Below are 115,343 nucleotides of genomic sequence, written 5' to 3' on the forward strand. Positions count from 1 at the left end.
CTTCTGAAATTGATGCTGAAACATCCATTAATAGTTACTGAATAAAGGCATTTCAACGTATTATTAAAACGGCATTAGTTTCCTTCTGAAGTTATACAAAAAAACCCGCAGCTTTCGCCGCGGGTTTTTACGCACTAATACTACTAAGATGAAAGGTTTAACGCAACCGGTCCACAGATTTTACGAGATCTTCATCCTTTTTGATGGCCTTATTGGCCAGCACTAAAAAAACGATAGAAATAACTGGAATCACCATCCCAATACCTTTCTCAGAGATGTTACTCTCTCCAGATATGTTTAGGGACCAATACACGAATAATCCTAGTAAAATTAAGTTTAATACTATATTTAGACGCCCCAGTACAAACTGCAGCTTCCTGTTCTTAAATAAAAAAATCGCCACTAAAGAAAGAAGAGCCGAAAACAAGGTTAAACCCAGAACCAGTAATACATCTTCTACAAATACAGGTTGACCGGCAAGATCTTTACCTAATTCAAAAATAAATATCAAACCGGCACTTGAAAGTGCCGCCAAAAAAAGATAGATTGTTTGAATTCGTTGTAACATATTTCCTTACTGGTGGCACAAAAATAAAAGATTCTTTTTAGAAACCATATCTTAAATATTAAAATAAAATTGTATAATTGCAATATCATTACGTAACCAATTCAACAAGGGTTACTTAGACTCCAATTATTTTTTCGATTCTTCCTCGAGAAGGTTAAAGAAACCAAAGACAAACTTTATTCAAAACCATTCATGTTTGAAATTTCAGAATTAAAGGCTAAAAAGCTGCCTGAACTTCAGGAAATAGCCAAAACCCTACGCGTACCAAAATACCGCACTCAAAAGAAACTGGATTTGGTATATCAAATTCTTGACTATCAGGCTGCAAATCCTAAAAAGGTGCAAGAAGTGTTGACAGACGACGAACCAAAGCAGCAGCAACAGGAAGAAGCCAATTCGCCCAGAAAAGACCGTAAGCCCAGTAAACCCAGAATTAAAAAGGGTAACGAAAACGAATCTTCTCCTGTAAAAGAAAAACAGGAGCAAAGAGAGGGCAAAAAAGAGCAACATGCTCAGCAGCCCCGCGACAAACAAGCCAGAAGCAAGGATACTCCCCACAAGGGAAAAGACCAGCATACCAAAAGAGAGGAATCTAAAACAGATGAGCAGAGAAAACCTGCAGCCTCTAAAGACGCGGGTAGAAATCAACAAAAGGATTTCAGAAAAGAAAACCGGCAAAAAGATTCTTCCTCTTCAAATCAGAAAAGCAACGGAAACCGGGACGGTGGAAATCGGGACAGCAGCAACAGAGACAGCGGGAACAGAGATACCGGGAACAGGGATAACGGAAATCGCGATAGCCGCAACCGGTACAAAGAACCCGATTATGAATTTGACGCGATCATTGAAAGTGAAGGAGTATTGGATATCATGCAGGACGGCTATGGCTTCCTGAGATCTTCAGATTATATGTACCTGTCTTCTCCTGATGATATATACGTTTCTCAATCCCAGATAAGACTTTTTGGTTTGAAGACCGGAGATACGGTTCTGGGCCAGGTAAGGCCTCCAAAAGAAGGAGAAAAATATTTCCCGCTTATCAAGATCAATAAGATCAACGGGCTGGATCCTCAGGTAGTAAGGGACCGTGTTTCTTTCGAACACCTTACCCCTCTTTTCCCTCAGGAAAAATTCAACGTTGCCGAACGTCAAAGCACAGTTTCAACACGTATAATCGACCTGTTCTCCCCTATTGGAAAAGGACAAAGAGGAATGATCGTGGCACAACCTAAGACAGGTAAGACAATGCTTCTTAAGGATATTGCAAATGCAATCGCAGCAAACCATCCTGAAGTATACCAGATCATCCTTTTGATTGATGAACGACCTGAAGAGGTTACCGACATGCAAAGAAATGTGAGAGGGGAAGTTATCGCTTCTACCTTTGATAAAGAAGCCCATGAACACGTTAGGGTGGCGAATATTGTGCTTGAAAAGGCAAAACGCATGGTGGAGTGTGGTCACGACGTAGTGATCCTGCTAGATTCTATCACAAGGCTGGCGAGAGCGTACAACACAGTTCAACCTGCCAGTGGTAAGGTATTGAGTGGTGGTGTGGATGCCAATGCCCTTCATAAACCAAAAAGATTCTTTGGTGCCGCCAGGAATATAGAAGGAGGAGGCTCTCTATCTATTATTGCTACTGCTCTTACAGAGACAGGATCAAAAATGGACGAAGTTATTTTCGAGGAATTCAAAGGAACCGGAAATATGGAGCTTCAGCTTGACAGAAAGATCGCCAACAGGAGAATATTCCCTGCTATTGATCTTACTTCTTCCAGTACGAGACGTGATGACATCCTGTTGGATGAGACCACACTACAAAGAATGTGGGTAATGCGTAAATATTTGGCCGACATGAACCCTGTAGAGGCCATGGAATTCATTAATGACCGTATCAAACAAACCAAAAACAATGAAGAGTTCCTGATCTCTATGAACGGGTAAGGAGAGATCTCTTAAAAATTATAAAATCCGGACACCTTTGGTGCTCCGGATTTTTTTTGTGCCTGCACCATCCCATTACTTATAGGCAAACATCCTTGTTCAGTGAGGAGTGGATCGAAAGGATGATTTGGGAAGCGAGCACCACCCCGTCCGACGAGAGGAGGACGGGATGGTTAAAACCGCGAATACCTCACAAGTCTGGCAACCTGTAAGGTATCCTAAATATTAAAAATGAAAAATGCCTCTCGTATAAAACGAAAGGCATTCTCCTATAAATTGAACACTATTTCTAAATTAAAGCGCAGCTACGTGCTTCGCTAACTTCGATTTTAAGTTAGATGCTTTGTTATCGTGAATAATGTTGCGTTTCGCTAATTTGTCAATCATAGAAACCACAGTAGGATACAAAGTCTCCGCCTCCTGCTTCTCAGCCTCACGTAACTTTTTGATAGCGTTCCTGGTAGTTTTATGCTGGTAGCGGTTTCTAAGACGCTTAGTCTCATTGCTACGTATTCTCTTCAACGCTGACTTATGATTTGCCATTACACTAATATTAAATTTAATTCTTTTTCAGTAGTCCGTAGGGGAATCGAACCCCTGTTACCAGGATGAAAACCTGGCGTCCTAACCCCTAGACGAACGGACCAATTTATTATTTCAAAGATGGTTTACACGACTTGCAAACCTTTCGTAGTCCGTAGGGGAATCGAACCCCTGTTACCAGGATGAAAACCTGGCGTCCTAACCCCTAGACGAACGGACCATTTATTTCTTAAATGCGGATGCAAAAATACAACTATTTTTCAATGCCGCAAATGTTGGAGAATTTTTTTTGAAAATTAATAAGCCTTGGCAAAAAGTACTCTCTGAGCAGAGGGTTTCCCCGTCAATACACAGCTTCCCTCCTCTTTCTCCCCGTCAAAGGGAATAAGTCTGATAGTGGCTTTGGTCATTTCCTTGATCTTCGTCTCGGTCTCTGCAGTACCATCCCAATGAGCGGAAATAAAACCACCTTTTTCCTTCAGGACCTTTTTAAATTCATCAAAAGAATCTACACGGGTAGTATGCTCTTCTCTGAAAACCTGCGCTTTCTTAAACATATTATCCTGCATTTCGACCATCAAGCTCTGCACCTTGTCAACAACCTCATTCCTGCTTATGAACTCTTTTTTCAGCGTATCTCTTCTGGCTAGTTCTACAGAACCTTTTTCAAGATCTTTTGGGCCAATGGCTATCCTAACCGGCACTCCCTGCAGTTCGTACTGGGCAAATTTCCATCCCGGCTTTTGGGTGTCCCGGTCATCATATTTTACGGAGATCCCGGCCTTTCTGAGATCAGATTGTAGTTGGAGGGCAACTTCAGAGATCTGGTTAAGCTGCTCCTCCCCTTTATATATAGGCACGATCACCACCTGGATAGGTGCCAGATTTGGAGGCAGAACAAGGCCATTATCATCACTATGGGTCATCACAAGGGCTCCCATTAAACGCGTAGACACACCCCATGAGGTTGCCCAAACATAATCAAGACCTCCTTCCTTAGTCGCAAATTTCACATCAAAGGCTTTTGCGAAGTTCTGCCCCAGGAAATGTGATGTACCTGCCTGCAAGGCTTTTCCATCCTGCATCAGGGCTTCGATACAATAGGTATCTTCGGCACCGGCAAAACGTTCACTTTCGGTCTTTCTTCCTTTAATTACCGGCATTGCCATAAAGGTTTCGGCAAATTCAGCATAGATGTTGTTCATCTGCTCAGTCTCGGCCATTGCTTCAGCTTTAGTAGCATGAGCAGTATGTCCTTCCTGCCACAGGAATTCCGCAGTACGCAGGAACAGACGCGTCCTCATTTCCCAACGCACCACATTAGCCCATTGGTTCACCAGAATTGGAAGATCCCTGTATGACTGGATCCAGCCTTTATAAGTGTTCCAGATAATGGCTTCAGAAGTAGGCCTTACCACCAGCTCTTCCTCAAGTTTTGCTTCGGGATCAACGATTAACTTCCCTTCGTTATCAGGATCTGTTTTTAACCGATAATGGGTGACAATAGCACATTCTTTGGCAAAACCTTCAGCATTCTTTTCTTCAGCTTCAAAAAGACTTTTAGGAACAAATAGGGGAAAATAGGCATTTTGATGACCGGTTTCCTTGAACATTTTGTCCAGTTGTGCCTGCATTTTCTCCCATATCGCATAACCATAGGGTTTGATCACCATACAACCTCTTACCGCTGAATTTTCAGCAAGGTCTGCCCTGACCACCAGTTCGTTATACCATTTTGAATAATCCTCTTTTCGCGTCGTTAAGTTCTTTGCCATTGCCTGTCTTTTGGCACAAATCTTGCACCTTTGTTATGAAAAATTAAAGTTACCGCAAAACTAACTATTTTTATACTTTGTTCAATAATAAAATCGACGCCATGAAACGATACTACAAGCTTTTTAATTTTAAGGCTGTAATAGTAGCATTCGGTGCTCTTTTATTATTAGCTTCCTGTAGTTCTTACCAGTATGCCGGGTACGAAGATGACGGGATATATTCCTCTGAAAGGACCGAGGCCTATACTGCTAATGATTACGAAGAGTCTTATGAAGATGCTCTATACTACAAGCGCCTTTTTGCTGAAAAATCAGAACAATTCGCCCGGGTACCCGAGGAAGGAGCAATTTTTACCGATATAGAAAGCTACACTTCTACCGGTAATTTCGAAGATATAGAGTTCATGCAGCAGGAACTGGATTACCAGGCAGGCCGTGCACCATGGGGAAATGATCCCGATGAGATCTCTATCAATATTTACCAGGATCCTTTCTTTTACCCTTATTACGGATATCCATATTATGGTTATCCTTATTATGCCGGTTTTTATGATCCATTCTGGGGACCCAGATATTACGGCTATGGGCACCCGTTTAGATATGGATATGGATATGGCCACTACAGCAGCTGGGGATGGAGCTTTGGGTTTGGCTGGAATAATTATTACAGATATGGATACCACCCTTATTACGGAGGTCACCATTATTACCCCTATTACAATCGTGACCGGTTTGCCTATAATTCAGGCCGACGCGATTCTTACAGAGACTATTCCTATAACCGGTCTGACGTAAGTGCAAGGTCCAGCAGGATTCAAAAATATTCTAACCCTCGTAACGTAAGGGCCGTAAGAAGCAATGCAGATGCCAGGACCTATCAAACAAGGACTACACGGGTAAGGTCATCTTCCACCCCGGTTAGAAGAAGCGAAAGCTATAACAGGTCCAGGAATGAGAGTAACATTAGAGGAATGGACAACAACCGAACCAGAAGCAATAATTCAACCCGGGTTAGATCTACACGATCAAGTAACAATAACTCAAGTAGTGTTCGGTCGTCCTCATCCAATACCAGGTCCTCTTCCTCCGGAAATAAAACTTCCTCAAGCAGATCAAGCAGAGGTCGTGGGAATTAATATCTTAAAAAGCTTTACATGAAAAGATTGATCTTTGCCTTTACCGCCATCTTATCGATGACGGTAGAGGCTCAGAATATCACAGATGCCGTGCGATATTCAACTTCAGACCTTAACGGAACTGCCCGTTACCGGGCCATGAGTGGTGCCTTCGGGGCATTGGGGGGAGACCTCTCCTCTATTGATGTCAACCCCGCGGGATCTGCAGTTTTCCTTAATGGGATTGCGGGCCTTTCCCTCAATATCGAAAATTCCGATAATGAGGTAAGGTACATGAACGGGTTCTCCAGCAATTCGAATTCCAATTTTGACCTGGGGCAGGCAGGGGCCGCTTTTGTTTTCAACAGCACGAATGAAGAAAACGATTGGAAAAAATTCTCCCTGGCTTTTAATTATTCCAAAACGGCCGATTTTGAAGATGATTTTCTTGCAAAGGGTATGAATGACCGGACCTTTAACAATTATTTTCTCGGGTATGCCCAGGGAATTCCTTTAGACCTGTTGACCCCATTGGCCAACGAAAGTGTATCTGACCTCTACTCTTACCTTGGGGAAGAATATGGGTTTGGTGCGCAACAGGCATATTTAGGGTATGAAGCTTTTCTCTTTGAAGCTGAAGATCCCAATGACATGACTAATACCAATTATATATCTGCAATTGAAGAAGAACCGGGAAGTTTTGACTTTGACCAGGAATATTCTTATGCCGCCACAGGCTTAAACGGGAAATTTTCCTTCAACTTTGCGACCCAGTACCAGGATTTCCTTTATCTGGGAATCAATCTAAATTCCCATTTTATAAATTATGACCGCATCACCTCTATGGATGAAATCAATAGCAATGAGGAAAACACAATCAGCAGGATCTATTTTGAAGACCGATTGAGTACCCTGGGAAGCGGTTTTAGCCTTCAACTGGGAGCGATCACAAAACTGGGAAGCAGCCTTAGAGCCGGTATAGCCTATGAATCTCCCACCTGGTACACTATTTCTGAAGAAACTACGCAGTATCTAAAATCCTATAGTGAATTGGGTAATGCGACAGTAGACCCAAGAATTGTAAATGTCTATCCTGATTATAAACTTCAAACCGCCCCAAAATATACCGGAAGTCTTGCTTACCTTTTTGGAGACCAGGCTTTGATCAGCTTTGATTATTCTTATAAGGATTACTCTGTAACAAAGTTCAAACCCAAGGGAGATCCCGATTTTTCATATCAGAATGACCTGATGGGAACTGAATTACAGGGAGCTTCCATCTTCAGATTGGGAGGAGAGTACCGAATTGAGGGCTGGAGTTTAAGAGGCGGTTACCGCTTTGAAGAAAGTCCGTATGCAAACGGGAACACTATCGGAGACCTTGAAGGATATTCGGTGGGTCTGGGTTATAACTTCGGAAATATTACCTTAGATGTAGCTTATGACTCGGCAGAACAGGATCGTAATCCGCAGCTATACAAAACAGGTCTTACTAATACCGCAAATATTAACAGAAGCACCTCTAACGTGGTGCTCTCGGTTAACTTCAAAATATAATCCTTCAAGAAATATTGATGAAGAGCAGCTTACCGGCTGCTCTTCTTACATATAGAAAAATGGATTACCTGCAAAGACTATGTAGCTCTCGCTGTCAAAAAAGGGTATAAATATGTATCTTTGCAAGCCTAATTTAAAGAGTCTTCAGACTTTTCATTACTTACACATATGAAAAAAGATAATATTGACGAGGCCATTGATGAAATGGGGGATGCTTTTGTGAGTCCTAACACAGATACTCCAATGCGAAAGGATGCCTTCGATAAAACTGACGCAGAAAAGATCGAACTAATTCAGAAAGATGTTAAAAATATTCTGGAAACCCTTGGGCTCGATCTAACAGATGACAGTCTTAAAGGCACCCCGAAGCGGGTGGCAAAAATGTTCGTGAATGAAATTTTTGGCGGACTGCATCCCCAGGTAAAACCTAAAGCCTCTACTTTTCAGAATAAATACAAATATGGGGAGATGCTGGTAGAAAAGAACATCACCCTCTACTCTACCTGTGAACATCACCTTTTACCAATAGTAGGAAAAGCCCATGTGGGTTACATTTCTAATGGAACGGTTGTAGGCTTATCCAAAATGAACCGAATAGTAGATTATTATGCGAAAAGGCCCCAGGTTCAGGAAAGACTGACCATGCAGATCGTAAAGGAACTTCAGGAAGTATTGGGTACCGAAGATGTCGCTTGTGTAATTGATGCTAAACACCTTTGCGTGAACAGTAGAGGAATTCGTGATATTGAAAGCAGTACGGTAACCAGTGAATATGGCGGTCGTTTTAAAGACCCGGAAGCAAGAAGGGATTTCCTTGATTATATTAATTTAGAGACCGAATTCTAAATCAATTTTCTTTTATGGCACTTTACCAGCAACAGGAGCTTAAGATATACAATTCAATTTCGGGTGAAAAAGAGGTTTTTATCCCCATCAATGAAGGCAATGTAGGCATGTATGTATGCGGGCCAACCGTTTACAGCAACGTTCACCTTGGCAACTGCCGCACCTTCATCTCTTTTGACCTGGTGTTTCGTTACCTTAAACATCTTGGCTATAAAGTGCGTTTTGTAAGAAATATTACAGATGCAGGACATCTTGAAAACGATGCTGATTCAGGAGAGGATCGAATAGCAAAAAAAGCAAGACTGGAGCAGATCGAACCTATGGAAGTTGTACAAAAATACACGGTTGATTTTCACAACATTCTGCAGAAATTCAACAACCTTCCTCCCAGTATTGAACCTACCGCGACGGGCCATATCGTAGAGCAGATCGAAATCATCAAAGAAATTCTGGAAAAAGGTTATGCCTATGAGGCTAATGGTTCAGTTTATTTTGATGTCTTGAAATTCAATGAAACTCATGAATACGGAAGGTTGAGTGGAAGGAAACTGGAAGACATGATCCCCAATACCAGGGAACTTACAGCCCAGAGTGACAAGAAGAATCCGCAGGATTTTGCTCTTTGGAAAAAAGCGGAACCTCAACACATTATGCGCTGGCCTTCGCCATGGAGCGACGGTTTCCCGGGATGGCACCTGGAATGTACTGTAATGAGTTCAAAATATCTTGGGGAAGAATTTGATATTCATGGCGGAGGAATGGATCTAAAATTCCCGCACCATGAATGTGAGATCGCCCAGGGGGAGGCTGCTACCGGAAAAAATCCGGTGCACTACTGGATGCATGCCAACATGCTTACCCTTAACGGGAAAAAAATGGCAAAAAGCACAGGGAACAATATTCTACCCAATGAGATCTTCACCGGGGAAAACCCCAATCTGGAGAAAGGTTTTGCTCCCACCGTGGCCCGTTTCTTTATGTTGCAGGCTCACTACAGGAGCATACTTGATTTTTCAAATGATGCGCTCATGGCGAGTGAAAAAGGCTTCAACAGATTGATGGAGGCCTATCACCTTCTGGATGAGCTGGAGACCTCAGAAACCTCATCTTTTGACGTCTCAGCCTGGAAACAGAAGTGCTATGATGCCATGAATGATGACTTTAACAGTCCCATCCTTATAGCACAGCTGTTTGAAGCAGTGAAACAAATCAATATCATTAAGGAGGAACAAGGAAAAATAACCGCCACTGACCTGGAGGAAATGAAAAATACGATGAGTGTTTTCCTTTATGATGTTCTTGGTCTTGTTGACACAACAAATGGTGCAGACGGCAGCGAAGGAAAAAAACTATCGGGTACAGTAGAACTGCTTATTAAATTAAGGGCCGAAGCACGTGCGAATAAAGATTTCGCTACAAGTGATAAAATACGTGACGAACTGCTGGAGCTGGGTATACAACTCAAGGACGGAAAGGAAGGCACTACCTTTTCCCTGAACTAATTTAATTTAAACATAGTGGTAAAAAAGTGGCTCTCATATCCATTGATAGGGTTGGTAAAGTTCTACCAGAATTTCATCTCCCCCCTCACTCCGGCCACCTGTCGCTACACCCCTACCTGTTCACAGTATACCCTTGAAGCTTTAAAGAAGCACGGCGCTTTCTACGGAAGCTGGCTCGCAATGAAAAGAATAGGCAGCTGCAATCCATGGGGTGGTAAGGGATACGATCCCGTCCCTGATAAACTTCCGAAGAAAAAGTGATTCAGGAAATAACACAAATATGTATATTTACCTGCCAACCTTAAAAATACCAAATGTTTTTCAATAAGATCTACTGGAATCCTTCCGAAGGAATAGACCTGGGATTCCTAACCCTCCACTACTACAGCTTAATGTTTGTTGTCGCCTTCACCCTGGGCTGGTTCCTAATGAAGCGTATCTATGTACGGGAAAATGTTTCCATTGAAAAACTAGATTCCCTTTTTATTTATACGGTACTCGCTACCCTTATTGGAGCGCGGCTGGGACATGTGATTTTTTATGACTGGGATTACTTCCAACACCATTTACTCGAAATATTTTTACCGGTAAGGTTTGAACCTGAATTTGAATTCACAGGATTTCGGGGTCTGGCCAGTCATGGAGCGGCTATTGGGATAATAATAGCCATGTACATCTATTGCAAAAAAGTACTTCACAAACCTGTTCTATGGATACTTGACCGTATTGTGATACCTGTTGCCTGCGGTGGAATCTTTGTAAGGATTGGAAATTTCATGAATTCTGAGATTATTGGCAAACCTACCAACAGCGACTTTGGAGTGGTCTTTACCAAATTGGGGGAAGATTTTGCACGTCATCCTGCACAATTGTATGAATCTTTTGGTTACCTTATAGTATTCGGGATCCTGTGGTTTATCTATTGGAAAACCGAGAAAAGACAGAAACTGGGATTTATCTTTGGATTGTTCCTGGTACTGTTATGGACCGTTCGATTCCTGGTGGAATTTGTCAAAGAACCACAAGTAGGAGAACGCGTGAACTGGGTGCTTAATACAGGACAATGGTTAAGTATTCCTTTTATCCTGGCAGGATTTTACTTCATGTTTAGACCATCAAAATAAAATACAAAAGATGATCAGAAAAAATGCATTTATAAGCCTCCTTCTTCTTGGAGGCTTTTTTATGGGTTGTAAAGAAAAGACGAAAGCTCCACAGGAGATCACTACTGCGGAAATTGAGTTTAAAAAGGAAGCCGAGGTTTATCTGACCAAGGCCTCAGGTGACACCATAAAACATCTTGAGATCGAGATCGCAGATGACGATTACCAAAGAGAAACCGGGCTTATGTACCGCCAAAAGCTGGAAGATACCCATGGGATGCTTTTCATTTTTGAAAATGAGGAGGAAAGAGGATTCTATATGAAGAACACCCGGATCCCGCTTGATCTGATCTTTCTTGATGCCGATCAAGAGGTGGTAAGCATTGCCCCTGATGCCAAGCCCGGGAGCCTTGAAACTATTCCCTCGGGAGTACCTGCACAATATGTATTGGAAGTGAATGCCGGGCTCTCAGAAAAATGGAATCTGGAAGTGGGGGATAAGCTTATTCTTAACAAGGATTAAATTTTTCCATTTCGCGACTTCATAGCAGCGATCACACACTTCTGTATAAAAAAAGCCTCCCTTTAAGGAGGCTTTATAAGTTTAAGAGATAATCCAGGTTAAGCTACCGGTTCCTTCTCTTTAAGTTTCTTTTTTTCCTGTTGTCTGCTAAGCGTATCATACGTTACAGGAGTTGCAACGAAGATAGAGGAATAGGTACCCACAATAACACCTACGATCAAGGCGAACATGAAACCTCTGATGCTTTCACCGCCAAAAATAAAGATGGCAAGTAGCACCACAAGGGTGGTCATCGACGTATTAAGGGTACGGCTCACAGTACTGTTGATCGCCGCATTTATGGCGTCTTTCTTCGTCCAACTTGGATGCTCATTAAAGAATTCCCTTATGCGGTCAAAGATAACCACCGTATCGTTAAGTGAGTAACCAACAACCGTTAGGATCGCAGCAATGAAGGCCTGATCTATTTCCATGTTGAATGGCATAAATTTGTACGTAAGGGAAAAGATACCCAAAACAATAAGCACATCATGCATTACGGCAACCACAGCTCCCAAACTGAACTGGTATTTTCTAAACCTGAGAAGTATATAAAGAAAGATCACAAGAAGAGAGCCCAGTACAGCCCATATAGAGGCCTGTTTAATGTCATCGGCAATAGACGGACCAACTTTGATAGACTGCATAATTCCCACTTCCCTGTTTCCTTCTCCTACGGCGAAATCATCATAAGAAAGATCGGCAGGTAAATATTGTTGAAGCGCAGTGTACAATTTCTGCTGAATTTCATTATCAATTTCTGTCCCTACTTCATCCACCTTGTATTTAGTGGTTACCTTTATCTGGTTGCTGCCACCATAGGTCTTGGCACTGGCGCTTCCAAATTCGGCAACAAGATCGTTTTCGATCTGGGTTGGATTAACGGCCTTATCAAAACGAACCGTATAGTTCCTTCCTCCAACAAAATCTACCCCCTGGTTTAGACCCTGGGTAAATAGGGAACCAATACTAACAAGAATGAAAATTCCCGATACTATGTAAAAAGTCTTTCTTTTTCCAAGGAAATCAATATTGAGGTTGGCAAAAAGCCCTTTTGTAAAAGAGGTAGAGAAATTAAGGTCTTTTCCTTTTTTAGCATACCCATCAATGAACAACCTGGTAATGAAGATCGCTGTAAACAGCGAAGTAGCAATACCAATCAATAAGGTGGTAGCGAATCCTTTAATAGGACCTGTTCCCAATACCAATAGAATCAAACCGGTAAGTCCTGTGGTGATGTTTGCATCAAGAATAGAAGACAATGCATTGTTGAAACCATCTCTAATGGCATCTTTTTGCAACTTCCCTTTTGCAAATTCCTCACGAATACGTTCAAAGATAAGTACGTTTGCATCTACCGAGATACCAATGGTCAAAACGATACCGGCAATACCGGGTAAGGTAAGTACGGCTCCCAGTCCGGCAAGGATTCCGAAGATGAACAATATGTTCACCACAAGGGCAACGTCAGCAAAAATACCGGCTTTCCCGTAGTAGAAGATCATCCAAAGAAGCACAAGAACCAATGCGATAGCGAAAGACATGATCCCGCTGTCTATAGCTTCCTGTCCCAATGACGGACCTACGATCTCACTTGATATAATATCTGCGGAAGCAGGAAGTTTACCGGCACGTAAAACGTTCGCTAAATCCTGTCCCTCTGTAATGCTGAAATCTCCCGTGATCTCACTTCGGCCTCCTGAAATAGGACCGGTAGAAACACTCGGAGCAGAGTAAACGATATCATCAAGAACGATAGCTATCTGGCTCTGGTTCTCTGAAGCATAACCGGTCATTTCTTCCCAGATCTTTGCTCCTTTTCCATTCATTTGCATACTAACCGCAACACGGCCAACCTGGTCGTAGGTTTGCGTCGCGTCTGTGATCACCCCACCTGATAATGGTGGTTCATTTTGTCTGTTTCCTTTTAAGGCATATAATGAAGCAACGTCACTGTCCTCATCTGTCTTACCCCAAACGAACTTGGCATACCTTTGTTCTGCAGGAAGCAGATTGCGTACCTGAGACATTTTCAAATATTGATTAACCTGCGCAGTGTCCTCCACCGCAAAAGAAGCAAGTACCGGTCCTCCCTGGAATCCTGGAGAAACCATTAATTCCAGAAGAGGGTTGTTTTGCTGTGCAACTTCTGTAGTATCATCAGCTGATTGAAGAAGGGCATCGATCTCATCCTGCTCAGCACCTGCAGTATCAACTGCTTGCTGAGATTCGGTCCTTTCCTGTGCAACAATATCTCTTAATACATTATTTGCCTGCACAAAGAAATTTTGCAATTCATTGCTCTTGTATACATGCCAGAACTCGAGTTGGGCAGTACTCTGCAAAAGCCCTTGTACCCTATCGATCTCTTTTGCACCCGGAAGCTCTACGAGAATTCTTCCTGAATTTCCAAGACGCTGAATGTTTGGCTGGGTAACCCCGAACTTATCAATACGTTTTCTTAAAACTTCAAATGCAGAAGTAATAGACTCATCAATTTTTCTGCGGATAATAGGTTTAACCTCATCGTTATCCATATTGAAATTGATCTCATCGCTCAGACTTTTGTTGGCGAAGACATCGGGAGATGCAAGGCGTGCATCAGGAATTTCGTCAAAGGCTTCAAAGAAAAGATCTACATAATTCTCCTGGCTTCTTTTTTGAGCTTCATCTGCCTTAGCCAATGCCTGGTTGAAGGCAGGATCTTTGGTATTGTTGGCAAGTTCTCTAAGAATGTCTTTTACAGAGATCTGAAGGATCACATTGATCCCTCCTTTTAGGTCAAGCCCTTTATTAAGTTCCTTGTCCTTAGCTGTGTTATAGGTAATACCTGCAATTACTTCTTCGTTCCCTATAGAATCCAGATATCTCTGCTCTTCCCTTTCCCGGAGCGTGACGTAATTGTCTTCATTCTCACTAATCTTTTGCTCTGCGAATGCTTCGGCGTCTTTCTCAATGTTATTTGCAATAAATGTAAAAGACAACTGGTAAATACACACCAGGCCAAACAAAATTGCGAACACCTTGACTATTCCCTTGTTCTGCATTATTCTTTAATTTATGTTCAATTTTTAAAAACGGACAAATATAGGTTTTCAATAATCAAAACCCAATTATTTTTTTTGAAAACCTTAACTCTTTAAGCTAAAAAAGAAGCTGTCAAAAAAAGTAGGTGAATTCATTGATCCCGACAGGTTTTCGAGGGCGAAGAGCCCAAAAAAATCTTTTAAAATTCACTTCGGAAAAAGATCTCTCCAAAGTAGGTTTCATGACGGGGAGAATTCAGCTTTTTCTAACAGCTTCCCTGAAAAATACTGATCGTTATTTCTATTTACTCAGATCAAGTAATCCGTTGGTTTTGGAAACTCCTTCTGAACTTTCTTTTAATTTAGCTTTCTCAGCTTCGTCAAGTTCAATCTCCACGATCTTTTCGATACCGTTCTTCCCAAGGATAACCGGCACTCCAATACAAAGATCGTTTAGGCCATACTCTCCCTCAAGCAATGCTGAACAAGGGAACATTTTCTTCTGGTCATTGGCAATTGCCTGTACCAGAGATGAAACTGCAGCTCCTGGAGCATACCAGGCGCTGGTACCCAGCATTTTTGTAAGAGTGGCTCCACCCACCTTGGTATCTTCGGCCACCTGACTGATCCTGTCTTCTGAAAGGAAAGCAGAAACCGGCACACTGTTGCGTGTTGCAAGACGGGTCAACGGCACCATACCAGTATCGCTGTGGCCGCCAATCACCATTCCTTCAACATCTGAAGCCGGACAATCTAGCGCTTCACTCATGCGGTACTTGAAACGGGCGCTGTCAAGAGCTCCACCCATTCCTATGATCTTGCTCTTGGGAAGGTTTGTTGTTTTGTGAACCAGGTAAGTCATGGTATCCATAGGATTACTTACCACAATGAGAGTTACATTAGGAGAGTGCTCAATAAGACTTGAGGAAACAGATTTTACAATATCTGCATTGATCCCGATCAATTCCTCACGGGTCATGCCTGGCTTACGGGGAATTCCACTGGTGATCACAGCAATATCTGAATTCGCTGTTTTTGAATAATCGTTAGTGGCACCCGTAATCTTAGTGTCAAAGCCCATTAGGGAAGCTGTTTGCATAAGGTCCATTGCTTTTCCTTCAGCAAAATCCTCTTTGATATCGATAAGGACAACTTCTGAAGCAAAGTTCTTAATGGCAATGTATTCTGCGCAACTGGCACCTACAGCCCCTGCACCTACTATAGTAACTTTCATAATATATATTGTTTGATTAATAGTCTTGCGAAAATACAAATAATACCACAGTTTTTATAGGGATATCGGCTTTAAAAGGTCTCTTTTAGATCTTCACATGAAGACCAAGATTAGCGTTAAAAAAGTCTCCTCCCGTAGCCATGGCACTTATCCTGAATACTGAAAAATGCAGGTTGAATCCAAGGTCAGCTTTTAACTGGGTTTGGGCCTCTCCCAGGTTTTTAAGTTGTGAATTGACCTCTCCTAAAGCTATTCCGCCACCGCCCATTTCATAGTCGAATTGGGACCGGGTGGCTCCAAGAGCACCAAAAAGCTCAAAAGCACCCCATCTTTTGGAACCTATAGCTTCCAGCATCCAAAGGTCGGCATCGACACTAATATTATTCATCCTTACCAGGTTTTCAACTGTAATCTCCTTATAATCGTACTCAACAAAAAATTTACTGTATGCAATTGCAGCGGCAATTTGAAAGCTACCGGGATAATTATTCCTGAAGTACTGATTGAAATTATGTTTCAGGCCTGCTCCAAAGGTGCTTGCTGTCACTCCATCAATGGTAACCTCGGGCATGGCCCTAAGGGTAAACTCTGTACCTTTAGGCAGTCCTACCGCTACCTGTGCGAAGGCATGAGGGACATAATCGCGATCTATTCCGTCAAAAGCTTTGAAACGTATAGTCTCACTTGCAGGATCTCCGGTGGCAGGATCTGTATAGCCTATCTCCCCGGTATAATACACATCAGTAAAGCCTCCAAACGCTGAAGGAACTTCTGCAGATTGGGCTCCTTCGATCTCCAGTAGGCGTAACTGACTGTTCTGCAGGGAAAAATTCTTTTCGTCATCTGGAATAAAAAGGGCATTTCCATGTACAGAGACCCTGAAATCCCATTTTTCCAAACTCTCAGCCGAACTGAACCATCCGGCTCCGGCTTGATATGCTGCGCCATCTGCAGCAGGTTGAGCGAAATTACCCGCCAGAGTAAGCATATCAGCTATAAACCGGTCTACATCACTTTCCTGTGAATAGACCACAGAATTAATACAAAAAAACAGAAATACCAGGGGGAGAATTTTATTTTTCACGTCTTGTTATGATTAGATTAGTAAAAATAGTAAAAAATGAATTGGTTAAACAGTTGCCCTTATTAAACAAAAAACCCGCAATAAAATTGCGGGTTTGTATATTAAAATGACTGCAACTATGCATCAATATTGGCGTAGATAGCATTTTTCTCAATAAATTCCCTTCGTGGCGGCACCTCATCACCCATCAACATAGAAAAGATCCTGTCGGCTTCCCCTGTATTGTCGATAGTGACCTGGCGTAGTGTACGAAATTCAGGGTTCATGGTGGTATCCCATAATTGTTCGGCATTCATCTCTCCAAGACCCTTGTAACGTTGTACGCTCACCCCGCCGCTGTATGAAGCTGCAATCTCATCCCGCTCCTTATCGTTCCATGCATAGCGCTTCTTACTTCCTTTTTTGACAAGGTAAAGTGGTGGCGTTGCAATAAATACGTGGCCGGCCTCGATAAGCTCCTTCATATACCTAAAGAAGAAGGTAAGAATAAGAGTGGCAATGTGACTACCGTCCACATCGGCATCACACATGATCACGATCTTGTGATATCTAAGTTTACTTAAGTTAAGGGCCTTACTGTCCTCTTCCGTACCAATGGTCACCCCAAGGGCAGTATATATGTTCTTGATCTCTTCGTTCTCAAATACCTTGTGGCTCATTGCTTTTTCCACGTTCAGGATCTTACCTCTAAGCGGAAGGATGGCCTGGAAATGACGGTCACGGCCTTGTTTGGCTGTTCCACCCGCCGAGTCTCCCTCAACAAGGAAAACTTCACTTTCTTCAGGATCCTGAGATGCACAGTCAGATAGTTTACCGGGAAGTCCTCCACCACTCATAACCGTTTTACGCTGCACCATTTCACGAGCCTTTTTGGCTGCGTGACGTGCCTGCGCCGCAAGGATCACCTTTTGAACGATAGTCTTGGCATCATTGGGATTTTCCTCAAGATAGTTCTCAAGCATTTCTGAAACCGCCTGAGAAACTGCTGAAGTTACCTCACGGTTACCCAGTTTGGTTTTGGTTTGTCCCTCGAATTGCGGCTCCTGAACTTTAACCGAAACAATAGCGGTCAACCCTTCACGAAAGTCATCACCGGAGATCTCAAACTTGAGCTTGTCCAGCATACCGGAAGCATCTGCATATTTTTTTAATGTGGTGGTCAACCCCCGCCTGAATCCGGCAAGGTGTGTACCCCCTTCGTGAGTATTGATATTATTCACATAAGAATGCAGGTTCTCATTGAAAGAGGTGTTGTAAACCATCGCCACCTCAACAGGAATATCATTCTTCTCCCCCTCAATAGCGATCACGTCACTAATAATGGGTTCACGGGTACCGTCCAGGAATTTTATAAATTCTTTTAATCCCTCTTCGGAATGGAAGATCTCAGATACAAATTCCCCTTTCTCATCCTTTTCCCTCCTGTCAGTAAGCGTGATCGTAATTCCCTTATTCAGGAAAGATAGTTCGCGCATACGGCTGGCCAGGGTATCATAATTGTATTCAATTGACTGCTGAAAAATGCCCGCATCCGGTTTAAAGGTCACTACGGTTCCATTAAGGTCTGTCTCTCCAACAGATCTTACCGGGTACATAGGTTTTCCTTTTTCATACTCCTGTTCCCAGATTATCCCGTCACGGTACACAGTAGCTTTTAAATGGTCAGAAAGTGCGTTAACACAACTCACCCCTACCCCGTGCAGACCTCCGGAAACCTTATAGGAATCTTTATCAAATTTTCCTCCCGCCCCGATCTTGGTCATAACAACCTCAAGAGCAGAAACCCCCTCTTTCTTGTGAAGATCAACAGGAATACCCCGCCCATTATCTTCAGTAGTGATAGAGTTATCTTCATTTATGATCACACTAATGGTGTCGCAATGTCCCGCAAGGGCTTCATCTATAGAGTTATCTACCACCTCATAAACCAGGTGGTGCAGTCCCCGCACACCGGTATCCCCAATATACATGGACGGCCGCATACGAACATGCTCCATCCCCTCCAGCGCCTGGATACTATCTGCGGAATAACTGTTTCTTTTAACCTCTTCGCTCATACTTAAATTCGTTAAAATTTTGTCAATACCTATAACGAACAAATATACAAAAAAGCATACTTTTATACCTTACCCTCCCCTGTTAAAGGCCTTAAGTTATCAACAATTTCTGTGGAAAAACCCTCTTCCACACCCATTTGGAGTATTAGGCATTAAACTTCTCAACCTGAGATAAAATATGGGGAGGACTAGAAGAGAAAACCCTGAAAACCTTTTCTTTTTATAGTACAAAAATTTTCAATTATCCACAGTGATGTTTACTCTGATCCTTCTAAAAAACCACACTTTAAAAGCCTTGAATCTTATTCTATAATATTTAACTAATTTTAAAGAAATTTTTAACTATCAACCACTTACTTAAGGTTATATTTAAAACATTACAATAAAAACCATTAATTATGAAAAGAATATTTTTTGCAATAGTATTTTTACTGGGAGGTATAACCGTTCCTCAAATCCAGGCGCAAGATGTACCTGAAACCAAACAGAAAGCCGAAGGACCCAATTTTTCCAAGCTGGATGTAAGTCCCTTGGACGTAGTGCTTTTCCGTGGAGAGAATAATGAGCCTTTGGCCAAAGTGCTGTACAGTCGTCCTCAGGCGAGAGAACGGGAAGTTTTTGGTAAGCTGGTCCCTTATGGTGAAGTGTGGAGAACAGGCGCCAATGAAGCTACAGAGATCACCCTTTTCCAGGATATGCAGGTAGGGGACAAAATCATTAAAAAGGGAACTTATACCCTGTTCACCATTCCGCACGAAAAAGAATGGATTGTGATCCTCAACAATAGTACTAATATTTGGGGCGCATATGATTATCACGTGGAGAAGGACGTTGCCCGCATTACGGTCCCTGTTCGTACCTCAAAAACGAGGATCGAAGCTCTTTCCATGGCCTTTGAACCAATAGAGAACGGGGCGAAACTTCAAATTGGCTGGGATGACCGTTATGTCGAAATTCCTTTTAAAAAGGTCTAGGTTACAAAGTCTTAAAAAAATGCCCCCGAAAAGACACTTTTCGGGGGCATTTTTTATTGCCGTTCAAAACAGGGTCCTATAGTTTTTAAGGAATATTCAAATATTTATGGGTTTGCAGGGATACTTTCCATTTAGGGTTCTGCATGACATATTCCACAATAAGCGGCATCATCTTTTCCCGATTGCTCCATTCGGGTTGCAGGTATAAAATACAATCCTCATTGACCTTGGCAGCCTGTTCTTCGGCGAATTGAAAATCATGCTTATTGAAGATGATCATTTTTAGTTCATTGGCTACCCCATATATTTCTTCTGTTGGCAACTTGATCTTCTTGGGCGAAAGGCAGATCCAGTCCCAGATTCCGCTTAAAGGATAGGCTCCTGAAGTCTCGATATGGATCGTTGCTCCCTTTTCCTTGAGCCCTCCCGTTAGACGGGTCATGTCCCAGGTAAGGGGTTCGCCACCTGTCACCACTACCGTTTTACTATGCTTTACCGCGTTCTCTACTATCTGCTCTACCCCGGTAGGCGGGTGCAGTTTTGCATTCCAGCTTTCTTTCACATCACACCAGTGGCAACCTACATCACAGCCTCCAATCCTAATAAAATAGGCAGCAGTTCCTTTATGAAAACCCTCCCCCTGAATGGTGTAGAATTCTTCCATCAAAGGCAGCATCTCCCCTGCCGCAACCAGTTCATTTATTTCTTTCTCAGTCATAGCGTGCAAAGATAACCAAAAAGGCACAGTCCAAAATGTTTTTCCCATATCTTAAAAGCACCGGCCAAAAAATGGTCTTTTTTTATACTTTTGGGAACACATACTAAAACTTCAATAGCGTGACCGGTCATTTTCCCCTGTTTTTACTGAAAAGATCCACAGCGCTGTTATTGCTCCTCTTTTTAGCTTCCTGCTCTGCAAGTAAAAAGGCCTTTACCGGAATTGATAAAGAACTGAATACCTCTCCCATATTTAAAAAGGGTTTTACGGGATTAGCAGTCTATGATCCCGAAAAAGAAAAAATGCTTTATGAATATAATTCAAACAAATACTTCACCCCCGCCTCGGGAATAAAGCTTCTAACATTTTACGCCTCCCTTAAAGTCCTTGGAGATTCTGTCCCCGCTCTAAAATATACCCTTTCGGGAGATTCCCTGTTCTTTTCGGGCACCGGAGACCCCTCCTTGTTACACCCCGATCTTCCGGAGTCTTCTGTTATTGATTTTCTGAAAAATACTTCCAGGGAGTTGGTATACCTTCCTCCGCTAAAGTCCGAAGAACCGCTGGGACCGGGTTGGGCATGGGATGATTATCCCTATTATTTTTCTGCGGAAAGATCTGACATTCCGGTCTTCGGAAATTCGGTGGTTTTTAGATTTTCCGAAGGCAGCTCAGAACCGGAAATAATTCCGGAAATATTTAAAGATTCTATTAGTTCAGAGCATTCCGAAGAAAGGATCAAAAGAGACCGGCGCAGGAATATTTTCCGCCTGGCGGCAACCCCGGCCAAAAAGGATCTCGAACAAAAAGTCCCGTTTATTACTTCCGAAGAAACCCTATTAAAGATCCTGGAAGACACCCTGGGAAGAAAAATAGCTCTTGCCAGAAAACATCCCGAAAAAAACCTGACTAAAAAAACCTTTTTCAGTATCCATGCTGACAGTCTTTACCGGCCCATGCTACAGGACAGTGATAATTTCATGGCCGAACAATTATTGCGGATAGTTACGTTAGAAATTTCAGATACTCTATCTGTAAAAGAAGGAATAGCGCATATTAAAGAAAACTTTCTCTACGATCTTCCCGACGATCCCGTGTGGGTTGACGGCTCAGGGCTTTCCCGATACAACCTCATCACACCAGGATCTATGGTGAAGCTTCTTGAAAAAATAAAAGTAGAAAGGAATTATGAAAACCTGTTCGTGTTACTACCCGCCGGAGGTAATTCCGGCACCTTAAAGAACCAATTCCTGCATAACGAACCTTTTATATTCGCCAAGACCGGGTCAATGAGCAATAATTACAGCCTCAACGGATACCTGAAGACCGAGAAAGGAAAGATCCTTATCTTCAGTTTTATGAACAGCAATTACACAGTGGCTTCTCCCCTTTTAAAGCAGGAAATGGAGAAGATCCTGAGAACTATTCGAACCACCCATTAACTCAATAGCATGGAAAGAAGAAAATTCATTAGAAATATTGGGATAGGAAGCCTTGCAGTACTTCCGGTCACCGCTTTTGGAAGCACTCCGGAGGAATTCTTTTCTGCAGATACAATTATTCCCGATGCCCTGAATCCCGGAGATAATATTGGAATAGTTAGTCCGGCAGGTGCCATTTTTGAATCGGAACCCTACGAGATCGCCAGGGAAAGTTTCGAGGCAATGGGATTAAAAGTGCAGTTTGGAGCTTATACCAAAAGCCGTCACGGTCATTTAGCGGGAACAGATGAGGAAAGGGCCGGGGAATTAATGGATATGTTTCGGAATAAAGAGGTTAAGGCCATTATTGCCCTTCGGGGAGGAGCAGGTTCTGCAAGGATCCTCGATAAAATTGATTATGGGGTCATTAAAAACAACCCAAAGATCTTTATTGGTTACAGTGATATTACTGCCCTGCACCTGGCAATTTATCAAAAAACAGGTCTGGTAACATTTCACGGCCCGGTGGCGGTATCGACCTGGAACCCGTTTGCCTATTCTCACCTTAAAAAACTCCTTTTTGACCGGGAAGCAGTCGTATATGAAAATCCTTCTGAAAAAGGTTCTGAACTCACCCAAACCAAAAACAGAATAAGGACCATTATGCCAGGAACTGTGAAAGGTGAACTTCTGGGCGGAAATTTATCTGTGCTTACCGGACTAATGGGGACGGAGTATTTCCCGAAAGATTGGAAAGACAAGATCCTTTACCTTGAAGAGGTGGGGGAGAAGATCTATTCGGTGGACCGTATGATGTCCCAGCTCCACCTGGGAGGGGTTCTTACACAGATTAGCGGCTTCGTCTTTGGAAAATGTAACAGCTGCGATCCCGGCGGCAGCGGCTACGGGTCTCTAACCATGGAGGAAGTTATAGATCATTATATCAAACCCTTGAATATTCCGGCTTTTTCGGGTGCTATGATAGGCCATATTGACGATAATGTTACTATTCCCAACGGTATAAATGCAGAAATGGATGCAAAAGAAGGCACCATAAAATTGTTAAGTCCTGCCGTAAAATGAGTTAGGACCAGAGGTTCTTAGATTCCTTAATCACCCCCATGATTCCACAGACAATTCTTACTTTTATAAAAAATTAAAAAGTGTTCCAAAAACAGGATCTCATAAATGCCATTTCTGAAGGATATAAGCCAAAGGGGGATTATATCTACCTGGGAGCAGCCATGCATGATGGAGAAGTATTTCCTGAAGCTGCCGTGAAAATTCCGTTGAAGACCATGAACAGGCACGGCCTGATCGCAGGTGCTACCGGGACAGGTAAATCAAAGACCCTTCAGATCCTGGCCGAAAATCTTTCTCAAAAAGGGGTTCCGGTTATGCTTATGGATGTAAAGGGTGACCTCAGCGGACTGGCAAAACCTTCGGCGGGAGCGACCTTTATTCAGGAACGCCATGAATTACTTGAATTTCCCTTTACTCCTGCAGCCTCTCCTGTTGAGATCCTCAGCCTTTCAGAACAAGGCGGGGTACGGCTAAGGGCTACAGTAAGTGAATTTGGCCCCGTACTGCTTTCCAGAATTCTTGATCTTTCTCCTACCCAAAGCGGAATTCTTTCGGTGATCTTTAAATATTGCGATGACCACCATCTCCCTTTGCTGGACCTTAAAGACCTGAAAAAGATCCTGCAGTTCGCAACAGACGAAGGCAAAGAGGAATTCGAAAAGACCTACGGCCGAATTTCATCGGCATCCACGGGAGCGATTCTCCGGAAAATTATTGCACTTGAACAGCAGGATGCAGACCTTTTCTTTGGGGAACGATCATTTGAGGTTGAAGACCTTTTAAGGAAAAACAAAGAGGGACATGGATACATAAATATATTACGGCTAACAGACATTCAGGATAAACCCAAACTTTTCTCTACCTTCATGCTGAGCCTGCTGGCAGAGATCTATAATACTTTCCCCGAAAAGGGGGACAGTGATAAACCCGAACTCGTACTTTTCATCGATGAAGCCCATTTGATCTTCCAGGAAGCTTCCCCGGTTTTACTTGACCAGATCGAGAGTATCGTAAAACTCATTCGCTCCAAAGGAGTGGGCGTCTACTTTGTGACACAGAATCCCGATGATGTTCCCTCAGAAGTGCTGGGACAGCTCGGATTAAAAATACAGCATGCCCTCAGGGCTTTTACGGCAAAAGACCGGAAGGCCATAAAACTGGCTGCGGAAAATTATCCTCTTTCAGAATTCTATGATACCAAAACAGAAATAACCTCGTTAGGAATTGGTGAAGCTTTAGTGACGGCATTGGACGAGAAGGGACGGCCCACTCCTCTTGCTGCCACACATCTAAGGGCTCCAATGAGCAGGATGGATATTCTAACCGATTCTGAACTTCGGGAACTTATTGATTTTTCGGGACTTAAGGAAAAATACAATACTGCTATAGATCGTGAAAGCGCCTACGAGATCCTTAATGCCAAGATCAAGAGAGCTGAAGCAGAGAAAGCACAGGAAAAGGCGGAAGCCGAAAGAAAAAAATTGGAAAAAACCAGTTCCCGTCGAAGTGCTAAAGCTACAGGCCCCCAAAAGGCAATGGTCAAAGTTCTTACCAGCGCTACCTTTATTAGAGGGGTAATGGGAGTACTTAATAAATTATTAAAATAATAAGCTTACTAATTCATGAAAAAAAGCCTCCTACTTTTATTGTTCACATCAGGTATTTTCATCTCCTGTGAAAAGGAACAGGATCCATTTTTAATAAGCGCCACCAGCATAGGCCGTTTATCAAAAGACGTTCAAATACGACAACTCGATTCAGTCTTTGCCCGCGATTCTATTGTAAGACAGGTTAACGACAGTGAAATGTTCAGAAGCAACAATGAAATTGAAGTTTTTGATAACAAAGGAAAAAAACTCTTGTTAATGGAACCGGTACAGGCATTCGATTCCACCAGCACCATTGGCTTTATCCAGGTACTTGACCCCCGCTACAAAACAGCTAAAGGTCTCAATACCCACAGTACCTTTAAAGATATTGTTCAGAATTACAATATCTCAAGAATTGAGAATACCTTAAGTGCCGCTGTCATCTTTATCGACGACCTGAATATTTATGTTACCATAGATAAAAAGGAGCTACCCTCAGAGCTACGGTATGACACCCAGACACGTATCCAGGCGTCGCAGATACCTGATAATGCAAAGATCAAGTATTTCATGATCGACTGGGACTAACAATATTCTATTTCAAACTTTTTTCTATGACAAATGAACCCTTGACACGACTCAATAAATACCTAAGCGAGGTGGGATACTGTTCCCGTCGCAAAGCAGACAACCTTATTGAGCAGGGAAGGGTAACCATTAACGGAGTGGTTCCTGAAATGGGTACTAAAGTGGGCCCTGATGATGAAGTGCGTGTGAATGGAGAGCTCATTACTCCGCCGAAAAGGGAGAATGTGTACCTGGCCTTTAATAAACCTGTTGGTATAGTTTGTACCACTAATCCAAAGGATAAGAAGAATATCATGGATTACATCAACTACCCCACCCGCATCTTCCCTATTGGAAGGCTGGACAAGCCCAGTGAAGGGCTAATCTTAATGACAGATGACGGAGATATAGTAAATAAGATCCTAAGAGCCCGAAATAACCACGAGAAAGAATATATCGTTACCGTCGACAGGTTTATCACTGATGACTTCATTGAAAGGATGTCGGGTGGAATTCCTATTCTCGAGACCGTCACCAAACAATGTGAAGTTGAAAAACTGAGCAAATTCGTTTTCAGGATCGTCCTTACCCAGGGCCTGAACCGACAGATCCGCAGAATGTGTGAATACCTGGGATATGAAGTGGTAAAACTGAAAAGGGTGAGGATCATGAACATTCGGTTGGATGTTCCGGTAGGCGAATATCGCAACCTTACCGCAGAAGAACTGTCAGATCTCAACAAGCTTTTGGGGGAGTCTACCAAAACTGAAGAAGGCTCAATTTCCGAAAATGCTTCCGAAGTAAAAAAAACAACTTCAGTTCAACCCAAAGCAGAAAAAAAATCGACTGAAAAGAGACGTCATGTTTCCGAAGAAAAGAAGAAGAGTTTCAAAAAGGTCAACAGACGCAAAAGGGAATCTTAACAGAGAATTAAGCTAAATTTTTAGATTATCTGCCTATTTTTAAAAGAAAAATGGGCAAACAAAGCAATAGAATTAAAAATGAAGATCAGTATGAGGCTTTAAGGGAAAAAGGGGCAAGTAAGGAAAAAGCTGCCCGTATTGCCAACTCCCCCGGTTCAGGCCAAAAAGGCGGAAAATCTTCCAAATATGAAGACCAGAGTAAAGAGCAACTTTACAAGAAGGCTAAGGAAGTTGGCATTGAAGGCCGATCTAAAATGAGTAAAAAAGAACTCATTAATGCATTAAGAAACCATTAAAAAATGAATAATATCCAACCATTTCATCTTGCTATTCCGGTAGATGATCTTGAGAAAGCAAGAACTTTTTACAGAGACACATTAGGCTGTCGGGAAGGCAGGAGCAGTGATCACTGGGTTGATTTCAACTTTTTTGGGCACCAGCTCGTTATCCATTACAAAGAACCGGCAGGTGAAAAACCTGTTGCCAGTAATCCAGTAGACGGGAAAGATGTGCCTATTCCTCATTTTGGAGTGGTATTGGAATGGGAGGCTTTTCATGAACTTGCAAACCAACTCGAAACAAAACAGATCTCTTTCGTGATCGAACCTTATATTAGATTTGAAGGAAAGGTTGGAGAACAAGCTACCATGTTCTTTAAGGATCCTTCGGGAAATGCACTTGAGTTTAAAGCCTTCAGGAATATGGACCAGTTGTTCGCTAAATAAGTAACTAACCAAATAAATGAACAGATTAAAGCCATCGCTGGTACGCCAGCTATTCGTATTAATGTTGCTTTTATTCCTGCTGGTTTTAATCTTTAAAGAGATCATTCCATACCTGTCTGGCGTACTGGGAGCCATTACTCTTCATGTTGTAATGCGTAAATATATGGACAAGCTCGAGAACCGGGGCTGGAAACCTGTATTTGCGGCTTCCCTTCTTATTTTCCTGTCTTTTATAGGAATACTTGTACCCATCACCCTAACGGTGGTCATGCTGACCTCCAAAATTGGAAAAGCAGTGGCTAATTCTGAAAAGGTGATACAGGCGGTAAAAAATCAGGTCAATGAAGCCGAAACCTATGTGGGTTATGATCTTAGCCAGAGCATTGATTCGGCAAGGGTAGCCAACTGGCTTTCCAATAATCTTCAATCCCTTGGAGTGGGTACTTTCAATGCTTTCATCGCCATTGGTATCATGTACTTCATGTTGTATTACATGTTGGTGTACCGGCATGAGCTTAAAAACCTTGTTATTTCCTATGTTCCTCTGGGGGAAGAAAACCTTAAGACCATTGGGGACGAAGGAGATGAACTTGTAAAGTCAAATGCCCTGGGAATTCCCCTGGTAGCTTTTTTCCAGGGAATTGTAGCTTTAATTGGCTATTTGGTGGCAGGTGTACCAGATCCTATGTTCTGGTTCGTCATTACAGCTATTGGTGCCATGGTACCGTTCATAGGAACAGCGCTGGGGGTAGTTCCTGTTGCTATTCTTCTGTACTCCCAGGGAATGGACTGGCAGGCAATCTTCGTGCTTATCTACGGATTTGTGGTGGTGGGAATAACAGATAATATTTTAAGACTCTATATTCTGAACCGGCTGGCGAGTGTTCATCCTTTGATCACGTTGTTCGGGGTGATCGTGGGAGTCCCGTTGTTCGGGTTTATAGGATTGATATTTGGGCCGCTGCTCATTTCACTATTTTTGCTTATCTTAAAGATATACAAACACGAGTACGGAAAAACTGAAGAAAAACTTTAAAAAAATTACGGTTATGTTAGAAGATGCGAAGAAAAAGATAGAAGACAAATTCATAGAAACCGAAGTTGCCAAGATCAAGGATGGAGATCTTGATCTTGTCATGAAGAACAAAGAGGCGATCGATAAAAAAATACAGGGTGGAGGATTAAAAAAATACTCTGAACTCGGGAAGATAATGTTCGGAATGTTAAAAGATTATCGCAAAGGAATTTACCACAACGTACCCTGGTTTACGGTTGCCGCCATAGTATTTGCTTTACTCTATGTTTTTAATCCCCTGGATATGGTGCCCGATTTTATTCCGGGTGTAGGTTATGTAGATGACTTTGCCCTGCTCACAGTTATGCTTAGATTCCTGCAAACAGATCTGCATTCATACCTTGACTGGAAACTGGATCAGGTAAAAGGGTAAGGATTTATGACTTTTTCACCCGGTGCATTTCACGGGCCAACAGAGTGTTTTTAAGAAGCATGGCGATGGTCATAGGCCCTACTCCGCCGGGTACAGGGGTTATGAAAGATGCCTTTTTTGAAACATTCTCAAAGTCAACATCCCCTTCTATCCTGTAGCCTCTGGGGCGGGTCTCATCCTCGACCCGGGTAATCCCTACATCAATAACAACGACATCATCCTTCACCATCTCAGCCTTCAGGAATTTAGGAATTCCAAGGGCACTTATGATAATATCTGCCTGTGAAGTGATCTGGGTTATATTTTTGGTATGGCTGTGGGTTAGGGTAACTGTTGAATTCCCCGGAAAACCTTTTCTTCCCATCAGGATGCTCATGGGTCGGCCCACGATGTGGCTTCTACCAATCACAACGGTATGTTTACCTTCGGTCTCAACCTTATAACGTTCCAGTAGTTCAAGGATCCCGAAAGGAGTCGCGGGAATAAAACTGGTCATATCCAAAGCCATCTTCCCGAAGTTGGTTGGGTGGAAACCATCCACATCCTTTTCAGGATCAACGGTTAGCAAGACCTTTTGTGTATCAATTTGTTTGGGTAAGGGCAACTGCACAATGAAACCATCAATATCATCATCTTCATTGAGCTCCTTGATCTTCTTTAGCAATTCCAGTTCACTGGTAGTGCCGGGCATACGTACCATAGTAGATTCGAATCCTACTTTTTCACAGGCTTTAACCTTACTCGCCACATAGGTGAGACTGGCACCATCATTTCCTACTATGATCGCAGCCAGGTGGGGAACTTTCTCTCCACGGTCTTTCATGGCCTGAACCTCTGCAGTAATCTCTTCCTTTATTTGATTACTAATTTTTTTACCGTCGAGAATTGTCATAGAGTAGTTTTTAATAGTTAGCAGTAACAGTATTCAGTTTTCAGTATTCAGTTAGCACGATTTCACCCCGAATTTATGAGGATAATTGATTAATTTCCCCACTTCCTCACTCTGATGCTGTAATTCTGTTTGTTGTTCCAGATATATATTCACATGCCACAGCAATTGCAAAGCAAACGCTTCCTGAGGATCTAATTATTTGACTAGTTAATGCAAATTTCTCTGTTTTCGGAAAAGTTTTTGACTCCTGAAAAATTTCCATTGCTAAAGAAAATGCCTTAGGATATGCCAACAAACTTTTAAAACTCATTTTTTCTGATAACTGAGAACTGAGAAGCAATTTACTTCATATTCTTCATCATCTGCATCATTTTACGGCCACCGCCGCCTTGCATCATCTTCATCATTTTGCTCATTTGATTGAACTGCTTGAGCAATTGGTTTACCTGTTGCACAGATGTACCCGATCCTTTTCCGATCCTCTTCTTTCTATTGGCATTGATCATTGACGGCTTGGAACGTTCCTCGGGAGTCATAGAGTGAATAATGGCCTCTATATGTTTAAAGGCATCATCATCAATATCTACGTCCTTCAACATTTTTCCTGCCCCGGGAATCATTCCCATAAGGTCTTTCATAGACCCCATTTTCTTTATTTGCTGTAACTGAGTCAGAAAATCATCAAAGCCAAATTCATTCTTGGCGATCTTCTTCTGAAGTTTCCTGGCTTCCTCTTCGTCATACTGCTCCTGCGCTCTTTCCACAAGGGATATAACATCTCCCATCCCAAGGATACGATCTGCCATACGTGACGGATAGAAAACGTCAATTGCATCCATCTTCTCACCCGTACCAATAAACTTGATAGGTTTGTTAACTACAGATTTAATTGAGATGGCCGCACCCCCACGCGTATCACCGTCAAGTTTTGTGAGGATCACCCCGTCAAAATTAAGGCGCTCATTAAAGGTCTTTGCAGTATTTACCGCATCCTGCCCGGTCATGGAATCTACCACGAACAGGGTTTCCTGTGGCTGGATCGCTGAGTGAATGTTAGCGATCTCGGTCATCATTGCTTCATCAATAGCCAAACGACCTGCGGTATCAATGATCACTACATTGTGACCGTTTTCCTTTGCATGAGCGATAGCTGCCTTAGAAATCGCAACAGGATCCTGGTTGCCTTCGTCACTATAAACCTCAACCCCAACCTGGTCACCAACTACGTGAAGCTGGTTGATCGCTGCAGGACGGTAAACGTCACAGGCAACCAATAAAGGCTTTTTGGATTTTTTGGTTTTGAGATAGTTCGCAAGTTTTCCAGAAAAGGTGGTTTTACCACTACCCTGCAGACCCGACATTAATATGATTGAAGGATCTCCCGAAAGGTTGATCCCTTCGGCGTCACCCCCCATCAGTTCAGTCAATTCATCTTTGACCAGCTTCACCATTAACTGCCCGGGTTTTAGAGCCGTAAGAACGTTCTGTCCCATGGCTTTCTCCTTTACCGTATTGGTAAATTCCTTGGCAATCTTATAGTTAACATCGGCATCCACCAATGCCCGTCTTACTTCCTTAAGAGTTTCGGCAACATTTACCTCAGTAATTTGCCCATGCCCCTTAAGGACGTGTAAAGCATTGTCTAACTTATCGCTTAAACTATCAAACATAATTCTCTCTTGTTTATTAAAGTACTGCCGCTCACGGCAGTTGCAAATTTAATGATTTGAGACTGAAGTGAAAACTTTTTCAAGTCTACATCAACCTTAAATTTTCCTCTGTTTCTTCGGAAAATTTTTTTCCGGGGAAAAGAGGCGTCAGAAATGCCATTTTTGATCCCTCTTATTTTTTCACTTCTAAATTCGTCCTTCGAACTTCTCAGTGGGAATTACATTCTTTCAGGAACACTTATTCCCAGTAACCCAAAGGAAGATCTTATCACGTTACTCACTGCCTGTGAAAGCTGCACCCTGAACTTCTTTTCTGTTTCATTTTCAGTTCCCAGAATGGTAACATTCTGGTAGAAACTATTGAACTCTTTTACAAGGTCATAGGCATAGTTCGCGATTAGTGCCGGACTATGACTTTCTGCTGCCAGTTGCACGGTTTCGGGATACAGTTGCAATTGTTTTATGAGCTGCTTCTCCTTGTCGTTCAAACTGTAATCTGTGATCACTTCAGTGTGATCAAAATTGGCTTTTCGCAAAATTGACTGTATCCTCGCGTAAGTGTACTGAATGAAAGGCCCGGTATTTCCCTGGAAGTCGACAGATTCTTCAGGATTAAAAAGGATCCTTTTTCTGGGGTCTACCTTGAGGATATAATATTTCAAAGCCCCCATCCCTATCATCCTGTACAGCTCCTTTTTTTCTTCTTCGGAATAGCCATCAAGTTTCCCTAACTCTTCTGAAATTTCTTTTGCAGTAGCCACCATTTCCTCTATCAGGTCATCAGCATCAACTACGGTTCCTTCACGACTCTTCATTTTTCCTGAAGGAAGATCAACCATTCCGTAGCTCAGGTGATAAAGGTGCTGTGCCCATTCATATCCCAGTTTCTTAAGGATAAGGAACAGCACCTTGAAATGGTAATCCTGTTCATTTCCTACGGTATAAACCATTCCGTTTATGGAAAAATCCTGTACCCTCTGAATGGCCGTCCCAATATCTTGTGTCATGTAGACCGCAGTACCGTCACTTCTAAGAACGATCTTTTCATCAAGGCCTTCATCTGTGAGATCGATCCAGACACTGCCATCATCTTTGCGGTAAAAAACCCCTTTTTCAAGACCTTCTGCCACCACACTCTTACCCAGCAGGTAAGTTTCACTCTCGTAATAATTCTTATCGAAATCAACTCCCAGTTTCCTGTAAGTTTCTTCAAATCCATCATACACCCATTTATTCATGGTTTTCCAGAGGTTTACTACCTCCTCATCTCCTGCTTCCCATTTTCGCAACATCTCCTGTGCCTCCAGTAAGAGAGGTGCCTGTGCTTTAGCTTCGTCTTCGGTCTTTCCCTGGGCTACGAGATAAGAGATCTCCTCTTTGTAGGCCTTATCGAATTTCACATAAAAATCACCAACCAGTTTATCGCCTTTTAAACCCGATGTCTCAGGAGTCTCACCGTGTCCAAACTTCTGCCAGGCGAGCATTGACTTACAAATATGAATACCACGGTCATTAATGATCTGGGTCTTGAAAACCTTATATCCTGCAGCCTTAAGAATTTCGGCCACAGAATATCCCAACAGGTTATTCCTGATGTGTCCTAAATGTAAAGGCTTATTAGTGTTTGGTGAAGAATACTCCACCATGATCGATTGGTCCCCTTGTGGTTGTTTTCCAAAATGCGTGTTATCCTTGATCCTTCCGAAGAAATCAAGATAATAGGAATCTGCCAGAACAATATTCAAAAATCCTTGTACCACATTGAATTTTTCGATCTCCGGATTGTGTTGCACCAGGTATTCCCCAATTGACTCCCCCAGCTTCACGGGATTTGACTTGACCTGCCTAAGCATAGGAAAAGTCACCAGGGTAATATCCCCCTCGAAATCTTTTCTGGTAGCCTGGAATTCCACATTTTCCAGCTCGACCTCATATATATTCCTGACAGCATCTTTTACCTGCCCCGAAAGTGTTTCTTGAACATTCATCTTGTAATCTATTTTTATCCTACAGATCGTGTAAGGATGGCAAAGATAACAGAAAAATCACCTTGGTTAAAGGGTTTGATGGCAAATGCTTACCTTTATAAAAAAGAAAATGTTACTTAATCTTTCTCACGAACTTCCGAAGAAAAATAAAATAATTACCGAACAGGTTGGGAAACCTTTTCCCCTTGAAGAACGAAAAAAGCTGGAAGGCATAAGCATCAGTAATTTACCTGTTTCGGCAGCCAGTATAGACATCTACAACCTTTTAGTTCTCAACGAATCCCAAAGTTCCTGCAGTATTGAGATGCGCCCCAAAGGCATCCTTATAGGTTTCAGGGTGCAGGCGGATACCTACTCCCTGGTGATCCCATTTTATAAATTAAAGATCTATAAGGGGAGAGCTGAAGAATATTCTTTCTACAAGGACCATTACTTCATCAAGATCTGGGCAGGAAAAACAGATACCGATACGCACAGCTTCATAAGAAAGGTAAAGAATTACCAGGCAGATACTGGATTTACACGCGTGGAAGATATGCTGTAGAACTCTCAAAAAGCCTATTAATGAAGAGCCCCCAATTTGAATTACTAATTGGGGGCTCTTCATTTTTTATAAAATTATCTTCTTTTAATTCCGGGGAAGAAAAACCTCTGCCAGCATACAACGGGCGCTACCACCCCCACAGGTTTCAATGGTAGAAAGATCGCTGCTCAATATTTCGCAGTGCTTCTCTATGGCCGCAACCTGTATTGGGAATAAACTCTTTCGGGCAGATTCACTCATCACGAGATACTTTTTACCGTCTTGCCCGGCTACCTGCAGCATATTCCCTGCATAGTGGTGCATCTGTGCCTCGGTGATCTGGATGATCTCTTTTTGATCTGTTTTAAGATGCCTTACAACGTTCTTACGTTCTTTAGGATCGTCAATACTGTCCAGACAAATAACGGCGAAATCTTCTGCCAGGCACATCATCACATTGGTATGATAGATTGGCAACCTCTTTCCGCCAACATCCTGGTAAGCGTTGAAGATCACAGGTGTAAACTCAAGATCTTCACAGAACTCTATTAAAAGTTCCTCACTGGCTCTTGGTGAAAGTGCACAGTAAGCTTTCTCATTTACCCTGTCAAGGATCATGCTTCCGGTGGACTCAAGATAAAGACCTTCCTCTTCGGCACTGGTGTAATCTATAACATTATCAATTTGATAGCCTTCTTCCTCGATCTTTTCAAAGATCTCGGCCCGTCGCTCCCTTCTTCGGTTTTCTGCAAACAGCGGATATAGGACAGCAGTAGCGTTTTCATGGAAGGTAACCCAGTTATTAGGGAAAATAGAATCGGGGGTGTCAAGCTTCTCATCATCATCAACAACGATCACCTTCACTCCAACCCCGCGTAGTTTTGCCACAAAAGCATCAAATTCCTCCTGAGCTTTTTTATTAATTTTTTCATTCTCCAGCTGCAGTCCTTCCTGAAAATAATTATTCACCGCGGTTTGCTCATTCATTCTGAACGCTACCGGGCGAACCATTAATAATGTATCTGTTATTTGTCTCATTAATTAGTTATAGATCCCGTATTAGGGGTAAAGTTGAGCATCTTAATAATCCTTCCTGTTTCGCAATTTCAGCATAGGGGACTTCTTCAACTGTAATCCCGTTCTCCCGAAGCCAGGAATTAAGACGCTTAAAATTTTTCTCAGAGATCACCACATCTTCAGATATTGAAAAAACATTGGAATTCATATCATACATTTCATCCCGGGTGATCTCAAAAACATTCTCCTTTCCGAAGAAATCTACCAGCCATTGATATTCCTCCTCAATCAAAAATCCCCCTTTGTAGATAATGGCCTTATCCTTACCCACAGGCTGAAAACAACAATCAAGATGTAAAGCATTATCGCGGGGCTCTGTACTTGATTTTTTCAGGTTAAAGGATTTCACCTTTTTATTTGGGAATAGCTCCGTTATATATTCAACGGCCTTCAGGTTTGTGCGCGCAGTGATAATATCCGGATAATCTTCACCATAGTAGGTTCCAATAAAAATGTGATCCTTGTGCAGCATGACATCTCCCCCTTCAACATGAGCATCTTCAGGTAATTTAATCACTTTATCCTTATCAATCTGGTCGATCACATGAGAAATGGCATCGATCTCCTTTTCACGGTCAGGAAGGATATTGGCTTTAATAAATTTATCATCGATCACAAACCCTATATCCCGGGTAAAGATCTGGTTATAGTCGTTTATTACCCTGGGCCTGTAAACCTCTACCCCATACTTTGCGAAAACCTTGCCAACTGCTTCGATCTCCTTTTTCATATCCTCTTCTTTGGGATAGGTACCGGCTTTTATATGTTCAAGGGATTTTGGATCATAAGCATCAGCAATATCAGGGGTTCCCCCGTTGCTTTCTGCAGTACCAAGCACCACCGCCCTTAGGCGGGACGTCTCATTAGTTACATGTAATTTCATCGCCCCAAATTTTTGCAAATATAAAAAAAGCTTCATAGTTACCTATGAAGCTTTTCGGAAGTTAATAAACTAAATTACCTGTTCTCTAATGATTTGAATTTTCTGTGGGTCTCTCCTATATAAACCTGGCGAGGACGTCCAATTGGTTCTTTACGAAGACGCATTTCCCTCCATTGAGCGATCCAGCCGGGAAGACGTCCTACCGCGAACATCACGGTAAACATTTCAGTTGGAATTCCCATTGCGCGGTAAATGATCCCTGAATAGAAATCTACGTTAGGATACAATTTTCTATCGATGAAGTATTGATCTTCCAAAGCAGCCTTTTCAAGACCTTTTGCGATCTCAAGAATAGGATCATCAACTCCCAGCTGTCCCAGAACTTCATCTGCAGCTTTCTTAATGATCTTGGCACGTGGATCAAAATTCTTATAAACCCTGTGGCCAAAGCCCATTAATCTGAATGGATCATCTTTATCTTTTGCCTTGGCAATGAATTTTGAAGTGTCTCCCCCATCGGCCTTTATCTCCTCAAGCATTTCGATCACTGCCTGGTTAGCTCCACCGTGTAGTGGCCCCCAAAGGGCAGATACACCTGCAGAGATTGAAGCAAATAAGCCGGCATGAGAGGAACCAACGATCCTTACTGTAGAGGTAGAACAGTTTTGTTCGTGATCTGCATGGAGGATTAAGAGCTTGTCAAGAGCGTTGACCACAGTCTTATTCAACTTGTAAGTCTTATTGGCATCTTGCTGAAACATCATCTTCAAAAGACTTTCTACATAACCAAGGTTAGTGTCTTTATTGTAAAAGGCCTGATTGTTCTTTTTACGTAACGTCCAAGCCGCAAGTACAGGAAATTTCGCAAGGATCTTTACAATGGCCTTGTACATATCCTCTTCTGAGTCAACGTTCACCGATTTTGGATTGAAGGCTGTCAAAGCACTGGTCAATGAAGATAGCACCCCCATTGGGTGGGCGGTTTCAGGAAAACCTTTTAATACAGTTTTCATGTCTTCATTCACGATACTTTGATCTAAAATATCAGTGTTGAATTTTTGAAGTTGTGCTTCATTAGGAAGTTCTCCAAAGATCAATAAATAAGCTACCTCAAGGAAATCTGCTTTTTCGGCCAGTTCCTCAATTGAATACCCTCTGTAACGAAGGATCCCTTCTTCCCCGTCAAGGAAGGTGATGGCACTTTCACATGAACCGGTATTCTTGTATCCCGGATCCAGGGTGATGGCTCCAGACTGACCTCTTAACTTGGTAATATCAAGAGCAAGTTCATTTTCAGTTCCGACCACTAAGGGCAGGTCGTATTTTTTCCCGTCTATTTCTATTGTAGCTACTTTTGACATATTATCTATGGATTTGTGTGATTTTTATTTTAAGGATTGCTAAATTACAAAATTCCGTGTTATTTTTTCTCATTATCGTATGATTCCTTTGCAGGAAAAAAGCCTGTTTCGGGAGCTTTTTCGAAAAATTTTCCTAAAAAAGAATTCCGGAGTTCCCTGGTTTTTCATTTTTTACGTCCTCCTGATTTCCGGTTTAAATACGATTCCTAAAGTATAATTGTTAATTGGTATAAAACATGACCGGTATCAGGAAATACCCTAAATGTAAAAAGCCTTTCAGAATTGAAAGGCTTTTATAAAATTATCGGTATTCTGTATTATCTTTTAAACCTTTTAAACTTAAAGGCTTTTTCCTGCGGAAAATAAGCAACAGACCCTAATTCTTCTTCTATGCGAAGTAATTGATTGTATTTAGCCATACGATCACTCCGTGAAGCAGAACCTGTTTTTATCTGCCCTGTGTTGAGCGCAACGGCAAGATCTGCAATCGTATTATCCTCAGTCTCTCCTGAACGGTGGGACATTACAGAAGTGTATCCGGCGTTATGGGCCATGTTCACTGCAGCAATAGTTTCAGTCAGGGTTCCAATCTGGTTGACCTTGATAAGAATAGAATTAGCTATGTTGTTGTCTATTCCTTTAGAAAGACGCTCCACATTGGTTACGAAAAGATCATCTCCTACCAGTTGCACTTTGTCCCCAACTTTATCGGTAAGAGCTTTCCATCCATCCCAGTCGTTTTCGTCCATTCCATCCTCAATTGAAATGATAGGATATTTTTCAGCCAGGGATGCCAGGTATTCAGCCTGCTCCTCGCTTGATCTTATCTCCCCGCTCTCTCCTTCGAATTTTGTGTAATCGTATTTTCCGTTCTCATAGAATTCAGCAGCTGCACAATCAAGGGCGATCATAACTTCCTCACCCGGTTTGTAGCCCGCATTCTTGATAGACTCTAAAATGGTATCCAACGCATCCTCTGTTCCGTCAAGGGTAGGCGCAAAACCACCTTCATCACCAACTGCAGTGCTCAAACCTCTTTTGTGGAGTACTTTTTTGAGATTATGGAAGATCTCAGTTCCCATTTTCAATGCTTCGGAAAAATTCTTTGCTTTAACCGGCATTACCATGAATTCCTGAAAAGCAATGGGTGCGTCTGAATGTGAACCTCCATTGATGATGTTCATCATAGGTACCGGAAGCGTATTTGCGCTCACTCCACCAATATAGCGGTAAAGAGGCATATTGAGTTCGGCTGCCGCTGCTTTAGCCACGGCAAGGGAAACACCAAGAATGGCATTGGCCCCTAATTTCGATTTATTGGGTGTACCGTCTATTTCGATCATGGTCTGGTCGATCAAATTTTGATCAAATACGGAATAGCCCAAAAGCTCTTCAGAAATTACTTCATTCACATTTTTAATGGCCTGGGAAACTCCTTTCCCCATATAATCCTTTCCGCCATCCCTAAGCTCCACAGCTTCGTGCTCACCGGTAGATGCTCCCGAAGGAACAGCAGCTCTTCCCACTACTCCATTTTCGGTTTCAACATCAACCTCAACAGTAGGATTTCCACGGGAATCAAAGATTTGACGGGCGTGAATGTTTATTATAATACTCATATCTATACATTTTAATTAATTATCTTTTTTTGCCCCTGCAAGATACGAATACTCTAAAAGAATAGTAAAAGCAACCTGGTATACTTCAAAGCATTTAAGAGAATTTTATTAACGAAACCGATATAGTCCTAATAAAAAAGATCCCCTACATGAGGGGATCCTATTTTAAGCTTTTTCTTTAATGAGGTTGTGTATGAACTCATCAAAAAGGTAATGGGCATCATTTGGCCCGGGGCTGGCTTCGGGATGGTATTGAACAGAAAAGCAGTTCTTGTTCTTCATTCGAAGGCCCGCAATGGTCTTGTCGTTAAGATGGGTATGGGTGATCCTGACGTCAGGATGATTTGCCGTTTCTTCTTCATTAACAGAGAATCCATGATTTTGAGAGGTGATCTCACCTTTCCCTGTCTCAAGGTTTAGCACAGGATGATTGATTCCCCTGTGACCGTGATGCATTTTGTAAGTTGAAATGCCGTTGGCAAGGGCGATGATCTGGTGGCCAAGACAGATCCCGAAGAGAGGTTTATCCTCTTCCATGATATCTTTTGCAACCTGGATGGCATCGTTAAGCGGTTTGGGATCACCGGGACCATTAGAGATCAAATATCCATGCGGCCCCCATTCCTTCATCTCTGCATAAGATGTATTATAAGGAAAGACTTTACAGTACACATCGCGTTTGGCCAAATGTTTTAAAATATTCCTTTTTACCCCAACATCAAGAACAGCTACTTTATATTTTGCATTCTCTACTCCAAAATAATAGGGTTCTTTTGTGGAAACTTTTGAAGAGAGTTCAAGTCCGTTCATATCGGGTACTTCAGAAAGTTCTTTTTTCAAGGCTTCCATATCTTCAAATTGAGTTGTGATCACGGCGTTCATGGCTCCATTTTCACGTATGTAGGTTACCAGAGCACGAGTATCAACATCAGATATGGCAAAAAGGTCACTCTTATCGAGAAATTCCTTCAGGGTTTCATCTGCGGAAGGACGGGATTCATAATAGCTAAAGTTCTTACAGATAAGTCCGGCTATTTGAGCATTTTCAGCTTCTTTCTCATTCTCGTTCGCTCCGTAATTACCAATATGGGCGTTAGTGGTGACCATGATCTGTCCAAAATAAGAGGGATCTGTAAAGATCTCCTGATAACCGGTCATTCCAGTATTAAAGCAAACTTCTCCAAAAGCTTTACCATCCTTATCTCCTACTGCCTTTCCGTAGAAGATCGTTCCGTCTTCGAGCAACACGATCGCCTTTTTTCTTGTTTGGTATTTCATAAAAAATATAGGGTTTAGAAACTTATAAATTTTACCCTTTTTCAACTCCAAATTAAAAACGGAGCTGAAAAAATCTGATTATACAATATAAAAAAAGGATAAGCTACAGAGCTTATCCTTTTTGAAAATTTTTGAAGAAAATATCATTCTATTCTTCTTTTCCTTCGTTGCTTTTGTTTTCAGAAGCCTCAGGAGCCGAGGGTGTGGTTTCAGCAGCTTTTTTACTTCTACCGGCCCTTCTTGTTGATTTCTTCTTTTCAGGCTTATTAACGTTGTAGATTTCGTTGAAGTCTACAAGTTCGATCATCGCCATATCGGCATTATCACCCAAACGGTTACCCAACTTTATGATCCTGGTGTATCCCCCTGGACGGTCACCTACTTTGGGAGCTACTTCCCTGAATAACTCAGTAATAGCAAGCTTGTCGCGTAGTTTTCTAAAAACTATCCTTCTGTTGTGAGTAGTATCTTCTTTGGATTTGGTCACCAATGGCTCTACGAACTGCTTCAAAGCTTTTGCTTTTGCTACAGTGGTATTTATACGTTTGTGCTCAATTAGGGAACAAGCCATATTTGCTAACATCGCCTTGCGATGAGCGGTTTGTCTACCTAAGTGGTTTATTTTTTTTCCGTGTCTCATTTTTGTAAGATGTTAGATATTAGATTAAGATTTAAAGACAGCTTCATTTATTCTCAGGTCTCAAATCTAAAGTCTCATGTCTAATATTAGTCTTTGTCTAATTTGTATTTTGAAAGGTCCATTCCGAAATTCAATCCTTTATTGTTAACCAACTCTTCAAGTTCGGTCAGGGATTTCTTTCCGAAGTTACGGAACTTCATCAAGTCGTTTTTGTTATAGGAAACAAGATCTCCAAGAGTATCAACTTCAGCAGCTTTCAAACAGTTCAATGCCCTTACTGAAAGATCCATATCAACCAATTTGGTCTTTAGGAGTTGACGCATGTGAAGGGATTCCTCATCATACGTTTCGGTCTGGGCAATTTCATCAGCCTCCAGAGTTATGCGCTCATCTGAGAACAACATAAAGTGGTGGATCAATGTTTTGGCAGCCTCTGTCAATGCATCTTTTGGGTGAATAGAACCGTCTGTGATAAGTTCAAAAACCAGTTTTTCGTAGTCGGTTTTCTGTTCTACCCTGTAGTTCTCTATACTGTATTTCACGTTCTTAACGGGCGTGTAAACAGAGTCAGTATAGATAGTCCCAAGTGGAGCGTTGGCTTTCTTGTTCTCTTCAGCAGGAACATATCCTCTACCCTTTTCTACAGTCACCTCCATGTTGAAGTTCACCTTCTTATCCATATTACAGATCACAAGATCTGGATTCAGGATCTGAAAACCGGAGATGAATTTTTGAAAGTGTCCTGCGGTCAATTGATCCTGACCGGAAACAGAAATTGTTACGGCTTCATTGTCTATTTCATCAATTTGCCTCTTGAACCTGATTTGTTTCAGGTTTAGAATAATTTCGGTTACATCTTCCACTACCCCGGGGATAGTTGAGAATTCGTGATCTACTCCTTCGATGCGTACCGAAGTAATAGCGAACCCTTCAAGTGAAGATAAGAGTACTCTCCTTAAAGCGTTACCAACGGTTAATCCATAACCTGGTTCCAAAGGGCGAAATTCAAATTTCCCTTCGAAATCGGTTGAATCAATCATTATAACTTTATCGGGCTTCTGAAAATTTAATATTGCCATATTACGACTTCTGTGAATTATTATTTCGAATATAATTCGACGATGAATTGTTCATTTATATTTTCCGGAATTTGCACTCTTCCGGGTACAGAAACAAATGTTCCTTGTTTGGTCTCATTGTTAAATGTGATCCACTCATATACAGCGCTGGAGTTAGACAGGGATTCCTGGATGGCGGTTAAGGATTTTGATTTTTCCCTTACACCTACAACATCACCTGCCTTAAGCTGGTAAGATGGTATATTTACTAATTCTCCGTTTACTGTAATGTGTCTGTGAGAAACCAATTGTCTTGCACCACGTCTTGAAGGGGCAATACCCATTCTGTATACAACGTTATCTAAACGAGACTCACATAATTGTAAAAGCACCTCCCCGGTAATTCCCTGGGCACGTGTTGCTTTTTCAAACATATTTCTGAATTGACGCTCAAGAACACCGTAAGTGTACTTAGCTTTTTGCTTTTCCATTAACTGGATAGCATATTCAGATTTCTTTCCGCGACGACGGTTGTTACCGTGCTGCCCCGGAGGGTAATTTCTTTTTTCGAAAGACTTGTCGTCTCCGAAAATTGCTTCCCCGAATTTACGGGCGATTTTAGTCTTTGGACCAGTATATCTTGCCATTGAAAATTTGATTTAAAGCAAGCGATCGTGGAATTAAGGTCACTGTCCTTCGCTGATCTCTTTGCTTACTTTTATTATACTAATTAATTAAACTCTACGTCTTTTTGGAGGACGACATCCATTGTGTGGTAAAGGAGTAACGTCAATAATCTCAGTTACTTCAATTCCTGCATTATGAAGGGATCTGATAGCAGATTCTCTACCGTTACCCGGTCCTTTCACATATACTTTCACCTTGCGTAAACCGGCATCGTGAGCCACTTTAGACGCGTCTTCTGCAGCAAGCTGAGCTGCATAAGGAGTGTTCTTCTTAGATCCTCTAAAGCCCATTTTACCGGCAGAAGACCAGGAGATAACATCACCTTTCTTATTGGTTAACGAAATAATAATGTTGTTGAAAGAAGCAGTAACATGCGCTTCTCCAATAGACTCAACATTTACTTTACGCTTCTTTTGAGTTGCTTTTGCTTTTGCCATCCTACTTATTATTTAGTTGCTTTCTTTTTGTTGGCAACTGTTTTTCTTCTTCCTTTTCTCGTTCTGGAGTTGTTTTTGGTTCTTTGTCCTCTCAACGGAAGTCCCGCTCTGTGACGAATTCCCCTGTAACTTCCAATATCCATTAATCGCTTAATGCTTAATTGAACCTCAGAACGAAGTTCTCCTTCAATCTTATAGTCACCAACAGCTTCACGAATTCGTCCGATTTCTTCATCGTTCCAATCTGAAACTTTTTTCCCTTCTTCAACGTTGGCTTCTTTAAGGATCTCCTGAGCCCTGCTTTTTCCAATTCCGAAGATATAGGTCAACGCTATAACGCCTCGCTTTTGTTTTGGTATATCAACACCTGCAATTCTAGCCATAACTACCCTTGTCTTTGTTTAAATTTTGGATTCTTTTTGTTTATCACATAGAGTCTGCCTTTTCTACGCACAATCTTGCACTCGGCACTTCTCTTTTTAATTGATGCTCTAACTTTCATAGTTATTAGTATCTGTAAGTTATTCTAGCCTTCGATAAATCGTAAGGGCTCATTTCTAATTTAACTTTGTCGCCAGGTAACAACTTAATGTAATGCATACGCATCTTACCTGAAATATGTGCAGTCACCAGGTGACCATTTTCTAATTCGACACGAAATGTCGCATTTGACAATGCTTCAATGATCGTTCCGTCTTGCTCTATCGCCGGTTGTTTTGCCATATTATGCTACTGCTTTTCTGTTTTTACCGGTTTTCATTAATCCATCATAATGCCTGTTCAACAAGTAAGAGTTCACCTGTTGCATGGTATCAATCGCAACTCCAACCATGATCAGCAATGATGTACCTCCAAAGAACAATGCCCAACCCGCCTGCACACCAAGCAGGGATACGATAATTGCAGGGAACACTGCAATAAGCGCTAGAAACACAGAACCCGGTAGGGTAATCTGTGACATAATTCTGTCGAGGAATTCGGCAGTCTCAGTACCGGGACGAATTCCCGGAATAAAACCACCACTACGTTTAAGGTCATCTGCCATTTTATTGGTAGGTACGGTAATCGCGGTGTAAAAGTACGTAAAAATAATAATTAATAACGCAAACACCAGATTGTACCAAAACCCGAATATATCACTAAAGGCTGCAGTCACGCCCTGCGCTGTTTCAGACTGTGAAAGTCCGGCAACGGCTGCGGGAATAAACATGATCGCCTGGGCAAAGATGATAGGCATAACTCCTGAAGCATTAAGCTTTAGAGGAATATATTGTCTTGAACCAAAAACGTTCTTTTCATATCCGCCTGTAGCGGTTCTCCTGGCATACTGTACAGGTATTTGTCGCACAGCCATCACCAGCATTACACTTGCAAGAATGATCACAAACCAAATCACCAATTCAATTAAGATCATAATAAGACCTCCGTTTGATTCGAATACTCTGGAAGCAAATTCCTGAATGAATGCCTGCGGTAAGGTAGCAATGATACCTACCATAATTAACAGGGAGATCCCGTTTCCAATTCCTTTATCAGTGATCTTTTCACCCAGCCACATCGCGAAGATGGTACCTGTGGTAAGAATGATCACAGAAGAAACTACAAAGGTCACGTTGTTACCAAGTAAGAAGGCGCTGGAAGGAAGAGTAGCAAAAAGGTTATAAATATAACCCGGCCCCTGTACCAATGTAATGGCAATGGTCAACCATCTTGTGATCTGGTTGATCCTTCTTCTTCCGCTTTCTCCCTCTTTTTGCAGTTTCTGAAGATAAGGAACCGCAATTCCCATCAATTGAACTACAATAGAAGCAGAAATATAAGGCATGATCCCTAAAGCAAAGACAGAAGCGTTCGAGAACGCTCCTCCCGTAAATGCATTAAGAAGACCTAATAGTCCACCTTCTGTCTGGCTGGATAAATTAGCTAATTGAGCCGCATCAATTCCAGGCAACACTACCTGTGCACCAAAACGATACACCAACAACAAACCGAGGGTAACCAGAATCCTATTCTTCAGTTCCTCGATTTTCCAGATATTCTTTAATGTATTGATGAATTTCATTTGCTTATCTATTATAAAGTAACAGCTTCACCACCGGCCGCTTCAATAGCTTGCTTTGCTGAGGCAGTAAATTTATGAACAGATATTTTCAACTTAGCTTTTAATTCTCCTCTACCTAATATCTTAACCAATTCGTTTTTACGTGCCAGACCATTATCTACCAACACTCCCATGTCAACAGTATCTTTCACTTTCCCATTATCAACAAGAGTTTGAAGGGTATCAAGGTTGATCCCCTGGTACTCTTTACGGTTGATGTTGGTAAATCCGAATTTTGGCACACGTCTTTGAAGCGGCATCTGCCCTCCTTCAAAACCTATCTTCCTTGAGTAACCAGAACGTGACTTGGCACCTTTGTGTCCTCTGGTTGAGGTTCCACCTTTTCCAGATCCTTCTCCACGACCAACACGTTTACTGTTACTTTGAACTGAACCTTTTGCAGGTTTTAAGTTACTTAAATCCATGTGAATTTATTATTTCGTTTCCTCAAAGGAAACCAAGTGATTTACTTTACTTACCATACCAAGGATGTTTGGCGTATTCTCGTGCTCTACAGTTTGTCCTATTTTCTTAAGACCCAGAGCTTCCAAAGTACGTTTTTGGTTTTGAGTACGTTTGATGGCACTTTTAACCTGTGTAACTTTTATCTTTCCCATTTTTCCTTGTATTATCCTTTAAAAACCTTTTCAAGTGAAATACCGCGCTGCTTAGCAACAGTCTCTGCACTTCTCAATTGCAACAAAGCATCAAAAGTTGCCTTTACCACGTTGTGTGGGTTTGAAGAGCCCTGATTCTTTGAAAGTACATCATGCACTCCAACAGCTTCAAGTACCGCACGAATAGCACCACCGGCGATAACCCCGGTACCGGCAGAAGCAGGAAACAACAATACTCTTGCTCCACCGTACTTACCTTTTTGCTCGTGTGGCAGGGTTCCCTTATGCAAAGGAATACGCACCAAGTTCTTTTTAGCGTCTTCTACTGCTTTGGAAATAGCGTCTGCTACTTCTTTAGATTTTCCTAACCCGTGGCCTACAACCCCGTTTTCGTCACCTACAACCACAATAGCAGAAAAACCGAAAGCTCTACCACCTTTTGTAACCTTAGTAACACGTTGCACACCAACCAAACGATCTTTCAATTCCAGACCACCCGGCTTTACAAGTTCTACGTTTTTATAATCCTGATACATATCTTCTAGAATTTAAGTCCTCCTTCGCGAGCACCTTCTGCTAATGATTTTACTCTTCCGTGGTACAAATATCCGCTTCTGTCAAAAGAAATGGTTTCGATACCCGCTTTTAAGGCCTTTTCAGCAATAGCTTTTCCAACTAAGGCTGCCTGTTCAATCTTGTTGCTGTCTTTAGAAGCAACATCTTTGTCTCTTGATGAAGCAGAAACCAGTGTGGTTCCATCCACGTCGTTAACGATCTGAGCATAAATCTCTTTATTGCTTCTGAAAATCGACATTCTTGGACGTTCTCCCGTACCGGTAATATCCCTACGGATTCTCTTCTTTATCTTATTTCTTCTATCTAATTTTGATACTGCCATAATCTAAACTTATTAAGCTGATTTACCTGCTTTTCTTCTTAATTGTTCTCCTCTGAACTTAATACCTTTCCCTTTGTAAGGTTCTGGCGCACGGAAAGAACGAATTTTCGCAGCTACCTGGCCTACCAATTGTTTATCGTAAGAAGTCAATTTCACGATAGGGTTTTTACCTTTATCAGAAATTGTTTCCACTTTAATTTCAGGGGCCAAATCTAATACAATGTTGTGAGAGTACCCAACAGCAAGGTCTAATTTTTGACCCTGGTTTGACGCTCTGTAACCAACACCTACTAATTCCAGCTCTTTTGTGAAGCCGTTAGCCACACCTTCTATCATATTACTGATCAAGGCACGGTACAGACCGTGTTTGGCTTTAAGATCTTTCTTATCTGACTCGCGCTCAAAGGTGATCACTCCGTCTTCGATCTTAACATCGATATCCCGGATCTCCTGCTTAAGCTCTCCTAATTTTCCTTTTACCGTAACAACTCCGTCTTTCAGGTCTACAGTAACACCTTCTGGAATTGTGATCGGGCTTTTACCTATTCTTGACATTTCTTTTCGTCTTTAAATATTAGTAAACGTAGCACAATACTTCACCACCAACTTTATCCTGCTGCGCTTGTTTTCCTGTCATTACTCCATGAGAGGTAGAAACAATTGCAATCCCTAAACCATTTAAGATTCGGGGTAGTTCATTGGCACCGGCATATTTACGTAAACCTGGTTTACTTATTCGTTGAATTTTCTTGATCACTGGCTCTTTAGTAAGTTTGTCATACTTAAGAGCTATTTTGATGCTTCCCTGTGCGGTACTGTCATCAAATTTGTAACTAAGAATATATCCCTGATCGAATAATATCTTTGTTATTTCCTTTTTAAGATTAGAAGCCGGGATCTCTACCACACGATGGTTGGCAGCGACAGCGTTTCTAATTCTTGTTAAATAATCTGCAATAGGATCTGTATTCATCTATCTCAATTTGCGGAAGTGGTTTTCGCCGCGGGACCATCCCGTTTTGAACCTTCAACCAATTTATATTTCTACCAACTAGCTTTTCTAACCCCTGGAATTAATCCGTTGTTGGCCATTTCCCTGAAAGTTACTCTGGAAACACCAAACTGTCTCATATACCCTCTGGGTCTTCCGGTCAATTTACAACGGTTGTGCAAACGAACAGGAGAGGCATTTTTAGGAAGTTTTTGAAGTGCTTCATAATCGCCGGCTTCTTTAAGGGCCTTGCGTTTTTCAGCATACTTATCAACCATTTTTTGTCTCTTCACCTCGCGGGCTTTCATTGATTCTTTAGCCATAATTAATTCTTTTTAAAAGGTAATCCTAGTTCGGTTAGCAATGATTTTGCTTCTTTATCTGTATTGGCAGAAGTAACGAAGGTAATATCCATACCATTGATTCGGTTTACTTTGTCAATATCGATCTCAGGGAAAATGATCTGCTCGGTTACACCAAGGTTATAATTTCCTCTTCCGTCAAAACCAGTGGCTTTAATTCCGTTGAAATCCCTCACACGTGGAAGCGCAGAGGTGATCAAACGATCTAAAAATTCATACATTCTCTCTCCGCGTAAAGTAACTTTTGCCCCAATGGGCATTCCTTTACGAAGTTTAAAAGAAGCAACATCCTTCTTAGATATGGTCGCTATCGCTTTTTGACCGGTAATAGCTGTCAATTCATCAACAGCATGATCAATAAGTTTCTTATCTGCTACAGCGGCTCCAACCCCGCGGCTCAAAACTATCTTCTGAAGTTTTGGAACCTGCATCACGTTAGAGTAGCTGAATTCTTCTGTAAGAGCAGAGATCACTCTCTCTTTATACTCTTGTTTAAGTCTTGGTAAGTATGCCATAACTAAATTACTTCATTAGATTTTTTGGAAAACCTTACTTTCTTCCCATCCTCTTCTCTGTATCCAACTCTGGTGGCATCACCACTCTTGTCAATTAAAGACAAGTTGGAAACGTGAATAGGAGCTTCCTTCTTCTTGATTCCGCCTTGTGGGTTGGCTGCACTTGGCTTCTCATGTTTGGAAACCATGTTCACACCTTCCACAATTGCTTTATTCTTATCCAGGAATACCTGCTGCACTTTACCTTCCTGACCTTTATGGTCTCCGGCCGTTACACGTACGGTATCTCCAGTTTTTATTTTAAGCTTTTTCATTTTCTTTTCTGTATTAAAGCACTTCAGGCGCTAATGATACAATCTTCATGAATTGCTTATCACGAAGTTCACGTGCTACAGGTCCAAATACACGTGTTCCTCTCATCTCCCCTGTTGGGTTAAGCAGAACACACGCATTGTCATCAAAACGGATATAAGATCCGTCTGGTCTGCGCACTTCTTTCTTGGTACGAACAACAACTGCTGTTGAAACTGCACCTTTTTTTACGTTTCCATTAGGTGTAGCTTCTTTTACACTGACAACTATTTTGTCTCCAACAGAAGCGTATCTCTTCTTTGTACCACCCAATACGCGAATCACTAAAACTTCTTTAGCACCGGTATTGTCAGCTACTCTTAATCTAGACTCTTGTTGTACCATAATTACTTCGCTCTTTCAATTATTTCTACTAATCTCCAGCATTTTGATTTACTCAAAGGACGAGTTTCCATGATCCTTACAGTATCTCCAATGTTGCAGTCGTTTGTTTCGTCGTGTGCCACGTATTTCTTCGTTTTTAATACGAATTTTCCATACATGGGGTGTTTTACTTTTTTAGTTTCAGAAACCACAATTGATTTCATCATCTTATTACTGGTAACAACACCTATACGTTCTTTTCTTAAGTTTCTTTTTTCCATTTTCAGCAGAATAACACTTATTGTTGTTCTCTTTTAGTTAACTCTGTAGCAATACGCGCTATAGATCTTCTTACAGTTCTCAACTGTATTGGGTTCTCTAATGGCGATACTGCGTGAGCCATTTTAAGATCGGAATATGCTTTTCTTGATTTACCAAGTTCTTCCTGTAATTCTGCTACAGACAATTCTCTTACTTCTGATTGTTTCATAACGTGTCTTATTAAGCTTGATAATCTCTAGCTACGATGAACTTAGTTTTTACAGGTAGTTTTTGAGCTGCAAGGCGCAAGGCCTCTTTTGCAACATCAAATGGAACACCACCTATTTCAAAAAGGATCCTTCCTGGTTTCACAACTGCTGCCCAATATTCAACCGCACCTTTACCTTTACCCATACGCACCTCAAGTGGTTTCTTCGTGATAGGCTTGTCTGGAAATATTTTGATCCAAAGTGAACCTTCTCTCTTCATATAACGGGTAGCAGCAATACGCGCAGCTTCTATTTGTCTTGCAGTCACAAAATTTGAGTCTAAAGACTTGATACCAAAAGTTCCGTTAGAAAGCCTGTGTCCTCTTTGAGAAACACCTTTCATACGGCCCTTTTGCATTTTGCGATATTTTGTTCTTTTAGGCTGTAACATTTTTCTTTACTTTAAAAAATTACTTTCTACGACGTGATTTGTTAGCACCACCTCGTCCGGCTCCGGGTTTTCCTCCTTGTTTTTTGGCCATGCCAACAAGTGGAGAAAGTTCTCTTTTACCGTATACCTCACCTTTCATTATCCATACTTTAACACCCAGTCTACCATAAGTAGTGTGAGCTTCAACTAAAGCATAGTCAATGTCGGCTCTAAATGTCGACAATGGAATTCTACCATCTTTGTAAGATTCAGAACGCGCCATTTCAGCACCGTTCAAACGCCCGGAGATCTCAATTTTGATCCCTTCAGCATTCATTCTCATTGCAGCCGCAATAGCCATTTTGATAGCACGACGGTAAGAGATACGATTCTCAATTTGTCTTGCAACACTGGAACCTACTAAGTAAGCATCCAGCTCTGGCCTTTTAATTTCAAAGATGTTGATCTGAACTTCCTTGTCTGTGATCTTCTTAAGCTCTTCCTTCAACTTGTCTACCTCCTGGCCACCTTTCCCAATAATGATACCGGGACGGGCAGTGGTGATAGTAACGGTTACAAGTTTAAGCGTACGCTCAATGATCACTCTTGATACACTCGCTTTAGATAAACGAGCATGGATGTATTTTCTAATCTTATCGTCTTCGGCTAATTTGTCGCCGTAGTCATTTCCTCCGTACCAGTTGGATTCCCATCCTCTGATGATACCAAGGCGATTCCCGATTGGATTTGTTTTCTGTCCCATACTCTTACTTAGCTTTGTGTATTATTGTTAGCTCCAAGCACTAAAGTAACGTGGTTGGAACGTTTTCTAATTCTATGTGCGCGACCTTGGGGTGCAGGACGTAGTCTTTTCAACATACTTCCACCATCCACACGGATCTCTTTAACGAACAATTCTGCATCTTCAATGCTGGCATCTTCGTTCTTAGCCTGCCAGTTAGCGATTGCTGACAATAACAGTTTTTCCAAACTTTTAGATGCGTCCTTAGAATTGAATTTCAAAATATGAAGCGCTCTTTCTACTTTTTCACCACGTACCAAATCCGCAACTAAGCGCATTTTCCTTGGTGAAGTAGGGCAGTTATTCAACTTAGCAAAAGCTATTTGCTTATTAGCTTCTTTTATCTGCTCTGCTCTTTCTCTTTTACGAACTCCCATAGCTTCAATTATTTTTTACCTTTATTTTTAGCACCAGCATGACCTCTAAAAGATCTTGTTGGTGAAAATTCACCTAATTTGTGACCTACCATGTTCTCTGTAATATAAACAGGAACGAATTGACGTCCGTTGTGAACTGCGATAGTTTGCCCTACAAAATCAGGAGTGATCATAGAAGCCCTTGACCAGGTCTTAATAACCGCTTTCTTTCCAGATTCTGTATTCTGAGCTACTTTCTGCTCCAACTTATAGTGAACGTAAGGTCCTTTTTTTAATGAACGTGCCATATCTTATTATTTCTTTCTACGTTCTACAATATATTTATTACTCGACTTCGTCTTAGATCGGGTTCTATACCCTTTTGCAGGTATACCTTTTCTAGAACGCGGGTGACCACCGGAAGATTTACCTTCACCACCACCCATTGGGTGATCTACAGGGTTCATCACTACCGGTCTTGTTCTTGGTCTTCTACCCAACCATCTGCTTCTACCGGCTTTTCCTGAAACAAGCAACTGGTGATCACTGTTTGAAACAGCACCTACAGTAGCTATACAGCTTGCCAATACCCTCCTGATCTCTCCTGAAGGCAATTTGATGGTTGCATATTTACCTTCTCTTGCCATTAACTGAGCAAAAGCACCGGCAGATCTAGCCATTACAGCTCCCTGTCCAGGTCTCAACTCGATACAAGAGATAATAGTACCTAATGGAATGTTAGCCAATGGCATGGCGTTCCCAATTTCGGGAGCACCTGCATCAGCAGTAGATACTACATTTTGCCCAACCTGAAGTCCATTCTGAGCAATAATATATCGTTTCTCGCCATCCTGATAATTCAATAGTGCGATAAAGGCCGTTCTGTTTGGATCATATTCAATAGAAGCGACAGTTGCAGGAATACCCTGCTTGTCTCTCTTAAAATCAATGATCCTGTAACGTTTTTTATGACCACCACCAATATAGCGCATGGTCATTTTTCCCTGACTGTTTCTACCTCCTGATCTTTTGTTCGGAACTAATAAACTTTTTTCCGGCTTATCAGTAGTAATCGCGTCAAATCCGTTTACTACTCTAAATCGCTGACCAGGGGTGATTGGTTTTAATTTTCTAACTGACATTTTTTAATCTTAGAGATTACTATATAAATCAATAGTTTCACCTTCCGCCACCTGTACTAGTGCTTTTTTGTAAGCACTGGTTTTACCAGTAACAACACCCGTTTTTGTGTAACGGGTTTTTCTGTCTGGACGGACATTTATCGTACGAACCTTTGTAACTGAAACACCATAAGCAGACTCAACTGCGTCTTTAATTTCAATCTTATTCGCCTTATTATCAACTACAAAAGCGTACTTATTGTTAAGCTCGCTATCTGCCGTAGCCTTCTCTGTAATAATAGGTTTTATTAAGATACTCATAATGCTTATTTACTTAGATTCGACTCAATTCCTTCTAGAGACCCCTCTAAAAACACTAAATTATTAGCGTTTAGGATCTTGTAAGTACTTAATTCTGAAGCACTTATAACCTCTGAGGCCTTTAAATTGCGTGACGACAAATATACATTTTTATTTGAGTCACCCAACACTATCAAAGATTTTTTACCCTCAAGTCCCAGTGCCTTAAGAACATCTATGAAATTCTTGGTCTTTGGAGAATCAAATGAAAAATCTTCTACAACTATTATGGAGTTGTCATTTGCCTTTAGAGAAAGAGCAGATTTTCTTGCCAGTCTCTTAAGGTTTTTGTTCAATTTAAAGGAGTAGCTCCTTGGTCTTGGACCAAATACTCTACCTCCTCCTTTAAAAATAGGAGACTTGATACTTCCCGCACGGGCAGTACCTGTACCTTTTTGTTTCTTGATCTTACGCGTAGAACCTGTGATCTCTGCACGTTCTTTAGCTTTATGCGTTCCCTGACGTTGATTGGCCAGGTATTGCTTCACATCAAGATAAACAGCATGGTTGTTTGGCTCTATCGCAAAAACAGCATCAGAAAGGTTTGCCTTTCTCCCTGTTTCTTTTCCTTTAATATCTAAAACTGCTACTTCCATTACTTCTGAATGATTACGTAAGAGTTTTTGTGTCCTGGAACCGCTCCTTTAACAACAAGAAGGTTCTTATCTGCAACAACTTTCAAAACTCTCAGGTTTTCTACTTTTACTTTTTCGCCACCCATTCTACCGGCCATACGCATTCCTTTGAATACTCTCGCAGGATATGAAGCCGCACCAATAGAACCAGGAGCCCTTAAACGGTTGTGCTGACCGTGAGTCGCTTGTCCAACCCCACCAAATCCGTGACGTTTAACAACACCTTGAAAACCTTTACCTTTTGATATACCGGAAACGTCTACAAATTCGCCTTCAGTAAAATGTTCAACGGTAATGGTATCACCTAATTTGTGCTCTCCTTCAAATCCCTTGAATTCAACGACTTTGCGCATTGCTGCGGCTCCGGCTTTTTTTGCATGCCCAGTGGCAGCATTATTAGCAGTCTTTTTGTCATCGAAACCAAGTTGAAGAGCTTCGTACCCGTCAACCTCCTCGGTTCTGACTTGGGTAATTACACATGGTCCAGCTTGAATAACGGTACAAGGAATGTTCTTCCCGTTCTCGTCAAAAATGCTGGTCATGCCAATCTTTTTTCCTATTAACCCAGACATAAATTAATTATTAGTTATTAAATTATTTACTTAAAAATATTCAGGATTGAAAAACACTTCCAATCCTGAATGTATTTTTCTTCCGTTTTTCCCTCGCCTGTCGCTTGGGACATGTATGAACCCGACAGCTTATCGGGCCTTTGTGTTTATCACACTTTGATCTCCACCTCTACTCCACTTGGCAATTCAAGTTTCATCAAGGCATCGATTGTTTTTGAAGACGAACTGTAAATATCCAGCAGTCTTTTATAGGAACTTAACTGAAATTGCTCTCTCGACTTCTTGTTAACGTGTGGAGAACGCAATACAGTAAAGATCTTCTTGTGAGTTGGCAATGGAATTGGTCCAGTCACCACAGCTCCCGTACTTTTTACGGTTTTTACAATCTTCTCGGCAGATTTGTCTACCAGGTTGTGATCGTAAGATTTTAGTTTTATTCTGATTTTCTGACTCATTTTCCTGATAATTATTCGTTAGCGGTTCCCTTTTCTGCCTTCATAATTGCTTCTGAAATATTAGAAGGAGTTTCGGCATAGTGAGAGAATTCCATAGTAGAGGTTGCACGTCCCGAAGAAAGGGTACGCAATGTAGTTACATATCCAAACATCTCAGATAATGGCACTTCAGCTTTGATCACTTTCGCACCAGATCTGTCAGACATGTCATTTACCTGTCCACGACGTCTGTTTAAATCTCCTACTATATCACCCATATTTTCTTCTGGGGTAACCACTTCTACTTTCATGATTGGCTCAAGGATAACAGCACCGGCTTTTTTAGCCGCAACTTTATATCCCATTTTCGCAGCCAATTCGAAAGAAAGCTGATCGGAATCCACAGGGTGGAAAGACCCATCCTTAAGAACTACTTTTAAAGTATCCATGGTGAAACCAGCCATAGGCCCGGTTTTCATAGCCTCTCTAAATCCTTTTTCCACTGAAGGAATAAATTCTTTAGGAATACGACCACCTTTGATCTCATCAACGAACTGAAGTCCCGGTCCTTTGAAGTCTTCATCTGCAGGCCCTAGTGTAAATGAAATATCACCAAATTTACCACGACCACCAGACTGCTTCTTGTAAACCTCTCTGTGATCTGCCACTTTGGTAACAGTTTCCTTGTACTCAACACGAGGTTGACCTTCATTTACTTCAACCTTAAATTCTCTTTTCAAACGATCTACAAGGATCTCAAGGTGAAGCTCACCCATTCCTGAAATAATTGTTTGTCCGGAAACTTCATCGGTTTTAACCTGGAAAGTTGGATCCTCTTCAGCTAATTTAGCCAAAGCCATACCCATCTTATCAACATCTGCCTTGGTTTTAGGCTCAACAGAAATACCAATTACAGGTTCAGGGAAAGACATAGATTCGAGAACGATTGGGTGTTTCTCATCTGTCAAGGTATCCCCTGTCTTAATATCTTTAAATCCAACAGCCGCACCAATATCTCCGGCTTCAATTCTGTCAATTGGCTGTTGTTTATTTGCATGCATCTGATAGATACGTGAAATACGTTCTTTTTTTCCTGAACGGTTGTTCTGAACATAAGAACCAGCATCTAAAGCTCCTGAGTAAACTCTAAAGAAAGCCAAACGACCAACGAAAGGATCGGTAGCAATTTTAAAAGCTAACGCTGAAAAAGGAGAATCTACATGCGGCTTACGTGTTTCTTCTTTTTCTGTATCTGGGTTTACACCTACAATGGCTTCAACATCTACAGGAGAAGGAAGGTAACGCATTACTGCATCCAGCATCGCCTGAACTCCTTTATTTTTAAAGGCAGATCCACACATCATTGGGATAATAGACATATCAATTGTTGCAGCTCTAAGGGCAGCAATGATCTCGTCTTCAGTAATAGAGTTCTCGTCTTCGAAGAATTTCTCCATAAGCGCTTCATCGTACTCGGCAACTGCCTCTACAAGTTCAGCTCTGTATTTATTTACGTCCTCCATCAATTCCTCAGGGATATCAATGGTTTCGTAAGTCATTCCAAAGTCCTCTTCATTCCAGACAACTGCCTTTTTGGAAATAAGATCAACAACTCCTTTGAAGTCGATTTCATCCCCAATAGGAATTTGAAGTGGAACAGGATTTCCACCAAGCATTTCTCTTACCTGCTTGCACACTTTAAAAAAGTCTGCACCCTGGCGGTCCATTTTATTAACGAACCCAAGTCTTGGTACTCTATATTTATCAGCCTGTCTCCAAACAGTTTCAGATTGAGGCTCAACACCATCAACCGCGCTGAAAAGAGCTACCATCCCATCAAGAACACGTAAAGAACGCTCTACCTCTACAGTAAAGTCAACGTGTCCCGGGGTATCAATAATATTTACAGTGTATTCCTGGTCGCGGTACATCCACTTACAATGCGTTGCAGCAGAGGTAATGGTAATACCACGCTCCTGCTCTTGCTCCATCCAGTCCATTGTAGCTGCACCATCATGCACCTCACCGATTTTATGACTAATACCGGTATAGAAAAGAATACGCTCTGTAGTAGTGGTCTTACCGGCATCAATATGCGCAGCAATACCTATATTTCTTGTGAATTTTAAATCTCTTTGTGCCATTTTTTAGAATCTAAAGTGTGAGAATGCTTTGTTAGCTTCAGCCATCTTGTGGGTATCAACCCTCTTCTTCACAGCCGCACCTTCTTCCTTAGCCGCAGCAAGAACTTCAGACGCAAGTCTTTGCGCCATTGATTTCTCGTTACGCTTTCTAGAGTAAGAGATCAACCACTTCATAGCGGTTGAAACTTTACGATCTGGTCTTATCTGCATTGGAATCTGGAAAGTAGCACCCCCAACTCTACGACTACGTACTTCTACGTGAGGCATAACATTAGATAGAGCATCCTTCCAAAGTTCAAGTCCAGTTTTTTCTTCATCCTGTTTTTTCTCTTCTACAATTGCGATCGCATCGTAGAAAACCTTAAAGGCAACAGATTTTTTACCATCCCACATCATCATGTTAACAAAACGTGTCACTAACTGATCGTTAAACTTTGGATCTGGTAAAAGTGGCCTTTTTTTCGCCTGTCTTTTTCTCATTTCTTCTTTGTAATAAGTTAATTGTTACTTGCTGCGGAAATAATCCTATTTCTTAGGCTTTTTAGCACCATACTTGGAACGTCTCTGTGTTCTTCCGGCAACACCGGCAGTATCCAGAGCACCACGTACAATATGATACCTTACTCCAGGCAAATCTTTAACTCGTCCGCCTCTAACCAATACTATCGAGTGCTCTTGCAGATTGTGACCCTCACCAGGTATGTATGCGTTCACTTCTTTCCCGTTCGTCAACCTTACCCTTGCAACTTTTCGCATTGCAGAGTTAGGTTTCTTAGGGGTAGTTGTGTAAACACGCGTACAAACTCCTCGTCTTTGAGGGCACGAATCTAAAGCAGCCGATTTACTCTTCTTGGTGATCTTGGCTCTTCCTTTTCGTACTAATTGTGAAATTGTTGGCATAATTTCTTTTACACTAATTATTTGTTTTAAAATAAACTCCCTTTTAAAAAGGTTTGCAAAGGTAGAAATAAAACCGAATTATTCAAATCCTAAATAATTAATTTTCAGAAGGATTAATTTTTACTCTAAATCGGGTCAGACTTTTTCTGAAAAATTATCCTTTCTTAAAAAATTTGGTTCTCAAAATTTCGCGGGAAGAATTCAGAAGGAATTCTCGTATAGGAAAGAAGTAAGGGAACCAATTCTTCCGAAAAATCCTTAAAAGAACGGTAAAATACAATAGCCAATTTTCACCTGTATATTATAAGAGAGAGAAATAATAAAAGTTATTTCGTGAAAAGAAAAAAAGAAAAAATCAAAACTACCTGATAAATATCATAGGAAAATATGGGAAGCAGGAGAGACAAAAGCCTCTAAAGCAGGTGTGGTGGAGGTTACGCTTTATACGGTTTAAGTTAATAAAAGCTTAAATTTCATAGCAAAATCCAAAAAGAAGCAAAGTTTTATCTCAAAAAAGTTGTTCGGTTAACATTTAATTATCATTTTTGGCACTGGCTAATTCAAACAAATCATAAAATGAAAACAAAGTTTAGTGGAATTCTAACGCTGTTACTGGCGTTAGTTGTGCAAATTACGTTTGCACAAGAACAACAGACGGTCTCAGGAACTGTGACCGACGAAAGTGGAATGCCCCTCCCCGGGGTAAACGTGCTGATTAAAGGCACAGCAAGAGGGGTTCAAACTGATTTCGATGGAAATTATGCTATCGAAGCTAGTCAGGGAGAAGTATTGGTTTTTTCTTATTTAGGATTGAAAACGGCTGAAATTACTTTTCAGGACTCTCCTAATATCAATGTTACCATGGAAGCTGATGCAGCTCAACTTGAAGAAGTTGTTGTGACGGCACTGGGTATTAAGAGGGAAGAAAAATCCCTTCCTTATGCCTCCCAAACGGTAAATGCTGAGGAACTTAACATTACTGAAGACACCAACATCAAATCGGCACTTGCCGGTAAGGTAGCGGGTGTACAGATCAATGCCCAGGCTGGATCCAAACTTGGAGAGTCAGGTAAGATCCGTATCCGTGGTGGTATCTCACTTACATCAGATTCTGATCCATTGTATGTGATCGACGGTGTTCCAACTTCAGATCCTAATGCTATTGACATGAGTAACGTAGCTACTCTAAACGTGCTGAAAGGACCTAACGCAACTGCTCTTTACGGTCAGCGTGCTTCAAACGGGGTTGTGCAGATCACTACTAAAAGAGGAACTGAATCTGACCGTTTAGGTCTTGAGATCACCAGTTCTATCTCTTTTGACAAAGTAGGAAGAATGATGGACTACCAGAATGATTACGGACAGGGCTATTCACCAAATGAATTTGGAACTTTCGATTACGATGCCGGGTACAACTTTAGGGTTTTCGGTATTTCAGGAGGAGCTTATCCTGAGTGGATGCAGGTATTTGACGGACAGCGTTATTTTAATGCCAACGTTTATGCTGATGAAAGCTGGGGACCAAAATTTGATGGCGAGCCTTATATTCCATGGTATGCAATGTACCAGGACAGCCCATATTTTGGACAGACTGACACCTGGGAAGCTCACCCAGACAACATTAAAGACTTCTACAACACAGGAACAACTTTCAAGAACATCATTTCTTTGTCTGGTGGAGGTGAAGATTACAGCGCACGAATGTCTTTTACGAATTTAGATCAAACCGGGATCATTCCTAATTCTTCTAACCGTAAGAATTTCGTAACCGCTTCTTTCGACTTTAACCTAACTGACAACTTCAGTATTGGAACAAATGTTAACTATTCTGAAGGAACCGTAGCCGGTGATTTTGATGATGGTTACAGCAACCAGACTACTGGTTCATTCAACTCATGGTTTGGTCGTAACATCGACGTAAACAAATTGAGAGAACTTAAAGGATTGACTACAGAAGAAGGATACCTTGCTTCCTGGAACAACTGGGGGCTTGACGCCTGGGCTGCCGGTGAAGATATTGACTTCCTTAACTTTAAGAAAGCAGCTTTCTGGTTCAACCCTTATGACTGGTTGGAACTTTACAAAATTGAAAGAAAAACAACTACCTTATTAGGCGATGTTCACGCTTCTTATTCTTTCCTTGATAATTTTGAGGCAACCGTTCAGGTTTCCAGAAACGAAAGAAAAATAAGAAGAGATTATAAGGTTCCATATCTATTGGAATTCTCTGCTGCTCCAAACCTATACAACGAGTGGGTTAACTCATTTGGAAGACTATACCAGTCTATCACAGAAGATAACTACCAGGCTTTATTACGTTACGATCAGGATTTCGAAGATTTTGACGTAGCTGCTATGATTGGGGGTAACATTAGAAAAGACAACTACTACTATTTCCAGAATGACATGGACACGGGTAACTCTGACAGTGGTGGTTTGATCCTTCCGGATGTTTACACTTTCTCCAACTCAAGAGAGACCCTTACTGCTACTGCCTATGACAGAAACAAGCAGGTTAATTCCCTTTACGGTAACTTGTCTTTGGGATACAGAGACATGCTTTATGTAGATGCTTCCATCCGTCGCGACTGGAGTTCTGCTCTTCCGGCAGATAACAACGGGTATACTTACCCATCTATTGGTGGATCTTTTGTATTCACTGAATTGACCGGAAGCAATGACATCTTAACCTTCGGTAAGATCCGAGGTGGTTGGGCACAGGTAGGTGATGACGTTGGTGCCTTGGCGCTGAACCCGGTTTACCCACTTGGAAGTGACCTTTACGGAGACAGAATTTTGCAGTATGACAGATCAAGATTGATCGATCCTAACGTAGAACCTGCCTTGAACACCTCTTACGAATTTGGTGTTGATCTAAGGTTCATCAACAACAGGATTGGATTCAATGCTACTTACTACAAGGAGAACCGTGAGAATGAGATCATTCCTATTACAATCTCTGCAGGTTCAGGATACTTAGATTACCTTACCAACGCAGGAGAGTCTGAAAGAGAAGGGGTTGAATTATCTCTTGATGCAGATATCATCAAAACCAATGATTTCAGATGGAATCTTTTGGCCAACTGGGCTACCAACACGTCCAAGATCATAAGCCTTCCAGGAGACCTTCAGTCTATTGATGGTGCCGGTGGTGGAGACGACTGGGCATTCGTGTCTGTAGTTCACAGGCTAGGTGAAGAATGGGGACAGTTGAGAGGAACCGGTTTCGCAAGAGATGAAAATGGAAACAGGATCATCAATGAGAATGGAACCTATGCTTTTGAAGCAGATCAACAGTTTGGATCTATCCTTCCTGACTTTACAGGAGGTGTGGTAAACACTTTTGCTTACAAAAACTTTAGCTTAACTGCTTCTCTAGATTTCCAAAAAGGAGGTAAATTCTTCTCCCTTTCTGAAATGTGGGGTGGATACTCTGGTTTAACTGCAGAAACTGCAGGTCTTAACGACAGAGGAGTTGAAAAAAGAGATCCGGTAGCTGACGGTGGTGGTACTCACGTAACAGGGGTATATGCTGATGGAAGCGCTGCAGACACTTACATTCCTACTATTTCTTACTGGGGACAATTCCAGCCAAACAGGATCGCCGAGCCTTTCATCCATGATGCAGATTACATCAAATTAAGAGATGTTAGCCTTACTTACAGACTACCTGGAAGCATGGTGAACGACGTTTTTGATTCTGCAAGCATAAGTTTAATTGGACGTAACCTTTGGTTGATCGCAGTTGCTGATGATAACGTTCATGAATGGGATCCATCTGAAATGTCTCAGACTTGGGGGGAAAACTCTCAATTACCAAGCACAAGAAGCTTCGGTATGAATCTTAAATTAACATTTTAATTAAAAAAAATGAAAAAGTTCAAAGTAATATTCTTGTTATCAATTATGTTCTTGTCATTGGGATCGTGCGAGACAGTTGATTTTGGTGACACGAATGAAAACACTAATGGTCCCTCAGAATTTGATTCTGCAGCACTTTTATCCGCGGCACAGCGTAGATTTGTGACCATCGGGTTTAGAGACTGGTTGGTAAACCCACACCTTTACGTTCAGTACCAGGCGCAACCTGTTTACCAGGATGAATCCCGTTACGCAGAAGGTCCAACGAACTGGGCGGCTTATTATGCCGGTGCAGGTTCAGTTGGAGGTGCATTATCTGCTCTTCAGCAGGTGATCAACCTTTCAAATGATCCCGAAGTTAACACAACTCCGGCCTACCTTTCAAACGGATCTGCTAACAACCAGTTAGCGGTAGCCCGTATCATGAAAGTAGTAGTTTACAAGCGTCTTACAGACACATATGGAGATATTCCTTATTTTGAAGCCCTTAATCCAGAGATCCAGTCTCCGGCTTATACTCCTCAACGTGAGATCTACAATGATTTCATCAAGGAATTAACTGAAGCAAGAGATATGCTTGAGCCTGCTGGAGCGGGAGCTGCCGGTGACCTTTTCTACGATGGTGATGTAGAGAGCTGGGGAAGATTTGCCAACTCTCTTCTCTTAACTGTTACTATGCAAATGTCTGAAACAGAAGATGCCGGTGTAGCTGAGACTGCCTTCAATGAAGCTCTTACCAATGAGTACGGAGTGATCGAGACTGTTGACCAGGAAGCCTGGTACCAGCCTATCAACGTATCCACTTTGGTTAACCCATGGACTGCTTTCAGACCTGCAGATTACAACATGTCTGAGTACATGCAGGATGCGCTTCAGGGTGATGAACCAGATTACTCTAATGTGACTTTTGACCACCGTTTAGAGATTTACTCAAGCGATGCCCAGGGTGATGGTCTTCCTTATGGATTGGAAGATTATACTGGAATTGGAAGTAGCGTAAGGATTTCTGAATACATCACATCTCCAACTTCTCCATTCCCAATCCTAACTTCTGCCTACACATATCTTAACAGAGCTGAGGCTGCTGAAAGAAGGTGGACAAGTGAAGATGCTGCAGCAATGCTTGAGACAGGTATCGTCCAGTCTTACGCATCTACTTCTGCCTATTTTGGAAATGGACCACACATCGCAGATGCAGGTCTTGACCCAATTGACATTACAGAATTCGCAGATAATTTCGCAACTAAACGTCTTGCCGATGCTGCGTCTGTAGGAATGATGCAGGTAATAGCTGAAGAAAAATGGGCTGCTTTATTCCCACAAGGTTTCTTAGCATGGAACGAATGGAGAAGAACAGGATTCCCAATCCTTACTCCATCTCCAGATCCTCTTAACAGTGGTGAGATCCCAACAAGGTATCTTTACCCAACAAGTGAGATCAACCTTAACAATGCAAACTATCAGACAGGAGTAGGCGGACTTTCTCCTGCTGCTGATAAGAATACTTCAAAAGTTTGGTGGGATCAATAGATCAAACTAAATCTTTGAAACAGGAAAACCACCCTTTTAGGGTGGTTTTTTTATATCTATATTTGTGCTATGAATGAAACCACTACCATCTTTGGAATAAGGGCTGTTATTGAAGCAATACAGAACCAAAAGACGATTGATAAGATCTATATACAAAAAGGCCTAAGCGGACACCTGTTCATGGAACTTCAACAGCACCTTTCGGGCGGAGAATACAACATGTCTTATGTCCCTGTTGAAAAACTAAACCGATTGGTGAAAGGAAACCACCAGGGAGTGGTTGCCAAGATCTCCCCTGTTGCATTCGCAGATCTTGAAGAAGTGGTTACTGCTTCACTCGAAAAAGATACCAAACCTCTTTTTCTTCTTCTGGATCAAATTGATGATGTGAGGAATTTTGGAGCAATTATTCGTACAGCCGAATGTTGTGGGGTTGACGGGATAGTTATTCAGAAAAAAGGAGGTGCTCCTGTAACCGCAGATACGGTAAAGACATCTGCAGGTGCAATTTTTAAGATCCCACTAATAAAAGTGGACCATATAAAAGACGCGATCTATTATATGCAGGCTTCAGGAATAAAAGTTTTCGCCGCCACCGAAAAAACAGAGGATCTATTGTATTCAAAAGATCTTAACCAACCCCTGGCTCTGGTGATGGGAAATGAAGGTAAAGGGATCTCCCCTTCTGTCCTTAAAATTGTAGATGAAAAAGCAAAATTGCCAATTTTGGGAACTATAAGTTCTCTTAATGTTTCAGTGGCTTGCGGGGCATTCCTTTATGAGGTGGTAAGGCAAAGGTTGTAGCCTTGCTATGAGATGGAACCTCCCTATAAGGAGGTTGTACTATCCTGGCCATCATCCTCCCTGGTTTTCCTGTAATGATAGATATATTCGGGTTCTTCCTCCCCATCGGGGTTTTCAATGAAATTACCATCCTTGTCAAAATGTCTCATGAAGGGATCGTCCTCCTCCCTGTAAGTTTCTTGTTCCCACTCATATTTGGGAGGCCTGGCAATATCCTTTTTATATACAACTGCGAACAGGAATCCGGCTACCAATCCTGATAAATGTCCTTCCCAGGAGATTTTGGGATCAATAGGGGTGATATACCACAATAAGCCTCCGTAAAGAAAAACCACGATAAGGGAAAGTGCAACTAGCCGGTAGTGTTTGGAAAATATCCCTTTAAAGAAAAGAAAACCGGCCAGTAGATAGATGATCCCGCTCGCACCAATGTGGAATGCCGGCCGGCCTATCAACCATGTCAATCCTCCTGACAACAGCAAACCGAATAACAATACTTTCCAGCTGAGTTTGCGGTAAAAATAGAATAAGGACAAGGACAGTACAAATAGGGGAATAGTATTGTGAAAAAGGTGTTTAATGTCACTGTGCACAAACGGAGAGATCAAAATCCCCCGAAGCCCTTCAACAGTACGGGGATAAATACCGTAGCTGGTAAGATCGAATCCGAACCTTATTTCTGCCCAGAAGACGATCCAAATGATCAAGACAAAGGCCAATGGAAAACCAAGTACCCCGGGGGTGAAAATAAAAGGATCCTTTTGCTTCATATACCAGAAGTTTCTTCTATTAATATTACAAAAAATCAACCACATTTTTTTGACCTGACAACTTTCCTCATAAATCACCTTTTCCACGTTAATTGAGAGATCAAAACAGAAGCCGGTGCCATTTCGGCAGCCACTTAAAATGCATCTGCCGGTTTCCCGGCAACCCACAAATTAGTATTTTTGCCTCATGAACAAACCTTTAGCCGAACGTTTGCGGCCACAAACCCTTGATGATTACCTGAGTCAGCAACACCTGGTTGGACCTGAGGCTGCCCTGAGGCAGCAGATCAAAAATGACATTATTCCCAGTATGATCCTTTGGGGCCCTCCCGGTGTAGGCAAAACCACTCTGGCCAATATCATTGCCCAGGAATCGGGAAGGCCTTTCTTCACCCTTAGCGCTATAAGCAGCGGTGTAAAGGATGTGAGAGAGGTGATTGAAAAAGCTAAAAAAAGTGACGGACTTTTCACCATGAAGAATCCGATTTTGTTCATTGATGAGATCCACAGGTTCAGTAAATCACAACAGGATTCCCTTTTAGGTGCAGTGGAAAAAGGCTGGATCACCCTGATTGGAGCCACTACTGAGAATCCGAGTTTTGAGGTCATTCCCGCTTTACTTTCCCGTAGCCAGGTTTATGTGCTGAATTCCTTCACTAAGGAAGACCTCATAGCTCTTTTGGAACGTGCCATGAAAGAGGATGCGATCCTTCAGAAGAAAAAAATAAAATTAAAAGAAACAGAAGCCTTACTTAGACTTAGCGGTGGTGATGCCCGAAAACTCCTGAACATATTTGAACTTCTGGTCACATCAGAAAATTCAGATTCCGTAGAGATCACCAATAAAATGGTCCTTCACAAGGTGCAGCAAAATACTGTATTGTATGATAAGACCGGAGAACAGCATTATGATATAGTTTCGGCTTTCATTAAATCAATTCGCGGCAGTGACCCAAACGCCGCGGTCTACTGGTTGGCAAGGATGATAGAAGGCGGCGAGGACGTGAAGTTCATTGCCAGGCGTCTTCTTATTCTGGCTAGTGAAGATATTGGAAACGCAAACCCTACAGCTCTTATCATGGCAAACAACACCTTCCAGGCGGTTTCAACCATAGGTCACCCCGAGTCCAGAATTATTTTGAGCCAGTGCTGTATCTATCTTGCGACCTCTCCAAAAAGCAATGCTTCTTACATGGCGATCAATGAGGCGCAAGCTATGGTAAGGAAGACCGGTGACCTTCCGGTTCCACTGGCTATTCGCAATGCTCCTACGAAACTGATGAAAGACCTGGGTTATGGTCAGGATTACAAATATGCACACAGTTACGAAGGAAACTTTGCCGCGGCAGAATTTCTTCCGAAGGAGATAACCAATACCACTTTTTATAAACCCGGGAATAATCAGCGGGAAATGGCGCAAAGGGAATTCCTTAAAAAACGCTGGCAGACTAAATACGGTTATTGATCCTGTAAGAGATATTGCACCGTCACCAGTTGGCCGGTTTCTTTACTTACGAATTCTACCACCAGGTTTTGGACACTGTCGAAATAAGCATTCCCCTGGATTCCCTGGGAAGTGTATATGTAATTATCCCCCCCACCCGATTTAATGAGTCGGGCAAAATGTTGATTATCTCCCTCTTTAAAAAGATCAAATCCTGCATTCGTTTTCTCAAGCTGATATTTGATACCATTGTTCAAATACACTGTCGATTCTTCTCCGGTTACCGGAGTAGCTTCAACTCTAACCGGAGTTTCAGGCACCTCTTCTTCTACAGCCTCTCTTTCTTCTGAAGTGACCACAGGGTCAATAATTATCTCTTCGGGAGCATCAGTAAAAATATGGTTAAGATCTTCTACCGACTTAAAAGCATCCCGAAGGGCCTCCTGAAATGACTTTTTAAAGTCCTTCTCGGTGCTCGATCCCGTCTGGGAGGTAAAAACCACATTGTTATTACAATCTGAAAGTGTCACATATACCCGTGATCTGAAAAGCCCCGACTTGCTGTGCACATTGGCTTGCAGGATATCGCAGCGGTCCAAACCCTGTGGATCAGGTTCCTTGTAAAGGGCTTCAAAACCGAATTTTTCAAAAAGAAATGCGGTTAAGGCATTGAGCTGATACTGGTTCTCTTCGGAAAGAAATTCAAATTTTTCAGGTACTCTTACGTAATTGTACCTGTTGAGATTCTGAGCAAAGGTAGTTTGGATACCTATAAACAATACGATGGTCAAAAAAGCTGTTTTCATTCTGTGATCAAAATTAACTGGAGTCCCAATTGTACCGAAGCATTATTCGCTTTTGCCAGGTTGGTATAATCCAGAAGATTATCTGCAGCAAGATAAACATTAAAATTGTAGATCCTTCCCGAAAGCAGCAGTCCTATATTCGAAAATGAGAAGGAATCGGCGGTATAGGAGATCTTTCCGCGAAAATTATCATTGAAGGTGCGGTCAAAATATAGGGTGGTTGCATAATTAACCCCCCGCGGCCTTTTCATGGCAAAAAAATGGGCTCCAACCTGGTTGTAATACCTTCTCCTCCCCATGGGTTTATGACAGTTACAGGGTTCGGTATTTTCACTAAAACTATAATCAAACGAGGCATTCACTTTTACGGGGCGCCAGGTAACATAGGAATTTTCAAGGGTTTCATCTGTAAGATGCCGGTCGAGGTCATCTTCCCATTTATCCCAATAATTGTCTGAATTTCCGGTTTCGGGAAAAAGGATCTCGATCCCGTCAGTCTCATAATCCCCATAATACCGGTAATTCTCCACGTCTTTTGTGTGGTTCACAAACCCGATATCTAAAATACTTCCGGTAATTCTGTACTGGTCATCTGGATAAAAAGTAAAACCTGCATCCAAACCTAAACCAAGATTACCTCCCAAAAAGGCCTTTTTGGCGATGTTGCTCATGGTTCCCAAACCTGTCACATCTTCAGAATCTACTAAAGACGCCCACCCGGCGGTTTTGATAAGCACATCTATCCCACTCATAAAATGCCTGTAAATATTGGCACCTTCGGGAGAAGGACTGGTCCTGAAGATCCCCCTGTTATCAACACTATACGCATTGAATACTTCAGAATAAAGCTTGGCCCTGAATCCGTAATTCAGGTCTTCAGAATAATAGTTGGTGAATCCAATATGAAAGACATTGAGAGCTTCCGCAGTGAAAGCTGCATCAGAGAATTTAAAATTCTTATTTATATAATTCTTATTCCCTTCCCAGGCCAGCACGGCCAGATCTTTTGGAAAATAAACAAAGGCATCCATCTCCTGGTAGATCCCTGCAGTAAAATACCTCCTGTTCTTATCCCTCCAACCCAGGGACAGGATCTCCAGCTGCTGGTTTATGGTAAAAAAATCATTGTGATCCATGGCCCTGATCGAATTTCGTATGCGGTCATTGATGGTCCCAGGACCTTCTTTGAAAATATCATAAAAGGTTACCCCCGATGAACCTGCTGAAAGATGCACCTGTGAAAGCAGCGGAAACCCTACGTGCCTGTCAAATGTGACCTCGGCCCCGGGGTTAATCATCAGGCTTTGTGGCAGGTCGTCAAAATTGTACAGGAGTTGCTTATTTTGCGCGGGGGCAAAAAAAGGGGCAGAAAATATTATAATGAACAGAATTGATCTAATCATTAAAATTCAAAATTAAATACGCCTTTAGACTTCAACTGCAGCTCCCCTTCTATTGCTTCTGAATTGGGTTGCATTTCAATCTCCACCTTCATTTTTATTGCTCTTTTGAATTGATCGACTTCAGGACCGCTAATGGTCTCTATATAATTTACGGTTTCAGGATTATTAATGGACCCTGCAGGCACCGGAATACTAAACCGGTACATTACAGAATTATTTTCTGAAAGGAAATTTATATGGGTGATAAAGTCTTGGGGAAAGCTGTTGGTATAGATAAAATTAAGGTCTGCTCTCACCAATCCGTCCTGCATATAGTCATCATCAAGGAATTCAAGCCTTACTTCATCACCGGCTTTTGTAACCCCATTCTGAAAACTGGTTTCATTAAGGGTAAAATAAACCAGATCAAGAGCTGCTGAAGGTGGAAAAATGATCTCTTCATACTGGTCAACATCAATATCTTTTACACAGGAGAAATGAATAAACAGAAGGAAAGAAAAAGTTAATCTGAAAAGTTTCTTCATGGGTACCATCAACATTCAATTAAATTTTCTAACGAATGAAAGCTTCTATTATTGCTACAGGAATCCGGTTAGATCTTTCATTTCCAACACCTGGTGATATTCGGGAGCGAATTCCCGCTTGTAATAATTGTAGAGGATTGCATGCATTCCAAAGTTATGGGCGCCCAGTATGTCGGCTTCAAAGTTATCACCTATCATGATGCTGCTTTCCAGTGTGGCTGAGGCATTCTTTAAGGCTGCTTCGAAAATTTGCCTGTGAGGTTTCTTTACACCTACATCTTCTGAAGTAGTAATTGTTCTGAAATATTTAAGGATACCCGAGCTTTCCATTTTTTTATGCTGCACCTCCTTAAAACCATTGGTGATAATATGTAACTTATAGGAAGGATACAGATATTCCAGTATCTCCACCGTACCTTCAAGAAGGTAATTGTAATTGGGCAGGTGATCTATATAATCAACAGCAAGTCTATCTATTTGCTCATCTGTCACAGTTACATTCAAAGAATCAAAGGTTTCTTTTAACCTACCATATCTGAGATCTTCCTTGGAGACCTGGTTCTCACGATAAAGTTTCCAGTAATTTTCATTAATAGGAGCGTAGACCTCCAGGAAACTTCTTAGCTCCACCTCCACCCTGTTCTTCTTAAAAACAGAATCAAAAGCAAGCCCTGAATTTTTATCAAAATCCCACAAAGTATGGTCAAGGTCAAAGAAAATGTGTTGAATGTTACTGAATTTCATTGATCATCTTTAAGATTGAAATATTTCTTTTAGCATTAGAATATTCAGAAAAATCGATATTTGTGAAAACACAGGTCAATTTTCCATTTACAAGTTTGGTTTGTCGCTTAATTTCCAGAACCTTATACTCGATCTCGGTTTCTTTCAATTTTTTTGCTGCCTCCATATTAATCGCGTAAGGATGTACCCTCAATGGAGTGGTGATCTCAAAATTAATATCATAGAATAAAAAAGGACTACAGGTTCCCGCTCTAAACCCAAACATCTCTGGAAAACCCATTGAATAGTCGTTCTTTATTTCGAGTTCGATCATATTATTATAAGTATCCGGCAGCATAAGATTGTACTTATTGTTCAGGGCACTCAAAACGGGTCTTTTCAGGATGTTTTCGAGCCGGTTTTTTTCTTCTTTAAGGACCTCAAAATTTTGATTGGCATAATATCCGGGCTGAAGACCCACCTCTGAATAGTCTGCCACAGATTTCATGAGGCTTTGAATCTCAAGCCGGTTATGATTAATATTGCGATCATAGGTCGAAAAATCACTCACCTGGAACATGAATTTCAAAGGATGCAGATGTTTCTTTCTGAATTTAAGGATTTGATCATAGACATCAAAAGGATCTCTTCTAACCTTAAGCATCACCTGGATACGGTGCAGCAAATATTTTGGTTTCAATTGCACCAGGTCCCGGAAAAATCCTAATAAAACCCTTATCGCTCCTTTTTTCTTGTAGCAGAATACCTCTGTTACCGAAACGATGTTTTCTGTGGAAAATTCCCTCTTCGGAAAATCATAATTTGGAAACCTTTGCTTAAGTACCTCCCGGAATTTATACGCCCAGATATCAACTACCGGTTTTTCAAGGAACTCCTCCTGAAAAGCCAGGCTTTCTGAAGCCGGGAACCTGCCTTCCTTGTCTTTTACATGAGGTAAGTATTCCTCATACCGGCTAAGCAGGTAAAAGGAAGCTGCAAAAATATCAAAGGGAAGCGAGCTGTTTTCAGAAACAGCATAAAAACAAGGAACACCGTCCCAATCCTGCACCTTTATCTCGATATCTGACAATCCTTGTTCCAGAAGCAGGTCTACATTCTGGATGAACACCTCATTTGCCAGACTTTGTTTCCCGTAGGAGATTTTCATTCCCTCGTGGGCTACAAATTCTTCGATCTTAGAAGTAAAACCCACCGGGATCCCCAGAATCTGGGTACATACCTGTTTGAAGGAGTAAGTGATCCTGGGTGTTATTTTTTGAGTATATATTAAAAGCATATAGGCAGGGAAAAATTATAGGAGACCTTCATCGGCAAAGCTAAAATAAGATTTCTCGGTCACAATAAGGTGATCCAGGATCTTGATATCAATACTCTCCCCTGCAGTTTTCAATTTTTGGGTAAGTTGCTTGTCTGCGCTGCTGGGATTCAAATTTCCGGAAGGGTGATTATGAGCAAGAATAATGGCGGTTGCCCCCAGTTCCAACGCTTTTTTCAGAGCCAGTCTTACATCGACGAGAGTCCCTGTGATCCCTCCTTTACTCAGCTGAAACCTGTCTATGACCTTGTTTGAATTGTTGACATAAATGATCCAGAATTCTTCATGAGGAAGATCTCCAATAATGGGTTGCATAAGTTCAAAAACTGAAGTACTTGAGGAAATCTTCTTTTTATCAAGGGCTTCTTCAGAACGTCTTCTTCGACCCAATTCCAGGGCAGCAATAATAGTAATGGCTTTGGCCTCACCTATTCCTTTGTGGTGAGTAAGCTGTTTCACGGAGAGTTTACCCAATTCATTAAGACTATGACCTGAAGCTGAAAGTATCTTTTTGCAAAGTTCCACTGCACTTTCATTCCTGCTGCCAGAGCCAATTAGAATTGCCAGAAGTTCAGCGTCACTCAGGGAATTACGACCTTTTTGAAGTAATTTCTCCCGTGGGCGGTCCCCTTCTGCCCAGTTTTTTATCGTAAAAGAGGTGTTTTCCCTTGTTCCCATAGTTCTAATTTTCTTAAAGATAAGAAAATGAGAAATATGTCAACAGGTGCTAATTGATCCAGTCCTTGATCTCGTCAAAATCGAGTCCGCCGTAATTACCACTGCTCATTAGCAACAGTACAGATTGGTTTAGATCCCTGGATTTAAGAAAATCCTTAAATCCTTCAGGAGTAGTGAAAATAATAAGATCCTCTCTTTCAAAAGCTTCAAATATTTGCTCTTCAGTAATGGGCTCCAGCCTTTTGTTCTCTACGGCTTCCGGAGAAAAATACACCACTGCAACATCGGCAGCATCAAGGGAATTCCTGTATTCTTTCAGAAATTCTGCATTCAGACTACTATAAGTATGCAGTTCCAGACAAGCCACCAGGGTTTTTTCGGGATATTGCTCCTTCACAGCATTAGTAGTAGCCTTTACCTTGGAAGGGCTATGGGCAAAATCCTTATATACTACCGTATTGTTGGTTTCTGTTACCTTCTCCAGCCTTTTAGAGGCACCTGAAAAAGAGGCAATAGCTTCATAAAAATCTTCCTCATCGACACCCATATGTTGACAGATCCATTTTGCGCCCGCAAGGTTCTGGAGATTGTGTTCCCCGAATATCTCCACCGGCATATGCCCTTCGGGCGTTTCCAGAAGAGTAGTCTCCCGCTCTACCCGGTAGGCAGGGGTTTGGTAAGGGTGTTTTCTAATTGTATTCGTGGTTTCCTTAACCAGTTTTTGGATATGAGGATCTTCATCATTGTATACAAGTATTCCCCCACTGATAATAGATGAAATAAATTTTTCAAATTGTTCAAGGTAACCTTCAAAAGTTGGGAATACGTTTATATGATCCCAGGCGATCCCGCTCAATAAAGCAATATTGGGTTGATAAAGATGAAATTTTGGTCGCCTGTCAATGGGGGAAGAAAGATATTCATCTCCCTCAAGCACTATGAAATCATTGTCTTCTGTGAGGTGTACCATTGTGTCAAAACCTTCCAGTTGTGCTCCCACCATATAATCCACTTCCTTGTGGTGATAGTTGAGCACGTGAAGGATCATGGAGGTGATAGTGGTCTTCCCGTGGGAACCGCCTATCACTACCCTTGTCTTTTCTTTTGACTGCTCATACAGGAATTCAGGATAGGAATAGACTTTCACTCCCAGCTCTTTAGCCATTTGTAATTCGGGATTATCTTCCCGGGCATGCATACCCAGGATAACGGCATCCAATTCTGGGGTGACCTTTTGAGGAAACCATCCGTATTCCTCTGGAAGTAGTCCATATTTTTTAAGTCGGGAACGGGATGGTTCGTAGATCATATCGTCACTCCCGGTAATGTGATATCCTTTATGGTGTAACGCCAGAGCCAGGTTGTGCATGGCACTCCCGCCTATGGCTATAAAATGTATTCGCATTTATTCTAAATTTTTGTAAAGATAAACCTTCCTCCCGGAAGGAAAAAAGCACAAAATGAAAAGATAAATTTCTCACCGAGGAGAGTTGAGCGGGAACAAATACATAACCTTAACCGATAACCCGGAATTTGCAGCTTCAGAGGTAATTGACCTTTACCATTATAGAAAACTTTCACCCCCTTCAATTCTGTGGGAATTGAGTGTTAACTTTTTATATGTAAATATTTTCCTAAAAATATTATATTAATAAAATTGTTGTACTTTTAACCCTCCCTACCTCAACGATATAGAAGGCAAAATTAGCCTCTGCACTTTAACCCCTAAGTTAACAGGAGTTTAAGTTTTTTTTTTAATCTTTGCTATATATTTGAACCGTAATTACCAAAATGAAAATCGACTTAATTTAACACTTAGAGCCTATGCGAATTTTTACTCTGGGTAAAAATGGAATACCATTATTCTTTTTTGCCTTATTACTTTTTAGCGGAACCTTCTCATCTTATGGACAGTGTCCTACTGTAGATGCAGCAGATTCCATCCAGTATTTCTGTGATTCACAGGAAGCTGAAGTTTCACAATTGACTGTTACTGACACCAACGGTGCAGATGTTCTCTGGTATGAAGACCAAACAACCACTTCTTCACTTCCACCAACAACTTTTTTGGTTAGCGGAACTTATTACGCAGGTAGCGCAAGTTGTGCTCCAACTTCCCGTGTAGCAGTAGAGGTAAGGATTGCCAGCGAACCAGATATCCTAGGTATTAAAGCGTCAACCACCCCCACTACTTCAGCTAATAGAAAGGAATCCCTCGCTGTTATTGGGGTTTGTGTGGAAGATGTCAATAATCCCGGCTTAACTGTTGCTGATTTAAGGACTAATGCTGAAGATGAGAACAATGTGAGATGGTATTTAAATCGCACATCACAAGATGAATTAGATCCTTCAACTCCTCTGGTAAATAACACAGATTATTTTGCTGCTATTTATTCTCCTGATGGAGAATGTGAAACCAACAGAAAAAAAACTACTGTAAGATTCTTTTCTGAAGCTGCACCAACCGGACCCACCAGTCAGGAGTTTTGTGCTATTAACAATCCTACTTTAGGAGACATTGAGGCCTCCGGAGACAACAGATATTTTAGTTCTTCAACCTCTCAGGTTGAACTCAGCCCTAACACGGAACTGGAGAATGGAAAAACTTATTATGTCTCTGCTTTGGGTGAGGAATGCGAAAGCATCGATAGGTTAGGTGTAACTGTAACTGTTACAGAGCCTATCGATCTTGAAACAACAAGTCCCGGGATAATTTGTGAACTTGATGTTCAGGAAACCATTCCGAATGTGGATGCCTTAGAAAACTTTCTATTAGGCCTATTAGGTGATGGTGTTCCAACTAACGGAACTTTTAGTCCTACTCCGACACAATTAGGAAACCAGTATCAAAATGATGCAGATGGTCTCGGAGATTTCACTACGACCTATACTGTAGGATGTGACCAGGTAGATCTTACCCTCACCGTTATTCCTTCTGAGGATGCAAATGCAGGTGACGATGTAACACGAACTTATGATGTAACCGATGATCCAGTGGATCTATATGGTTTAGTTACTGAAGGTGCTCAGGATTTCGGAACTTTTGAAGGATATCCTAATGGAGAATTTGATCCTTCTTCTGAAGGTCCCGGAACTTACATCATTAATTATACAGTAGATGAAACATCCGGTTGTATAGATGGAAGTGACTCGGCTGTATTCACTATCATGGTAAACCCGTGTACTGCGGATGCCGGTGATGATGTTGATGCAGATTTTTGTAGGTCTGATGCTGAAGTCCTAGCAGGACAACTTGCCGTAGCAGAAAATGATGAAGAAAGAAACGCTATAATTGCCACCTGGTTGGGCGACAGAGATACTAATGGAACCTTTACTGGAGATCCCGCAACTGAAATAGCAACAAAATATGCCGATGGTGTTTATCCTTTCTCGGTGTCAACTACTTATACTGTAGGAGAAGGAGTATGTGAAGATGAGGCCAGCATTACCTTTACGGTGTATGAAGATGCCTATGCCGGTGAAGATGCGGTACTGAACACAGAATTTGATGGAGAACCGGTAGAACTTTTTGGTCTTTTAGGGAATGAAGCAGAAGAAGGCGGAACCTGGAGCTCAGGTGACGGCACTTTTGACCCTGCAACAGATGCCCCCGGCACCTACACCTACACAGTTGGAGAAGGATGTACAGATTCAGCTACCGTAACAGTCACAGTTTCTACAGATCCAAATGACCCTTGTGCTGCTGTTGATGCAGGAACACCAGGATATGGAGTCGTATGTCTTGAAGATGTTCCCACAAAAATCGGAAGTCGACTAGGAGTAGAAAAATATTTCTTGGGACTTCTGGACGCGGGAGTTTCAAAAACTGGTACTTTTAACCCGACCCCTTATCAAATCGCAAGGACATATAGGGCGGACGAAGATGGACTGGGTGAATTTTCTACTACCTACACTATTACCGATGGAGAGTGTACTGACTCGGTCGTTCTTACCGTAATCGTCGTGGAGGAAGCAAACGCAGGGGAAGATGCCACCGTTACACTTGATGAAAATGATGAACCGGTGAACCTTTTCGATTATCTTGGAGATTCTGCCCTTCAGGGAGGAACCTGGGATACAGGAAACGGTACTTTTGATCCTGCTACAGACGAACCCGGAACTTTTACCTATACCGTAGGTTATGAAGGCTGTATGGATTCAGCTACTGTTACCGTTAGCGTTACTTCAGAACCTACAGATCCTTGTGAAGGAGTTGTGGATGCAGGTGGTGATAACACGGGTGTAGTCTGCATAACAGATATAGAACAGGTCCTTGACAGCAGTGATGATATAAGAAATTATCTATTGAATATACTTGATGGCGAGGTGATCCAAACAGGAACATTTAATCCTTCACCTTCGCAGCTTTTTGATCAATATGCGAATGACACAGATGGGCTGGGAGATTTCTCTACTACTTACACATTAACAGACGGTGAGTGTTCAGATTCAGCTGTACTAACCATATCTGTAATTGACACAGAACCAGCAGATACAGGGGATATCGCAGATGTTACCATTTGTACTGCAGAAGACGGCTATGACCTGAATTCAGTTCTCACAGATGCTAACCCTGCAGGTGGTACTTTCTACGATGAAGAAGGAGAAATGATCACAAATGGAATCCTCGATATTTCTTCGGAAGGACAGTTCACTATCACCTATACCATTACAGAAGATGATTCATCTTGTGTAACAGGAACCGACTCTACAGACTTTACTGTAACAGTGACTGCTAATACTGCTGATGCAGGTGAAGACAACTCGGTAGAACTTTGTAATTCAGAAGTAAAAAACCTTACTACAACCGGGGTGAGAAATCTATATCTTAATCTACTTGAGGACGGTGTAGCGACAAATGGTACTTTCAACCCCACAATTCAAACTCTTATAGATCAGTATAAATTTCAGAGCAATATCGGTGATTTCACAACTATCTATACGGTAGGGGAAGGAAACTGCACAGACTCTGCAGAGCTTACTGTTACTGTTCTGGATTACCTTAGTGCAGGCGAAAATGCTACTGTAAACCTTGAAGAAGACGATACTGAAGAAGTCGATCTTTTTGATGCTTTAGGTGGAACTCCGGCAGAAGGTGGGGTTTGGACCGATGCTGATGGTGAAACCGTAGACGGAACTTTTGATCCTACTACGGATGCTGAAGGAACATACACTTACACTGTTACCAGTGATAATGGATGTGTTGACTCAGCTACGGTAACAGTGGTCATTGGAGATCCTGTTGCCTGTCCTGAGATCACAGATGCAGAACAATCATTCTGTGGCACAGCTACTGTTGCAGATCTTTCTCCGTCAAATGCTCTTTGGTACACCTCAGAGGATGGCACAGATGCTTTAGCAGCAGATACCGCTCTTGAAGACGATGCAGAATACTTTGCAGGAAATGCTGACGGAAGTTGTTCTGATCGTGGAATGGTAACAGTTACTATCCTTGATGCTCCAGACGCCCCAGCAGTAACCGCCTTTGACGGATGTGTTGCAGATCTGGCTACTGTTGCCGACCTGGTAGTTACAGCTGATGAAGGATTCACTGTTCAGTTTTATACTACTGAGGATTTAAATACTCCGGCAGCTGAAACCGATCTTCTTGTAGATGGTATTTATTTTGTTACTCAGGCCACCGCCGAAGGTTGTGAGTCTGAAGCTGCTGAGCTAACCGTAACCCTTGATGATTCAGATGCTCCTACCCTTGCACAGGGAGGAAACGTATTCTGTGAGTTTGACAATGCAACACTTGCAGACCTTGAAAACAATCTGGTTGGAGAAGGAACCATTACATGGTATGCTTCTGAAACAGGGACAGATCCTTTAGATGCTGATTCTGAACAATTGAGAAACGAAGCAATCTATTACGCTTCATTAACTCCCGAAGGAGCATGTGAAAGCTCAGACAGACTTCCTGTAACTGTTACTCTTGAAGTTTGCGAGATCGTGATCCCAGAAGCTTTTTCACCGAATAATGACAATATCAACGATTACTTTGTGATTGATAACATCTCTTCTGAGTACCCTAACCATACTTTAGAGATTTACAACAGATGGGGTAATATGGTATTCAACGGTAAAGGAGCCAACCCGGGATGGGATGGAACTTCTACTGAAGGTTCATTTGGAAGCGGAGTATTGCCTGTAGGTGTATATTTCTATATCCTGTATTTCAATGACGGACAAACCGCACCTACCCAAGGTAGATTGTACTTAAGCAGATAATTTTGAAACATTCGAATCATATGAGAAATTCATTCATAAAAATTTTTACAGTTGCTTGCATTGCCCTTTTTTCTATAAAGGGTAATGCACAACAAGATCCAATGTACACCCAGTACATGTATAACATGAGCGTGATAAATCCCGCTTATGCGATAGATGATCTTGGGATGCTCAATGTTGGAGGGATCTATAGAAACCAATGGGCCGGCATGGATGGAGGACCTGAGACAGCGAACTTCTTCGCTCACACAGGACTAACAGAAAGGCTGGAAGTTGGATTAACTATCGTGCATGACGAAATAGGAGACATCATTAAAGAAAATAATCTTTATGCTGATGTAGCTTACGTACTTCCCGTTACTGAATCTTCAAAATTATCTTTTGGAGTTAAAGCCGGAATGACCTTTTTCGATGCAGATCTTACGAGGCTTAGAACCCAGCAGGATAATGATCCTGCGATGCAAAACGTTAGTGAAGCATTTCCTAATTTTGGAGTAGGTGCTTACTGGTTCGGGGATAACTACTATGTAGGTCTTTCTGCTCCAAACATCTTTACTTCAAAACATCTGGAAAATGAAACAGGGCTTGCCCGTTTAGGTGAGGAGAACATCCATTATTTCCTAACCGGGGGTTATGTATTTGATCTTAATCCAAATGTAAAGCTTAAGCCTGCCTTTATGATGAGAGGTGTAGAAGGAGCTCCATTATCTGTGGATGTTACAGCGAACGTACTTCTTTACAACCGCTTTGAAGCCGGTGTTGCTTACCGTTTTGATGAAACAATAAGTGGTCTGGTTAACTTCAGGGTAACTCCTGAACTTAGAATAGGTTATGCCTATGACTATACCACCGGAAATCTTGGTGATTTCAACGACGGGACTCACGAGATCATGGTATTATTTGACCTTGACCTGCTGGGACTTTCAAAAGGTTATAATGTATCCCCAAGATTCTTCTAAAAACTTGACAATATGAAAAAATTATATACCATACTTTTAACTGTACTTATTGGAGCATCTGCGTTCGCCCAGAGTTCGGAAATTAAAAAGGCTGACAGGCTTTTTCTCCAACGAGCTTACATGGATGCCTCTGATCAATATAGACTGGTGGCAGACAAAAACCAGGAAGTTCTGCAGAACCTTGGAGATTCTTATTTCTTCACCAACCGGATGAAGAATGCTGAGGAAACTTACAGAACATTATTTCTTAAGCATGAAAACGTTGCCCCTGAATATCAATTCAGGTTCGCACATGCTCTTCGTGCGTCTGGAAAACACGATGAGGCAGATGAACAATTGAGCGAATACCTGGGACAGGAAGTGAATTTCGAAGAATGGAGCAAAGAATTGGATACTACTGTAACCCATACTTATACCACCCAGCAGGTCATGCAAAATGCTGCATCTTCTGACTTCGGGATCACTTTTATGGGAGATCGTGTAGTCTTCGCTTCTACCCGTAACCAGGACCGCCCTATTTATGCCTGGAACAAAAAGCCTTATCTGGATCTTTATGTTGCAGATATGGCTGATGACGGAACACTAAGTAATGTTTCACTTTTCGAGGGAGATATCAATACCGATACTCATGAGAGTTCCGCTGCATTTTCAAGTGATGGGCAAACCATGTACTTCGATCGTACCAACTCTAGAAGGGTAAAGACAGAATGGTCTGAAGTACCAGTTGCAACGATCAGGATCTACCGTGCTGAATTGATTGACGGTAATTGGACAAACATTGAAGCACTTCCATTCACCAGTGATCAATATTCCACAGAGCATCCTACTTTAAGTGAAGACGGTTCAACCCTTTACTTTGCAAGTGACATGCCCGGTTCTTTAGGTTCTTTTGATATATACAGCGTAGCTGTAAATGGAGATGGAACTTATGGGGAGCCTCAAAATCTGGGTCCGAATGTAAACACAGCAAATCGTGAGCAGTTCCCATACATTGCTAATGACGGTACTCTTTATTTCACATCAGACGGACATGTTGGATTTGGAAACCTTGACGTATTCAAAAGTGACCAGGAAAATGGTTCTTTTGGAAAGGCACAGAATCTTGGAAACACCCTTAACAGTGAATTCGATGATTTTGCTTTCGTAATGAGAGAAGGAGATGAAAGTGGTTACCTTGCCTCTAACAGAAGAGGGTCTGATAACCTTTATGCTTTCACAAGAGAAGATTATACCCCTCCTGTACTTCCTCCTGAAGAAAGTGAGATCAATCCTGATACCGGAAGAAGACAGATTGCCGGGGTAGGAAACATCTATTTCGATTTTGACAAAGCAACTATAAAGGCAGAATCTGAACCCACCCTTAACAGGATTGTGGAGATCATGAATAACTACCCAATGTTGAACATTGAGATTGGTTCACATGCAGATGCCCGTGGAAGTGACCGTTACAACATGGAACTTTCTGAAAGACGTGCACAGTCTACTTTAGAGTACCTTGTAAATAAAGGAATTGATAGAAACAGACTTACTGCAAAAGGATTTGGAGAAAGCATGCCACTTAATGATTGTACTCAACCAACCGGTTGTACCAGTGAGGAGTATGCCCGTAACCGTAGAAGTGAGTTTACTGAAGTTACAGGAAACATCAACACCCCTGAAACTGAGGAAGATTTAGATATAATTGAAGATACTGAAGACAGTGAGGAAAACTAATTCGTCCGTAGCTATTACAGACAGATAATTTCTGACTAACCAACCAAAGAAAAGGCCCTGAGAGATCGGGGCCTTTTTAATTAATAATATTCTAGATAGGGTATTTAAATTATTTCCTGGGTGGATATCCTTTTAAAGCTTCGGCAACAATAAGGTCGAACTTCTTTTGACGGATTTCCGGACTCGCATTGGGATCAAAAGAACTCTCCACAACGGCCTGCCACACCAGGGCATCTTTTTTAGCGTCTATAAGATCAAAGGTAAGTCTTAGATAGGTGTCGGCACCTCCAAGAGGAATTCCGCCGCTTATGCCTACTCCCACGTTCCCTCTGCCACCTCCCACTCCAACACCAAGTCTGCTCTGGTTACTTTCCCTGAATTCTTCGGAATAAATATTAACGTAGAGATCGGGATTTTCGGACGGCGATAATCCTTTTGACCTTAAAGCAGATTCCAGACTGGTGATGAGCCTGTTGTCATCCAACTGGCTCAACCCGGTTTGAAGTTCAGGGTAAATTGAATAGGTTCGGAAATTTGAAAAATTGACCTGATCATCATAATCATACAAGGCTCTTGGTGTACTGCAAGAAACCAGAAAAATGAAGATCAACAGGAAGCTATAGGATCTCATAAGGAGTAAGTTTTCTTAAAAATAAGAAAACTCCCCCTGATAATGAATAGATTAACAATATCTAAACAGCCTCTTTATTTAGCATTTCCCAAAGTCTATCCTTCAGCTCTGTCAATCCTTGTTGTGATACAGAAGAAATGAAAAGATATGGGGCTCCAAGGTTTTGGTCAAGTTCGGCTTTTAGTTCAGCTTTTAATTCCTCGTCAAGCATATCGCTTTTAGAGATAGCGATAAGCCGGTCTTTATCCAGCATTTCAGGATTATAACGTCGCAGCTCATCAACCAGGATCTCATACTGTTTCTTGATATCAGGGGCATCTGCAGGGACAAGGAACAATAAGGTGGAATTTCGCTCTATGTGCCGAAGGAATCTATGTCCAATACCCTTTCCTTCCGCAGCACCTTCAATGATTCCAGGTATATCTGCCACCACAAAGGTTTTGAAGTCCCGGTATTGAACGATGCCAAGGTTTGGTTTAAGCGTGGTGAATTCGTAATCGGCGATCTTAGGTTTAGCTGCCGTAATGACCGATAGCAAGGTAGATTTTCCGGCATTTGGAAAACCAACCAGCCCAACATCTGCCAAAATTTTTAGCTCCAGGGTTACGTCTACTTCTTCTCCGGGAATTCCGGGCTGGGCATACCTGGGGGTTTGGTTTACCGAAGATTTGAAATTCCAGTTACCAAGGCCACCTTTTCCGCCTTCAGCAATAACGATCTCCTGCCCGTCCTCTGTGATCTCGTGTAAGATCTCCTGGGTTTCGGTATCTCTTACCACTGTACCTAGCGGCACATCTATATACTGGTCTTCCCCGTCTGCACCCGTACTTCTTTGTTTACTTCCGTGTTCCCCGTGACCGGCTTTTACGTGTCTTTTAAATTTTAGATGAAACAAGGTCCAAAGGTTTTTGTTTCCCCTAAGGATCACATGTCCCCCACGACCTCCATCACCACCATCAGGCCCGCCTTTCGCAACATATTTTTCACGATGTAAATGCGCAGATCCTTTACCTCCGTTCCCAGAGTTTATATGTATTTTAACGTAGTCAACAAAATTTCCTTCAGTCATTATTCCTCTATCTTATTATTTTTTGACGTATGGGTCTATTGTATCTCGTCAATTACCTCTTTTAAACGCTGAGTGATCTCTTCGATACTCCCTACCCCATTAATACCATAGTACTTATTTTCCTTAAGGTAAAACTGTTTAAGTATGGCAGTCTCTTCGTAGTAAACTTTAATTCGTTCCCTTATCACTGCTTCATTGGCATCATCTGGTCTACCCGAGGTTTTCCCTCTTTCAAGCAGCCTTTGAACCAGCAGGTCATCTTCTACCTCAAGCGCGATCATAGCACTCACCTCAGTACCTTCAGTTTTAAGCAGTTCTTCAAGCGCTTCAGCCTGGGCCACTGTACGGGGGAAACCGTCAAAAATGAAACCTTTCCCGTCTATATTTTTCTTTACTTCGGCCCTGAGCATATCTATCGTTACCTCATCGGGAACCAGTTGACCTTTATCCATGAAAGATTTTGCCATCATGCCCAACTCAGTCTGGTTCTTGATGTTATATCTAAAAACATCTCCTGTAGAAATGTGTTTCAGTTCATAAGTATCCTTTAAGATAGTGGCCTGAGTTCCTTTCCCGGCACCCGGAGGACCAAACAGAACGATATTCGTCATTTTATCTACTTTAAGTTTATATACCTGTGTAAGATTGCGGCCAAGGCCATCGTAATCCAACCCGTAACCTACTATAAAATCATTGGGTATTTCGATCCCAATATAATCAACGGGTAATGACTTCTTATAACTTCCCGGTTTATAAAAGAGAGTGGCGATTTTGTACCGTTTTACTCCTTCGGCCTTCAGGATCTTTGCAATACTTTCAATGGTATTGCCGGTATCAACAATATCTTCAATTACCACCACACTTCTACCTTTCAAGGGCTGGGTCAAACCCATAAGGGAATTTACCACACCCGTTGTGCCTGTACCTTCATAGGAACTCATCTTAACAAAATTGACCTCACAATCTCCCTGGAATCTTTTGATGACCTCAGCTGCGAATAAAAAGGCACCATTAAGGACTCCCAAAAAAACCGGGGTCTCTCCTTCAAAATCTGTATTTATCTGTGCGGCCACCCTTTCAATGCCTGCGTTGATCTCTGCTTCAGATATAAAGGGCGTGAATTTTAAGTCGTGTAGTTGAATCAAAACCTAATACTTTTTAGGACAGCAAAGATACATATTCCTATCAACCCGACAGGGGAATTTAAATAGCATTTGCAAGTGAATGTTTCGGTAGTTCAGATTTTTAAAATTATTTTTGCTGAAAGACCACCTTGATGACAGACTATTTCTCTTCAGATTTTAAGCTTGGAATACTTGGCGGAGGCCAGTTGGGGAAAATGATGCTCTATGAAACCCGGAAATTCGACATTCAAACCCTGGTGCTTGATCCCAGTCCTGAAGCACCTTCCAGGATCTCCTGTGACCATTTTTTTCAGGGAGACCTTATGGATTATGACACTGTACTGGAATTTGGAAGAAAAGCAGATGTTCTGACCTTTGAAATAGAGACCGTTAATGTAAAAGCACTGGAAAAACTGGAACAGGAAGGCAAAAAAGTCTATCCCTCGTCCCAGACACTAAAAAAAATTCAGGACAAGGGGGTTCAGAAGCAATTTTATACTGAAAATGCCATTCCTACTGCAGCTTTCAAAAAATTTGATTCTAAAAAGAAACTTTTGGAGAGTATTCAAAAAGGGGAAATTCAAATGCCTTTTGTGTGGAAAAGTACCACCGGAGGTTATGACGGGAAAGGTGTTACTGTTATAAAAAGTGAAGGAGCTCTAAATGAATTGGATGAATCTCCCTGTATTGCTGAAGACCTCATCCCTTTCAAAAATGAGTTGGCAGTGATCGTTGCCAGGAACCCTTCAGGGGATTTGAAAACATATCCGGTAGTGGAAATGGAATTCCATCCTGAAGCCAACCAGGTGGAATATGTGATCTGCCCTGCAAGGATAGATCCTTCTGTTGCTGAAAAAGCCCGGAAAGTGGCCGAAAAAGTTTCCAAAGCATTTGAACATGTAGGACTACTTGCTGTTGAAATGTTCCAGACCGAAGATGACCAGATCCTGGTCAATGAAGTAGCCCCACGACCCCATAATAGCGGACATTATAGTATAGAGGCCGGTTTCACAAACCAGTTCGAACAACAAATACGGGCCATTCTGGACCTTCCGCTAGGGAATACAGATAGTAAAGTTGGAGGGGTGATGGTGAACCTGGTGGGAGAAGAAGGTTACACCGGCAATGTGATCTATGAGAATATTCGTGAGATCATGAAACTAAAAGGAGTGACCCCTCATATCTACGGAAAAAAAATTACCCGGCCCTTTAGAAAGATGGGCCATGTCACCATTGTAAACGAAGACCTTGCAGAAGCCAGGATCCTGGCTGAAATAGTTAAAAACACGATAAGGGTGACCGGAAGTGAAAAAATAAATTAAAAATAAAAAGATGAGTAAAGTCAGCATTATAATGGGCAGCACCAGTGATCTCCCGGTCATGCAGGAAGCTATTGACATTCTGGAACAGTTTGGTATTGAGACCGAAGTTGATATCGTTTCTGCCCACCGCACCCCCGAAAAACTTTTTGATTACGGTAAGAATGCCCATACCCGGGGTATTGGGGTGGTCATAGCCGGAGCCGGCGGCGCGGCGCATCTACCGGGAATGGTAGCTTCCCTCTCCCCTCTTCCGGTCATAGGAGTGCCGGTTAAATCAAGTAATTCTATTGACGGTTGGGACTCTGTGCTTTCTATCTTACAAATGCCCGGCGGCGTCCCTGTTGCCACAGTTGCCCTAAACGGTGCAAAAAATGCCGGAATCCTGGCTGCACAGATCCTGGGGAGTTCCGATATAAAAATTCAGGATAAGATCCTTTCTTATAAAGAAGACCTCAAAAGTAAAGTAATAGAAGGCGCAAAAAGCCTGAAAAAATAAAGCCACGCTTTCACGTGGCTTTTTAAGTAGCATTTTAAACCTTTAATAGTATTTATTAACCATTCTAAATATATTAATCAAAACCTAAAAGCTACTATCTTTATAAAGAGTTGATCTTTCAAATCTGTTTCAGATGTTAAAGTAAATAAAAAAAATCTTCAGAAACCAACAAAATTTAAACTTTTCGTTAAAAACCTTTGTTTTTCCGACTAAAATATAGTTAAAATGATGAACCAGAATCCTCTTTTAGAACCATTTATACACGCCCCTTTTTCAAAAATAAAGCCCGAACATTTTAAACCGGCTATAGAAGAAGCGATACTAATGGCGAAAAAAGAGATTGAAAAGATCACTTCTTCAACAGAGCCTGCCACCTTCAGTAATACCTTGGAAGAACTTGAATTTGCGGGGGAAACCCTCGACAGGATCACCAGTATCTTTTTTAATCTGAATTCAGCAGAGACCAATGACCAGATCCAGCAACTGGCACAGGAGATATCCCCTATCCTGACAGATTTTAAAAATGATCTAATCCAGGATCCCGAACTATTTGAAAGGGTAAAAACGGTATACGACCAGAAGGACGAACTCGGGCTCACTGTTGAACAAGACACTTTACTGGACAAAAAGTACAGAATGTTTACTAGAAATGGTACGAACCTGGATGCTGAAGGCAAGCAGCAACTGCGGCAGCTGGACAAAAAACTTGCTGCCCTCAGCCTTAAATTCGGAGAAAATGTATTGGCAGAAACCAATAGATATGAGCTTCACATAGTAAACGAAGAGGAGTTGGATGGCCTTCCTCCCGGTGCTAAAAGTGCTGCCAGAATGCTGGCAAAAGAAAAGAACAAAGAAGGCTGGATCTTCAATTTGCATTATCCCAGCTATATTCCATTCATGAAGTATGCAAAAAACCGGAAACTGCGCAAAGAAATGGCCATTGCTTTTGGGGCAAAAGGCTTCCACAATGACCATCTCGACAATCAGCAGAATGTCCTGGAGATCGTTAACCTTCGTTATCAAAAAGCAAAATTACTCGGCTACCCTACCTATGCTCATTTCAAACTGGAAGAAAGGATGGCAGAAACCCCTGAGAAAGTAAATTCATTCATGGAGGAACTATTGCATAAGGCAAAACCCGCCGCTCAATATGAATTTAAGGAACTGGAGGAATTTGCGCAAAATCTGGACAATATTGAAAAACTCCAAAAATGGGATGCTGCATATTATAGCGAAAAGCTTAAACAGGATCGTTTCGACCTGGATGACGAGCAGTTAAAGCCCTATTTTGAACTTAATAATGTGATCAACGGGGTATTTACGATCGCCGGAAAACTTTATGGACTGAAATTCAAAGAAGTTTTTGATGTTGACACCTACCATCCAGAAGTTAAAACCTATTTGGTGACAGATGAAGATGGGAAAGAGATTTCTCTGTTTTATGCAGATTTTCATCCACGGGAAGGAAAACGCGGAGGTGCCTGGATGACTTCCTATAAATCACAGTTCCGAAGAAACGATCTTGATGAACGCCCGCATATTTCTATTGTATGCAATTTCACCAAACCCACTGAGGAGGAGCCTTCTTTACTGACCTTTAATGAAGTTACCACTCTTTTCCACGAATTTGGACATGCCTTGCATGGCATGCTGGCTAACACCATCTACCCCAGTATTTCGGGCACGAATGTTTTTTGGGATTTTGTGGAACTTCCAAGTCAGGTGCTTGAGAACTGGTGTTATGAGAAGGAAGCCCTGGAGCTATTTGCGACACACTACGAAACAGGAGAGGTGATCCCTGAAGATCTCATTCAGAAAATAAAAGATTCCTCTACCTTCCACGAAGGAATGGCCACTTTAAGGCAACTAAGTTTTGGAATGCTTGATATGAGCTGGCACAGTGAAGACCCCTCCAACATCACCGATGTAAAGGAACATGAAGAAAAAGCTTTTGAACAAACACAGCTCTATCCCGAGGTCAAGGAAAATTGCATGAGCACCTCCTTCTCTCATATTTTTCAGGGAGGGTATGCTGCAGGTTATTATTCGTATAAATGGGCAGAAGTACTGGATGCAGATACCTTTGAATACTTTTCGGAAAAAGGCATTTTTGACCGGGATACTGCCAGGAAATTCAGGGACACCATTCTTTCTCAGGGTGGTACCGAGCATCCGCTGACCTTATATAAACGCTTCCGCGGAAAAGAAGCAGCTCCTGAAGCACTTTTAAGAAGAGCAGGTCTGCTTCCCAAGAAATAATCAGGAAAGGTTAAAGCATTTTTCATTTGTCAGTTTTTTAACTGAATCTTTTGCTATTTTTGAAGAAGGAATTTCAGAAATGACAGAAATTAGGTTAGAACCCGAAAAGTGGGTGGACAGGTATGCTGATTACCTTTTTAACTACACCATAGTGCGTGTAAATGACAGGGACGTGGCCAATGATATCATTTCTGAAACTTTTTTAGCCGGCCTTGGCTCCATGAAGAACTTTAAAGGTGAGGCTTCAGAAAGAACCTGGCTGATCTCTATCCTAAAAAGAAAGATCGTAGATTATTACCGAAAGATAAATTCCAATAAAGGCAAAGCTGAAGTGAAGATTTCCAGCCCAGACGGGGAAACCGAAGGGGAATGGCTGGAAGAAAAAGTGGCCGACCTCTCTGACAAGTCTGCCGAAGATATTATGGAAAATGAGGAGTTGGGGCTGGCGATACTGGAATGTATGGACCAACTTCCGGAAAAGCAGGCTGTCATTTTTAAAAAGAAGACGATCGAAGGCCTGGATACTGAAACAATTTGTAATGAATTCAATATCACACCGTCTAATTTATGGGTAATCATTCATCGAGCCAGAACTTCTCTGGCCAAATGCCTGGAAAAAAACTGGTTTTAATTATGAGCATAATGCGTTTTTTTGGTCTTGATTGTGCAGAAGCAGCTAGCGCCTGCCATAAAGCAGAATATAACGAAGCCGGGCTGGTCGAAAAACTCAGGTTAAAACTACACCTTTTCCTGTGCACCCCCTGTAAAGATTACAACCAGAAGAACCATAAATTAAGTCATCTCATCAAAAAAGCTAATCTTCATTCCTGCTCTGAGGAGGAAAAAGAAGCATACCGGCAGCGAATAAACGAGCAAAGATCAGAGACTTCCCGTTAACAACAACATCAGTAACCAGAAGATTGGAAGCGCCTCAACCCAAAATGAGGAATAATAGGAACTCTGCCTCTCCCTTGTCTTCCAGATAAATCCCGCCGAGACCACTATTGTCACTGCCAGTGCCCCTAAAGCTGGAACAGTGCCGTACGGTTTGAAAATTTGTATAAGAAGGGCAGCAACCAAAAGTGCGAGTCCAAGAAGTTTTGTTTTCGTCACGCCTACCCGCTGCGGCATGGTTCCTAACTGCAGTAGATCATATCGAAGATCCCTTATCTCAAAAGGAATGGTCCAGGCCAGGACCAGCAGGAAACGCTGAACGAATTCCATTACTATATTTACCACTGAAACTTCACCAACTGTCACAACAGGCAGAACTACTGTAACCCCGGCCCATACGAATGCGATAATAAAAATCTTTATCCCCGATATACTTCTAAGGTTTCTTTGTTTACTGAAAACAGGCAGGGCATACAGAAGCGTTAATGATCCAAAAATTGCAGCCCAGATCAGGATTTTAAGTTCTACCGTGAAAGCCGCCCATATTAAAAATAAGAAGGAAATGAATGAAAAAATCTGGATCAAACGCAGGCCTTTAGCAAGACTGCGATGATGCAGTTTCGCGACCCCTGCATACTTCACAAAATTATAACCGGTAATGCTTCCGAAAAAAATAAAAAACAGCAGCCTCAAATCAGGTTTTAATCCATAATGGAAAAAGGTCACCAGGCCAAGCGAAACGACAGCTAAAGCCACATGAATACTGCTGTTGATGTAAAAATCAAAAAGCCGTTTTATCATCTCCATTCTCCTTTTTAAAACAGGGGATCTTTTCCATTAAAAGTTAACAATACTTGCGCTCCAAATCATTAAAAAATAGGTTTAAAATCCGTAATTTCGCAGCTCAAAACACAACTTTTACTTAATGAACACTTTTTCTTTTGCCTCACGTCATATAGGTCCCAGGGAAAACGACCTTCAGGAAATGTTGAAAACAGTTGGAGTGGACTCCATGGAACAACTGATCTACGAGACACTTCCCGATGATATTCGCCTTAAAAAAGACCTCGAACTTGCCCCTGCCATGAGTGAACATGAATACCTCTCTCACAACATTGCACTGGCAGCCAAAAATAAAGTTTTTAGAACGTATATTGGATTAGGATATCACCAATCTATTTTGCCCGCTGTAATTCAGCGTAATATTTTGGAAAATCCGGGATGGTATACGGCTTATACTCCTTACCAGGCTGAGATTGCCCAGGGAAGGCTGGAAGCCCTCTTAAACTTCCAGACTGTAATCGCCGACCTTACGGGAATGGAGCTGGCAAACGCCTCTCTTTTGGATGAAGCCACTGCCGCTGCTGAAGCCATGTCACTTTTATTCGAATTAAGGGACCGGGACCAAAAGAAAAAAGAGGTGAACAAATTCTTCGTTTCTGAAGAAGTCTTACCTCAAACCATCGACGTACTTAAAACCAGGGCTATTCCATTGAATATCGAATTGGTCATTGGAGATCACGAAGCTTTTGAGTTCTCTAATGATTTCTTCGGAGCATTTTTACAATACCCCGGAAAATTAGGTCACGTATTTGACTATTCCGGTTTTGTTGCTAAAGCAAAAGAAAACAATATTAAAACAGCTGTGGCAGCAGACTTGCTTGCACTGGTAAAGCTTCGTGCTCCCGGTGAGTTTGGTGTAGATGTGGTAGTGGGAACTTCCCAACGTTTCGGGATCCCTCTCGGGTATGGAGGACCGCATGCGGCATATTTTGCCACCCGGGAAGAATTCAAGAGAAGTATTCCCGGTAGGATCATTGGGGTAACCAAGGACACTGATGGAAATTTTGCCCTGAGAATGGCACTTCAAACGCGGGAACAGCACATTAAACGCGACAGAGCTACTTCAAATATTTGCACCGCACAGGTATTACTGGCTGTTATGGCCGGTATGTATGCCGTTTACCACGGACCAAAAGGTTTGAAATTTATTGCAACCCGGGTACATAACCTTGCAGTAACAGCCGCCGAAAATATTGAAAAACTTGGTTTCTCTCAGCTCAACTCCTCCTATTTTGACACCATCCTTATTAAGGCTGATGCCAAAAAGATCAGGGAGATCGCAGAGAGAAATGAAGTGAATTTCTATTATCCTTCAACAGATGCAGTTGCTATTTCTCTGAATGAGGCTACCAACCTGGACGATGTGAACACAATTATTTCCATCTTTTCGGAAGCCGCAGGAAAAGACTTTGTTAAAGCTTTAAAACTTTCAGAAACAACACATATCCCGGGATCTGTAGAGAGGAAAACTGAATTCCTTAAGAATGATGTTTTCAACTCCTATCATTCCGAGACTGATATGATGCGGTACATCAAGAAGCTGGAGCGAAAAGACCTTTCTTTGAATCACTCCATGATCTCTTTAGGATCTTGTACCATGAAGCTGAACGCAGCATCAGAAATGTTGCCGTTAAGCTACCCTCAATGGGGGAATATTCACCCCTTCGTACCCCTGGATCAGGCTGAAGGATACCAGATCGTTCTGAAGAGGCTTGAAAAGCAACTTACGGAGATCACCGGGTTCTCAGCAACATCATTGCAGCCAAATTCGGGCGCACAGGGAGAATATGCAGGTCTCATGGTAATCAGGGCGTATCATGAATCCCGTGGGGACAGCCACAGAAACATTTGTTTGATCCCATCCTCCGCTCACGGAACCAACCCTGCTTCAGCAGTAATGGCGGGTATGAAAGTGGTTGTAACCAAATCTACCGAGACTGGAAATATTGACGTGGAAGACCTTCGGGAAAAAGCTATAAAATACAAGGACAACCTTGCTGCACTGATGGTAACCTATCCATCAACCCACGGGGTTTTTGAATCTGCCATTACAGAGATCATCAAGATCACACACGATAACGGCGGCCAGGTTTACATGGATGGAGCCAACATGAACGCGCAGGTAGGACTTACCAGCCCCGGGGTGATTGGAGCTGACGTTTGTCACCTTAACCTGCATAAGACATTTGCTATTCCTCATGGAGGTGGAGGTCCCGGAGTAGGACCTATTTGTGTAGCAGAACAACTTGTTCCTTTCCTACCGGGCAATCCGGTGATCCCAACAGGAGGAGATACGGCTATTACGGCTATCTCTGCAGCACCCTGGGGTTCTGCTTTAGTATGTCTCATCTCTTATGGCTATATCACCATGCTGGGCAGCGAAGGGTTGAAAAAATCTACGGAATATGCCATCCTTAATGCGAATTATGTCAAGGCACGTATTGATGAACACTACAAGACCCTCTACAGTGGGGAACGCGGCCGTGCTGCGCACGAAATGATCGTAGACTGTCGTCCTTTCAAAGCAAAAGGAATCGAAGTTACTGATATCGCGAAAAGATTGATCGATTACGGATTCCACGCGCCAACAGTGTCTTTCCCGGTGGCAGGAACCCTCATGATCGAACCAACTGAAAGTGAAAGTAAAACTGAACTTGACAGGTTTTGTGATGCCATGATCTCTATCAGAAAAGAGATCAACGAGGTAACTGCAGAAGAGCCAAACAACGTTTTGAAAAACTCCCCCCACACTTTGGCAATGCTGACTACCGATGAGTGGAATTTCCCTTACACCAGGGAAAAAGCAGCTTTTCCGTTGGAATATCTTTCAGAGAACAAATTCTGGCCTTCCATAAGAAGGGTAGATGAAGCTTTTGGAGACAGGAACCTTATTTGCACCTGCGCGCCCATAGAGGAGTATATGGAAGAATAAATTTATCTTTTTTGAAAACCCGAAGGCAAAATCCTTCGGGTTTTTCATTTTCAAGAATATCACCTTTAACTTATTCTTAACAAAAGAGATACAGAAAAATGGAATTTTTAATCTTTTACAAAATAATGGATCGATAAATGCAGCATTCATAATCAAGGATATTTTCTTTAATTAAATTGGTCAATACTGAAGCTGATTTATTAATTTTGAAGCAATTACCCCATTAATTATAAACGATGAGCATTAAAATAACAGGGGTTGGGAGTTACATACCCAACAAGGTTGAAAAGAATTCAGACTTCCAGAAGCACGAATTTTTATATGAAGATGGTTCTGCTTTTGGGCAGTCAAACACTGTAATAATTGAAAAATTCAAAGCTATTACAGGTATTCATGAACGCAGGTATATTCAAAAAGAACTTAACAATTCAGATATTGCCTACCTGGCTGCCATAAATGCCATTGAAGACGCAAAAATAGACCCTGAAGAACTCGATTACCTCATCGTGGCCCATAATTACGGGGATGTGATCCATGACGATATGCAAAGCGACACAGTACCCAGCCTCGCTACGAGAGTAAAAAATAAATTACGCATTAAGAACCCTAAATGTGTGGCTTATGATGTCCTATTCGGATGTCCGGGTTGGATAGAAGCTGTGATCCAGGCTAATGCTTTCATCAAAAGTGGAATTGCCAAAAAGTGCCTGGTAATTGGATCGGAAACCTTATCGAGAGTTGTAGATAAACACGACCGCGACTCCATGATCTATTCAGACGGTGCAGGTGCTACAGTGATCGAAGCCTCAGATGAAGAAGGTGGGATCCTTGCTCATGAAAGCGCAACCTATTCGTTTGAAGAAGCCAATTTTATTTTCTTCGGAAAAAGTAATAACAGGGACAGTAATGACAACCGCCGATACATAAAAATGCACGGCAGAAAGATCTATGAGTTTGCCCTGAGCCATGTTCCGGCAGCCATGAAAACCTGCCTGGAAAAAAGTGGAAAATCCATCTCTGATGTGAAGAAGATATTAATTCACCAGGCGAATGAAAAAATGGATGAAGCGATCATAAACAGGTTTTACAAACAGTTCAAAACCCCTGTCCCCGAAGGTGTGATGCCAATGAGCATCAATAAACTTGGTAACAGTAGCGTGGCAACAGTGCCTACCCTACTCGATCTAATCTTGAAGGGAAAAATGAAGGATCAGGAAATTAAAAAAGGAGATGTTGTCATCCTTGCCAGTGTAGGTGCAGGAATGAACATTAATGCGATCGTCTACCAATTCTAGAATGTACGAAAACACTTTTCCTAATAAAAGGTATAAAGAAACCCTTGAATTCCTTACTAAAGTCGCTCCCGCCCCGGCCAAAATCCTTGACCTGGGGATAAGAAATCCTTTTTCAGAATTAATGGAAATATACGGGTATCAGGTAACCAATACTTCGGGAGAAGACCTGGATCTGGACACTGAAAAAGTAAAAAACAGCACAGCCGAAATTGTAACCGCCTTTGAGATCTTTGAGCATCTTATTGCACCATTCAATGTCCTGAGGGATATAAAAACTGATAAACTGGTTGCCACCGTGCCTTTACGCCTCTGGTTCTCTCGCGCCTACCGCAGCAAAACTGATAAATGGGACCGGCATTATCACGAATTTGAGGACTGGCAGTTTGACTGGCTTTTAGAAAAAGCAGGGTGGGAGATCAAAGAAAGGCATAAATGGACCAATCCCGTAAATAAGATAGGACTTAGGCCTCTGTTACGGAAATTCACCCCCCGTTATTATGCGGTGTATGCCGAAAAAAAAGGTTAGTCAAAATAGGCATATTTACACCTCAATTCCCTTATCCTTTATTTCTGATGTAACAAATCTTTTTCCTGCCCGTCGTAGTTGAAAATCTTATGAAACTTTTCTATGACAACTATTTCCGGTTTAGGAACAATGAACTTTTGTCACTTTTCGTGGTCAACCTTCGGTATATTATAGGCCTGGGGTTCCTGCCTTCAGGCATTATCAAGGTTTTGGATCAACCCTTCACCCACATGGAGAATGTTGGAGTGTTCTACGACTTTCTGGATGCCCTCTATGCTACTGGATATTACTACAATATGATAGGAGTAATGCAGGTAGTTGCGGCTCTGTTGTTAATTACTCAGCGCTTTGCGACTATAGGTGCGGTGCTTTTTCTTCCCATCATTTTTAACATCACGGTGCTCACCATTACCACGATTGGCAGCCTTACCCCGCTTGTCGCTTTCCTCATGTTCCTGGGAACGATATTTTTACTCCTGTGGGACTACTACAAATGGATCAACATCTTTTATAATGATAACCAATTGCGGGCTATTCCTGCTAAAAATAATTATCCTACCTACAATAGATTCCAGGTGTGGACAGGAATCCTCCTCATCCTTTTTCCTTCGCTGTTCATTGGAGCCGGGTTTCCTAAAACCGGATTGACCTTTGTCGCAATAGTGCTTGTTACAGGAAATCTTATTTCTGAATGGAAGCGACCGGTACTACGGCCATTCTTAAAAATAATGTTCAGAAAAGCTTCTTTGGAAACAGATGTTTAAAAAGTGTAATTTAGCCGAAAGACCTGCAGACTTTGAAAATTTACATTGTCATTCCCGCTCACAACGAAGAAGCATTTATAAGGGAAACTTTAGAATCCCTCTCAAGACAAAGTCTTCTTCCATCAAAACTGGTGGTAGTTGACGATCAATCAGCCGATGGTACTGCAGAAATTGTTTCAGAACTTACCCGGAAATATCCTTTAATCTCCCTGGTAAAAACGACTTCTTCAGAAGAACATCTCCCGGGAAGCAAAGTTATCAATGCCTTTCAGAAGGGATTAGAAACTTTAGATGACACCTATGATGTGATCTGCAAATTTGATGCTGACCTTATCTTTCCGGAGAATTACCTCGAAACCATCAGCCGGCATTTTTCAAAAAATTCAAAGGTGGGGATGGCTGGAGGTTTCTGTTACATTCAGCAGGAAGAAGAATGGGTTTTGGAAAGCCTTACAGATAAGGATCATATCAGAGGAGCGCTAAAGGCTTACCGAAAGGAATGTTTCAGGGATATTGGCGGACTTAAACCATCAATGGGTTGGGATACTGCAGATGAACTGCTGGCTCAATTCCATGGCTGGGAAATAGTGACCGATCCATCTTTAAAGGTAAAACACCTCAGACCAACCGGGTTTACGTACCATAAAAAGGCCAGATGGAAACAAGGGGAAGCTTTTTACAAGCTTCGCTATGGATTCATCATTACTACCATTGCCTCGGTCAAACTTGCCCTGAAGAAGAGAAAACCGGCGCTTCTCAAAGATTACCTTGAAGGATATTTTAGGGCCGCTGTCGCAAACTCCACTTTCCTGGTGACAAAAAAAGAAGGAGCCTTCATAAGAAGGCTCCGTTATAAAAAGATGTTCGCAAAGTTGTTCGGTTAGTTTTCAAAGACCATATATAATGGTCTACCTGTTGAGCCGTTTGGAAATGAAATCCCTAATAAAGCAGAGATCGTTGGTGCAATATCCTCGATTCCTGTACGCTCCAATGTATTTCCATGTTTTATCCCCTTTCCGTAAAAAATGAGAGGAGCATGGGTATCATAATTCTGGCCACTGCCATGAGTGGAGCCGGTTTTTGAATAAGAAATAACAGACGGTTCAAGTACAAACATTACATCACCACTCCTTTTCTGGTGAAAACCGTTATCAACGGCAGCATCAATTCCATCGGAATAACTTGTTGCCTCCAGTTGTTCTCTTGTAAAGACCTTATTCACCTGCTCATATTGAAGTGCAAAATGTGCAACTTCTCTTTGCAGCTCAACCCTTGAAATATCATTATCTTCCAATACTTCATAGTCGAAAAATATCTGGTTATTTGAAATGTTCTTAATAAAGGTATCTTCTCCAAAAACATCTCCCAAATAATCATTCAGAGAATCCCTGAATTCTGAACTATTAAAATATCCCGCCGGGATCTTTACAGATTGCAGATAAGACGGTACATGAACTCCACCATGATCTGAAGTGAGGAATAAGGTATAGTTGTCTTCCCCAACTTTATCATCCAGAGCCTCAAGAAGACGCTGCAGGTCAAGATCCAGACGGAGGTAACTATCCTGCACCTCTTTTGAGTTCACTCCAAAATTATGGCCAAGGTAATCTGTGGAAGAGAAACTAACCGTAAGAAAGTCGGTGATCTCATCTTGTCCCAAATCTTCCCCTTCGAGAGCGGCTATGGCAAAATCTGCAGTTAAGCTGTTCCCAAAAGGACTTTCCTTAATTATATCATATCCTCCGTTTTGTTCCTGTAACTTCGGAAAGTCATAAGGAAATCCTGTATCTTCCTTTCCCTTAAAGCCTCCTTCAAAATCATTGATATCTATTCCACTTTCCAAGTAGGTATCAGTATCAAAAAGGGTTTCCCAGGGCTTCATGTAAGACTGTGCCCTACCGGAAGTATTGAATTCCTCCACCCAGTCTGGTAGTTCTTCAGTATAAAATGAGCTGGTCACCCATTTAGCCTCGTCCTGCCCATGAAACCAATAAGCAGCATTAGCTGTATGACCGGCAGGCAATATTGCTCCGCGATCTTTTAATGCGATCCCAATGGTCTTTCCGCGCATTTGCGTATGCAACCTGTTTTCATCTGCGACGGTAGTGGTAAGGAGACGGTGGGGAGACATTTTCCCTGCATCTGAAGTTGTACCTACAGAATTTACCGCCGGGTCTCCAACACAATAAACCATCTCCCCGATAAATTTATTGTACCAGTTATTTCCTATTATTCCATGTGATTCGGGAGAACTCCCCGTATAGACCGAAGCGTGTCCCGGTCCTGTATAGGTAGGAATATAACTAAAATGAGTATTGCGAAGATTATAACCTTCAGAAATGAGCTTTTTGAACCCACCGTCCCCAAACCTGTCCCAGAATCGGGTTATGAAATCATATCTCATTTGATCTACTACTACCCCTACCACCAGTTTTGGTTGAGTCCTGAGATCTTTGGATGGATTAAATCCCTCCCGGGAACCGTCCTGTGCAGAAACGACCTGGACGAAAAAAACAGCTAAAAAAATTTGAATAAAATGCTTCATTATAAAATATTTATTGTCCCAAAAATACAATTTTATAAGGCTTCAAAGATTAAGTCAAGCTTAAATACTTTGCTTGAAAAAATTAGTATTTTAGCATTTACAAAATTTATAAATGGGCTATCTGCATTCTATTGGTGAATATTTTTTAATGCTAAAAGGGGTTTTCGGCCGAATGACCAAAAGATCGGTTCTCACCAATCTAATCTTTAAAGAAATAGACGACCTTATATTGGGATCCCTGGGTATAGTTGCTTTCATTTCCTTTTTTATTGGAGGAGTTGTAGCCATACAAACTGCACTTAACCTCAACAACCCGTTGATACCCCGAACGCTCATTGCCTTTGCAGCAAGGCAGTCTGTGATCCTGGAATTCGCACCTACTTTCATTTCCATTATTATGGCAGGAAAAGTAGGTTCCTACATCACTTCGAGTATTGGATCAATGCGGGTTACCCAGCAAATTGATGCCCTGGAAGTGATGGGAATAAACTCCTTAAACTATTTGATCTTTCCGAAGATCATCGCCATGCTTACTTACCCCTTTATTATTGCGATCTCCATGTTCCTTGGAATCCTGGGGGCTTATAGTGCGGGTGTATTTGGAGGTTTTGTTTCATCAGAAGATTTTATTTCGGGGCTACAGGATGATTTTAACTCCTTTCACCTGGTCTACGCGTTTGCAAAGACCTTCATTTTTGCCTTAATATTAGCGACTATTCCTTCTTACCATGGTTATTACATGAAAGGGGGAGCACTTGAAGTTGGACGGGCAAGCACCACGTCGTTCGTTTGGACCAGTGTGGTGATCATCATCGCCAATTATGTAATAACCCAATTACTGTTAAGCTCATGATAGAAGTAAAGAATATTAAAAAAGCTTTTGATGGGGAAGAGATCCTGAAAGGGATCTCAACGGTCTTTCCAAAAGGACAGACCAACCTCATCATAGGCCAGTCGGGGGCAGGAAAAACAGTATTTTTAAAATGTTTGTTAGGCCTTTTCAGACCCGATTCAGGAAAGATCCTTTATGACGGACAGGCATTTTCTTCATTCAGCGAAGAGGAGCAAAGGGAACTACGCCAGCAAATGGGAATGGTGTTCCAGGGTGGTGCTCTGTTCGATTCCATGACCGTGGAGGAAAACGTAATGTTCCCTTTGCGCATGTTCACCAAACAAAACCGGGCAACCATGATGAAGCGGGTAAAGGAAGTATTGGATAGGGTTAACCTGGCCGAAGCACAGCAACAGAAAATGCCGGTGGAGATAAGCGGGGGGATGCAGAAAAGGGTTTCCATAGCCCGTGCCATTGTGAACCGCCCAAAATACCTTTTTTGTGATGAACCCAACTCGGGACTTGATCCACAAACCGCTACGGTGATAGATAACCTCATCCTGGAGATCACCAGGGAATATGACATCACCACGGTGATCAATACCCATGATATGAACTCGGTTCTGGAAATAGGGGAAAAGATCGTTTTTCTTAAAGACGGAAAACTGGAGTGGGAAGGCGATAAAGAGGTTATCTTTAAAGCTGAAAATGAAGCGGTAACCGAATTCGTCTATTCCTCAGATCTATTCAGAAAGGTTAGAAAAGCCCAGATGCAGGGATTTTGATCAATTGATCAATTGATCGTTCTCACGGAGATGGTATCAAGGGCAAGCCTTACCATTAACCACTCCTGCAGTTTATTCATTTCTTCGTTCCGTGAAGCCCGGGAAAGAGAGTTATCCCATCTAATGTTGAATGTAGGAATAGTATCTATCTTCGAAAAATTGGTCACCAGATTGTTCGCATAACTCATCTCCCTGATATTCTTATAATTGATCTTAGCCTCACGGGTGATTTTTTCGAAAGGGATACCTGAACTACGATAGTGCATTAGTTCCTGCTCCAGTAACCTAATACGTGCATCTTTATCTTCCACCACCTGCTGGTTGCGCATGTAAAGGTCTTCCAGGATCCCGGTCCTTACCTCACTGGTCAATTGCGCTGCCATTTCCGGACTTTGGTAGGACCCCTGGTGAACATCAAGTACCACGTCTTCCAGCTTCGGAATACTGTTCAGCTGTGATTTCCACTGGTAGATCTGCTCCTGGGGCACAGGTTTTCCAATAAGATAAATATCAATGATCTTTGTTTTATAATCCTGGTTAAATTTGACCACTTCAGCCCCGGGATACTTTATCACATCATTTACAAATTCTTTTGTTTTACTATTGAAAACCTGCTCACTTAAAAGGTTTACGAAAAGGATGATACTTGGTATCATTACCAGGATAGCGATCAAAGAGGCAAGGCGGGCAGTATTTTTACGACGCCTGCTGTTGGCATATTTTACCAGGGGAAACCCTAATAATTTTGAAACCAGAAAAGTTGAAAGAGCAATGAAGACTGAGTTGATCGAGAAAAGATATAAGGCACCACCTGCATATTCCCAGTTACCAATTGCCAGGCCATAACCTACGGTACACAGGGGTGGCATAAGGGCCGTTGCAATAGCAACCCCAAAGATCACACTGGCTATGGCTCCTTTTTTAGTTTTCGCCACTATAAGGGCAAGACCGCCAAAAATAGCAATAAGCACATCGAGGATAGTAGGATAAGTACGAGCCACCAGTTCGGGGGTTTCCTCCTTGATAGGAGAAACCAGGAAATACAGGTAAGCCGTAAGTACACTCAACACTACCATAACACCCAAATTGACCAAAGAGCGTTTCAGGGTGTCCACGTCGTTTATCGCAACCGAGAATCCCACCCCCACAATGGGTCCCATTAGAGGGGAGATCAACATGGCACCAATAACCACGGCAGTGCTACTCACGTTAAGGCCAATAGAAGCGACAAATATTGAGAACACAAGGATCCAGGCATTATGCCCTTTAAAAGAGATATCGCGCTTAACCGTCTCCATGGTGGTATCGCGATCTGTATCCTCATGAATATCCAATAATTCTTTAAGAAAACTCTTTAGTTCCCGCCAAAGGGATTTTCCGTTCGCTCCGGTTCCTGCCTCAATAGAAGTGCTGTTACTGTTATTCTCCATTCGCTAACCTAGATTTTCTCCGAATTTTTTCTGAACCATCTCCCTTATCTGCTTTATCTCCTGCTCTTTTTCCTTCGGAACGATCAATAATACATCTTTTTCGTCAACCACGATATATCGGTGGAGTCCGTCAATTACCACAACCTTATTGGAGTTGGAACTTATTATATTTCCTTCTGAAGCCTGAGCAAGCACCCGGGCATTAAGAACCACATTTTCCTGTCCGTCCTTATCACATTGATCGAACAAGGAACCCCAGGTACCCAGATCATTCCAGTCAAAGGAAGCCGGAATGACAAAAATATTTTTCTCCTTTTCGAGGATCCCGTAATCAATGGAAATATCGGGAGCAGAAGAATAATGTTTTCCAATGAAATCAAATTCCTCAACGGTATTCAGTTTTTCCCTGCCCTTATCAAAAAGATCATAGAGCTCAGGGAGATTTCTGGAAAATGAGCGTAGAATAAAATCAACATTCCATATAAAGATCCCGGCGTTCCAAAGGTAGTTGCCTTCTTTCAGAAATCTGCGCGCAACTTCTATAGTAGGTTTTTCGGTGAACTCATTGACGTTTTTAACTTTGCCACTTCCATTTTTGTCATATTGTATGTACCCATAGCCTGTATTAGGAAAGGAAGGTAGAACCCCAAGGGTCACGATCCTGTCATCTCTTCGGCAGGCTTCAAAGGCCGCGTTTATATCATTTGTAAACGCAGTTTCATTCTCGATCCAGTGATCGCTTGGTGCCATGATCATCACGGCATTTTTATTCTTTTTATAGATCTTTAAAGCAGCCAGTAAGACCGCCGGTGCGGTATTGCGCATGGCGGGTTCCAGTACCACCTGCCCCGGCTCCACATTTAGTTGATCGTGAACGAGGATCTCATATTTTTCATTGGTAAGGATCAGGATATTTTCCGCAGGAACCAAAGCGGTCAATCTTCTAAAGGTGGTTTGTATAAGCGTCTCCCCGGTACCTAAAAGATCCCTGAACTGCTTGGGCTTTTGAGTAGTGCTAACGGGCCAGAATCTAGATCCTACTCCACCGGCCATAAGAACCGCATAATTATCTTTGTTCATTCTCTCCGTATTTTAATTCGCCGTCTTTAACAGTTCTACCTCCGCGTTTGGCTGAAACAGGTAAATTCTCCCTGTTTTGACCTCTGTACATTCATAACGTTTAATGCGACGTTGCCCTTTTTGGAAGATCTTTCCGTTATAGATCCTGAAAATACTCCCATGAGGAACTTCAAAAACATAATTCCTGTCATTTTTTTCATCAAAACTTTTCAATGCCACAGAGAGTCTTGCATCTGTATCACTGCTGGCCTTTGGGTTCTTAAAGTGCCTGGCGATCACCGGAAGCAGTTCTGAAGGAAAAATTTCTGGTCTTATGAACGGCAACATCAACTTTTGAAAAATTTGCTTCCATTCCAATCCATGAGGCTTAATCTGTCTTCCGTATTTTTCAAATGCAAAAAGATGTGCGATCTCATGGATAAGAGTAATCAGGAAACGGTATTTGTTGAGGCTTGCATTAACGGTAATTTGGTGTACCCCGTGAGGCAGCCTTCGGTAGTCCCCATGCCTGGTCTTTCTTTCATTAACGATCTTAAGGTGGATCTGATTTGCTTCGATCAAACCAAAAACCGGCTCTACCGCATGTGTAGGAATATATTTTTCTAATATATTTTTCATTCAATCAAGGGGTGCTATTGGAAACCTGAAGTAATTTACCGTTGTAGAATCTATTACCCGTCAGGGAGAATTCTGCAATGTATTCAGCCATTTCATCGGGCTTCACAGGAGCTTCATATCCGGGAAATGCTTCTGCCAGCATTTCAGTTTGCACTGCGCCAAGGGCGAGAACATTAAAAGAGGGACCTGATTCCTTGTATTCTTCAGCAAGCAATTCAGTAAGAGTGATTACCGCCCCTTTACTGGAACTGTATGCTGAAAGTCCCGGAAACTTCATACTTCCCTGAACTCCTCCCATACTGCTGATCGTTACCACATGTCCATCCTTTTTCATAAAGGGAACCACAGCTTTGGTAAGCGCTGCGACTCCAAAAACATTGACCTGAAAAACCTTTTCAAAGTCCTTCAAGGAAATTTCTTCAAAAGGCCTGTTCACTATAGCCCCGGCATTATGGATCACGACATCCACACGATCCCAGTTTTGTGCTACAAATTGTGAAACAGCCTGTAAATTTACTTCCTGAGTGAGGTCACATGACAAGGAATGAACCTGTTCAAGCTGTAGATCGGCTACCGGTTTCTCATTCCTGGAAAGGGAAAGCACCCTGTGCCCACGGGCAGCTAATATCTTTACCAGCTCCAGTCCAATTCCCCTGCTCGTTCCTGTTACAATAATATTTTTCATTCTGCCATTTGTATTTCCCTTTCAGGTGAGTTTGCCATTTCAGTTAATCCCGGAGCAATAGCCTCTATCAATTCTGTCATATGAGCGGTATCCATGTGTTCGAACTCATCCTTGACATGATGGTAATAATCATAATTGGAAAAGTCGAAGGTGGAAATGGTCTGAGCTGGCACATTGAATTCCTGGTAAAAAGGATGGTTATCGCTTCTTTCAAAAAGCCTGAATTTTTCTGCTTCCGGAAGAAATCCTAAAACTTCTTTCCCGGCATACCGGTTGAATTTTTCAGCCAGGTTGCTTTTATTATAACCTGTGAGATAGGCCATATAATCATTATTCTTCATGGGTACACCAATCATCTCTATATTGAACATTACATAAAGATCAAGAGGTGCAGCGTTTAATTTTCCTGCCAGGTGTTTTGCTCCTATCAGTCCCATTTCTTCCGCAGAAAAAAGGGTAAACAGAAGACTTCTTTTGGTATCCCTATTAGAAAAATACCTGGCAAGTTCCAATACTGCGGCAGTGCCGGCAGCGTTGTCATTGGCACCATTGGCTATGGAGTCCAATCCTACTTTCCTGGCAAAACCTACATGATCGTAATGTCCTCCAATAATGATGTATTCATCCTTGAAAGCGGGATCTGTTCCTTCCTTTAAAGCCACCATATTATAACCGGTGACGCCTTCCACTTCAAAAGTATCTCTGTAACTTCTGAAATAAGGTTTCAAACCATGCGTTTCAAATTCATCTTCAATATAGGTTGCGGCCTGTTCAATACCGGCTGTGCCCGTCGCTCTTCCCTTAAGATCGTCTGAAGACAGGTACTCTAATGTATTGGCAACAGAAGATTCTGAAATGCTATATGGCGAAGAATTATGGGAAGTGGTGACCTCTTTTGCCTCTTTACATCCTAAAGCAGAAATGAATAATGCGATTGCACCTAAGATCGGGATTTTTCTCATGGGCCTAAAGATAAAAAAATCCCGCAATTCGCGGGATTCCTTTGTTATATTATAGACATGAAATTGGTTATGCCAGCATGGTAACAGGATTTTCAAGATACTTTTTCAAGGTCTCTAAAAATGCAGCACCGGTGGCACCGTCAACAGTCCTGTGATCACAGGCAAGTGTGAGCTTCATGGTATTACCCACCACTATCTGTCCGTTTCTCACCACCGGCTTCTCTACGATAGTTCCTACAGAAAGTATTGCAGAGTTTGGCTGGTTAATAATACTGGTAAACTCAGTGATCCCATACATTCCAAGGTTGGAAACAGTAAAGGTACTTCCTTCCATTTCCTGTGGTTGTAGTTTTTTATTCCGTGCCTTACCTGCAAGATCCTTTACATTAGCACCTATCTGGGTCATGCTCATTTGATCTGCAAATTGCAGTACAGGAACAACCAATCCATCTTCAACCGCTACAGCAACCCCCATATGGATATGCTTCGCGATCTTTGTGGTATCACCTGTCCACTGTGAATTCACTCTTGGGTGTTTTCTCAAGGCCATTGCAGTCGCTTTGATCACGATATCATTAAAAGATACCTTCACATCTGGCAGCTCATTGATCTGCTTACGGTTTGCCATGGCATTTGCCATGTCCACCTCAATGGTAAGATAATAATGTGGTGCATTGAATTTGGATTCTCCAAGCCTCTTCGCAATGGTCTTTCGCATCTGCGAGTTCTTGATCTCCTCGAAACTTTCTTCCCCTGCGGGGATATAGGTTTGTGCTGCGGCCGGGGCCTCTTTACTTTCAGGAGCAGGAGCCGAAGCAGCTTTTTCTGAAGGCTTGTAGGTTTCGATATCTTTTTTAACGATCCGGTTATTTTCACCAGAACCTTTCACTGTGGAAAGATCGATCCCCAGATCATCGGCCATCTTTTTGGCCAAAGGCGATGCAAAGATCCGACGGCCGTCTTGAGTGGTTTTTGGTGCTTCGGAAGTTTTCTTTTCTTCGGAAGCAGGTTCCTTACTTTGAGCTTTTTTGCCAGATTTAGCTTTGGCGGCTCCACCGGTTTTCACAAGAGAGGATACGTCTGTCCCTTCTGGTCCAATAATAGCGAGCACACTGTCTACAGGTGCAGATTCACCTTCCTGAATCCCTATGTGCAATAAAGTACCCTCATAGAAAGATTCAAATTCCATTGTAGCCTTATCAGTTTCGATCTCGGCCAGGATATCCCCCTCTTCTACTTTATCACCTTTATGTTTCAACCAGGTAGCAACTGTTCCCTCTTCCATGGTATCACTAAGGCGGGGCATTTTGATTATTTCAACTCCTTCAGGGACTTCACCACCTTCAGAAGATCCTTCTCCTTCTTCTTTTTCTTCATCATCTTTTGATTCCGGTTTTTCTTCTTTCCCGTCTTCTGATGATGCGGTGTCTTCCGAAGCTTTTTCTTTAGCAGATCCACCCTCATCCAAAAGAGCCGAAATATCCTCTCCTTCTTCTCCTATGATGGCTAAAAGTGCATCTATAGGGGCAGTTTCCCCTTCTTGTACTCCAATATGCAACAAAGTACCCTCATAAAAAGATTCAAATTCCATCGTGGCTTTGTCTGTCTCGATCTCAGCCAGGATATCTCCCTCCTCTACTTTGTCACCTTTCTGCTTAAGCCATTTTGCAACAACACCTTCTTCCATGGTGTCGCTCAAACGAGGCATTTTTACTACTTCTGCCATAATCAATTATAATTTATGGGGTAAAAACGGATAATCCTTTTGCTCGTAAACTACATCATACATAGTTTGAATATCAGGGAAATCACTTTCTTCAGCGAACTTTTCACATTCGCTCACCAGGTCTTTCACCCGTTTATCCATCTCCTTGATATCTTTATCTGTAGCATATTTCTTTTCTAAAAGAACATCTTTCACCTGTGTAATGGGATCTATCTTCTGGTATTCTGCCACCTCTTCTTTGGTACGGTACTGCTGGGCATCACTCATGGAGTGACCACGGTAACGGTATGTCTTCAACTCAAGGAAAGTTGGACCTTCACCTTTTCTGGCGCGGGCCATAGCTTCATCAAGAGCTTCGGCAACCTTCACCGGATTCATAGCGTCAACAGGGCCACAAGGCATATCATAACCCAAGCCTAATTTCCAGATCTCGGTGCTTTTAGAAGTACGTGCTACAGAAGTTCCCATGGCATACCCATTGTTCTCTACGCAGAAAACTACCGGCAGGTTCCATTTCACAGCCATAGTAAAGGTTTCATGAAGCGCTCCCTGGCGTGCAGCTCCATCCCCTAAAAAAGTAAGGGTAACTGCCCCGGTCTTAAAATATTTATCGGCAAATGCGAGACCGGCACCCAAAGGTATCTGCCCTCCAACAATTCCGTGACCGCCATAAAAGCGGTGTTCTTTTGAAAATATATGCATAGAACCTCCCATTCCCTGAGATGTTCCGGTTTTTTTACCATATAATTCGGCCATTACCCTTCGAGGATCCACCCCCATACCAATAGGCTGCACGTGGTTACGGTAAGCAGTGATCATTTTATCTTTCTTAAGATCCATGACGTGCAAGGCTCCGGCAAGAATAGCTTCCTGACCGTTATACAAGTGTAAAAAACCTCTTACTTTCTGCTGAATATATACCTGCGCAAGCTTGTCTTCAAACTTCCGCCAGAACAGCATTTCCTCATACCACTTAAGGTAAGTGGCTTTTGTAATTTTCTTCATTAATAACAAATTTTAATTGCTAAGCAATGCTTCCGCCAAGCGAACGACAAAAATACTATTTTCAAAAGGAATGGAAAACAGTTTCTACAGTAAAAAACCGCTAAAAAATCTACAGGTAGGAATTGTCAAAAATCAGGGGCAAAAGATCTGATATAGATCTTGCTTTCACCACTTTTCCCGTCTCCCCCATAAAAAAGATCTCGATAGGTCCATCCTGCTTCACTTCATATTCTGCTATGGCCTGCCTGCAGGATCCACAAGGTGGGGTTGGAGTGTCTACGGTGTGGTTTAAAGATCTCGCGGTAAGAACCAGTTTTTGCATCTTCACTCCAGGATATTTTGCCCCGGCGTAAAAAATGGCTGTCCTTTCTGCGCAAAGTCCTGCAGGATAGGAAGCGTTTTCCTGATTACTGCCCGTGACCACTTCGCCATTCCCGAGCTCTATGGCCGCACCTACCCTGAATTTAGAATATGGGGAATAAGATCTTTCCCTGGCTTCTACAGCTTTTTCCATTAAAACCTGAACCTCATTGGGCAATTCTTCTACCCCATCAAATATGTCCAGATCTGCACTTATGGTAATTTTTTTCATTTACTGGGTTTCTATAGATAAAAGTTCCCGCAACTTTAAAAGTCCGGGAATTAACCTGCTCATTTTGCGGGAGCAAAGGTAACTATTATTAAGGAAAATTTTCAGCAGTTAAAAGTCTAATAGATTTCGTTGTACTGTCTTCCAAAATTAAAGGTAAGACCAAACCTCAAAGTTCCTTCAAGCGGACTTACCACTTCTGAAGTAGAAAATAAATAGGAAATATCAATATTCACGACCGTATATCTGAAACCTGCACCAAAAGAAATAAATTCACGAGATCCTTTTTCAGGGCTTTCATGGAAGTACCCTGTTCTAAGTGAAAATACATCCTGATATACATATTCTGCTCCAAGAGCATAAGTCACCTCCTTAAGCTCTTCAGAAAAACCATCGGGGGCATCTCCAAAAGATTTAAAAATACCTTCCACGGCACCAATTGAATTGTACTCCTGGTTATCTTCAGAATCTATATCGCCGTCACCATCAAAGTCCTTTGGCGTGGGGACCAGTAATTTATTAAATTCAAGATAGGTTCCAATACGATTGGAAGGATCAAGTATAAAATCAAATCCTCCTCCCAGTTTAAGATTAGTGGGGATGAAGTTTTCCTGACCGCCTTCATCATATTTAATTTTAGGCCCAATGTTGGAGATATTCAAGCCTGCCCTCCAGCGTCCGTCAAATCGGGTATAATCTATGGCACTACTTCTAAAAAAGGCAGCTACATCTACCCCAAAAGTTCCTGCCGCGGTCGCATCTGCATCTACCGGGGCCAGTTTAAGGTCAGACCGCAGATAACGTCCTGCCACGGCCATTGAAAAATGATCACTCAATCTCAAAGCATAAGAAAGATCCAGCGTGAATTCATTAGGACTTAATATTAAAGGAAGATCATCGGGAGTTTCACGGGCTTCGATATTTCCCATACTGAAATATTTAAAACTTGCCCCGAAGGCACTTCGTTCGTTGATACGATTGAAATAGGTAATGTTCCCCAGGAAAATATCATTTACCAGTTCGCTAAGGTAAGGAGTATAGGTAACCCCGAAGCCCTGCTGGCTTTCTGCAAAAACATATTTGGCAGGATTCCATTGCTGGGAAAAGGCATCTACAGAAGTGGCAACCCCCTGGTCACCCATTCCCGCAGCTCTTGCATCGGCTGCGATCAACAGGAAAGGAACAGCTGTGGTTATAACCCGGTCCTGCTCTTCCTGCGCATAAGATTTAGCATTAAAAAAGAATACAGCACTTAATATTAAGAGTGGTAAATTTTTCATAGGACTAATTAATAATTAACAAATATACCTGAATTCAAACGACAAAATAATGAATTACCCTAAATTCTGTATTTTATTATAACATAACGCAGAGTTTAACAGAAGCTTATAATACCTGCTTCTTTTTCTTTGAAAGCACCAATAAAAACGACCAATGCACAGACATAACCACCTTTCGGGTCTGAGAACCAATAAAATAACCCCTGCTCTACCGCTTCCTGAAATTCTGCAGGTTTTGTCTTACATAAATTTTAAGATATAATTAATGGTAATCCTTACCGGTAGAGCCTGCGTAATTCCAATTATTATACTTAAGTTCGAAAAAACAATTACTTTTGCTTTGAATATGAGAACCTTCAGAAATAAGTTCCTGAAGGCAGAATTAAATTTATACCCTCAGATTTAGAGCGGAAAAAAAACGTTAGCATCAAGATTTTCAGGATCCTACAAGATTACAGGTCATTTGAAATATTCTTGAAAGTTTAGCGTTAATTACTATATTGCAAAGCCAAAATTGCTACAAAAGATATTGTGAATATGAGAAATAAGGTTGCTGTAAAAGCGTTTTTAGCCCTCGCTGTAAGTGCTGGTCTCCTAAGCTGTAACAACTCCAAGGATTACAAGAATAATTCCCGCGCCACAGGATGGGACATTAATTCCAAGGAAGGCGGTTTCACCTACAATGCAGATTATGATGAACAGGAAGCAGGTCCAGGACTGGTTTTCGTAGAGGGTGGAACCTTCACAATGGGAAGGGTACAGGACGATGTGATGCATGACTGGAACAACACTCCCACTCAACAACATGTCCAGTCCTTTTATATGGATGAAACAGAGGTGACAAACCTTATGTACCTGGAATACCTTGATTATCTTAAACGGGTCTATCCTCCCAGTGAAGAAAGATACCGCAACATATATCACGGAGCTTTACCGGACACGCTGGTATGGAGAAATCGTTTAGGGTATAATGAAACCATGACCAATAACTATCTCCGCCATCCCGCCTATGCGAATTATCCGGTGGTAGGAGTAAGCTGGATCCAGGCTGTGGAATTCAGTAAATGGAGAACAGATAGAGTTAATGAACTTAGGCTGGAAAAAGAAGGATTCACCCTCGAAGGGGCCAGATACGCCGTGGAGCCGGGAGAAACCTTCAGCACAGAAACTTATTTAAATGCCCCAACCAAAGCTTATGGAGGTAATGACAGTATCGCCAGGGGTGGTAATAAAGCAGACAGGTTCATGACCAAAGATAGCACGAACCTTTATGTACAACGTAAGCATGGAGTACTTTTACCTGAGTACCGACTTCCAACAGAAGCAGAATGGGAATATGCAGCCCTGGCCCTTGTAGGGATCAGGAATTATAATGTATATAGGGGTAGAAAAAAATATCCATGGGACGGACAATACACCCGTTCAGGGGATGCCAAAAGTCGTGGCGACCAATTGGCAAACTTTAAGCAGGGAGACGGAGACTACGGTGGTATAGCAGGCTGGAGTGATGACGGAGCCGATATTACTGCTGAAGTTAAAACTTATGAACCTAATGATTTTGGCCTTTATGATATGGCCGGAAACGTAGCAGAGTGGGTAGCTGATGTTTACAGACCCATTGTTGACGATGAATTCAACGATTTCAACTACTACCGGGGAAATGTTTACACTAAACATGCAATTTCAGAAGACGGTACCGTAGAAGTTCTGGGCGTAGACCAGATCGAATACGACACCCTGAGTAACGGAAGGATAGTAGCCAGAAACCTTCCCGGAGAGATCAAAACCGTACCTATCACACCTGAAGACACCTACCTGAGAAGTAATTTTTCTGAAAGTGACAACAGAAGCTTCCGTGACGGCGACAAGAGGTCAACACGTTATTATGACAATTTCGCAGAAGTTGAAGATCCAAACCAAAGAATGTACAACTCTCCTGTTCACACTGCAACAGTTGATAGTTTAGGTGGAAGAAGTTTACAGTATGACGAGACCACAGGAAGGAATACTTTAATTGATGACAATGTGAGGGTTTACAAGGGAGGTTCCTGGAGAGATCGCGCCTATTGGCTTGATCCTGCCCAAAGAAGATATTTCCCTCAAGATATGGCTACAGATTACATAGGGTTTAGAAATGCTATGTCTCGCGTTGGTTCCAAATCTTTAAAGAAAAACAAAACAGCAAAGAATTAATTTTCTGAAAATATTAAACGAAAGCCCTAATCTGATTAGGGCTTTTTTTATAGTTTTAATTCATGGAATTACACCAACTACATAAGCTGTTCCTTGACAGCACAGGAGTGAGTACCGATACCAGAAAGATCAAACCGGGCAGTATCTTCTTCGCCTTAAAAGGAGAAAATTTCAATGCAAATGAATTTGCTGCGGAAGCCCTCGAAAAAGGAGCAGCTCATGCCGTTATAGACGAGGACATACCTACACAGGATAAAAAAATGATTCGGGTTGAGAATGTATTGAAGGCGCTGCAGGAACTTGCCACATTTCACCGGAAGCATCTTAAGCTTCCCATTCTGGCACTTACAGGAAGTAACGGCAAAACCACCACCAAGGAGCTCATCAATGCAGTACTTTCAAAAAAGTTCAACACTGTGGCTACCACAGGCAACCTTAACAACCATATAGGAGTTCCTCTATCCCTCCTGTCTATGACCGGGGACACTGAAATTGGAATTATAGAAATGGGTGCCAATCATCAAAAAGAAATAGAATTCCTGTGCAACATCGCCCTCCCGGATTTTGGATACATCACGAACTTTGGCAAGGCCCATCTGGAAGGCTTCGGAAGTGTGGCAGGTGTCATCAAAGGAAAGAAGGAATTATACGATCACCTGAAACAGCATCAGAAAATGTTGTTTTTGAATCTTGATGATGAACTCCAGAAAGAGGAAATCAACTATCCGCGGGTATACAGCTTTGGCACCAAAGCAGAGGCTCATGTCACCGTTAAATACCTTCAGAAAAACTCTTTTGCAGGGATCGAAGTGGACGATCAAAGCATTTATGGAAATCTAACAGGAAGCTTTAACGGCACCAACATGGCTGCCGCTTATTCTATAGGTAAATACTTTGAGGTAGACCCAAAGAAGATCAAAGCTGCTCTTGAGGAATACATCCCGCAAAACAACCGGTCCCAGATCATCTTAAAAGACAACCGGAAGATCATTCTCGATGCTTACAATGCTAATCCTTCCAGTATGGCAGCCGCCCTGGACAATCTCAGCAGCATGGAAAATTCCCCTAAAATTGCCATTTTAGGAGATATGTTTGAACTTGGTTCCACATCCCGGGAGGAGCATGAAGACCTGATGAAAAATCTCCAGGAATCCAACATTGATAAGGCATATCTCATCGGCTCCAATTTCTACGGAACCTCTACCATTCCGGGAAAAGTGAAAAAATTTGAAACTTTTGAACAATTTAAAGACTGGTTTCAACCTTCAGAATTCAATTCGGGGGTTATTTTAATTAAAGGTTCGAGAGGAATGGCCCTGGAAAGGGTTTTGGAATTGCTGTAAAGACAATTAATTATTTAAAATTCAAGGTTCAAAATTGAAACCTGGATCCGTCTGACCTGCAAGGTTTTTTTTAAAATCCCCACCCCGCACTGCGGACACCCCTCCGGAGGAGGGGAATTTCAAGAACTGACCACGCTAATGATGTTCTCAAAACCAAAAAAACCTCACAGGTTTTAAAAACCTGTGAGGTTTGTAATAATTCTGGAATTTTTTTCTTAAAAATTGAAATTCCCCACTTGTGGGTGATACTGGGTTCGAACCAGTGACCCCTACCTTGTCGAGGTAGTGCTCTGAACCAGCTGAGCTAATCACCCTTTTATGCTGTAATCAAAAAAGGCCTCCGAGAGGAAGCCTTTTTTCTGTGGGCAATGAGGGATTCGAACCCCCGACCCCCTCGGTGTAAACGAGGTGCTCTGAACCAACTGAGCTAATTGCCCGAAATCATTAAAAAGTTTGAACTTTTCCGAATTCTTTGAAGTATATGTCTCTCTGAATGCGGATGCAAATATAGACTAGAATTTGTTTTGTGCAAAGAATAATTTCAAAAAAATTAAATTATTTCTGCTACCGTAAAAGTACTTCCTCCCACATAGATCACATCTCCTGCTGATGCCGCTTGCAGCGCAGCCTCATAAGCTTCTGAAACCGAATTGTATGCCTCTCCTATAAGGCCGTTACCACCAGCTTTTTTCCGAAGTAATGGAGCTTCCATACCGCGTGGAATAGCCGGTTTACAAAAGAAATATTGGCCTTCCTTTGGAAACAGAGGTAATACAGAATCGAGATCTTTATCATTTACTACCCCTATCACCAGAAACAAATGTTTGAATTCCTCTTCCTGTAACTGCTTCATAGCATAAACCAAACCTTCTTTGTTATGAGCGGTATCACAGATCACTTTCGGGTTTTCCCGTAGCACTTCCCACCTTCCGCGTAAACCGGTACCGGAAACTACTTGTTTAAGTCCTTTTTCCGTAGCTTCAGGTGGGATTTTCCACCCACGCTCCTGAAGGACTTCTACCGTACTCATAACGGTGCGTACATTTTTTTTCTGATAATATCCCCGAAGGTCAGTTTCTGGTAAAGATCCTGAATATTCTTCTGCAGGATACAACGGCGCATTTAACCGCTCAGCTATTTTTTTAAACACAGGAAAGGTTTCTTCCTGATATTCCCCAATGACCACAGGGGTATCTTTTTTAATGATCCCTCCTTTTTCCGCAGCAATTTCAGCCAGGGTATTACCAAGGATGGCGGTATGGTCCAATCCAATATTCGTGATCACAGATACTTCAGGGGTAATAATATTGGTAGAATCCAACCTTCCGCCTAGGCCCACTTCGATCACTGCTATATCAACCTTCTCTTCAGCAAAATACTGAAAGGCCATTCCCACCGTCATTTCAAAAAACGAAAGTTGTTCGGCTTCAAAAAAAGCCTTATTTGAAGTGATAAATTCCATCACGGCCTCTTCACTTATCTCTTTTCCATTGATCTTTATACGTTCCCTGAAATCCTTTAGATGCGGAGAGGTATATAGCCCTACTCTGTATCCGCTTTCCTGCAGGACAGATGAGAGCATATGGGATACAGATCCTTTCCCGTTGGTGCCTGCTACATGTATGGACTTAAATTTTTGATGTGGATTCTGAAGATGTGTGGCCAGCTTCCTGATATTGGAAAGATCAACTTTATAAGCTTTGTTTCCCACCTGCTGGTACATGGGCAACTGCTGAAACATCCAGTCAACAGTCTCCTTATAGGTATTCAATTATTCTGAAAGTTTAAAGTTATAGACAATGGTCCCCACCTGGGTAGCAGGGGCTTTTGAATCACTGTTAAAGCGTGTGGCCAGGGCGGCCCTTTTAGCGGGATCCAGTAAACACTGTGAGCTGTTGGTAGTCCCCTTCACTCCGGGAGTAGCCCGAATCACCTGCCCGTTGCGGTCCACTTCTATTTGCACCACCACGATACCTGATTCATTACAATCCTGTATAAATTTTTCTTTATTTAATGCTTTCCGGCCACCAAGGCGATAATTTCCGTCTCCATCCAGTCCCATCCCGGTACCGTAATAAGATTTAGCATCAGGGCTACCATCAGGGCTTCCTTTGTCACCTGCGGCATCATCGTTGCCTTCCCCCCCGGTAGCCTGCCCGTCACTCTTTGGCCCGTTTAGGATACTGCTCAAGGCATCGGTGGTAGATTTATCAGGTTTAGGATCGGGTTTTTTTACAGGTTCAGGTTCTTTTTCTACCGGTTTCACTGTTTTTTCCACGATAGGCTCTTCTACCTTTTTCTTTTTTTCGATCACCGGGGCCTCTACGGCTTCCTGGGTCACTACTTTTTCGCTGATCTCGGTTTTGACCGGGGTAACTTCAGGACTGGTATTTTGAGGCTGGGATTTTACAGGTTCTGTAGGTTGCTCTGTTCCGGAACCAACATCAGAGGTTCCAAAATTAATAGCGATCCCTTTTTCAGGTGGGGGATCAAGGTATTTAAAACCGAAAAACAATAATAGCAAGATCAACAGCACGTGTAAAGCTACCGTGATGGCAAAAGATTTCTTTTCGTGCTTTGTTTCCAGTAATTTCACCTGATGGGTTTTTCAGTTTAGTAGCAAACTTAGTTCCACTTTTCGCATAAGGAACTAAAAGGGGAAAATTAATCCGGTTTTACGGCAAGAACGATCTTATACCTGTTCCTGTTGGCGATATCCATTACGTTCACGGCCTTTTCTATAGGCACACCTTCTTCGGCCCTGAGAATGATGGTAGGGTCCTCTACTCCGGCCAGTTCAGCCTTCAGCCTTTGTTCCAGGGAGCTGTTGGTTACCCGCTCCTTGTTTATGTAGATCTGTAGATCTTTTGTGATGCTCACCGAAATATTCTGTTTGGTCGTGGTCTTTCCCTTTGCTTTTGGCAAAATAAGATCCAGGGCTTCCGGAGTGATCGCCGGAGAAGTGAGCATAAAAAAGATCAATAAAAGAAATACAATATCAGTCATGGAACTCATACTGAATTCGGGACTGATCTTATTTCTACCTCTTAAGTTCATATTATGCAGGTTCGTTTAGAAGGTCAAGGAAATCAACAGCGGTAGCTTCCATTTGATGTACTACCTTATCTGTTTTCACCACCAGGTGGTTGTAACCAATGTAGGCAATAATACCTACTATCAATCCTGCCACAGTTGTTGTCATCGCAGTATAGATACCTTCAGCAAGGGCTCCCATTTCTGCCTGCCCGCTGCTGGTTGCCAGCTCGTGAAAGGCGATCACCATTCCTATCACGGTTCCAAGAAACCCGATCATAGGAGCGGCTCCGGCAATGGTTGCCAGAATGCTTACGTTCTTTTCCAGTTTATAAACTTCCAGGCGACCCGCGTTCTCTATGGCTGTATTGATATCTTCCAGGGGACTACCAATCCTGTCAAGCCCTTTGGCGGTTAGCCGGGCAACAGGGGAATTCGCCTGTGCACAACGTATCCTTGCAGATTCAATATTACCGTTTACCACGCTGTCTTTGATCTGGTGCATGAAGTTACTATCAGTTTCTGATGCCGCTTTAATAGCAAACAAGCGTTCAAAATAGATATAGACAGCAACAAACAACAGCACGAACAGGATGGCAATGATAATTTGACCGCCTACCCCGCCGCTTAAAAATAAATCAAATAAAGAAAGGGTTTTTTCTTCTACTATAGGATCTGCAGCCTGGGCACCTTCTGCAAGACCATCCTCCTGAAAAAAATTAAGCATATGTAGTGTTGATTTTAGTTTTAAACGTGATTACTATCTTTTAATTGTAAAAGGTACGCCTTTTATATCGCGGAAATCTATACCAGTTGTTTTAAAGCGATCTCAAATGCGGTTTTACTGATCAGGGTTTTTTCACTGTTATGATCATAGGTATTTTGAATGGCATTTTTAATGGTCATGGAAGTATCATTAAAGATAGCTTCATCTGTCATCTGCACCCTTCTCTCCATAAAATAGGCAAATACCCGTGCCATTCCGCAGTTGGCAATAAAATCTGGGATCACACTTACCCGCTCATCTGAATATTCCATGATGGGACCAAAAAAGATCTCTTTATCAGCGAATGGTACATTGGCCCCGCTGGAGATGACTTCAAGCCCTGAGTTGATCATTTTATCAACCTGTTCTTTGGTAATTAGACGGGAAGCGGCACAAGGGGCAAATATTTCAGCATTCAATCCCCAAATTTTATCATTGATCTCATTGAACGGGATCATTTGACCACTAACCAGCATATTTCCTTCTTTTTTCAGGAATAGCTCCCTGATCTCTTCAAAGCTAAATCCATCTTCATTGATGAGTCCGCCTTCCCGGTCAATGATCCCCACAACTTTAGCTCCCATTTGGGCAAGGTAATAGGCCGCTGCCGAACCAACGTTTCCGAAACCCTGAACAATGGCTCTCTTACCTTTAACGTTACCGCCATAAAT

Annotated in this window: 116 protein-coding genes and 4 tRNA genes (1 of these 120 only partly in view); 40 read left to right on the forward strand and 80 right to left on the reverse strand. The window is 42.0% G+C overall.

Features of this window, described 5'->3' with window-relative positions:
- Positions 1–157: 157 nt before the first annotated feature.
- Positions 158–568, reverse strand: coding sequence for a DUF4293 domain-containing protein (locus ACFSTG_RS09235; RefSeq protein WP_380751502.1), 411 nt, complete (start codon positions 566–568; stop codon positions 158–160).
- 192 nt (positions 569–760) lie between these two features.
- On the opposite strand from ACFSTG_RS09235, the gene rho reads away from it, so the two are divergent.
- Positions 761–2,515, forward strand: coding sequence for a transcription termination factor Rho (rho, locus tag ACFSTG_RS09240; protein WP_380751506.1), 1,755 nt, complete (start codon positions 761–763; stop codon positions 2,513–2,515).
- A gap of 294 nt (positions 2,516–2,809) precedes the next feature.
- On the opposite strand, the gene rpsT is transcribed toward rho, so the two are convergent.
- From rpsT to proS, 4 genes are all read right to left on the reverse strand, one after another.
- A complete protein-coding gene (gene rpsT / locus ACFSTG_RS09245; protein ID WP_380751510.1) occupies positions 2,810–3,058 on the reverse strand; it encodes a 30S ribosomal protein S20 in 249 nt (82 codons plus the stop codon).
- A 31-nt stretch (positions 3,059–3,089) separates the two neighbouring features.
- A tRNA-Glu gene (locus ACFSTG_RS09250) sits at positions 3,090–3,161 on the reverse strand.
- A 45-nt stretch (positions 3,162–3,206) separates the two neighbouring features.
- Positions 3,207–3,278: transfer RNA gene (locus ACFSTG_RS09255), tRNA-Glu, on the reverse strand.
- Positions 3,279–3,354: 76 nt separating this feature from the next.
- On the reverse strand, positions 3,355–4,833 hold the full coding sequence (gene proS, locus ACFSTG_RS09260) for a proline--tRNA ligase (RefSeq protein WP_380751513.1): 1,479 nt from the start codon (positions 4,831–4,833) through the stop codon (positions 3,355–3,357).
- A gap of 101 nt (positions 4,834–4,934) precedes the next feature.
- Here proS and ACFSTG_RS09265 point away from each other — a divergent pair, with 101 nt between their 5' ends.
- The 7 genes from ACFSTG_RS09265 (at position 4,935) to ACFSTG_RS09295 (ending at position 11,479) form a co-directional block, all read left to right on the forward strand.
- Positions 4,935–5,969, forward strand: a complete 1,035-nt coding sequence (locus ACFSTG_RS09265; protein WP_380751516.1) for a hypothetical protein — start codon at positions 4,935–4,937, stop codon at positions 5,967–5,969.
- Positions 5,970–5,987: 18 nt separating this feature from the next.
- On the forward strand, positions 5,988–7,505 hold the full coding sequence (locus ACFSTG_RS09270; protein WP_380751519.1) for an OmpP1/FadL family transporter: 1,518 nt from the start codon (positions 5,988–5,990) through the stop codon (positions 7,503–7,505).
- A 168-nt stretch (positions 7,506–7,673) separates the two neighbouring features.
- A complete protein-coding gene (gene folE / locus ACFSTG_RS09275) occupies positions 7,674–8,351 on the forward strand; it encodes a GTP cyclohydrolase I FolE (protein WP_380751522.1) in 678 nt (225 codons plus the stop codon).
- Between the two features lie 14 nt (positions 8,352–8,365).
- On the forward strand, positions 8,366–9,853 hold the full coding sequence (gene cysS / locus ACFSTG_RS09280) for a cysteine--tRNA ligase (protein WP_380751525.1): 1,488 nt from the start codon (positions 8,366–8,368) through the stop codon (positions 9,851–9,853).
- 15 nt (positions 9,854–9,868) lie between these two features.
- Positions 9,869–10,114, forward strand: a complete 246-nt coding sequence (yidD, locus tag ACFSTG_RS09285) for a membrane protein insertion efficiency factor YidD (RefSeq protein ID WP_380751527.1) — start codon at positions 9,869–9,871, stop codon at positions 10,112–10,114.
- 53 nt (positions 10,115–10,167) lie between these two features.
- The gene (gene lgt, locus ACFSTG_RS09290) at positions 10,168–10,977 is read left to right on the forward strand and encodes a prolipoprotein diacylglyceryl transferase (protein ID WP_380751531.1); all 810 of its coding nucleotides are present in this window, start codon (positions 10,168–10,170) and stop codon (positions 10,975–10,977) included.
- Positions 10,978–10,987: 10 nt separating this feature from the next.
- Complete coding sequence (locus ACFSTG_RS09295; protein WP_380751533.1) at positions 10,988–11,479, forward strand: DUF192 domain-containing protein; 492 nt, start codon at positions 10,988–10,990, stop codon at positions 11,477–11,479.
- A 98-nt stretch (positions 11,480–11,577) separates the two neighbouring features.
- Here ACFSTG_RS09295 and secDF read toward each other — a convergent pair whose 3' ends face one another.
- The 4 genes from secDF to gyrB form a co-directional block, all read right to left on the reverse strand.
- The gene (gene secDF / locus ACFSTG_RS09300; RefSeq protein WP_380751535.1) at positions 11,578–14,565 is read right to left on the reverse strand and encodes a protein translocase subunit SecDF; all 2,988 of its coding nucleotides are present in this window, start codon (positions 14,563–14,565) and stop codon (positions 11,578–11,580) included.
- A 280-nt stretch (positions 14,566–14,845) separates the two neighbouring features.
- Entirely contained in the window at positions 14,846–15,778 is a 933-nt protein-coding gene (gene mdh / locus ACFSTG_RS09305; RefSeq protein ID WP_380751538.1) for a malate dehydrogenase, read from the reverse strand.
- Positions 15,779–15,863: 85 nt separating this feature from the next.
- Positions 15,864–16,862, reverse strand: a complete 999-nt coding sequence (locus ACFSTG_RS09310) for a DUF6588 family protein (protein ID WP_380751540.1) — start codon at positions 16,860–16,862, stop codon at positions 15,864–15,866.
- A 116-nt stretch (positions 16,863–16,978) separates the two neighbouring features.
- Complete coding sequence (gyrB, locus tag ACFSTG_RS09315) at positions 16,979–18,919, reverse strand: DNA topoisomerase (ATP-hydrolyzing) subunit B (RefSeq protein WP_380751542.1); 1,941 nt, start codon at positions 18,917–18,919, stop codon at positions 16,979–16,981.
- A gap of 398 nt (positions 18,920–19,317) precedes the next feature.
- Between gyrB and ACFSTG_RS09320 the strand changes: the two genes are divergently transcribed.
- Positions 19,318–19,893 (forward strand): DUF2911 domain-containing protein, encoded by a 576-nt coding sequence (locus ACFSTG_RS09320; protein ID WP_380751545.1) that lies wholly within the window; start codon positions 19,318–19,320, stop codon positions 19,891–19,893.
- A gap of 85 nt (positions 19,894–19,978) precedes the next feature.
- Here ACFSTG_RS09320 and ACFSTG_RS09325 read toward each other — a convergent pair whose 3' ends face one another.
- Complete coding sequence (locus ACFSTG_RS09325) at positions 19,979–20,611, reverse strand: 7-carboxy-7-deazaguanine synthase QueE (protein ID WP_380751548.1); 633 nt, start codon at positions 20,609–20,611, stop codon at positions 19,979–19,981.
- 119 nt (positions 20,612–20,730) lie between these two features.
- Here ACFSTG_RS09325 and ACFSTG_RS09330 point away from each other — a divergent pair, with 119 nt between their 5' ends.
- The 9 genes from ACFSTG_RS09330 (at position 20,731) to ACFSTG_RS09370 (ending at position 28,367) form a co-directional block, all read left to right on the forward strand.
- Positions 20,731–22,053, forward strand: a complete 1,323-nt coding sequence (locus ACFSTG_RS09330) for a D-alanyl-D-alanine carboxypeptidase/D-alanyl-D-alanine-endopeptidase (protein ID WP_380751549.1) — start codon at positions 20,731–20,733, stop codon at positions 22,051–22,053.
- A 9-nt stretch (positions 22,054–22,062) separates the two neighbouring features.
- The gene (locus ACFSTG_RS09335; RefSeq protein ID WP_380751552.1) at positions 22,063–23,115 is read left to right on the forward strand and encodes a S66 peptidase family protein; all 1,053 of its coding nucleotides are present in this window, start codon (positions 22,063–22,065) and stop codon (positions 23,113–23,115) included.
- An 80-nt stretch (positions 23,116–23,195) separates the two neighbouring features.
- The gene (locus tag ACFSTG_RS09340) at positions 23,196–24,722 is read left to right on the forward strand and encodes a helicase HerA-like domain-containing protein (RefSeq protein ID WP_380751554.1); all 1,527 of its coding nucleotides are present in this window, start codon (positions 23,196–23,198) and stop codon (positions 24,720–24,722) included.
- Between the two features lie 15 nt (positions 24,723–24,737).
- Entirely contained in the window at positions 24,738–25,292 is a 555-nt protein-coding gene (locus ACFSTG_RS09345) for a hypothetical protein (RefSeq protein ID WP_380751557.1), read from the forward strand.
- A gap of 26 nt (positions 25,293–25,318) precedes the next feature.
- Positions 25,319–26,194: a 23S rRNA pseudouridine(2604) synthase RluF gene (gene rluF / locus ACFSTG_RS09350; protein ID WP_380751559.1), complete on the forward strand. Its 876-nt coding sequence runs from the start codon at positions 25,319–25,321 to the stop codon at positions 26,192–26,194.
- Between the two features lie 50 nt (positions 26,195–26,244).
- Positions 26,245–26,490 (forward strand): DUF7218 family protein, encoded by a 246-nt coding sequence (locus ACFSTG_RS09355; RefSeq protein WP_380751566.1) that lies wholly within the window; start codon positions 26,245–26,247, stop codon positions 26,488–26,490.
- A 3-nt stretch (positions 26,491–26,493) separates the two neighbouring features.
- Positions 26,494–26,919, forward strand: coding sequence for a VOC family protein (locus tag ACFSTG_RS09360; RefSeq protein ID WP_380751569.1), 426 nt, complete (start codon positions 26,494–26,496; stop codon positions 26,917–26,919).
- A gap of 16 nt (positions 26,920–26,935) precedes the next feature.
- A complete protein-coding gene (locus ACFSTG_RS09365; protein ID WP_380751572.1) occupies positions 26,936–27,955 on the forward strand; it encodes an AI-2E family transporter in 1,020 nt (339 codons plus the stop codon).
- A gap of 13 nt (positions 27,956–27,968) precedes the next feature.
- Entirely contained in the window at positions 27,969–28,367 is a 399-nt protein-coding gene (locus ACFSTG_RS09370; RefSeq protein ID WP_380751575.1) for a YkvA family protein, read from the forward strand.
- Between the two features lie 4 nt (positions 28,368–28,371).
- Here ACFSTG_RS09370 and ACFSTG_RS09375 read toward each other — a convergent pair whose 3' ends face one another.
- The 4 genes from ACFSTG_RS09375 to argS all read right to left on the reverse strand — a co-directional run bounded on the left by ACFSTG_RS09375 (position 28,372) and on the right by argS (position 32,917).
- Positions 28,372–29,259: a bifunctional 5,10-methylenetetrahydrofolate dehydrogenase/5,10-methenyltetrahydrofolate cyclohydrolase gene (locus ACFSTG_RS09375; RefSeq protein WP_380751577.1), complete on the reverse strand. Its 888-nt coding sequence runs from the start codon at positions 29,257–29,259 to the stop codon at positions 28,372–28,374.
- Positions 29,260–29,365: 106 nt separating this feature from the next.
- Entirely contained in the window at positions 29,366–29,569 is a 204-nt protein-coding gene (locus ACFSTG_RS09380) for a four helix bundle protein (protein WP_380751579.1), read from the reverse strand.
- Positions 29,570–29,600: 31 nt separating this feature from the next.
- Positions 29,601–30,929, reverse strand: a complete 1,329-nt coding sequence (gene ffh / locus ACFSTG_RS09385; protein ID WP_380751582.1) for a signal recognition particle protein — start codon at positions 30,927–30,929, stop codon at positions 29,601–29,603.
- Positions 30,930–31,147: 218 nt separating this feature from the next.
- On the reverse strand, positions 31,148–32,917 hold the full coding sequence (gene argS / locus ACFSTG_RS09390; protein ID WP_380751585.1) for an arginine--tRNA ligase: 1,770 nt from the start codon (positions 32,915–32,917) through the stop codon (positions 31,148–31,150).
- Between the two features lie 109 nt (positions 32,918–33,026).
- On the opposite strand from argS, the gene ACFSTG_RS09395 reads away from it, so the two are divergent.
- Positions 33,027–33,461, forward strand: coding sequence for a hypothetical protein (locus ACFSTG_RS09395; protein ID WP_380751588.1), 435 nt, complete (start codon positions 33,027–33,029; stop codon positions 33,459–33,461).
- An 84-nt stretch (positions 33,462–33,545) separates the two neighbouring features.
- Here the strand turns inward: ACFSTG_RS09395 and ctlX are convergent, their stop codons facing one another.
- From ctlX to rpsL, 37 genes are all read right to left on the reverse strand, one after another.
- A complete protein-coding gene (gene ctlX / locus ACFSTG_RS09400) occupies positions 33,546–34,478 on the reverse strand; it encodes a citrulline utilization hydrolase CtlX (RefSeq protein WP_380751591.1) in 933 nt (310 codons plus the stop codon).
- A gap of 7 nt (positions 34,479–34,485) precedes the next feature.
- Positions 34,486–35,400: a dimethylarginine dimethylaminohydrolase family protein gene (locus ACFSTG_RS09405; protein WP_380751594.1), complete on the reverse strand. Its 915-nt coding sequence runs from the start codon at positions 35,398–35,400 to the stop codon at positions 34,486–34,488.
- A gap of 74 nt (positions 35,401–35,474) precedes the next feature.
- Positions 35,475–36,761: a citrate synthase gene (locus ACFSTG_RS09410; RefSeq protein ID WP_380751597.1), complete on the reverse strand. Its 1,287-nt coding sequence runs from the start codon at positions 36,759–36,761 to the stop codon at positions 35,475–35,477.
- A gap of 317 nt (positions 36,762–37,078) precedes the next feature.
- The gene (eno, locus tag ACFSTG_RS09415) at positions 37,079–38,380 is read right to left on the reverse strand and encodes a phosphopyruvate hydratase (RefSeq protein ID WP_380751600.1); all 1,302 of its coding nucleotides are present in this window, start codon (positions 38,378–38,380) and stop codon (positions 37,079–37,081) included.
- 165 nt (positions 38,381–38,545) lie between these two features.
- A complete protein-coding gene (gene carA / locus ACFSTG_RS09420; protein ID WP_380751603.1) occupies positions 38,546–39,658 on the reverse strand; it encodes a glutamine-hydrolyzing carbamoyl-phosphate synthase small subunit in 1,113 nt (370 codons plus the stop codon).
- 148 nt (positions 39,659–39,806) lie between these two features.
- Entirely contained in the window at positions 39,807–40,298 is a 492-nt protein-coding gene (gene rplQ, locus ACFSTG_RS09425; protein ID WP_380751606.1) for a 50S ribosomal protein L17, read from the reverse strand.
- 86 nt (positions 40,299–40,384) lie between these two features.
- Positions 40,385–41,377, reverse strand: a complete 993-nt coding sequence (locus tag ACFSTG_RS09430) for a DNA-directed RNA polymerase subunit alpha (RefSeq protein ID WP_380751609.1) — start codon at positions 41,375–41,377, stop codon at positions 40,385–40,387.
- 20 nt (positions 41,378–41,397) lie between these two features.
- Entirely contained in the window at positions 41,398–42,003 is a 606-nt protein-coding gene (rpsD, locus tag ACFSTG_RS09435) for a 30S ribosomal protein S4 (RefSeq protein ID WP_380751612.1), read from the reverse strand.
- Between the two features lie 87 nt (positions 42,004–42,090).
- Positions 42,091–42,480: a 30S ribosomal protein S11 gene (rpsK, locus tag ACFSTG_RS09440; RefSeq protein ID WP_380751615.1), complete on the reverse strand. Its 390-nt coding sequence runs from the start codon at positions 42,478–42,480 to the stop codon at positions 42,091–42,093.
- 8 nt (positions 42,481–42,488) lie between these two features.
- The gene (rpsM, locus tag ACFSTG_RS09445) at positions 42,489–42,863 is read right to left on the reverse strand and encodes a 30S ribosomal protein S13 (RefSeq protein WP_380751618.1); all 375 of its coding nucleotides are present in this window, start codon (positions 42,861–42,863) and stop codon (positions 42,489–42,491) included.
- Positions 42,864–42,865: 2 nt separating this feature from the next.
- Positions 42,866–42,982 carry a type B 50S ribosomal protein L36 gene (gene ykgO, locus ACFSTG_RS09450; protein ID WP_037325435.1) on the reverse strand — a complete coding sequence of 39 codons (117 nt, stop codon included), beginning with the start codon at positions 42,980–42,982 and terminating at the stop codon, positions 42,866–42,868.
- 5 nt (positions 42,983–42,987) lie between these two features.
- The gene (infA, locus tag ACFSTG_RS09455; protein ID WP_380751621.1) at positions 42,988–43,203 is read right to left on the reverse strand and encodes a translation initiation factor IF-1; all 216 of its coding nucleotides are present in this window, start codon (positions 43,201–43,203) and stop codon (positions 42,988–42,990) included.
- A 1-nt stretch (position 43,204) separates the two neighbouring features.
- Entirely contained in the window at positions 43,205–44,542 is a 1,338-nt protein-coding gene (gene secY / locus ACFSTG_RS09460) for a preprotein translocase subunit SecY (RefSeq protein WP_380751624.1), read from the reverse strand.
- A gap of 11 nt (positions 44,543–44,553) precedes the next feature.
- Positions 44,554–45,006 (reverse strand): 50S ribosomal protein L15, encoded by a 453-nt coding sequence (rplO, locus tag ACFSTG_RS09465; protein ID WP_380751626.1) that lies wholly within the window; start codon positions 45,004–45,006, stop codon positions 44,554–44,556.
- A gap of 9 nt (positions 45,007–45,015) precedes the next feature.
- A complete protein-coding gene (gene rpmD, locus ACFSTG_RS09470) occupies positions 45,016–45,198 on the reverse strand; it encodes a 50S ribosomal protein L30 (RefSeq protein WP_380751629.1) in 183 nt (60 codons plus the stop codon).
- A gap of 11 nt (positions 45,199–45,209) precedes the next feature.
- The gene (gene rpsE / locus ACFSTG_RS09475; protein WP_380751631.1) at positions 45,210–45,734 is read right to left on the reverse strand and encodes a 30S ribosomal protein S5; all 525 of its coding nucleotides are present in this window, start codon (positions 45,732–45,734) and stop codon (positions 45,210–45,212) included.
- Between the two features lie 5 nt (positions 45,735–45,739).
- Positions 45,740–46,096 (reverse strand): 50S ribosomal protein L18, encoded by a 357-nt coding sequence (gene rplR / locus ACFSTG_RS09480; protein ID WP_380751633.1) that lies wholly within the window; start codon positions 46,094–46,096, stop codon positions 45,740–45,742.
- Between the two features lie 12 nt (positions 46,097–46,108).
- Complete coding sequence (gene rplF, locus ACFSTG_RS09485; RefSeq protein WP_380751636.1) at positions 46,109–46,651, reverse strand: 50S ribosomal protein L6; 543 nt, start codon at positions 46,649–46,651, stop codon at positions 46,109–46,111.
- 19 nt (positions 46,652–46,670) lie between these two features.
- On the reverse strand, positions 46,671–47,069 hold the full coding sequence (gene rpsH, locus ACFSTG_RS09490) for a 30S ribosomal protein S8 (RefSeq protein WP_380751639.1): 399 nt from the start codon (positions 47,067–47,069) through the stop codon (positions 46,671–46,673).
- 71 nt (positions 47,070–47,140) lie between these two features.
- Entirely contained in the window at positions 47,141–47,410 is a 270-nt protein-coding gene (gene rpsN, locus ACFSTG_RS09495; RefSeq protein WP_380751642.1) for a 30S ribosomal protein S14, read from the reverse strand.
- A 2-nt stretch (positions 47,411–47,412) separates the two neighbouring features.
- A complete protein-coding gene (gene rplE, locus ACFSTG_RS09500; RefSeq protein ID WP_380751644.1) occupies positions 47,413–47,964 on the reverse strand; it encodes a 50S ribosomal protein L5 in 552 nt (183 codons plus the stop codon).
- A gap of 2 nt (positions 47,965–47,966) precedes the next feature.
- On the reverse strand, positions 47,967–48,278 hold the full coding sequence (gene rplX, locus ACFSTG_RS09505) for a 50S ribosomal protein L24 (protein ID WP_380751647.1): 312 nt from the start codon (positions 48,276–48,278) through the stop codon (positions 47,967–47,969).
- A 13-nt stretch (positions 48,279–48,291) separates the two neighbouring features.
- A complete protein-coding gene (gene rplN / locus ACFSTG_RS09510; RefSeq protein WP_093113467.1) occupies positions 48,292–48,660 on the reverse strand; it encodes a 50S ribosomal protein L14 in 369 nt (122 codons plus the stop codon).
- A gap of 2 nt (positions 48,661–48,662) precedes the next feature.
- The gene (gene rpsQ, locus ACFSTG_RS09515) at positions 48,663–48,920 is read right to left on the reverse strand and encodes a 30S ribosomal protein S17 (RefSeq protein ID WP_093113468.1); all 258 of its coding nucleotides are present in this window, start codon (positions 48,918–48,920) and stop codon (positions 48,663–48,665) included.
- A 17-nt stretch (positions 48,921–48,937) separates the two neighbouring features.
- On the reverse strand, positions 48,938–49,129 hold the full coding sequence (gene rpmC / locus ACFSTG_RS09520; RefSeq protein ID WP_097056535.1) for a 50S ribosomal protein L29: 192 nt from the start codon (positions 49,127–49,129) through the stop codon (positions 48,938–48,940).
- A gap of 11 nt (positions 49,130–49,140) precedes the next feature.
- A complete protein-coding gene (rplP, locus tag ACFSTG_RS09525) occupies positions 49,141–49,560 on the reverse strand; it encodes a 50S ribosomal protein L16 (protein WP_029037135.1) in 420 nt (139 codons plus the stop codon).
- 19 nt (positions 49,561–49,579) lie between these two features.
- Entirely contained in the window at positions 49,580–50,302 is a 723-nt protein-coding gene (gene rpsC / locus ACFSTG_RS09530; RefSeq protein WP_380751651.1) for a 30S ribosomal protein S3, read from the reverse strand.
- Between the two features lie 8 nt (positions 50,303–50,310).
- Entirely contained in the window at positions 50,311–50,718 is a 408-nt protein-coding gene (gene rplV, locus ACFSTG_RS09535; protein ID WP_380751654.1) for a 50S ribosomal protein L22, read from the reverse strand.
- 8 nt (positions 50,719–50,726) lie between these two features.
- Positions 50,727–51,005 carry a 30S ribosomal protein S19 gene (rpsS, locus tag ACFSTG_RS09540; protein ID WP_029037132.1) on the reverse strand — a complete coding sequence of 93 codons (279 nt, stop codon included), beginning with the start codon at positions 51,003–51,005 and terminating at the stop codon, positions 50,727–50,729.
- 6 nt (positions 51,006–51,011) lie between these two features.
- Entirely contained in the window at positions 51,012–51,839 is an 828-nt protein-coding gene (rplB, locus tag ACFSTG_RS09545; RefSeq protein WP_380751659.1) for a 50S ribosomal protein L2, read from the reverse strand.
- A gap of 9 nt (positions 51,840–51,848) precedes the next feature.
- Complete coding sequence (gene rplW, locus ACFSTG_RS09550; protein WP_029037130.1) at positions 51,849–52,139, reverse strand: 50S ribosomal protein L23; 291 nt, start codon at positions 52,137–52,139, stop codon at positions 51,849–51,851.
- A 5-nt stretch (positions 52,140–52,144) separates the two neighbouring features.
- Positions 52,145–52,774: a 50S ribosomal protein L4 gene (gene rplD, locus ACFSTG_RS09555; RefSeq protein ID WP_380751663.1), complete on the reverse strand. Its 630-nt coding sequence runs from the start codon at positions 52,772–52,774 to the stop codon at positions 52,145–52,147.
- Positions 52,774–53,385, reverse strand: a complete 612-nt coding sequence (gene rplC, locus ACFSTG_RS09560) for a 50S ribosomal protein L3 (RefSeq protein ID WP_380751667.1) — start codon at positions 53,383–53,385, stop codon at positions 52,774–52,776. The genes rplD and rplC overlap by 1 nt, the downstream gene beginning before the upstream one ends.
- A gap of 149 nt (positions 53,386–53,534) precedes the next feature.
- Entirely contained in the window at positions 53,535–53,840 is a 306-nt protein-coding gene (rpsJ, locus tag ACFSTG_RS09565; protein WP_010181931.1) for a 30S ribosomal protein S10, read from the reverse strand.
- A gap of 11 nt (positions 53,841–53,851) precedes the next feature.
- Complete coding sequence (fusA, locus tag ACFSTG_RS09570) at positions 53,852–55,963, reverse strand: elongation factor G (protein ID WP_380751670.1); 2,112 nt, start codon at positions 55,961–55,963, stop codon at positions 53,852–53,854.
- Between the two features lie 3 nt (positions 55,964–55,966).
- Positions 55,967–56,443, reverse strand: coding sequence for a 30S ribosomal protein S7 (gene rpsG / locus ACFSTG_RS09575; protein WP_380751674.1), 477 nt, complete (start codon positions 56,441–56,443; stop codon positions 55,967–55,969).
- A gap of 45 nt (positions 56,444–56,488) precedes the next feature.
- Positions 56,489–56,863, reverse strand: a complete 375-nt coding sequence (rpsL, locus tag ACFSTG_RS09580; protein ID WP_380751677.1) for a 30S ribosomal protein S12 — start codon at positions 56,861–56,863, stop codon at positions 56,489–56,491.
- A 576-nt stretch (positions 56,864–57,439) separates the two neighbouring features.
- On the opposite strand from rpsL, the gene ACFSTG_RS09585 reads away from it, so the two are divergent.
- The 3 genes from ACFSTG_RS09585 (at position 57,440) to rlmB (ending at position 63,058) form a co-directional block, all read left to right on the forward strand.
- The gene (locus ACFSTG_RS09585; RefSeq protein ID WP_380751680.1) at positions 57,440–60,724 is read left to right on the forward strand and encodes a SusC/RagA family TonB-linked outer membrane protein; all 3,285 of its coding nucleotides are present in this window, start codon (positions 57,440–57,442) and stop codon (positions 60,722–60,724) included.
- A gap of 9 nt (positions 60,725–60,733) precedes the next feature.
- Positions 60,734–62,254: a SusD/RagB family nutrient-binding outer membrane lipoprotein gene (locus ACFSTG_RS09590; protein ID WP_380751683.1), complete on the forward strand. Its 1,521-nt coding sequence runs from the start codon at positions 60,734–60,736 to the stop codon at positions 62,252–62,254.
- Between the two features lie 69 nt (positions 62,255–62,323).
- Positions 62,324–63,058: a 23S rRNA (guanosine(2251)-2'-O)-methyltransferase RlmB gene (rlmB, locus tag ACFSTG_RS09595; protein ID WP_380751686.1), complete on the forward strand. Its 735-nt coding sequence runs from the start codon at positions 62,324–62,326 to the stop codon at positions 63,056–63,058.
- A 23-nt stretch (positions 63,059–63,081) separates the two neighbouring features.
- Here the strand turns inward: rlmB and ACFSTG_RS09600 are convergent, their stop codons facing one another.
- The gene (locus ACFSTG_RS09600) at positions 63,082–63,828 is read right to left on the reverse strand and encodes a rhomboid family intramembrane serine protease (protein WP_380751689.1); all 747 of its coding nucleotides are present in this window, start codon (positions 63,826–63,828) and stop codon (positions 63,082–63,084) included.
- Positions 63,829–64,015: 187 nt separating this feature from the next.
- On the opposite strand from ACFSTG_RS09600, the gene ACFSTG_RS09605 reads away from it, so the two are divergent.
- Positions 64,016–65,293, forward strand: coding sequence for a replication-associated recombination protein A (locus ACFSTG_RS09605; RefSeq protein WP_380751692.1), 1,278 nt, complete (start codon positions 64,016–64,018; stop codon positions 65,291–65,293).
- Here ACFSTG_RS09605 and ACFSTG_RS09610 read toward each other — a convergent pair.
- The 7 genes from ACFSTG_RS09610 to ACFSTG_RS09640 are packed head-to-tail and all read right to left on the reverse strand — an operon-like array spanning position 65,287 to position 72,147.
- Complete coding sequence (locus ACFSTG_RS09610) at positions 65,287–66,078, reverse strand: hypothetical protein (protein ID WP_380751695.1); 792 nt, start codon at positions 66,076–66,078, stop codon at positions 65,287–65,289. The two genes, ACFSTG_RS09605 and ACFSTG_RS09610, sit on opposite strands and share 7 nt — an antisense overlap.
- Positions 66,075–67,481 carry a DUF5723 family protein gene (locus ACFSTG_RS09615; protein ID WP_380751698.1) on the reverse strand — a complete coding sequence of 469 codons (1,407 nt, stop codon included), beginning with the start codon at positions 67,479–67,481 and terminating at the stop codon, positions 66,075–66,077. Before ACFSTG_RS09615 ends, ACFSTG_RS09610 begins: the two co-directional genes overlap by 4 nt.
- Positions 67,481–68,020, reverse strand: a complete 540-nt coding sequence (locus ACFSTG_RS09620; RefSeq protein ID WP_380751701.1) for a hypothetical protein — start codon at positions 68,018–68,020, stop codon at positions 67,481–67,483. The genes ACFSTG_RS09615 and ACFSTG_RS09620 overlap by 1 nt, the downstream gene beginning before the upstream one ends.
- A gap of 39 nt (positions 68,021–68,059) precedes the next feature.
- A complete protein-coding gene (locus tag ACFSTG_RS09625) occupies positions 68,060–68,749 on the reverse strand; it encodes a YjjG family noncanonical pyrimidine nucleotidase (RefSeq protein ID WP_380751703.1) in 690 nt (229 codons plus the stop codon).
- Entirely contained in the window at positions 68,736–70,025 is a 1,290-nt protein-coding gene (locus ACFSTG_RS09630) for a polysaccharide deacetylase family protein (protein WP_380751706.1), read from the reverse strand. Before ACFSTG_RS09630 ends, ACFSTG_RS09625 begins: the two co-directional genes overlap by 14 nt.
- Positions 70,026–70,040: 15 nt before the next feature.
- Positions 70,041–70,742, reverse strand: a complete 702-nt coding sequence (gene radC / locus ACFSTG_RS09635) for a RadC family protein (protein WP_380751709.1) — start codon at positions 70,740–70,742, stop codon at positions 70,041–70,043.
- Positions 70,743–70,791: 49 nt separating this feature from the next.
- Entirely contained in the window at positions 70,792–72,147 is a 1,356-nt protein-coding gene (locus ACFSTG_RS09640) for a UDP-N-acetylmuramate--L-alanine ligase (RefSeq protein WP_380751711.1), read from the reverse strand.
- A gap of 419 nt (positions 72,148–72,566) precedes the next feature.
- Here ACFSTG_RS09640 and ACFSTG_RS09645 point away from each other — a divergent pair, with 419 nt between their 5' ends.
- The 3 genes from ACFSTG_RS09645 to ACFSTG_RS09655 are packed head-to-tail and all read left to right on the forward strand — an operon-like array spanning position 72,567 to position 79,645.
- Positions 72,567–76,973 (forward strand): T9SS type B sorting domain-containing protein, encoded by a 4,407-nt coding sequence (locus ACFSTG_RS09645; RefSeq protein ID WP_380751714.1) that lies wholly within the window; start codon positions 72,567–72,569, stop codon positions 76,971–76,973.
- Positions 76,974–76,993: 20 nt separating this feature from the next.
- Entirely contained in the window at positions 76,994–77,932 is a 939-nt protein-coding gene (locus tag ACFSTG_RS09650; RefSeq protein ID WP_380751717.1) for a PorP/SprF family type IX secretion system membrane protein, read from the forward strand.
- Positions 77,933–77,944: 12 nt separating this feature from the next.
- On the forward strand, positions 77,945–79,645 hold the full coding sequence (locus ACFSTG_RS09655) for an OmpA family protein (RefSeq protein WP_380751720.1): 1,701 nt from the start codon (positions 77,945–77,947) through the stop codon (positions 79,643–79,645).
- Positions 79,646–79,754: 109 nt separating this feature from the next.
- Here the strand turns inward: ACFSTG_RS09655 and ACFSTG_RS09660 are convergent, their stop codons facing one another.
- From ACFSTG_RS09660 to ACFSTG_RS09670, 3 genes are all read right to left on the reverse strand, one after another.
- Positions 79,755–80,276, reverse strand: coding sequence for a DUF4136 domain-containing protein (locus ACFSTG_RS09660; protein ID WP_380751722.1), 522 nt, complete (start codon positions 80,274–80,276; stop codon positions 79,755–79,757).
- A gap of 61 nt (positions 80,277–80,337) precedes the next feature.
- Positions 80,338–81,345 (reverse strand): GTPase ObgE, encoded by a 1,008-nt coding sequence (gene obgE / locus ACFSTG_RS09665; protein WP_380751725.1) that lies wholly within the window; start codon positions 81,343–81,345, stop codon positions 80,338–80,340.
- Positions 81,346–81,380: 35 nt separating this feature from the next.
- Positions 81,381–82,490 (reverse strand): adenylate kinase, encoded by a 1,110-nt coding sequence (locus tag ACFSTG_RS09670; protein ID WP_380751728.1) that lies wholly within the window; start codon positions 82,488–82,490, stop codon positions 81,381–81,383.
- Between the two features lie 131 nt (positions 82,491–82,621).
- Here ACFSTG_RS09670 and ACFSTG_RS09675 point away from each other — a divergent pair, with 131 nt between their 5' ends.
- From ACFSTG_RS09675 to ACFSTG_RS09695, 5 genes are all read left to right on the forward strand, one after another.
- Complete coding sequence (locus tag ACFSTG_RS09675) at positions 82,622–83,791, forward strand: 5-(carboxyamino)imidazole ribonucleotide synthase (protein WP_380751730.1); 1,170 nt, start codon at positions 82,622–82,624, stop codon at positions 83,789–83,791.
- Positions 83,792–83,801: 10 nt separating this feature from the next.
- A complete protein-coding gene (gene purE / locus ACFSTG_RS09680; protein WP_380751732.1) occupies positions 83,802–84,287 on the forward strand; it encodes a 5-(carboxyamino)imidazole ribonucleotide mutase in 486 nt (161 codons plus the stop codon).
- Positions 84,288–84,512: 225 nt separating this feature from the next.
- Positions 84,513–86,546 (forward strand): M3 family metallopeptidase, encoded by a 2,034-nt coding sequence (locus tag ACFSTG_RS09685; protein ID WP_380751735.1) that lies wholly within the window; start codon positions 84,513–84,515, stop codon positions 86,544–86,546.
- Positions 86,547–86,625: 79 nt separating this feature from the next.
- The gene (locus ACFSTG_RS09690; RefSeq protein ID WP_380751738.1) at positions 86,626–87,177 is read left to right on the forward strand and encodes a sigma-70 family RNA polymerase sigma factor; all 552 of its coding nucleotides are present in this window, start codon (positions 86,626–86,628) and stop codon (positions 87,175–87,177) included.
- 2 nt (positions 87,178–87,179) lie between these two features.
- Complete coding sequence (locus tag ACFSTG_RS09695; RefSeq protein ID WP_380751741.1) at positions 87,180–87,443, forward strand: hypothetical protein; 264 nt, start codon at positions 87,180–87,182, stop codon at positions 87,441–87,443.
- On the opposite strand, the gene ACFSTG_RS09700 is transcribed toward ACFSTG_RS09695, so the two are convergent.
- Positions 87,426–88,247, reverse strand: coding sequence for a hypothetical protein (locus ACFSTG_RS09700; protein WP_380751743.1), 822 nt, complete (start codon positions 88,245–88,247; stop codon positions 87,426–87,428). The two genes, ACFSTG_RS09695 and ACFSTG_RS09700, sit on opposite strands and share 18 nt — an antisense overlap.
- Positions 88,248–88,365: 118 nt before the next feature.
- Between ACFSTG_RS09700 and gcvP the strand changes: the two genes are divergently transcribed.
- The 5 genes from gcvP to ACFSTG_RS09725 all read left to right on the forward strand — a co-directional run bounded on the left by gcvP (position 88,366) and on the right by ACFSTG_RS09725 (position 94,684).
- The gene (gcvP, locus tag ACFSTG_RS09705; protein ID WP_380751746.1) at positions 88,366–91,215 is read left to right on the forward strand and encodes an aminomethyl-transferring glycine dehydrogenase; all 2,850 of its coding nucleotides are present in this window, start codon (positions 88,366–88,368) and stop codon (positions 91,213–91,215) included.
- 236 nt (positions 91,216–91,451) lie between these two features.
- On the forward strand, positions 91,452–92,510 hold the full coding sequence (locus ACFSTG_RS09710) for a 3-oxoacyl-ACP synthase III family protein (protein WP_380751749.1): 1,059 nt from the start codon (positions 91,452–91,454) through the stop codon (positions 92,508–92,510).
- A 1-nt stretch (position 92,511) separates the two neighbouring features.
- Positions 92,512–93,036, forward strand: coding sequence for a methyltransferase (locus tag ACFSTG_RS09715; RefSeq protein WP_380751752.1), 525 nt, complete (start codon positions 92,512–92,514; stop codon positions 93,034–93,036).
- A gap of 89 nt (positions 93,037–93,125) precedes the next feature.
- Positions 93,126–93,800, forward strand: coding sequence for a hypothetical protein (locus ACFSTG_RS09720; protein ID WP_380751755.1), 675 nt, complete (start codon positions 93,126–93,128; stop codon positions 93,798–93,800).
- 32 nt (positions 93,801–93,832) lie between these two features.
- Positions 93,833–94,684 (forward strand): glycosyltransferase, encoded by an 852-nt coding sequence (locus ACFSTG_RS09725; RefSeq protein WP_380751758.1) that lies wholly within the window; start codon positions 93,833–93,835, stop codon positions 94,682–94,684.
- Here the strand turns inward: ACFSTG_RS09725 and pafA are convergent.
- Complete coding sequence (gene pafA / locus ACFSTG_RS09730) at positions 94,681–96,345, reverse strand: alkaline phosphatase PafA (protein WP_380751761.1); 1,665 nt, start codon at positions 96,343–96,345, stop codon at positions 94,681–94,683. The two genes, ACFSTG_RS09725 and pafA, sit on opposite strands and share 4 nt — an antisense overlap.
- 112 nt (positions 96,346–96,457) lie before the next feature.
- Between pafA and ACFSTG_RS09735 the strand changes: the two genes are divergently transcribed.
- Positions 96,458–97,198 carry an MlaE family ABC transporter permease gene (locus ACFSTG_RS09735; protein ID WP_380751763.1) on the forward strand — a complete coding sequence of 247 codons (741 nt, stop codon included), beginning with the start codon at positions 96,458–96,460 and terminating at the stop codon, positions 97,196–97,198.
- Entirely contained in the window at positions 97,195–97,962 is a 768-nt protein-coding gene (locus ACFSTG_RS09740; RefSeq protein ID WP_380751766.1) for an ABC transporter ATP-binding protein, read from the forward strand. The genes ACFSTG_RS09735 and ACFSTG_RS09740 overlap by 4 nt, the downstream gene beginning before the upstream one ends.
- An 8-nt stretch (positions 97,963–97,970) precedes the next feature.
- Here the strand turns inward: ACFSTG_RS09740 and ACFSTG_RS09745 are convergent, their stop codons facing one another.
- The 9 genes from ACFSTG_RS09745 to porV all read right to left on the reverse strand — a co-directional run bounded on the left by ACFSTG_RS09745 (position 97,971) and on the right by porV (position 107,337).
- Positions 97,971–99,392 (reverse strand): DUF389 domain-containing protein, encoded by a 1,422-nt coding sequence (locus ACFSTG_RS09745; RefSeq protein WP_380751768.1) that lies wholly within the window; start codon positions 99,390–99,392, stop codon positions 97,971–97,973.
- 3 nt (positions 99,393–99,395) lie between these two features.
- A complete protein-coding gene (locus tag ACFSTG_RS09750) occupies positions 99,396–100,472 on the reverse strand; it encodes a mannose-1-phosphate guanylyltransferase (RefSeq protein ID WP_380751771.1) in 1,077 nt (358 codons plus the stop codon).
- A 12-nt stretch (positions 100,473–100,484) separates the two neighbouring features.
- Complete coding sequence (locus ACFSTG_RS09755; protein ID WP_380751774.1) at positions 100,485–101,090, reverse strand: SprT-like domain-containing protein; 606 nt, start codon at positions 101,088–101,090, stop codon at positions 100,485–100,487.
- A 4-nt stretch (positions 101,091–101,094) separates the two neighbouring features.
- Positions 101,095–101,775 carry an SDR family NAD(P)-dependent oxidoreductase gene (locus ACFSTG_RS09760; protein ID WP_380751776.1) on the reverse strand — a complete coding sequence of 227 codons (681 nt, stop codon included), beginning with the start codon at positions 101,773–101,775 and terminating at the stop codon, positions 101,095–101,097.
- Entirely contained in the window at positions 101,772–102,737 is a 966-nt protein-coding gene (locus ACFSTG_RS09765; RefSeq protein ID WP_380751778.1) for a M20/M25/M40 family metallo-hydrolase, read from the reverse strand. Before ACFSTG_RS09765 ends, ACFSTG_RS09760 begins: the two co-directional genes overlap by 4 nt.
- A gap of 67 nt (positions 102,738–102,804) precedes the next feature.
- Complete coding sequence (locus tag ACFSTG_RS09770) at positions 102,805–104,463, reverse strand: pyruvate dehydrogenase complex dihydrolipoamide acetyltransferase (RefSeq protein ID WP_380751781.1); 1,659 nt, start codon at positions 104,461–104,463, stop codon at positions 102,805–102,807.
- Positions 104,464–104,469: 6 nt separating this feature from the next.
- Complete coding sequence (gene pdhA, locus ACFSTG_RS09775) at positions 104,470–105,468, reverse strand: pyruvate dehydrogenase (acetyl-transferring) E1 component subunit alpha (protein ID WP_380751784.1); 999 nt, start codon at positions 105,466–105,468, stop codon at positions 104,470–104,472.
- A 109-nt stretch (positions 105,469–105,577) separates the two neighbouring features.
- Positions 105,578–106,060, reverse strand: a complete 483-nt coding sequence (gene cdd, locus ACFSTG_RS09780; protein WP_380751787.1) for a cytidine deaminase — start codon at positions 106,058–106,060, stop codon at positions 105,578–105,580.
- Positions 106,061–106,176: 116 nt separating this feature from the next.
- Positions 106,177–107,337 (reverse strand): type IX secretion system outer membrane channel protein PorV, encoded by a 1,161-nt coding sequence (porV, locus tag ACFSTG_RS09785; protein ID WP_380751790.1) that lies wholly within the window; start codon positions 107,335–107,337, stop codon positions 106,177–106,179.
- Positions 107,338–107,874: 537 nt separating this feature from the next.
- Here porV and gldJ point away from each other — a divergent pair.
- Positions 107,875–109,530, forward strand: a complete 1,656-nt coding sequence (gene gldJ, locus ACFSTG_RS09790; RefSeq protein WP_380751793.1) for a gliding motility lipoprotein GldJ — start codon at positions 107,875–107,877, stop codon at positions 109,528–109,530.
- A gap of 62 nt (positions 109,531–109,592) precedes the next feature.
- Positions 109,593–110,873, forward strand: coding sequence for a UDP-N-acetylmuramoyl-tripeptide--D-alanyl-D-alanine ligase (locus ACFSTG_RS09795; RefSeq protein ID WP_380751796.1), 1,281 nt, complete (start codon positions 109,593–109,595; stop codon positions 110,871–110,873).
- A gap of 239 nt (positions 110,874–111,112) precedes the next feature.
- Here ACFSTG_RS09795 and ACFSTG_RS09800 read toward each other — a convergent pair.
- The 7 genes from ACFSTG_RS09800 to ACFSTG_RS09830 form a co-directional block, all read right to left on the reverse strand.
- A tRNA-Val gene (locus tag ACFSTG_RS09800) sits at positions 111,113–111,187 on the reverse strand.
- A gap of 48 nt (positions 111,188–111,235) precedes the next feature.
- Positions 111,236–111,310, reverse strand: a tRNA-Val gene (locus ACFSTG_RS09805).
- A gap of 113 nt (positions 111,311–111,423) precedes the next feature.
- Positions 111,424–112,614 carry a bifunctional folylpolyglutamate synthase/dihydrofolate synthase gene (locus tag ACFSTG_RS09810; RefSeq protein WP_380751842.1) on the reverse strand — a complete coding sequence of 397 codons (1,191 nt, stop codon included), beginning with the start codon at positions 112,612–112,614 and terminating at the stop codon, positions 111,424–111,426.
- 30 nt (positions 112,615–112,644) lie between these two features.
- Positions 112,645–113,469, reverse strand: coding sequence for an energy transducer TonB (locus tag ACFSTG_RS09815; protein WP_380751799.1), 825 nt, complete (start codon positions 113,467–113,469; stop codon positions 112,645–112,647).
- A 68-nt stretch (positions 113,470–113,537) separates the two neighbouring features.
- On the reverse strand, positions 113,538–113,930 hold the full coding sequence (locus ACFSTG_RS09820) for an ExbD/TolR family protein (protein WP_380751802.1): 393 nt from the start codon (positions 113,928–113,930) through the stop codon (positions 113,538–113,540).
- A gap of 1 nt (position 113,931) precedes the next feature.
- Positions 113,932–114,633, reverse strand: a complete 702-nt coding sequence (locus ACFSTG_RS09825; RefSeq protein ID WP_380751805.1) for a MotA/TolQ/ExbB proton channel family protein — start codon at positions 114,631–114,633, stop codon at positions 113,932–113,934.
- Between the two features lie 77 nt (positions 114,634–114,710).
- Positions 114,711–115,343: the 3' portion of a Glu/Leu/Phe/Val dehydrogenase dimerization domain-containing protein gene (locus ACFSTG_RS09830; RefSeq protein WP_380751808.1), read on the reverse strand. It continues 594 nt past the right edge of the window; 633 of the gene's 1,227 nt are visible here — the last part of the coding sequence; its start codon lies beyond the right edge, outside the window; it ends in the stop codon at positions 114,711–114,713.

The organism is Salinimicrobium flavum (assembly GCF_042684505.1).
GTDB classification, from domain to species: domain Bacteria; phylum Bacteroidota; class Bacteroidia; order Flavobacteriales; family Flavobacteriaceae; genus Salinimicrobium; species Salinimicrobium flavum.

What these genes read in the sequence shown, in the direction of transcription:
- ACFSTG_RS09235 (WP_380751502.1), bottom strand. Translation starts at nt 568, where the DNA reads ATGTTACAACGAATTCAAACAATCTATCTTTTTTTGGCGGCACTTTCA.
- rho (WP_380751506.1), top strand. Translation starts at nt 761, where the DNA reads ATGTTTGAAATTTCAGAATTAAAGGCTAAAAAGCTGCCTGAACTTCAG.
- rpsT (WP_380751510.1), bottom strand. Translation starts at nt 3,058, where the DNA reads ATGGCAAATCATAAGTCAGCGTTGAAGAGAATACGTAGCAATGAGACT.
- proS (WP_380751513.1), bottom strand. Translation starts at nt 4,833, where the DNA reads ATGGCAAAGAACTTAACGACGCGAAAAGAGGATTATTCAAAATGGTAT.
- ACFSTG_RS09265 (WP_380751516.1), top strand. Translation starts at nt 4,935, where the DNA reads ATGAAACGATACTACAAGCTTTTTAATTTTAAGGCTGTAATAGTAGCA.
- ACFSTG_RS09270 (WP_380751519.1), top strand. Translation starts at nt 5,988, where the DNA reads ATGAAAAGATTGATCTTTGCCTTTACCGCCATCTTATCGATGACGGTA.
- folE (WP_380751522.1), top strand. Translation starts at nt 7,674, where the DNA reads ATGAAAAAAGATAATATTGACGAGGCCATTGATGAAATGGGGGATGCT.
- cysS (WP_380751525.1), top strand. Translation starts at nt 8,366, where the DNA reads ATGGCACTTTACCAGCAACAGGAGCTTAAGATATACAATTCAATTTCG.
- lgt (WP_380751531.1), top strand. Translation starts at nt 10,168, where the DNA reads ATGTTTTTCAATAAGATCTACTGGAATCCTTCCGAAGGAATAGACCTG.
- ACFSTG_RS09295 (WP_380751533.1), top strand. Translation starts at nt 10,988, where the DNA reads ATGATCAGAAAAAATGCATTTATAAGCCTCCTTCTTCTTGGAGGCTTT.
- secDF (WP_380751535.1), bottom strand. Translation starts at nt 14,565, where the DNA reads ATGCAGAACAAGGGAATAGTCAAGGTGTTCGCAATTTTGTTTGGCCTG.
- mdh (WP_380751538.1), bottom strand. Translation starts at nt 15,778, where the DNA reads ATGAAAGTTACTATAGTAGGTGCAGGGGCTGTAGGTGCCAGTTGCGCA.
- gyrB (WP_380751542.1), bottom strand. Translation starts at nt 18,919, where the DNA reads ATGAGCGAAGAGGTTAAAAGAAACAGTTATTCCGCAGATAGTATCCAG.
- ACFSTG_RS09320 (WP_380751545.1), top strand. Translation starts at nt 19,318, where the DNA reads ATGAAAAGAATATTTTTTGCAATAGTATTTTTACTGGGAGGTATAACC.
- ACFSTG_RS09325 (WP_380751548.1), bottom strand. Translation starts at nt 20,611, where the DNA reads ATGACTGAGAAAGAAATAAATGAACTGGTTGCGGCAGGGGAGATGCTG.
- ACFSTG_RS09335 (WP_380751552.1), top strand. Translation starts at nt 22,063, where the DNA reads ATGGAAAGAAGAAAATTCATTAGAAATATTGGGATAGGAAGCCTTGCA.
- ACFSTG_RS09345 (WP_380751557.1), top strand. Translation starts at nt 24,738, where the DNA reads ATGAAAAAAAGCCTCCTACTTTTATTGTTCACATCAGGTATTTTCATC.
- rluF (WP_380751559.1), top strand. Translation starts at nt 25,319, where the DNA reads ATGACAAATGAACCCTTGACACGACTCAATAAATACCTAAGCGAGGTG.
- ACFSTG_RS09355 (WP_380751566.1), top strand. Translation starts at nt 26,245, where the DNA reads ATGGGCAAACAAAGCAATAGAATTAAAAATGAAGATCAGTATGAGGCT.
- ACFSTG_RS09360 (WP_380751569.1), top strand. Translation starts at nt 26,494, where the DNA reads ATGAATAATATCCAACCATTTCATCTTGCTATTCCGGTAGATGATCTT.
- ACFSTG_RS09365 (WP_380751572.1), top strand. Translation starts at nt 26,936, where the DNA reads ATGAACAGATTAAAGCCATCGCTGGTACGCCAGCTATTCGTATTAATG.
- ACFSTG_RS09370 (WP_380751575.1), top strand. Translation starts at nt 27,969, where the DNA reads ATGTTAGAAGATGCGAAGAAAAAGATAGAAGACAAATTCATAGAAACC.
- ACFSTG_RS09375 (WP_380751577.1), bottom strand. Translation starts at nt 29,259, where the DNA reads ATGACAATTCTCGACGGTAAAAAAATTAGTAATCAAATAAAGGAAGAG.
- ACFSTG_RS09380 (WP_380751579.1), bottom strand. Translation starts at nt 29,569, where the DNA reads ATGAGTTTTAAAAGTTTGTTGGCATATCCTAAGGCATTTTCTTTAGCA.
- ffh (WP_380751582.1), bottom strand. Translation starts at nt 30,929, where the DNA reads ATGTTTGATAGTTTAAGCGATAAGTTAGACAATGCTTTACACGTCCTT.
- argS (WP_380751585.1), bottom strand. Translation starts at nt 32,917, where the DNA reads ATGAATGTTCAAGAAACACTTTCGGGGCAGGTAAAAGATGCTGTCAGG.
- ACFSTG_RS09395 (WP_380751588.1), top strand. Translation starts at nt 33,027, where the DNA reads ATGTTACTTAATCTTTCTCACGAACTTCCGAAGAAAAATAAAATAATT.
- ctlX (WP_380751591.1), bottom strand. Translation starts at nt 34,478, where the DNA reads ATGAGACAAATAACAGATACATTATTAATGGTTCGCCCGGTAGCGTTC.
- ACFSTG_RS09405 (WP_380751594.1), bottom strand. Translation starts at nt 35,400, where the DNA reads ATGAAATTACATGTAACTAATGAGACGTCCCGCCTAAGGGCGGTGGTG.
- ACFSTG_RS09410 (WP_380751597.1), bottom strand. Translation starts at nt 36,761, where the DNA reads ATGTCAAAAGTAGCTACAATAGAAATAGACGGGAAAAAATACGACCTG.
- eno (WP_380751600.1), bottom strand. Translation starts at nt 38,380, where the DNA reads ATGAGTATTATAATAAACATTCACGCCCGTCAAATCTTTGATTCCCGT.
- carA (WP_380751603.1), bottom strand. Translation starts at nt 39,658, where the DNA reads ATGAAATACCAAACAAGAAAAAAGGCGATCGTGTTGCTCGAAGACGGA.
- rplQ (WP_380751606.1), bottom strand. Translation starts at nt 40,298, where the DNA reads ATGAGACACGGAAAAAAAATAAACCACTTAGGTAGACAAACCGCTCAT.
- ACFSTG_RS09430 (WP_380751609.1), bottom strand. Translation starts at nt 41,377, where the DNA reads ATGGCAATATTAAATTTTCAGAAGCCCGATAAAGTTATAATGATTGAT.
- rpsD (WP_380751612.1), bottom strand. Translation starts at nt 42,003, where the DNA reads ATGGCAAGATATACTGGTCCAAAGACTAAAATCGCCCGTAAATTCGGG.
- rpsK (WP_380751615.1), bottom strand. Translation starts at nt 42,480, where the DNA reads ATGGCAAAAGCAAAAGCAACTCAAAAGAAGCGTAAAGTAAATGTTGAG.
- rpsM (WP_380751618.1), bottom strand. Translation starts at nt 42,863, where the DNA reads ATGGCTAGAATTGCAGGTGTTGATATACCAAAACAAAAGCGAGGCGTT.
- ykgO (WP_037325435.1), bottom strand. Translation starts at nt 42,982, where the DNA reads ATGAAAGTTAGAGCATCAATTAAAAAGAGAAGTGCCGAGTGCAAGATT.
- infA (WP_380751621.1), bottom strand. Translation starts at nt 43,203, where the DNA reads ATGGCAAAACAACCGGCGATAGAGCAAGACGGAACGATCATTGAAGCA.
- secY (WP_380751624.1), bottom strand. Translation starts at nt 44,542, where the DNA reads ATGAAATTCATCAATACATTAAAGAATATCTGGAAAATCGAGGAACTG.
- rplO (WP_380751626.1), bottom strand. Translation starts at nt 45,006, where the DNA reads ATGGATTTAAGTAACTTAAAACCTGCAAAAGGTTCAGTTCAAAGTAAC.
- rpmD (WP_380751629.1), bottom strand. Translation starts at nt 45,198, where the DNA reads ATGGGAAAGATAAAAGTTACACAGGTTAAAAGTGCCATCAAACGTACT.
- rpsE (WP_380751631.1), bottom strand. Translation starts at nt 45,734, where the DNA reads ATGTATCAGGATTATAAAAACGTAGAACTTGTAAAGCCGGGTGGTCTG.
- rplR (WP_380751633.1), bottom strand. Translation starts at nt 46,096, where the DNA reads ATGGCAGTATCAAAATTAGATAGAAGAAATAAGATAAAGAAGAGAATC.
- rplF (WP_380751636.1), bottom strand. Translation starts at nt 46,651, where the DNA reads ATGTCAAGAATAGGTAAAAGCCCGATCACAATTCCAGAAGGTGTTACT.
- rpsH (WP_380751639.1), bottom strand. Translation starts at nt 47,069, where the DNA reads ATGAATACAGATCCTATTGCAGATTATTTAACAAGAATTAGAAACGCT.
- rpsN (WP_380751642.1), bottom strand. Translation starts at nt 47,410, where the DNA reads ATGGCTAAAGAATCAATGAAAGCCCGCGAGGTGAAGAGACAAAAAATG.
- rplE (WP_380751644.1), bottom strand. Translation starts at nt 47,964, where the DNA reads ATGGCATACTTACCAAGACTTAAACAAGAGTATAAAGAGAGAGTGATC.
- rplX (WP_380751647.1), bottom strand. Translation starts at nt 48,278, where the DNA reads ATGAAAAAGCTTAAAATAAAAACTGGAGATACCGTACGTGTAACGGCC.
- rplN (WP_093113467.1), bottom strand. Translation starts at nt 48,660, where the DNA reads ATGGTACAACAAGAGTCTAGATTAAGAGTAGCTGACAATACCGGTGCT.
- rpsQ (WP_093113468.1), bottom strand. Translation starts at nt 48,920, where the DNA reads ATGGAAAAAAGAAACTTAAGAAAAGAACGTATAGGTGTTGTTACCAGT.
- rpmC (WP_097056535.1), bottom strand. Translation starts at nt 49,129, where the DNA reads ATGAAACAATCAGAAGTAAGAGAATTGTCTGTAGCAGAATTACAGGAA.
- rplP (WP_029037135.1), bottom strand. Translation starts at nt 49,560, where the DNA reads ATGTTACAGCCTAAAAGAACAAAATATCGCAAAATGCAAAAGGGCCGT.
- rpsC (WP_380751651.1), bottom strand. Translation starts at nt 50,302, where the DNA reads ATGGGACAGAAAACAAATCCAATCGGGAATCGCCTTGGTATCATCAGA.
- rplV (WP_380751654.1), bottom strand. Translation starts at nt 50,718, where the DNA reads ATGGGAGTTCGTAAAAGAGAAAGAGCAGAGCAGATAAAAGAAGCTAAT.
- rpsS (WP_029037132.1), bottom strand. Translation starts at nt 51,005, where the DNA reads ATGGCACGTTCATTAAAAAAAGGACCTTACGTTCACTATAAGTTGGAG.
- rplB (WP_380751659.1), bottom strand. Translation starts at nt 51,839, where the DNA reads ATGTCAGTTAGAAAATTAAAACCAATCACCCCTGGTCAGCGATTTAGA.
- rplW (WP_029037130.1), bottom strand. Translation starts at nt 52,139, where the DNA reads ATGAGTATCTTAATAAAACCTATTATTACAGAGAAGGCTACGGCAGAT.
- rplD (WP_380751663.1), bottom strand. Translation starts at nt 52,774, where the DNA reads ATGGAAGTAGCAGTTTTAGATATTAAAGGAAAAGAAACAGGGAGAAAG.
- rplC (WP_380751667.1), bottom strand. Translation starts at nt 53,385, where the DNA reads ATGTCTGGGTTAATAGGAAAAAAGATTGGCATGACCAGCATTTTTGAC.
- rpsJ (WP_010181931.1), bottom strand. Translation starts at nt 53,840, where the DNA reads ATGAGTCAGAAAATCAGAATAAAACTAAAATCTTACGATCACAACCTG.
- fusA (WP_380751670.1), bottom strand. Translation starts at nt 55,963, where the DNA reads ATGGCACAAAGAGATTTAAAATTCACAAGAAATATAGGTATTGCTGCG.
- rpsG (WP_380751674.1), bottom strand. Translation starts at nt 56,443, where the DNA reads ATGAGAAAAAGACAGGCGAAAAAAAGGCCACTTTTACCAGATCCAAAG.
- rpsL (WP_380751677.1), bottom strand. Translation starts at nt 56,863, where the DNA reads ATGCCAACAATTTCACAATTAGTACGAAAAGGAAGAGCCAAGATCACC.
- ACFSTG_RS09585 (WP_380751680.1), top strand. Translation starts at nt 57,440, where the DNA reads ATGAAAACAAAGTTTAGTGGAATTCTAACGCTGTTACTGGCGTTAGTT.
- ACFSTG_RS09590 (WP_380751683.1), top strand. Translation starts at nt 60,734, where the DNA reads ATGAAAAAGTTCAAAGTAATATTCTTGTTATCAATTATGTTCTTGTCA.
- rlmB (WP_380751686.1), top strand. Translation starts at nt 62,324, where the DNA reads ATGAATGAAACCACTACCATCTTTGGAATAAGGGCTGTTATTGAAGCA.
- ACFSTG_RS09600 (WP_380751689.1), bottom strand. Translation starts at nt 63,828, where the DNA reads ATGAAGCAAAAGGATCCTTTTATTTTCACCCCCGGGGTACTTGGTTTT.
- ACFSTG_RS09605 (WP_380751692.1), top strand. Translation starts at nt 64,016, where the DNA reads ATGAACAAACCTTTAGCCGAACGTTTGCGGCCACAAACCCTTGATGAT.
- ACFSTG_RS09610 (WP_380751695.1), bottom strand. Translation starts at nt 66,078, where the DNA reads ATGAAAACAGCTTTTTTGACCATCGTATTGTTTATAGGTATCCAAACT.
- ACFSTG_RS09615 (WP_380751698.1), bottom strand. Translation starts at nt 67,481, where the DNA reads ATGATTAGATCAATTCTGTTCATTATAATATTTTCTGCCCCTTTTTTT.
- ACFSTG_RS09620 (WP_380751701.1), bottom strand. Translation starts at nt 68,020, where the DNA reads ATGTTGATGGTACCCATGAAGAAACTTTTCAGATTAACTTTTTCTTTC.
- ACFSTG_RS09625 (WP_380751703.1), bottom strand. Translation starts at nt 68,749, where the DNA reads ATGAAATTCAGTAACATTCAACACATTTTCTTTGACCTTGACCATACT.
- ACFSTG_RS09630 (WP_380751706.1), bottom strand. Translation starts at nt 70,025, where the DNA reads ATGCTTTTAATATATACTCAAAAAATAACACCCAGGATCACTTACTCC.
- radC (WP_380751709.1), bottom strand. Translation starts at nt 70,742, where the DNA reads ATGGGAACAAGGGAAAACACCTCTTTTACGATAAAAAACTGGGCAGAA.
- ACFSTG_RS09640 (WP_380751711.1), bottom strand. Translation starts at nt 72,147, where the DNA reads ATGCGAATACATTTTATAGCCATAGGCGGGAGTGCCATGCACAACCTG.
- ACFSTG_RS09645 (WP_380751714.1), top strand. Translation starts at nt 72,567, where the DNA reads ATGCGAATTTTTACTCTGGGTAAAAATGGAATACCATTATTCTTTTTT.
- ACFSTG_RS09650 (WP_380751717.1), top strand. Translation starts at nt 76,994, where the DNA reads ATGAGAAATTCATTCATAAAAATTTTTACAGTTGCTTGCATTGCCCTT.
- ACFSTG_RS09655 (WP_380751720.1), top strand. Translation starts at nt 77,945, where the DNA reads ATGAAAAAATTATATACCATACTTTTAACTGTACTTATTGGAGCATCT.
- ACFSTG_RS09660 (WP_380751722.1), bottom strand. Translation starts at nt 80,276, where the DNA reads ATGAGATCCTATAGCTTCCTGTTGATCTTCATTTTTCTGGTTTCTTGC.
- obgE (WP_380751725.1), bottom strand. Translation starts at nt 81,345, where the DNA reads ATGACTGAAGGAAATTTTGTTGACTACGTTAAAATACATATAAACTCT.
- ACFSTG_RS09675 (WP_380751730.1), top strand. Translation starts at nt 82,622, where the DNA reads ATGACAGACTATTTCTCTTCAGATTTTAAGCTTGGAATACTTGGCGGA.
- purE (WP_380751732.1), top strand. Translation starts at nt 83,802, where the DNA reads ATGAGTAAAGTCAGCATTATAATGGGCAGCACCAGTGATCTCCCGGTC.
- ACFSTG_RS09685 (WP_380751735.1), top strand. Translation starts at nt 84,513, where the DNA reads ATGATGAACCAGAATCCTCTTTTAGAACCATTTATACACGCCCCTTTT.
- ACFSTG_RS09690 (WP_380751738.1), top strand. Translation starts at nt 86,626, where the DNA reads ATGACAGAAATTAGGTTAGAACCCGAAAAGTGGGTGGACAGGTATGCT.
- ACFSTG_RS09695 (WP_380751741.1), top strand. Translation starts at nt 87,180, where the DNA reads ATGAGCATAATGCGTTTTTTTGGTCTTGATTGTGCAGAAGCAGCTAGC.
- ACFSTG_RS09700 (WP_380751743.1), bottom strand. Translation starts at nt 88,247, where the DNA reads ATGGAGATGATAAAACGGCTTTTTGATTTTTACATCAACAGCAGTATT.
- gcvP (WP_380751746.1), top strand. Translation starts at nt 88,366, where the DNA reads ATGAACACTTTTTCTTTTGCCTCACGTCATATAGGTCCCAGGGAAAAC.
- ACFSTG_RS09710 (WP_380751749.1), top strand. Translation starts at nt 91,452, where the DNA reads ATGAGCATTAAAATAACAGGGGTTGGGAGTTACATACCCAACAAGGTT.
- ACFSTG_RS09715 (WP_380751752.1), top strand. Translation starts at nt 92,512, where the DNA reads ATGTACGAAAACACTTTTCCTAATAAAAGGTATAAAGAAACCCTTGAA.
- ACFSTG_RS09720 (WP_380751755.1), top strand. Translation starts at nt 93,126, where the DNA reads ATGAAACTTTTCTATGACAACTATTTCCGGTTTAGGAACAATGAACTT.
- pafA (WP_380751761.1), bottom strand. Translation starts at nt 96,345, where the DNA reads ATGAAGCATTTTATTCAAATTTTTTTAGCTGTTTTTTTCGTCCAGGTC.
- ACFSTG_RS09735 (WP_380751763.1), top strand. Translation starts at nt 96,458, where the DNA reads ATGGGCTATCTGCATTCTATTGGTGAATATTTTTTAATGCTAAAAGGG.
- ACFSTG_RS09740 (WP_380751766.1), top strand. Translation starts at nt 97,195, where the DNA reads ATGATAGAAGTAAAGAATATTAAAAAAGCTTTTGATGGGGAAGAGATC.
- ACFSTG_RS09745 (WP_380751768.1), bottom strand. Translation starts at nt 99,392, where the DNA reads ATGGAGAATAACAGTAACAGCACTTCTATTGAGGCAGGAACCGGAGCG.
- ACFSTG_RS09750 (WP_380751771.1), bottom strand. Translation starts at nt 100,472, where the DNA reads ATGAACAAAGATAATTATGCGGTTCTTATGGCCGGTGGAGTAGGATCT.
- ACFSTG_RS09755 (WP_380751774.1), bottom strand. Translation starts at nt 101,090, where the DNA reads ATGAAAAATATATTAGAAAAATATATTCCTACACATGCGGTAGAGCCG.
- ACFSTG_RS09760 (WP_380751776.1), bottom strand. Translation starts at nt 101,775, where the DNA reads ATGAAAAATATTATTGTAACAGGAACGAGCAGGGGAATTGGACTGGAG.
- ACFSTG_RS09765 (WP_380751778.1), bottom strand. Translation starts at nt 102,737, where the DNA reads ATGAGAAAAATCCCGATCTTAGGTGCAATCGCATTATTCATTTCTGCT.
- ACFSTG_RS09770 (WP_380751781.1), bottom strand. Translation starts at nt 104,463, where the DNA reads ATGGCAGAAGTAGTAAAAATGCCTCGTTTGAGCGACACCATGGAAGAA.
- pdhA (WP_380751784.1), bottom strand. Translation starts at nt 105,468, where the DNA reads ATGAAGAAAATTACAAAAGCCACTTACCTTAAGTGGTATGAGGAAATG.
- cdd (WP_380751787.1), bottom strand. Translation starts at nt 106,060, where the DNA reads ATGAAAAAAATTACCATAAGTGCAGATCTGGACATATTTGATGGGGTA.
- porV (WP_380751790.1), bottom strand. Translation starts at nt 107,337, where the DNA reads ATGAAAAATTTACCACTCTTAATATTAAGTGCTGTATTCTTTTTTAAT.
- gldJ (WP_380751793.1), top strand. Translation starts at nt 107,875, where the DNA reads ATGAGAAATAAGGTTGCTGTAAAAGCGTTTTTAGCCCTCGCTGTAAGT.
- ACFSTG_RS09795 (WP_380751796.1), top strand. Translation starts at nt 109,593, where the DNA reads ATGGAATTACACCAACTACATAAGCTGTTCCTTGACAGCACAGGAGTG.
- ACFSTG_RS09810 (WP_380751842.1), bottom strand. Translation starts at nt 112,614, where the DNA reads ATGTTTCAGCAGTTGCCCATGTACCAGCAGGTGGGAAACAAAGCTTAT.
- ACFSTG_RS09820 (WP_380751802.1), bottom strand. Translation starts at nt 113,930, where the DNA reads ATGAACTTAAGAGGTAGAAATAAGATCAGTCCCGAATTCAGTATGAGT.
- ACFSTG_RS09825 (WP_380751805.1), bottom strand. Translation starts at nt 114,633, where the DNA reads ATGCTTAATTTTTTTCAGGAGGATGGTCTTGCAGAAGGTGCCCAGGCT.